This window comes from Sorangium sp. So ce448 (genome assembly GCF_051520915.1).
Classification (GTDB): Bacteria; Myxococcota_A; Polyangia; order Polyangiales; family Polyangiaceae; genus Sorangium; species Sorangium cellulosum_B.
On the sequence record NZ_CP150343.1, the window covers coordinates 5,380,421 to 5,495,763 of the forward strand.

General features: G+C 72.4%; 83 protein-coding genes, 3 tRNA genes and 1 pseudogene (2 of these 87 running past the window's edge). 43 read left to right on the forward strand and 44 right to left on the reverse strand.

The features are described 5' to 3' along the window. Nucleotides 1–246: the start of an STAS domain-containing protein gene (locus WMF45_RS20190; RefSeq protein WP_437718514.1), read on the reverse strand. The gene continues 798 nt to the left of window position 1, outside the view; only the first 246 of its 1,044 coding nucleotides appear in the window; the start codon lies at nt 244–246; its stop codon lies beyond the left edge, outside the window. After that, the gene (locus WMF45_RS20195; RefSeq protein ID WP_437718515.1) at nt 246–395 is read right to left on the reverse strand and encodes a hypothetical protein; all 150 of its coding nucleotides are present in this window, start codon (nt 393–395) and stop codon (nt 246–248) included. The genes WMF45_RS20190 and WMF45_RS20195 overlap by 1 nt, the downstream gene beginning before the upstream one ends. 144 nt (nt 396–539) lie before the next feature. Between WMF45_RS20195 and WMF45_RS20200 the strand changes: the two genes are divergently transcribed. Next, the gene (locus WMF45_RS20200; RefSeq protein WP_012236178.1) at nt 540–761 is read left to right on the forward strand and encodes a hypothetical protein; all 222 of its coding nucleotides are present in this window, start codon (nt 540–542) and stop codon (nt 759–761) included. Nucleotides 762–765: 4 nt separating this feature from the next. Here WMF45_RS20200 and WMF45_RS20205 read toward each other — a convergent pair whose 3' ends face one another. Both WMF45_RS20205 and WMF45_RS20210 read right to left on the reverse strand, forming a co-directional pair. Then, the gene (locus tag WMF45_RS20205; RefSeq protein WP_437718516.1) at nt 766–2,433 is read right to left on the reverse strand and encodes a hypothetical protein; all 1,668 of its coding nucleotides are present in this window, start codon (nt 2,431–2,433) and stop codon (nt 766–768) included. After that, nucleotides 2,430–3,569 carry a multiheme c-type cytochrome gene (locus WMF45_RS20210; RefSeq protein WP_437718517.1) on the reverse strand — a complete coding sequence of 380 codons (1,140 nt, stop codon included), beginning with the start codon at nt 3,567–3,569 and terminating at the stop codon, nt 2,430–2,432. Before WMF45_RS20210 ends, WMF45_RS20205 begins: the two co-directional genes overlap by 4 nt. A gap of 370 nt (nt 3,570–3,939) precedes the next feature. Between WMF45_RS20210 and WMF45_RS20215 the strand changes: the two genes are divergently transcribed. Continuing rightward, nucleotides 3,940–6,456 (forward strand): tetratricopeptide repeat protein, encoded by a 2,517-nt coding sequence (locus tag WMF45_RS20215; RefSeq protein ID WP_437718518.1) that lies wholly within the window; start codon nt 3,940–3,942, stop codon nt 6,454–6,456. A gap of 678 nt (nt 6,457–7,134) precedes the next feature. Further along, the gene (locus WMF45_RS20220; RefSeq protein ID WP_437718519.1) at nt 7,135–8,403 is read left to right on the forward strand and encodes a DNRLRE domain-containing protein; all 1,269 of its coding nucleotides are present in this window, start codon (nt 7,135–7,137) and stop codon (nt 8,401–8,403) included. Here WMF45_RS20220 and WMF45_RS20225 read toward each other — a convergent pair. The 7 genes and pseudogenes from WMF45_RS20225 to WMF45_RS20255 form a co-directional block, all read right to left on the reverse strand. Beyond that, entirely contained in the window at nt 8,388–9,479 is a 1,092-nt protein-coding gene (locus tag WMF45_RS20225) for an ABC transporter permease (protein ID WP_437718520.1), read from the reverse strand. The genes WMF45_RS20220 and WMF45_RS20225 overlap by 16 nt on opposite strands. 78 nt (nt 9,480–9,557) lie before the next feature. Further along, nucleotides 9,558–10,643, reverse strand: coding sequence for an ABC transporter permease (locus tag WMF45_RS20230; protein ID WP_437718521.1), 1,086 nt, complete (start codon nt 10,641–10,643; stop codon nt 9,558–9,560). Continuing rightward, nucleotides 10,640–11,593: an ATP-binding cassette domain-containing protein gene (locus tag WMF45_RS20235; protein ID WP_437719558.1), complete on the reverse strand. Its 954-nt coding sequence runs from the start codon at nt 11,591–11,593 to the stop codon at nt 10,640–10,642. The genes WMF45_RS20230 and WMF45_RS20235 overlap by 4 nt, the downstream gene beginning before the upstream one ends. A 174-nt stretch (nt 11,594–11,767) precedes the next feature. After that, nucleotides 11,768–12,244 (reverse strand): annotated as a pseudogene (locus WMF45_RS20240) (ATP-binding cassette domain-containing protein); the annotation flags it as partial. A gap of 83 nt (nt 12,245–12,327) precedes the next feature. Further along, entirely contained in the window at nt 12,328–13,614 is a 1,287-nt protein-coding gene (locus WMF45_RS20245) for a BMP family lipoprotein (RefSeq protein ID WP_437718522.1), read from the reverse strand. Nucleotides 13,615–13,702: 88 nt separating this feature from the next. Continuing rightward, complete coding sequence (locus WMF45_RS20250) at nt 13,703–14,911, reverse strand: vWA domain-containing protein (RefSeq protein WP_437718523.1); 1,209 nt, start codon at nt 14,909–14,911, stop codon at nt 13,703–13,705. Nucleotides 14,912–15,249: 338 nt separating this feature from the next. After that, entirely contained in the window at nt 15,250–16,839 is a 1,590-nt protein-coding gene (locus WMF45_RS20255; protein ID WP_437718524.1) for a metallophosphoesterase family protein, read from the reverse strand. A gap of 115 nt (nt 16,840–16,954) precedes the next feature. Here WMF45_RS20255 and WMF45_RS20260 point away from each other — a divergent pair, with 115 nt between their 5' ends. The 6 genes from WMF45_RS20260 (at nt 16,955) to WMF45_RS20285 (ending at nt 25,238) form a co-directional block, all read left to right on the forward strand. Continuing rightward, nucleotides 16,955–18,226, forward strand: coding sequence for an SUMF1/EgtB/PvdO family nonheme iron enzyme (locus WMF45_RS20260; RefSeq protein WP_437718525.1), 1,272 nt, complete (start codon nt 16,955–16,957; stop codon nt 18,224–18,226). A gap of 676 nt (nt 18,227–18,902) precedes the next feature. Beyond that, a complete protein-coding gene (locus WMF45_RS20265) occupies nt 18,903–19,745 on the forward strand; it encodes a hypothetical protein (protein ID WP_437718526.1) in 843 nt (280 codons plus the stop codon). Nucleotides 19,746–20,294: 549 nt separating this feature from the next. After that, a complete protein-coding gene (locus WMF45_RS20270) occupies nt 20,295–22,091 on the forward strand; it encodes a serine/threonine protein kinase (RefSeq protein ID WP_437718527.1) in 1,797 nt (598 codons plus the stop codon). A gap of 133 nt (nt 22,092–22,224) precedes the next feature. After that, a complete protein-coding gene (locus WMF45_RS20275; protein ID WP_437718528.1) occupies nt 22,225–22,572 on the forward strand; it encodes an OmpA family protein in 348 nt (115 codons plus the stop codon). 251 nt (nt 22,573–22,823) lie between these two features. Beyond that, the gene (locus tag WMF45_RS20280) at nt 22,824–24,326 is read left to right on the forward strand and encodes a hypothetical protein (RefSeq protein ID WP_437718529.1); all 1,503 of its coding nucleotides are present in this window, start codon (nt 22,824–22,826) and stop codon (nt 24,324–24,326) included. A 138-nt stretch (nt 24,327–24,464) separates the two neighbouring features. Then, on the forward strand, nt 24,465–25,238 hold the full coding sequence (locus WMF45_RS20285; protein WP_437718530.1) for a PP2C family protein-serine/threonine phosphatase: 774 nt from the start codon (nt 24,465–24,467) through the stop codon (nt 25,236–25,238). Between the two features lie 46 nt (nt 25,239–25,284). On the opposite strand, the gene WMF45_RS20290 is transcribed toward WMF45_RS20285, so the two are convergent. Both WMF45_RS20290 and WMF45_RS20295 read right to left on the reverse strand, forming a co-directional pair. After that, entirely contained in the window at nt 25,285–26,346 is a 1,062-nt protein-coding gene (locus tag WMF45_RS20290) for an imelysin family protein (RefSeq protein ID WP_437718531.1), read from the reverse strand. An 81-nt stretch (nt 26,347–26,427) separates the two neighbouring features. Then, the gene (locus tag WMF45_RS20295) at nt 26,428–27,660 is read right to left on the reverse strand and encodes a di-heme oxidoredictase family protein (protein ID WP_437718532.1); all 1,233 of its coding nucleotides are present in this window, start codon (nt 27,658–27,660) and stop codon (nt 26,428–26,430) included. Between the two features lie 181 nt (nt 27,661–27,841). Here WMF45_RS20295 and WMF45_RS20300 point away from each other — a divergent pair, with 181 nt between their 5' ends. Further along, the gene (locus WMF45_RS20300; RefSeq protein ID WP_437718533.1) at nt 27,842–28,630 is read left to right on the forward strand and encodes a hypothetical protein; all 789 of its coding nucleotides are present in this window, start codon (nt 27,842–27,844) and stop codon (nt 28,628–28,630) included. A gap of 36 nt (nt 28,631–28,666) precedes the next feature. Here the strand turns inward: WMF45_RS20300 and WMF45_RS20305 are convergent, their stop codons facing one another. Beyond that, on the reverse strand, nt 28,667–30,199 hold the full coding sequence (locus WMF45_RS20305; protein WP_437718534.1) for a PGRS family protein: 1,533 nt from the start codon (nt 30,197–30,199) through the stop codon (nt 28,667–28,669). 262 nt (nt 30,200–30,461) lie between these two features. Here WMF45_RS20305 and WMF45_RS20310 point away from each other — a divergent pair, with 262 nt between their 5' ends. Beyond that, nucleotides 30,462–30,947 (forward strand): hypothetical protein, encoded by a 486-nt coding sequence (locus WMF45_RS20310; RefSeq protein ID WP_437718535.1) that lies wholly within the window; start codon nt 30,462–30,464, stop codon nt 30,945–30,947. Between the two features lie 51 nt (nt 30,948–30,998). On the opposite strand, the gene WMF45_RS20315 is transcribed toward WMF45_RS20310, so the two are convergent. Further along, the gene (locus tag WMF45_RS20315) at nt 30,999–32,858 is read right to left on the reverse strand and encodes an acyl-CoA dehydrogenase (RefSeq protein WP_437718536.1); all 1,860 of its coding nucleotides are present in this window, start codon (nt 32,856–32,858) and stop codon (nt 30,999–31,001) included. A gap of 259 nt (nt 32,859–33,117) precedes the next feature. On the opposite strand from WMF45_RS20315, the gene greB reads away from it, so the two are divergent. After that, a complete protein-coding gene (gene greB / locus WMF45_RS20320) occupies nt 33,118–33,591 on the forward strand; it encodes a transcription elongation factor GreB (protein WP_437553877.1) in 474 nt (157 codons plus the stop codon). Nucleotides 33,592–33,635: 44 nt separating this feature from the next. Beyond that, nucleotides 33,636–34,031: a lactoylglutathione lyase gene (gloA, locus tag WMF45_RS20325; protein WP_437718537.1), complete on the forward strand. Its 396-nt coding sequence runs from the start codon at nt 33,636–33,638 to the stop codon at nt 34,029–34,031. 139 nt (nt 34,032–34,170) lie between these two features. Here the strand turns inward: gloA and WMF45_RS20330 are convergent, their stop codons facing one another. Continuing rightward, complete coding sequence (locus tag WMF45_RS20330) at nt 34,171–35,088, reverse strand: hypothetical protein (RefSeq protein ID WP_437718538.1); 918 nt, start codon at nt 35,086–35,088, stop codon at nt 34,171–34,173. Between the two features lie 170 nt (nt 35,089–35,258). Here WMF45_RS20330 and WMF45_RS20335 point away from each other — a divergent pair, with 170 nt between their 5' ends. After that, complete coding sequence (locus WMF45_RS20335; RefSeq protein ID WP_437718539.1) at nt 35,259–35,567, forward strand: YciI family protein; 309 nt, start codon at nt 35,259–35,261, stop codon at nt 35,565–35,567. A 47-nt stretch (nt 35,568–35,614) separates the two neighbouring features. On the opposite strand, the gene WMF45_RS20340 is transcribed toward WMF45_RS20335, so the two are convergent. Beyond that, nucleotides 35,615–38,143: a hypothetical protein gene (locus WMF45_RS20340; protein WP_437718540.1), complete on the reverse strand. Its 2,529-nt coding sequence runs from the start codon at nt 38,141–38,143 to the stop codon at nt 35,615–35,617. Nucleotides 38,144–38,606: 463 nt separating this feature from the next. Here WMF45_RS20340 and WMF45_RS20345 point away from each other — a divergent pair, with 463 nt between their 5' ends. Continuing rightward, nucleotides 38,607–39,215 (forward strand): TIGR02265 family protein, encoded by a 609-nt coding sequence (locus tag WMF45_RS20345; protein ID WP_437718541.1) that lies wholly within the window; start codon nt 38,607–38,609, stop codon nt 39,213–39,215. Nucleotides 39,216–39,222: 7 nt separating this feature from the next. On the opposite strand, the gene WMF45_RS20350 is transcribed toward WMF45_RS20345, so the two are convergent. Continuing rightward, nucleotides 39,223–40,521: a glycosyltransferase family 4 protein gene (locus WMF45_RS20350; RefSeq protein ID WP_437718542.1), complete on the reverse strand. Its 1,299-nt coding sequence runs from the start codon at nt 40,519–40,521 to the stop codon at nt 39,223–39,225. Nucleotides 40,522–40,847: 326 nt separating this feature from the next. On the opposite strand from WMF45_RS20350, the gene WMF45_RS20355 reads away from it, so the two are divergent. From WMF45_RS20355 to WMF45_RS20365, 3 genes are all read left to right on the forward strand, one after another. Next, on the forward strand, nt 40,848–42,299 hold the full coding sequence (locus WMF45_RS20355) for a hypothetical protein (protein ID WP_437718543.1): 1,452 nt from the start codon (nt 40,848–40,850) through the stop codon (nt 42,297–42,299). A 426-nt stretch (nt 42,300–42,725) separates the two neighbouring features. After that, a complete protein-coding gene (locus tag WMF45_RS20360) occupies nt 42,726–44,087 on the forward strand; it encodes a sugar transferase (protein WP_437718544.1) in 1,362 nt (453 codons plus the stop codon). A 117-nt stretch (nt 44,088–44,204) separates the two neighbouring features. Then, nucleotides 44,205–45,743 (forward strand): hypothetical protein, encoded by a 1,539-nt coding sequence (locus WMF45_RS20365; protein WP_437718545.1) that lies wholly within the window; start codon nt 44,205–44,207, stop codon nt 45,741–45,743. Between the two features lie 94 nt (nt 45,744–45,837). Here the strand turns inward: WMF45_RS20365 and WMF45_RS20370 are convergent. The 3 genes from WMF45_RS20370 to WMF45_RS20380 all read right to left on the reverse strand — a co-directional run bounded on the left by WMF45_RS20370 (nt 45,838) and on the right by WMF45_RS20380 (nt 46,275). Further along, nucleotides 45,838–45,914, reverse strand: a tRNA-Asp gene (locus WMF45_RS20370). Nucleotides 45,915–46,079: 165 nt separating this feature from the next. Then, nucleotides 46,080–46,156, reverse strand: a tRNA-Asp gene (locus tag WMF45_RS20375). Between the two features lie 47 nt (nt 46,157–46,203). Next, nucleotides 46,204–46,275 (reverse strand) — tRNA-Val (locus WMF45_RS20380). A gap of 380 nt (nt 46,276–46,655) precedes the next feature. Between WMF45_RS20380 and WMF45_RS20385 the strand changes: the two genes are divergently transcribed. From WMF45_RS20385 to WMF45_RS20395, 3 genes are all read left to right on the forward strand, one after another. Further along, complete coding sequence (locus WMF45_RS20385) at nt 46,656–47,639, forward strand: ATP-grasp domain-containing protein (RefSeq protein ID WP_437718546.1); 984 nt, start codon at nt 46,656–46,658, stop codon at nt 47,637–47,639. Beyond that, a complete protein-coding gene (locus WMF45_RS20390; protein WP_437718547.1) occupies nt 47,636–48,763 on the forward strand; it encodes a carboxylate-amine ligase in 1,128 nt (375 codons plus the stop codon). The genes WMF45_RS20385 and WMF45_RS20390 overlap by 4 nt, the downstream gene beginning before the upstream one ends. A 199-nt stretch (nt 48,764–48,962) precedes the next feature. Further along, nucleotides 48,963–49,766 (forward strand): hypothetical protein, encoded by an 804-nt coding sequence (locus tag WMF45_RS20395; RefSeq protein WP_437718548.1) that lies wholly within the window; start codon nt 48,963–48,965, stop codon nt 49,764–49,766. Between the two features lie 13 nt (nt 49,767–49,779). Here the strand turns inward: WMF45_RS20395 and WMF45_RS20400 are convergent, their stop codons facing one another. Beyond that, nucleotides 49,780–51,210, reverse strand: coding sequence for a serine/threonine protein kinase (locus WMF45_RS20400; protein ID WP_437718549.1), 1,431 nt, complete (start codon nt 51,208–51,210; stop codon nt 49,780–49,782). Between the two features lie 466 nt (nt 51,211–51,676). On the opposite strand from WMF45_RS20400, the gene WMF45_RS20405 reads away from it, so the two are divergent. Continuing rightward, the gene (locus tag WMF45_RS20405; protein WP_437718550.1) at nt 51,677–53,389 is read left to right on the forward strand and encodes a hypothetical protein; all 1,713 of its coding nucleotides are present in this window, start codon (nt 51,677–51,679) and stop codon (nt 53,387–53,389) included. Between the two features lie 72 nt (nt 53,390–53,461). After that, complete coding sequence (locus WMF45_RS20410) at nt 53,462–54,058, forward strand: GNAT family N-acetyltransferase (RefSeq protein ID WP_437718551.1); 597 nt, start codon at nt 53,462–53,464, stop codon at nt 54,056–54,058. 549 nt (nt 54,059–54,607) lie between these two features. Here the strand turns inward: WMF45_RS20410 and WMF45_RS20415 are convergent. The 6 genes from WMF45_RS20415 to WMF45_RS20440 form a co-directional block, all read right to left on the reverse strand. Further along, nucleotides 54,608–55,879, reverse strand: a complete 1,272-nt coding sequence (locus WMF45_RS20415; protein ID WP_437718552.1) for an outer membrane protein assembly factor BamB family protein — start codon at nt 55,877–55,879, stop codon at nt 54,608–54,610. Further along, nucleotides 55,866–57,167 carry a hypothetical protein gene (locus WMF45_RS20420; protein WP_437718553.1) on the reverse strand — a complete coding sequence of 434 codons (1,302 nt, stop codon included), beginning with the start codon at nt 57,165–57,167 and terminating at the stop codon, nt 55,866–55,868. The genes WMF45_RS20415 and WMF45_RS20420 overlap by 14 nt, the downstream gene beginning before the upstream one ends. A 31-nt stretch (nt 57,168–57,198) precedes the next feature. After that, nucleotides 57,199–60,711: a sulfatase-like hydrolase/transferase gene (locus WMF45_RS20425; RefSeq protein ID WP_437718554.1), complete on the reverse strand. Its 3,513-nt coding sequence runs from the start codon at nt 60,709–60,711 to the stop codon at nt 57,199–57,201. Continuing rightward, nucleotides 60,708–61,184 carry a transcription elongation factor GreA gene (greA, locus tag WMF45_RS20430; protein ID WP_437718555.1) on the reverse strand — a complete coding sequence of 159 codons (477 nt, stop codon included), beginning with the start codon at nt 61,182–61,184 and terminating at the stop codon, nt 60,708–60,710. The genes WMF45_RS20425 and greA overlap by 4 nt, the downstream gene beginning before the upstream one ends. Nucleotides 61,185–61,295: 111 nt before the next feature. Further along, the gene (locus WMF45_RS20435; protein WP_437718556.1) at nt 61,296–61,610 is read right to left on the reverse strand and encodes a hypothetical protein; all 315 of its coding nucleotides are present in this window, start codon (nt 61,608–61,610) and stop codon (nt 61,296–61,298) included. Further along, on the reverse strand, nt 61,607–62,464 hold the full coding sequence (locus tag WMF45_RS20440) for an outer membrane protein assembly factor BamD (protein WP_437718557.1): 858 nt from the start codon (nt 62,462–62,464) through the stop codon (nt 61,607–61,609). Before WMF45_RS20440 ends, WMF45_RS20435 begins: the two co-directional genes overlap by 4 nt. Nucleotides 62,465–62,583: 119 nt before the next feature. On the opposite strand from WMF45_RS20440, the gene WMF45_RS20445 reads away from it, so the two are divergent. Beyond that, a complete protein-coding gene (locus WMF45_RS20445; RefSeq protein WP_437718558.1) occupies nt 62,584–64,089 on the forward strand; it encodes a sigma-54-dependent transcriptional regulator in 1,506 nt (501 codons plus the stop codon). Nucleotides 64,090–64,109: 20 nt separating this feature from the next. Here WMF45_RS20445 and WMF45_RS20450 read toward each other — a convergent pair whose 3' ends face one another. Beyond that, nucleotides 64,110–65,651 carry an ATP-binding protein gene (locus tag WMF45_RS20450; protein WP_437718559.1) on the reverse strand — a complete coding sequence of 514 codons (1,542 nt, stop codon included), beginning with the start codon at nt 65,649–65,651 and terminating at the stop codon, nt 64,110–64,112. A 280-nt stretch (nt 65,652–65,931) separates the two neighbouring features. On the opposite strand from WMF45_RS20450, the gene WMF45_RS20455 reads away from it, so the two are divergent. The 5 genes from WMF45_RS20455 to WMF45_RS20475 all read left to right on the forward strand — a co-directional run bounded on the left by WMF45_RS20455 (nt 65,932) and on the right by WMF45_RS20475 (nt 75,489). After that, nucleotides 65,932–66,582 (forward strand): transaldolase family protein, encoded by a 651-nt coding sequence (locus WMF45_RS20455; protein ID WP_437718560.1) that lies wholly within the window; start codon nt 65,932–65,934, stop codon nt 66,580–66,582. A 6-nt stretch (nt 66,583–66,588) separates the two neighbouring features. Next, entirely contained in the window at nt 66,589–68,157 is a 1,569-nt protein-coding gene (locus WMF45_RS20460; protein ID WP_437718561.1) for a methyltransferase domain-containing protein, read from the forward strand. A 402-nt stretch (nt 68,158–68,559) separates the two neighbouring features. After that, complete coding sequence (locus tag WMF45_RS20465; protein ID WP_437718562.1) at nt 68,560–69,345, forward strand: hypothetical protein; 786 nt, start codon at nt 68,560–68,562, stop codon at nt 69,343–69,345. 105 nt (nt 69,346–69,450) lie between these two features. Continuing rightward, nucleotides 69,451–73,575 (forward strand): hypothetical protein, encoded by a 4,125-nt coding sequence (locus WMF45_RS20470; protein WP_437718563.1) that lies wholly within the window; start codon nt 69,451–69,453, stop codon nt 73,573–73,575. 240 nt (nt 73,576–73,815) lie between these two features. Next, nucleotides 73,816–75,489 (forward strand): hypothetical protein, encoded by a 1,674-nt coding sequence (locus WMF45_RS20475; protein WP_437718564.1) that lies wholly within the window; start codon nt 73,816–73,818, stop codon nt 75,487–75,489. Between the two features lie 29 nt (nt 75,490–75,518). Here the strand turns inward: WMF45_RS20475 and WMF45_RS20480 are convergent, their stop codons facing one another. The 3 genes from WMF45_RS20480 to WMF45_RS20490 all read right to left on the reverse strand — a co-directional run bounded on the left by WMF45_RS20480 (nt 75,519) and on the right by WMF45_RS20490 (nt 78,579). Continuing rightward, on the reverse strand, nt 75,519–75,755 hold the full coding sequence (locus WMF45_RS20480; protein WP_437718565.1) for a hypothetical protein: 237 nt from the start codon (nt 75,753–75,755) through the stop codon (nt 75,519–75,521). A gap of 53 nt (nt 75,756–75,808) precedes the next feature. Beyond that, nucleotides 75,809–77,077: a hypothetical protein gene (locus WMF45_RS20485; RefSeq protein WP_437718566.1), complete on the reverse strand. Its 1,269-nt coding sequence runs from the start codon at nt 77,075–77,077 to the stop codon at nt 75,809–75,811. Nucleotides 77,078–77,217: 140 nt separating this feature from the next. Then, entirely contained in the window at nt 77,218–78,579 is a 1,362-nt protein-coding gene (locus tag WMF45_RS20490; protein ID WP_437718567.1) for a hypothetical protein, read from the reverse strand. Between the two features lie 284 nt (nt 78,580–78,863). On the opposite strand from WMF45_RS20490, the gene WMF45_RS20495 reads away from it, so the two are divergent. Both WMF45_RS20495 and WMF45_RS20500 read left to right on the forward strand, forming a co-directional pair. After that, nucleotides 78,864–80,762 carry a L,D-transpeptidase gene (locus WMF45_RS20495; RefSeq protein ID WP_437718568.1) on the forward strand — a complete coding sequence of 633 codons (1,899 nt, stop codon included), beginning with the start codon at nt 78,864–78,866 and terminating at the stop codon, nt 80,760–80,762. Nucleotides 80,763–81,047: 285 nt separating this feature from the next. Next, nucleotides 81,048–82,073, forward strand: coding sequence for a tetratricopeptide repeat protein (locus WMF45_RS20500; protein ID WP_012236238.1), 1,026 nt, complete (start codon nt 81,048–81,050; stop codon nt 82,071–82,073). Nucleotides 82,074–82,130: 57 nt separating this feature from the next. Here the strand turns inward: WMF45_RS20500 and WMF45_RS20505 are convergent, their stop codons facing one another. The 8 genes from WMF45_RS20505 to WMF45_RS20540 all read right to left on the reverse strand — a co-directional run bounded on the left by WMF45_RS20505 (nt 82,131) and on the right by WMF45_RS20540 (nt 90,233). Beyond that, nucleotides 82,131–82,610: an ATP-binding protein gene (locus tag WMF45_RS20505; RefSeq protein WP_437300662.1), complete on the reverse strand. Its 480-nt coding sequence runs from the start codon at nt 82,608–82,610 to the stop codon at nt 82,131–82,133. Beyond that, nucleotides 82,607–83,191: a SpoIIE family protein phosphatase gene (locus tag WMF45_RS20510; RefSeq protein WP_437718569.1), complete on the reverse strand. Its 585-nt coding sequence runs from the start codon at nt 83,189–83,191 to the stop codon at nt 82,607–82,609. Before WMF45_RS20510 ends, WMF45_RS20505 begins: the two co-directional genes overlap by 4 nt. After that, entirely contained in the window at nt 83,188–83,973 is a 786-nt protein-coding gene (locus tag WMF45_RS20515) for an anti-sigma regulatory factor (protein ID WP_437718570.1), read from the reverse strand. Before WMF45_RS20515 ends, WMF45_RS20510 begins: the two co-directional genes overlap by 4 nt. Then, complete coding sequence (locus tag WMF45_RS20520) at nt 83,954–84,349, reverse strand: STAS domain-containing protein (RefSeq protein WP_436618553.1); 396 nt, start codon at nt 84,347–84,349, stop codon at nt 83,954–83,956. The genes WMF45_RS20515 and WMF45_RS20520 overlap by 20 nt, the downstream gene beginning before the upstream one ends. Nucleotides 84,350–84,372: 23 nt before the next feature. Next, nucleotides 84,373–85,722, reverse strand: a complete 1,350-nt coding sequence (locus WMF45_RS20525) for an STAS domain-containing protein (protein ID WP_437718571.1) — start codon at nt 85,720–85,722, stop codon at nt 84,373–84,375. A gap of 591 nt (nt 85,723–86,313) precedes the next feature. Beyond that, entirely contained in the window at nt 86,314–87,003 is a 690-nt protein-coding gene (locus tag WMF45_RS20530) for a tetratricopeptide repeat protein (RefSeq protein WP_012236244.1), read from the reverse strand. 224 nt (nt 87,004–87,227) lie between these two features. Next, nucleotides 87,228–89,654: a DEAD/DEAH box helicase gene (locus WMF45_RS20535; protein WP_437718572.1), complete on the reverse strand. Its 2,427-nt coding sequence runs from the start codon at nt 89,652–89,654 to the stop codon at nt 87,228–87,230. A 39-nt stretch (nt 89,655–89,693) separates the two neighbouring features. After that, the gene (locus tag WMF45_RS20540; protein WP_437718573.1) at nt 89,694–90,233 is read right to left on the reverse strand and encodes a hypothetical protein; all 540 of its coding nucleotides are present in this window, start codon (nt 90,231–90,233) and stop codon (nt 89,694–89,696) included. Between the two features lie 140 nt (nt 90,234–90,373). Between WMF45_RS20540 and WMF45_RS20545 the strand changes: the two genes are divergently transcribed. Continuing rightward, entirely contained in the window at nt 90,374–91,861 is a 1,488-nt protein-coding gene (locus tag WMF45_RS20545) for a hypothetical protein (protein ID WP_437718574.1), read from the forward strand. A gap of 53 nt (nt 91,862–91,914) precedes the next feature. Here WMF45_RS20545 and WMF45_RS20550 read toward each other — a convergent pair whose 3' ends face one another. Beyond that, nucleotides 91,915–92,961: a hypothetical protein gene (locus WMF45_RS20550; RefSeq protein ID WP_437718575.1), complete on the reverse strand. Its 1,047-nt coding sequence runs from the start codon at nt 92,959–92,961 to the stop codon at nt 91,915–91,917. Between the two features lie 163 nt (nt 92,962–93,124). Between WMF45_RS20550 and WMF45_RS20555 the strand changes: the two genes are divergently transcribed. From WMF45_RS20555 to WMF45_RS20565, 3 genes are all read left to right on the forward strand, one after another. Beyond that, entirely contained in the window at nt 93,125–94,630 is a 1,506-nt protein-coding gene (locus WMF45_RS20555; RefSeq protein ID WP_437718576.1) for a TolC family protein, read from the forward strand. An 88-nt stretch (nt 94,631–94,718) separates the two neighbouring features. Beyond that, entirely contained in the window at nt 94,719–96,308 is a 1,590-nt protein-coding gene (locus WMF45_RS20560) for a 3,4-dehydroadipyl-CoA semialdehyde dehydrogenase (RefSeq protein WP_437718577.1), read from the forward strand. 53 nt (nt 96,309–96,361) lie between these two features. Beyond that, nucleotides 96,362–97,927, forward strand: a complete 1,566-nt coding sequence (locus WMF45_RS20565; RefSeq protein ID WP_437718578.1) for a protein kinase domain-containing protein — start codon at nt 96,362–96,364, stop codon at nt 97,925–97,927. Nucleotides 97,928–97,938: 11 nt separating this feature from the next. Here the strand turns inward: WMF45_RS20565 and WMF45_RS20570 are convergent, their stop codons facing one another. Then, nucleotides 97,939–100,653: a dynamin family protein gene (locus WMF45_RS20570; RefSeq protein WP_437718579.1), complete on the reverse strand. Its 2,715-nt coding sequence runs from the start codon at nt 100,651–100,653 to the stop codon at nt 97,939–97,941. Between the two features lie 312 nt (nt 100,654–100,965). On the opposite strand from WMF45_RS20570, the gene WMF45_RS20575 reads away from it, so the two are divergent. The 4 genes from WMF45_RS20575 (at nt 100,966) to WMF45_RS20590 (ending at nt 108,174) form a co-directional block, all read left to right on the forward strand. After that, nucleotides 100,966–102,219: an AAA family ATPase gene (locus WMF45_RS20575; protein ID WP_437718580.1), complete on the forward strand. Its 1,254-nt coding sequence runs from the start codon at nt 100,966–100,968 to the stop codon at nt 102,217–102,219. Further along, nucleotides 102,216–102,809: a hypothetical protein gene (locus WMF45_RS20580; protein ID WP_437718581.1), complete on the forward strand. Its 594-nt coding sequence runs from the start codon at nt 102,216–102,218 to the stop codon at nt 102,807–102,809. Before WMF45_RS20575 ends, WMF45_RS20580 begins: the two co-directional genes overlap by 4 nt. Before the next feature lie 196 nt (nt 102,810–103,005). After that, nucleotides 103,006–103,419 carry a phosphorylase family protein gene (locus WMF45_RS20585; RefSeq protein WP_437718582.1) on the forward strand — a complete coding sequence of 138 codons (414 nt, stop codon included), beginning with the start codon at nt 103,006–103,008 and terminating at the stop codon, nt 103,417–103,419. A gap of 27 nt (nt 103,420–103,446) precedes the next feature. Then, nucleotides 103,447–108,174, forward strand: a complete 4,728-nt coding sequence (locus tag WMF45_RS20590; protein WP_437718583.1) for a pentapeptide repeat-containing protein — start codon at nt 103,447–103,449, stop codon at nt 108,172–108,174. Nucleotides 108,175–108,205: 31 nt separating this feature from the next. On the opposite strand, the gene WMF45_RS20595 is transcribed toward WMF45_RS20590, so the two are convergent. Beyond that, nucleotides 108,206–108,832: a recombinase family protein gene (locus WMF45_RS20595; protein WP_437718584.1), complete on the reverse strand. Its 627-nt coding sequence runs from the start codon at nt 108,830–108,832 to the stop codon at nt 108,206–108,208. A gap of 22 nt (nt 108,833–108,854) precedes the next feature. On the opposite strand from WMF45_RS20595, the gene WMF45_RS20600 reads away from it, so the two are divergent. The 4 genes from WMF45_RS20600 (at nt 108,855) to WMF45_RS20615 (ending at nt 114,360) form a co-directional block, all read left to right on the forward strand. Next, the gene (locus WMF45_RS20600; protein ID WP_437718585.1) at nt 108,855–109,073 is read left to right on the forward strand and encodes a hypothetical protein; all 219 of its coding nucleotides are present in this window, start codon (nt 108,855–108,857) and stop codon (nt 109,071–109,073) included. 11 nt (nt 109,074–109,084) lie between these two features. Then, nucleotides 109,085–109,879 (forward strand): helix-turn-helix domain-containing protein, encoded by a 795-nt coding sequence (locus WMF45_RS20605; protein WP_437718586.1) that lies wholly within the window; start codon nt 109,085–109,087, stop codon nt 109,877–109,879. 24 nt (nt 109,880–109,903) lie between these two features. Next, on the forward strand, nt 109,904–110,383 hold the full coding sequence (locus tag WMF45_RS20610) for a DoxX family protein (RefSeq protein WP_437718587.1): 480 nt from the start codon (nt 109,904–109,906) through the stop codon (nt 110,381–110,383). A 95-nt stretch (nt 110,384–110,478) separates the two neighbouring features. Further along, nucleotides 110,479–114,360, forward strand: a complete 3,882-nt coding sequence (locus tag WMF45_RS20615; protein ID WP_437718588.1) for a TIR domain-containing protein — start codon at nt 110,479–110,481, stop codon at nt 114,358–114,360. Nucleotides 114,361–114,466: 106 nt separating this feature from the next. Here WMF45_RS20615 and WMF45_RS20620 read toward each other — a convergent pair whose 3' ends face one another. Then, nucleotides 114,467–115,343, reverse strand: the end of a protein-coding gene (locus tag WMF45_RS20620) for a hypothetical protein (protein ID WP_437718589.1). Its footprint extends 878 nt past the window's final position; 877 of the gene's 1,755 nt are visible here — the last part of the coding sequence; its start codon lies off the right edge, out of view; it ends in the stop codon at nt 114,467–114,469.

Here is a 115,343-nt window from a genome sequence, read left to right on the forward strand (position 1 = left end):
CGCCCCGTACAGGAAGGTGCCGCGCTCGTACCTGGCCGCGATCCTGGCGCCGCCGCCGTCGTTGGCGAGCACGACGCAGAGCCGCTGGGACGGGACGATCCAGCGCGCGCTCGTGCAGACCTCTTCCCACAGCGACCGCAGGTCCGGCTGGTTGGCGAGCTTGAGGAGGATCTCGTTCAGGACGCCGAGGACGATCCATCCGCCGCCGCCGGCTTCGGGGGGCTGGCCAGGCTCTGGCGTCAGCATCAGCGATCGGCGTCGAGCGGGCGGCCCGCGGCGTAGGTCCGTGGTTCGATGGCGCGCGCGGAGGCCGCTGTCATGACGCTCTCCACGGCTCGCTCCCGCGCCGTCGTCGACGCGAGCGACGGGCTCGGGACCAGATCGAATCTCGGCACGGTGAACACTCCTCGCGCTCAGCGCGCAGCCGCATCCTACCGCGCAATCCGCCCGCGGTGGAGGGGCTCTCGCCCGAGGCGGCCTGCCGTGGGGCTGCCGCGCGGGGGAACGCGCTCGGCGCTCGTGCGTGCTACCGCTACGACATGAAGATCAAGGCACGCGACGGCAAGGTCTACGAGGTTGCCCCTGCTCCGCCCGGCGGGAGCCACGAGGTGCGGCTCGACGGCAAGGTGGTCGGCTCGTTCGTGCTCCTGCCGGATGAGACGCAGGTCACCGTGAAGAGCAAGCCCGCCACCGACGCGCTCCTCGTGGACATCGCCGATCGGTTCGTCGCCGAGGGCGGCGCGCCCATGGGGATCAGCTGAGCCGTCACGGCGCGCCCGCGAGCCTCACCTCACGGAGGACCTCTGCCGGGGTGAAGCAGGCGACCGCGGGCGACGCGCCCTTGACGCGCTCCCGCAGGCGCGCCGCGAGCGCCTCGGCGCGGGCCGCGTCCGGAGCGCTCGCGCCCAGCATGCGCTGGCCGCGATGGCTGTACTCGATGAAGCGGTATTTCGAGCCGTCGGCCCACCCCGAGAGCGCGTCGCGGGTCGCGGGATAGTCGTAGTCCGCCGGCGCTGACTTGCTCACGGCGAAGAGGATCACGAACGGCGACGCGCAGCTCGAGGAGAGCGCGGCCGGCGGCGCGCTCGCGGCCCCGGCGTCCTGCGCCCCGCCGTCCGGCGCCGCCGGGGCGCCCGCGTCGGGGCCTGCCGCGCCCGGCGCATCCGAGGGAAAGGAGAGCTTCCCCGGACGAGACGACAGGATCACGGAGCGCACGTTGGACGTCGATCCCGCGAGGTACACCACGTCCGCGCTCGCGGCGGCCATCCCGGTGGAGGAGAGCCCCTGGCCTTTGGGGAACGTCGCACGCGTATAGACCCCCTCCTTGTTCCGGCGGAACAGCTCCACCCCGTCGCCTTCACCGAGCAGGATCCAGAGCGAACCATCGGCGGCGAGCGAGGCGTCCGTGACCGGCTTGTTCGAGGGGAGCGAGAGCGGCACGGCGGTCGCGCCGGCCTCCGCCACGTCGAGGCGCGCGAGGGTGCTCGCCGCCTCGAAGCGCGCGATGACGTAGCGATCGCGCTCGGTGGCGAGCACCATGGCGTCGAGCAGCTTGCCGTCCCAGGCGGGCAGGGGGACGACCGTGGAATCGGCGCGACCGGGCGCCCAGCGCTCGACCGCGAGCCGGTCGCTCTGGTCGCAATCGCGGCCGACCACGAGCACCTCGCCGTCCGGCAGGGCCGCCATCGCCTCGGCCCGGACGCGGACGGGGCACTTCGCTCCCGCGGCCCGCCGCGGCAGATCTGCCCCGCCGGGCTGGGCGAGCGAGAACTGGTCGCCCGAGAGCACGAGCGTGCGGCCCTGCGTCCAGGCCGTGGCCGCGACGGGGAGCGCCGACTCGACGAACCGGTCGCCCTGCTTCCGGTAGAGAGGACTGGCGAAGCTGTTCAGGCGCGCCCCGTCCGAGAACAACCCGTTCACGCGGATCCACACGTCGGAGGGCCATCGGCCGACGATGGACACGATGTCGACGTCCGAGGCCATGAAAGGCAGCTCGGACGTGGAGGACCCGAGGCGCAAGCTATACGGCGGAATGCCGTCTTCCTCCGTCAGCTTGCCGTCCGCGAGCGCGTAGATCGAGGTGCCTTTGAACGTGACGAGCACGCGATCGCGCAGCGGGTGCAGATAGAACGGGCGGGGCACATCGGACGGCTGCTGGTTCCAGGGCACGATCTCGGCGACCTCTCGGACGTCCTCGGCGACGACGTGCAGCGCGACGGTGGCGCCGGCGATCTGCGCGGGCGGCGGCGCAGCGAGCGGGGCGGAGCCAGGCTCCGACGACGCCGGAGGGGATGCCGGCGCGGTCTGTACCGGGGGCGGCGCGGCCGTCGGCGCTGGCGGGGCTGGGTCGCGGCGCGCCTCGCTGTCGCCCCGCTTGCACGCCGCGAGGGCGAGCGGGAGGAGGAGGAGGACCGGCAGGGCGAGCATCTTCATGGGGTGTCCCTCGGCAAGCTACCTCGAACGAGCGAGACTTCGCTCTCGATGATCGCGTCTTCCTCGCGGCCGTCGCTCGCGTGCGCGACGCGCTGATAGACGACCTCGTACTGGATAGGGAGTTGCGCTGCCGCGGGGCCGAGCTCCAGCTCGACGACGACCGGCGCCCCGGCGAGCGCGGGTGCGCCGGGGCGCTCGTCGGACACCGTGGTGCGCGCGCGGGCGCCGAGCGGACCGGGCGTCTCTGCGAAGCGGCGCGCCAGGAAGCGGCGCGCCGAGGCGATGACGGCGTAGTCCTCCCCGAGGACCTCGGCGCGCACCTCCAGCCGCCGGAAGAGGTCGCCGGTCGGGAAGGCATGGCCCACGCGCGCTGTGCGGAGCGTGAGGCGCGCGGCGGTCGGCGAGGCGCGCTCGGCCTGCACGCGGAGCGCGCGCCGCGCGGCGTCGGGGTCGCGCGACGACGCGAACGCGTGAGAGCGGTGGGCCGAGAGCCCGTCTCCGGCGAGCGGCATATGGCAGCGCGCGCAGGGCACGTCGGCGTAGGCTGACGCGGCGTGTTCGGTCAGCGTGAGCTGCATGGGCTCCGGCGCGCGGCGGGCCGCGTGGTCTGGAAAGGCGAACTCGTGGCACCCTCCGCACGCGGCGGCCGACGCGAAGCGCGGATCGCGCAGCACCGGGTGGGGAACAGACGAGAAGGATGGGGAAGCCGGGGAGGGGGAGCCCTGGTCGCCGCTGGCCTGCGCGGGAGCGGCCAGCGGCGCGCCGTCCACCACGTGGCAGGTGACACACGCGACGCCGAGCTCGGCCCGCTCCGGCGGAGGTGGCCGCGAAGAGCGCGCCTCGGGTGCGTGGCAGCCGCGGCAGAACGGCAGCGGCTCCTTCGCGAGCGCCGCCTGGAAGGGCGCGTCGACGTAGGCGCGCTGGTGCTTCGATCCGCGCCACTCGCGCGCGATCTCCGCGTGGCACCGCTCGCAATCGCGGTTCACGGCCACGGAATCGAGGCTCCGGGGCGGCTCGGGTCCGGGCATGCGCGGCGCGGCGCCGCGGCTGCTCGTCGTGCTCGGCGCGAGCGTCAGGGCGGTGGCGAGGAGCAGCGCGGCGGGGAGCTTGGCCGGCGGGCGTGCCTCGTGACGCATCGACGACGACGTGTACTGCGGCCTCTTCGGCGCGGCGAGCGGAGTTGCTGCCCTGCAGCTGCCCGCTGACAGGCGACCGCCCATGGGAAGGGGAGCGGCGGGCATCGTGGGCTATCCAGCCCACCGTGACGTCGGTAAGCTCGGCGGAGCAGACTGCAGCCCTGGGCGCGCATGGCGAAGCCGGTTCGTCTCTTCATCTCGTCTGTCCCGGAAGACGCCGCGCTGCGTGCCGAGCTCATGGTCCACCTGAGGCCCATCGAGCGCAGCGGGTTGATCGTGGTCTGGCACGACGACCGCGTCGCCGCGGGGGGGAGAACCGGCGGCGGAGGCGCGCGCGCAGATCGAGGCGGCCGAGGTCGTGGTCCTGCTGGTGAGCCCCGCTTTCCTCGCCTCCGATCGTCATTTCGACGAGGAGGCGGCGCGCGCTCTCGCCCGGCGTGCCGCCGGCGAGGTGGTGGTCGTGCCCGTGCCGGTCCGAGCTTGCGACTGGGGTTGGACCGAGTTCGGCAAGCTCGCTCCGCTCCCCGAGGGCGGGCGGCCTGTCGAGGGATGGCAGGTTCGGGGCGAGGCCTGGACCGAGGTGGTGCGCGGCCTGCGCGCCGTGGTCGAGGGCGTGAGGAGCCGGCGGGCGGCTCCGGGAGGACGGAGCGCCTTGGCCGCGGGGCTGCCCCCGGCCGAGCTGTGCATCGGCCGAGGCCCGGTGGTGGACGCCATCGTCGCGGCACTGGTGCGCGAGCCGCCGGGACGCGTGCTGCTCCTCGGCGCGGCGGGCGTCGGCAAGAGCACGGTCAGCCTGGCGGTCCTGCACCGCCCGGAGGTCGTGGCCCGCTTCGAGGAGCGGCGATTCTTCGCGCGGCTCGACGCGTCGCCGGACGCCGAGTCTGCAGCCGTCGCGCTGGCCGGCGCGCTGCGCGTGACCTCCGGGCCGGATCGGTGGCAGCGGGCGCTGTCGGTCCTCGCGGCGGGCCCGGCCGTGCTCGTGCTGGACAACCTGGAGACGCCCTGGGATGGCGACGACCAGTCCGGGACCGAGGCGTTGCTCGCGGAGCTCGCGGCCGTGCCGGGCCTGTCGCTCGTGGCGTCGGTGCGCGGCGCCGGCCGGCCGGGGCGCGTGACCTGGAGCTCGCCCGTCGAGCTCCGGCCGCTGGGGCGTGCCGAGGCGGAGGCGGTGTTCTGCGCGATCGCGGGCGAGGAGCACCGGGGCAAGCCGGCGCTCTCGGCGCTCCTTCCCCTCATGGAGGGCATCCCGCTGGCGATCACGCTGCTCGCACAAGCGGCCCACGGCAACGATCTGGTCAACCTGAAGGACGAGTGGGAGGCGCGCCGGACGGCGGTGCTGGAGCGCGACGGTGGAGCCCGCGATCGACTCCGGAGCTGGAGGACCTCGCTCGAGCTGTCGCTCGGGTCGCCGCGAATGACGGCCGGCGCGCGGCGGCTGCTCTCGGTGCTGGCGGTGCTGCCGGACGGCATCGCGCAGCGGGATTTTGCTGTGCTCTTGCCGGGAACGGGGCCGGCGGCGGCGCGCGCGCTGGCGCAGGTAGGGTTGGCCTACTTCGAGGGCGGCCGGCTGAAGATGCTCTCGCCGGTGCGCGAGTACGTGGCGGCGGAGTGCCCGCCGGTCGTGGAGGACCTCGCGAGGGCGATGGAGCATTATCGGGAGCTCGCGTGCGCGCATGGACCGGTGCCGGGGCGACGCGGCGGCACGGAGGCGGCGGCGCGGCTCGCAGCGGAGGGCGCGAACCTGGACGCGGTGATCCGGCGCGGGCTCACGGAGGCTGACGCGGGTCGATGGATCGACGCGGCCGTGGCCTTGACCAACTTCGCGCGTTTCTCCGGGCATGCGGCGCCATTGCCCTTTGGTCGGGCGCTGGAGGTGGCGCAGCACGCCGGGGACAGGCGGCGAGAGGCGCTGTGCGCCCAGAGCCTTGGAGACATCGCGCTGCCGCGCTCGCGGCACGATGAGGCCGCAGCGCGCTATCAGGAAGCGCTGGCGCTGTACCGGCACGTGGGCGATGTGTTCGGCGAGGCGACCTGCATCCGGAGCCTTGGACACATCGCGCTGGAGCGCTCGCATCACGACGAGGCCACAGCCCGCTACCAGGAAGCGCTGGCGCTTTACTGGCACGTGGGCGATGTGCTCGGCGAGGTCAAGTGCATCCTGCGCCTGGGGCACATCGCGCTGGAGCGCTCGCATCACGACGAGGCCACAGCGCGCTACCGGGAAGCGCTGCCGCTCTACCGGCAGGTGGGGGATGTGCGCGGCGAGGCCAATTGCATCAAGAGCCTTGGAGACATTGCGCTGGAGCGTTCACAGCACGACGAGGCCACAGCGCGCTACCAGGAAGCGCTGCCGCTCTACCGGCAGGTAGCGTCGTTGCGCGGTGAGGCCGGCTGCATCAAGAGCCTTGGAGATATTGCGCTGGAGCGCTCGCATCACGATGAGGCCACAGCGCGCTACCAGGAAGCGCTGCCGCTCTACCGGCAGGTAGGGTCGCTGCGCGGCGAGGCCAATTGTATCAAGAGCCTTGGAGATATTGCGCTGGAGCGTTCACAGCACGACGAGGCGAGGACGCGCTATCAAGAAGCGCTACCGCTCTACCGGCAGGTGGGGGCTGTGCATGGCGAGGCCGACTGCATCGAGAGCCTCGGAGACATCGCCCAAGCCCACAGCGAGACCAGCGCTGCCCGCGCTCGCTACGAGGAGGCCCTGGCTCTCTACGAGCGCATCCCGGCGCCTTACGCCCTCGGCTGGACGCATCACCGCCTCGCCGTCCTCGCGCCCGACTCGGCAGCCCGGCGGCGGCACATCGAGGCCGCGTGCAGCGCATGGCGCAGCATCGATCGGGACGATCTGGTCGCCCAGCTGGACCAGGACTTCCCCTCCTGAGCGCTCGCGACACCGCACGGTCCAACCTCGGGCACACCAGCAGGTGAGCCGTCGCTTGCCGACCCTGGCAGCGCGCCGCGGCGCGGATGTTTGGCCCCGCCTGTCCCGTCCTGGCCAAATCGGGGCGAACGCCGATGCTGGCCCGATCGTAACGCTATATCCCAGCCGCCGGTTGCGCGCCAGCGTCCCGGCCGTACCCGCGCGCTCGCGGCTCGCGGCAGAGCGAGAGCGCCGTAAGAAATCGCCAATGCGGCAAGCCGCCTGAACGACCGCAACGTCCCATCGAAACCGGCACCGCCACGACCGGCGTCACCACGAATGCGGACGGCGATGGTGTCGAGGCGCTGCCCGGCCGCCCGCCCCCGCCGAGTTGACCGCCGGATGCGTGACCCGCGTCGCGTACCCCGCCGTTCACCCCACGGCGAGTATCCCGCTGTTCACGGCGAGTATCCCGCTGTTCACGGCGCCTCGTGTACCCCGCTGTTCACCCCACAGCGCGTATCCCGCCGTTCACCCCATGGCGAGTATCCCGCTGTTCACTGCGCGTCGTGTACCCCGCTGTTCACTGCGCCTCGCGGCGCCACGGCACCACGTGACAGGTGCACGCGCGCACACCAGCGAACCAAAAACCTCTCAGGGTTGTTGTATGTTGTCTAAACTAAGAATATAAGAAGAATCATGCGATACTTCCATACGAGCGCTGCTGGCGCTTGCCTCTCTCTTCTCGTGCTCGCAGGGATCCCCGGGACGGCGTTGGGGGCACCGACAGCGATCACGTTCACCATCAACCACGCCGATTGCAGCGCCGGCGCGTTCTCGCTGTACCTGAATGGGGTCCACCTCGACACGGTCGCGAGCACCAACGGCTGCGATTGCAATTCAGAGACGCTCCAGAGGACGTTCACCGAGCCCGACGTCCTCGCCCTCTACAATCCCGCGGCGTGCAATGATCTCCAGGTCGATGTCGTCGGCGGCGGGTCGATGGCCGTCGGCTTCGCCCGCGTGTACGTCGAGGCGACCGAAGGCGCCTCGCTCCTCTGCCTGTACGATGCGGTCTCCGGCCCCATCCCCTGCGCGGATCGCGACGTCTGCGACGGCTACGAGCTCGGGCTGTCGTCGCTCTCGAGCGACGACGGCGACGACATCGCGCCGGGCCTGGGCGCGGGCTGCGACAACTGCGCCAACCACGACAACCCGGACCAGGCCGACGCGGACGGAGACGGCATCGGCGACGCCTGCGATCCGTGTCCGCTCGGCGATAGCGACGGCGATACGTTCTGTGATGCGACCGACAACTGCGCGAGCGTCGCCAACTGGGACCAGACCGACAGCGACCTCGACGGGATCGGCGACGCCTGCGACAACTGCCCCGCCGCCGCGAATCCGGACCAGCTCGACAGCGATGCTGACGGCCTCGGGGACGCATGCAAAGACGTGTGCGTCACCCTGCAGCGAGGCGTCTTCGGCGCGGTCGAGGACGCCGATATCTGGGAAGCCTTCCCCCGCTACAGCGACGGCCACATCCCTTACAACTACTCGGGCGACTCCAACGGCGCGCGCAAGCAGGCGCTCTACCGGTTCGGGCTCGACGGCATCCCCGCCGGGGCCACCGTCACGTCGGCAGAGTTCGGCGTCGTCGCCTTCGGATCGGGCGACCAGACCGTCCGTGCTCACCGGATCACCGCACCGTGGCGCGAGGACACAGTGACCTGGCAGAGCTTCGCCGCGGGCTACGACAAGGCCACCGCGGCGGAGCTCACCTATGTCAGCCCCTATGCCATGAGCGCCGATCTGACCGGGCTCGTCCAGGCGTGGGTCGACGGCGCGACACCGAACTACGGCTTCCTCGTCGAGGAAGGGCCGAAGGGGCGCACGTCGTACCGATCGAGCGATCACCCCTACCAGAGCGACCGCCCCTGGCTCGAGGTCTGTTATCTCGCCCGCTGATCCATCCCGCGCGACCGCCCCTCCGCCCCATCCCCCACACCAAACGACCGCTCCTCGGCGCTCTGATCCACGCCGCGCGGCCGCTCCTCCGCCCCGCCGTCCGCCGGGTAGGGCTGCCCGAGCGCCGCGGGAGGCGTGGCGTCGAACGCGCGCAGGATCGGGCGGCGCGCGGCGCTCGGCAGCAGCGCGGAGGCGCGCTCCAGGAGCCCGCTCGAGGTGAGCCCGAGGACGGCGATCATCAGCACGAACGGCGCCACGCTGAAGACCTGCGTCGGCACCGATGGCAGAGCGCTCTGGCCGAGGCTCGCCGCCGACGAGAGCACGCCGAAGAGGTACGCGCCGAGCGCCGCCCGCACCGGGTGGAAGCCGCCGAAGATCACGATCGCCAGCGCGATCCAGCCGTAACCCGCCGTGTGGCGGTGGCTCCATCCCGCCTTGAAATCGAGCGAGTACGCCGCGCCGGCGATGCCCACGAGCGCCCCGCCGACGAGCGTCGCCGCGGTGCGCACGCCCGTCACATGCGCCCCGCGCGCGTGCGCCGCCGCCGGCTGCTCGCCCACCGCGCGGAGGAGGAGCCCCGCGCGCGTGCGATAAAGGAAGAGCCACGCGCAGGCGACGAGGACGTAGCTGCCATACACAAGGGGATCGCTCCGGAACAGCAGCGGCCCCACGAGCGGCACGTCCCGCAGCACCGGGATCGACGCCGCCGGCACCGTCGGCCCGGGGACGCGCACGTACGGGCCGCCGAGGACCGACGAGAGATCCGCGCAGAGCATCGCCAGGACGAAGCCGACCGCGATCTGGGAGCGGCCGAGGTAGATCCCGCCGATCGCCACGACGAGCGCGACGAGCGCCCCGGTCGCGGCCGCGGCGGCGAAGCCGGCGAGGACGCTCCCGGTCGACAGCGCGGCCGCGAAGCCGACCATCGCCGAGAGCATCATCGCGCCCTCGGCCGAGAGGTTGATGACCCCGGCCCGCTCGGTCAGCGTCTCGCCGACCGCGGCGTAGACGAGCGGCGTCGACGCCGCGAGCGCGGTCGCGAGCAGCGAGAGGAGCTCGGCGCCTCCGTCGCTCATGAGGGTTGCTCCTTCCATCCGAGGCGTCCTTCCATCAGGCCTGCCTCCATCGGCCTCGTCCTTTCGGGCCTCGTCCCATCACGCCACCTCCGGCCGGCCGCCGCCGCGCGCCGCCCGGGGGGAGAGGAGCGCGAACAGGACGAGCGCGCCCTGGAGCACGCCCGACAGCGAGGACTCCAGCCCGAGGGTCATGGGGAGCTCCAGGCTGCCCACGTTGAGCGCGCTGAAGAACAGGGCGATCGGCGCGACGAGCGCGGCGCGCCGCCCGGCGAGCATCACCACGAGCAGCGAGAGGAAGCCGAGGTTGCTCGAGATGCTCGGGATGAGCCGGTGGAACGTGCCGAGCACCTGCAGCGCGCCGGCGACGCCGGCGAGCGCGCCGGAGACCGCGAACGCGAGGAGCACCTGCCGCGCAGCGAGCACGCCGAGCACCTCCGCGGCCGGCGGGCTCAGCCCCACCGCCCGCAGCCGGAGCCCGAGGTGGGTCCGCCCGAGCACGACGGCGGTCCCGAGGAGCGAGAGGACCCCGAGCAGAAGCGCTGCGGGGCTGAGATCGGTGCCGCCCAGCGTGGAGAGCCAGAGCGCGCCGTCGAGCGGCTCGGTGCCGGCCATGGACGCGACGCCGGGGCGCTTCCACGGGCCGAAGACGAGGTACAGGACCAGCCCCTGGGCCACGAAGTTCATGCCGAGGCCCGCGAAGATCTCGCTCACCCGGACCCGCGTGTGCAGCGCGCCCGTGAGGGCGCCCCAGAGCACCCCGCCGATCGCGCCCGCGCCGACGCAGAGCGCGACAACGGCGCCCGCCGGGAGGTGCGGCCACAGGGCGCGCGCCGCGCCCGTGGCGCAGACGGCGCCCAGGACGAGCTGCCCCTCGACGCCGAGGTGGTACAGCCCGGCGCGAAACGTGAAAAGCAGGCCGCTCCCGCAGAGGAGCAGCGGCGCCAGCGTGACGAGCACCCGCGCGGCGCGATCCGTGGAGCCGAACGCGCCCTGCCACAGGCCCCCGGCCACCGCGGCCGGCGAGGCGCCGAGGAGCGCGCAGAGGCCCGCCACGAGCGCGAACGCCAGGGCGAGCGGCGCGAGACGAAGGAGGAGGGCTACGGCACCGCGGCGCGGCGCGCGGCGCGCGGCGGGCTCGGCCGGGGCGCTCGGTTCGGAGCTCATCGGTCGGACCCCGCGGGCGGCGGGGGCGCCGCAGGTGCACAAGGCGCCGAGGGCAGGGCGGCGCCGTCGAGCTCGCCGCCGATCATCCGCCCGAGCCGGTCCAGCGTGAGGTCGGCGACGCCGACGGGCGGCGAGACGCGCCCGCCGCTGAACACGAGGACGCGATCGCTGTAGCGCATCAGCTCGTCGAGGTCGGACGACGCGAACAGGAGCGCCGCGCCCGCACGGCACCGCGCGAGGAGCTGCTCCCAGACCCAGCGCGCCGACGCGATGTCGAGCCCCCGGGTCGGCTGCTCCAGGAGGAGCAGCGCGAGGCCCGCGGGGAGGAGCGCGAGCTGGGTGCGCTGCTGGTTGCCGCCGGAGAGCCGTTCGACGGGCGTGTCGGGCCGGCCCCGGATCCGGAGCGCCTCGATCGCCCGCTCGGCGGCGCGCCGGATCTCCCGCGGGCGCAGGAAGAGCCCGGGCCGCGGCGCGCGCAGCGCGACGTGCTCCTCGATGGAGAGGCCCGCGATGAGGCCCTCGCGACGGCGATCCGCGGGCAGGTAGCCCACGCCGGCGCGCAGGAAGGCCGGGTAGGGGCGGCCGGTCAGGTCGGCCCCGCCCACGACGACGCGTCCCCGCCGCGCCCGGAGCAGCCCCGCGCAGGCGCGCAGCAGGAGGCGCTGGCCGCTCCCCTCGAGGCCCGCGAGCCCGATCACCTCGCCGCGGCGGACGGCGAGGCGGGCGATGCGCACGTCGAGCCGGTGATCGCCGAACCCCACGCCCTCGAGGGCGAGCGCCGCGCCGCCATCCGGCCCCGCGCCGCCGCTCGGCTCGGGCGGGCGCTCCAGCGGCGCGAGCGGCGCGAGCGGCGCGAGCGCCGCGCCGCCGCCCTCCTCGGGGGACCGCTCCCGAGGCGCACGCGCCTCGCCGAACATCAGCGCGACGAGGCGATCGGCCCCGGCCGGCATCTCCGCCTCTCCCGCCACCTTGCCGTGACGCAGCACCGTCACGCGATCGCAGAGCGCCTCGACGTCCGACAGCTTGTGCGACACGAGGACGATCGCCTTGCCGTCCGCCTTGAGCCGCCGCAGCGCGGAGAACAGGGCCTCCTGCTGCGCCCCGGAGATCCCCGTCGTGGGCTCGTCCAGGAGCAGCGCGCGGACGCCCAGCGAGAGGAGCCGCAAGAGCTCGATCTGCTGGCGCTCCCCGAGGGTGAGCCGGGCGACGTGCTCGTCCGGGTCGACGGAGAAGCCGAAGCGCGCCGCGAGCGCGAGCAGCTCCTCGCGCGCCGCGCGCCGGGGGAGGAAGAGGCCCGCGGCGCGGCCAGGGAGCGCGAGCCACGAGCGCGCGCCGCCGCCTGCGCCGGCCGCGCGGGGCCGGGCGACCAGATAGCTCTCCAGGACGGTGAGCGGCGGGAAATCGAGCGGCTCCTGGTGGAGCACGCCGACGCCGGCGGCGAGCGCGTCCGCCGGGCTCGCGAGCGCCACCGGGCGGCCGTCGAAGAGCAATCGGCCCGCGTCCGGGCGGAGGAGCCCGCCCAGGATGCGGAGGAGCGTGCTCTTGCCGGCGCCGTTCTCGCCGAGCAGCCCGTGGACGGCGCCCGCCTGGATCGTCAGCGACACGCCGTCGTTGGCCTTGACCGGGCCGAACCGCTTCGCGACGCGCTCGATCTCGATCCGCATGGATCACCGCCCGGAGACGGCTACTTGCTCGGCCCGGTGATCCCCCGGACCAGCTGCGGCAGATACCAGATCTGCTGGGGCGTCGCGGCCTCGCCGTCCTTCAGGAACTCGGTGCCGTCCTGGAACTTGAGCGGCCCCTTGAAGAGGTCGAGCCCGTTGGCGAGCTCGATGACGAACGCGCCGAGCGGCGCCTGCGCCTCTCCCAGCGCGGCGCCGGGCCCGAAGCCGACGACCGACGACTCGCCGTTCAGGTCGCGGAAGTCCGGCCCTTGCCAGACGAACTCGCTCGCGTACTTGCCAGCGCGCGCCTTCTCGATCGCGTCGCGGTAGAGCGGCGCCCAGTTGTAGTACGCGACGCCGAGGCAGATCTCCGGCGCCAGGTCGCAGCCGGCCTTGTGGTCGTAATGGACGTACTTGACCTTCTTGCCCGCGCCGCTCGCCTTCTTGGCCTGCAGCGCGGCCTCGGGCGTGTCGAGCCCGGTCATCAGCACGTCGAAGCCGCCGCCGATGAAGTCGTCGGACACCTTGGTGGGGTCGAGGGTGACGCCCGGGATGTTGAACCAGAAGCCGATCCACGTGACCTTGAACGTGAGGTCCTCCGGCTTCTTCTTCTGGTACTTCTCCCAGCAGTACCGCGCGCCGAGGTACGCCGCGGTGACAAGCCGGCGGGTCTCGTCGTTCACGAGCGGGCCGACATATCCGATCTTGCCCGTCTCGGTGCCGAGCGCCGCGGCGCACCCGGCGACGTGCTGGGCCGTCTCGATACGCCCCATGAGGTTGCCCAGGTTGGGCTGGGGCTTGTGGTTCTTGCCCTCCTTCCAGGCGTAATCGCCGGAGACATGGATGACCGTGACCTCCGGGTGCTTGCGCGCTGTCTCGAGGGCGTCGTCCTTGTAATCGTCGGAGTTGTAAACGACGAACCGCGCGCCCCGGGAGATGAGATCGTCCGCGACCTGGGAACCTTTCACGTTCGGGCGGTCGGCCGGGTTCACCTTGTCGACATACTCGAAGCCGACGTCTGGCATCTTGGCGAGCACCGACCGGATGCCGTCGTGATGGGCCTGGTTCCACCCTTTGTCGTTGTAGGGGCCGACCAGCACCATGCCGACCTTGTATGCGGCGGCCGGCGCCGCGGGCGCAGCGCTCGCCGGCGCCGCGGCGCTGGGGCCGGCGGTCTTCTCCGACGGCGGGCTCGTGCTCGTCGATGAGCCCTGGCACGCGCCGGCCAGCAGCGACAGCGCGATGGTGAGGACGGCGGGCGAGCGGACAGCGAGGGACGCGGGCGACTTCGGCGAGCGAGGTGTCACCGAGGCATCGTGGGCGGGAATGTCGCAGGGTGTCAAGAACCGCCGAGACGGACGACGCCGAGCGCAGGTGCTGAGCGTCGTCCGCGTTTCACTGCGGTATCACGATCACGTCTTCGCAGGTGAAGTCGACCCCCAGGGCCGCTTCGGGGTCCGCCTGGATCGTGGCGCACGTGCTGTCGCAGAGCACGATCTGGGTCGGGTTCGCGGGGCTGTCGTAACGCCAGGCGTTCTCGCTCGCGCACTCCTGGTCGTAGGAGAGCGCCGTCGGGTTACCTCCGCCGCTCTGGTACGTCACGCGGACCCGCTGCGCGTCGAAGCTCCGCCCGTCGGGAGCGGGCGGTATCTCGACCGTGCACGCGACGGACGCGCCGCGGATCGCGTCGATCGCCGCCTTGAAGGCCGCCGAGGTCGCCCCGGGATTGCCCGTGTCGATCAGGTAGGCTTGCTCCGTCCCGCCCGCGTCGGCGATCTGGTGCAGGTTGTCGAGGTCGTGCGGCGCGCCCTCGATCGGCGGGTTGTCGACGCCGATGACGTACGTCGGGACGCCGTCCTCGAGCGCGCCGGCCGCGGCGTCCGACACGCCCTCGATCCTGTTGGCCTCCGCGCCGCATCCCGAAGGATAACCGTCCGTGACGAGGACGATGGCATACCTGCCGGGCGTGGCCTGCCGCTGTTCTTCGACGTACGAGATCGTCCCCTGCATGACGAACAGCGTCGGCGTGCCGCCGCGCCAGTCGGCGGTGGTGGCCGGGGTGACGTCGTCGATCGCCTCGGCGAAGAGCGGGGAGGGCAGCGGCGTCATCGGGACCTCCGGTGTCTCGTAGGTCGCGTCCGAGCACTTCTCGGCGCGGCTCGGAAAGAACCTGAGCGACGCGTTGATGCCATCGGACAGGGGATCACTGAAGAACTGCTTCGTCGCCGCGACGACGGGATCCCACTTGAGCTCCTTGTCGTACCAGGGCTCGTCGCCCATGCCCATGCTGCCGGACACGTCGAACGCGAAGGCGAGGTACACGGGCTGGAGGTCGGCGCTGGCCGACTGGGTGGCGCACGCCCCACCTTGGCCCGAGGAGCTGCCGTTGCTCGAGGAGCCGCCTTGCCCCGAGGAGCCGCTGGCGCCCGGACCGCCCGATCCGAAATCGCCGCTCGTGCTCTGGGAGCTCCCCTGGCCAGAGCCCCCGCTCCCCGGGCCGCCGCTCTGCGAGCTCCCGTCGCCGTCGCTGGCGCCATTGCCCCCACATCCAGCGCCGATCGCACCCACTGTCAGCAACACACTGGCCATCGTGGGCAATCTCATAAGTCGAACCCTCCATGAAGCGCGGCCCGGCGCGTGTCGCCGGCGCCAAAGCCGTCGATTCTGCGTGAGGCACCCGGAGCAGACACGGCCGTGAAGCTCGCTTTGGGTGCCCGTCATCCGGGGAGCATAGCTGACCAACGTGACAGCCGGACGACGCAGGGGCCAGAAATGATGCATTGCGGCCAGACGCAGCGACCCTGCATATCATGCAATGTAGATTTCTATCTCACCGCGGGCTCGGTTGTGTCCGGCGGCGCCGGCGCGACGGGCCCGGCATGCCGCCCTTCGCTTCGTCGGAGAATCGGCGCTGACCGTACTGAGCGGTCGTGTCGCTCACCTCACGACACGGCCGCCTCGGCTGCGGCCGGCGGCGCAGGCGCGGCGGAGCGCGCGGGGCGGAGCGGGTGCGTCTCGACGCGCCAGATACCGTCGTCCGTCAGGCGGATCGCCGCGAACCTGGCGACGCCGTCGAGGTGGCCGTCCGTCTCGTGGCCGAGCGTCGACGAGGGGTGCGCGTACACGCTGACGCGACCGCCGCTCTTCGAGCGGTAGTGGCCGAAGAACGCGAGGTGCTTGTGCCCGTGGAGCACGAGCGCGCTGTTCTTCTTCGGGTTCTTCTGCTGATACGCCGCGAGCATCTCGAGGAGGCGCGGGCCATCCATGGCGATCATGAACGTGTCGTTGAGCGAGATCGGCCCCGCGAGGCGCGCCACGTGGTGGTGGAGCAGCACGATGACCGGGCCGGACCCCCGCCGGAGCGCGCGGGCGAGGCGACGCAGCTGAGCGCCGCCGATCTGCCCGATCGCGTTCGACCCCACGAACCGCGACCGGTAACGGTTGGAGTTGAGGCCGAAGATCCGGATACCGCCCTCGAGATCGAGCCGCCTCGGATACAGGCCGGCGATCGCGCGCAGCCGCCGCCGCGCGCGCTTGCGGGCCGGGACGTGAAGGGGAGGCTGAAAGGGGCCGCGCTCCACGCGGGTGAGCACCTCGATGAAGCGCTGCTCGCGCTCCGCCCGCTTCGTGAGGTAAGGGTCGGGCGACGTACCGAGGTTGATGGCGACATCGTGGTTGCCGGGCACCATGAGCACCTGCGAGGAGGCCGGGATGCCGGAGAGCGCCGCCTCGAGCTCGCCCCACTGCGCCTCTTCCCCGAGATCGGTCATGTCGCCCGTCAGCGCGACGAGCGGCGGCTTCATGGCGGCGATCTCCGTCACGAGCCGCCGGAGGCGGCCTGTCAGCTCGACGGTGTCGGGGCGAGGGGCCCCTTCCGGCCACGCGGCGGAGCCCTCCTCGATCTCGTACGGCTCGCGGCCGCCCGCCGTGATGTGGAGATCGGAGATCTGGCAGAGGACGAGCCGCCCGCCGGGGATCGCGTCGCCAGGATCGGGGAAGAGCGTCGCCGCGCCGCCGTACCGCAGGATCACGCGGGTCGCCTCGCCCAGGGCGGACGCGAGCCAGGCATAGAGCGAGACCCCGAGCGCGAGCGCGGCGAGCGCCGTGCACACGGCCAGGACGAGCGCGGCCCCGCCGCCGAAGGAGAGCCTGCCGCCCGCGGGGAACCAGGATGTGAGGAAGGAGAGGAACGACCCGTCCAGCCACGACGAGAGCCAGGCGGGGACGCCGATCTCGAGGGCGTACACGGCGAGCCCGCCGGCGCCGCAGGCCGCGGCGAGGAGGACGAGCAGCAGGATCAGGCGATCGCGGACGACGTCGATGACGTCGACCACCTCGCCGATCCTCCCCCGGAACGACGAGCGGAAGTAGCGGCTCCCGTAGGAGATCTTCTTCCATGTCTCCGGCCGCCACACGCGGCCTTGGCTCGCAACGCTCGAGACGACGAGGACTGGAGCGATGACCAGCGCGAACAGGACGAGCACCGGCAGGAGCGCCAGGTAGAGGACTCGGAGGGCCGCCCTTCGCGCCATGCCTCATTTGACGTGGCCCGGGCAGGACCGTCAAGGAGCCGCTCGGGCCGCGAGCGCCCTGAAAGTTGCCGGAATCGATGGATGCTCGTAGCAGTAAGCGCGAGCTCGCGCGCTGATGTCCTGCACCGAGACGCCGATAGAGCCGGCCTGCGCCCTGCGATCACCCGCGTCGAGCGACCCGCCGCCGGCGCTCTCGACCGCCGCGCGCGCGGCGCCTGCGCGCCGTCGTGGCAGGGCGGCGGCCCTCGTCGCCGCGGGCGCTGCCGGCGCGGGGGCGGCCGTGTGGACAAGCGCGGCCGTGGCCGTGTGGACCGGGGCGCCCGCGACGGCGGCGCGCAGCGCGGCGCCGCTCGTGGCGAGCGCGCTGCCGGAGCGCGCGCCGACGGCGCCACCGGAGCGCGTGACGCTCACGACAGATGACGAAGACGCCGAGCCCGGCACGCTGGAAGAGCAGCGCATCCGGCTGTTCGCGCGGATGCGGCGCGAGCTCGCGCTCCCCGACGAGGCGATGCGGCAGGTCGAGGCGATCTTCGCGGCGTCGACGGTGCTCGGCCAGGGCAACCCCGCGCTGACGCGGCACCCGATGTCACGATCCGAGTGCCGTCGCATTCGCGCGCGCTCGGGCATCGAGCCGGCGCGCGAGCCGGCCTGCGGCGCGCCGGGCATGGTGCCGCTCTTCGATCCCACGCGCGGTCAGACCGCGGCGGACGCCCCCGCGTGCATCGATCAGCTCGAGTTCCCGAACGTGCCCTGCGAGTACCCCGTGGTGCACGTCCGGGCCCGCGAGGCGGCGCTCCTGTGCAGGGCGGTCGGGAAACGGATCTGCGACGCGCACGAGTGGGAGGGGGCGTGCGCCGGCGCCCTCCGCGATCCGGACGTCGAGTACGAGTGGGCGCGCCCCCGGAACGAGGCGAGCTGGCACCACAACCTCCTGCGCGAGAAGGTGTGGAGCTACGGCCCCGCGAAGAACCACGCGCTCTGCGGGACGGGGAGCTCCCGCACGCCGGGCTGTCCAGGCGGCGGGTGGGACCGCTGCGGCTCCAACACGTATCCGGCCGGCGCGTTCCCCGCGTGCCGGAGCAGCCTCGGCGTCTTCGATCTGCACGGCAACGTGGCCGAGCACATGAGCCTGCCCATCCTGCCCGAGGAGCTCGCGCGGCACGGCGATCGGGGCTTCACCGAGATGAAGGGCAGCTGGTTCGCGTTCTCGTCGATGGAGGTCCACGCCGACGACTGCCGCTTTCGCGCCCCCGACTGGCACGCGACGCGCCTCATGAGCAGGGCCAGCCACGCGAACTACCACCTTGGATTCCGCTGCTGCAAGGACATCACGCCGCCGGACGGCGCCGAGCGAGACGACGGCGTCGACCACCAGGGCGCCAGGTGAATCCATCCACACAGATTTGACCACATGAGCCCACGTGCGCGCATTGGGTGGTCCATGGGCGCAGGATCTCGCTGACGCGGCTCGTTTCGAGCGCCCGCCGCGAAGTTGCGGTGGCGGAGGCAGACGATTACGGCCCGAGGCGATCGATTCGTGTCGTGCCTCCGTTGGGGCACAAACGGCGCAGCCTGAGCACGTCAGGCGCAGAGGGTCCGACGTCGTGCGCGGGTTGCGGCCCGGTCAGACGAGCGGCGGGCAGGCGCCGCGCGCCGTCGCGAGCGGGCCTCGATCGGGGCTCGACGGCTCTCGTTCACGACGGCCGCGGTGCGGGCGGGAGCCCAGGTGCTCTGCTCGAAAGCCCGCGAGAGAGCCGCTCGCGACGGCGCGCGGCGCCTGCCCGCGAGGCGTTGAGTTCGCCATCTCCAGCATGGGGCGCGCGGCCATCGCGAGAAACGCGCTCTGATCGGGGGCCGTCCCGCCGGTCTCCGCGTTGAGAACCCGGAAAACCAAGGCCGGCGTCGATCCAGAGAATGCCTTTTTGCGGACGCGTCAAGGCTGGTGACACGAGCTCGCAGCGGCAGTGTCTGCACACGAGGGCTGAGGCACACAGCCTGCTCTTCGATGAGCCCAGGGTGGCTCGGACCTTCCGGCCATCACGGGATATTGAGGAGGACAACACATGCTCTCGATTCATGGCAAGGTGCTGGGGCTCGCGGTGGTGATGGCGGCGCTGGGCGCGGGGTGCGCCGTTGACGCGGTGAACGATCCGGATCTCGACGAGGCCAGCATCGACGAGGTCGAGCAGGTCGATTCGACCACCGAGGCGCTCGAGGCCGGCGCGTCGGCGAGGGGTGGGTATCAGGGGCCGTACGGTGGCAAGGGCGGGCCGATCGGCGCGCAGGGCCCCATGGACCTCGGCCAGGGGCCGGTCGGCGTGCAGGGACCGGAGAGCCCCGGCCTGCAGGCGCCCATCGGCCAGATGGGGCAGGGGCCTGTCGGCCAGGGGCCTGTTGGCCAGGGACCGGTCGGGCAGGGGCCGGTCGGGCAGGGGCCGGTGGGCGTGCCGGGTGGCGTGCCGGGCGTGGGCGGCGTGCCGTTCGGCGGGATGCCGTTCGGTGGCTTCGGTGGATTCGGCGGATTCGGCGTGCCTGCCGCGCTCATCTCGACTTGCACCACCTTCAACACCGTCTTCGCGCCCGACTGCTTCCCGTGCAGCCCGTGCAACAACTTCGGCCCCCCCTGCTGCAACCGGCCCCACAACCCCTGCAATCCGGCGGGCATCGGCGGCCCGCTCAACGGCGGGTTCTCGGCTGGCCCCTGCGGTGGCGGGTTCCAGGGCCCCTGCAATGGCGGTTTCACAGGGGGCTCCTGCGGTGCCGGGTTCGGCGGGGGCTGCGGCGGCAACGCCGGGTTCGTGGGCCCCTGCGGCGGCAACGCCGGGTTTGCGGGCAGCCCCTGCGGCGGCAACGCCGGGTTTGCGGGCAGCCCCTGCGGCGGCAACGGCAACGGGTTCGGCTGGTAACTGCGGGGCCTCGGGCCTCGGCTGCTAGCGCCGGCCGCGGAGACGGCGCGGGGCTCGTAGGAAACAAGCCCGGCGCCGCGCGCAGCCCGCCACGGGAGGGCGTGAGTCCCTGGCGCTCGATGGCCGATCTCGGGTCGGCCCCTCGTCGGCGCTCTCCCCCGCGAGCTCCGCCAGCGCCGCCTCGGGCTCACCACCTCGGCGGCAAGCGGACGGCGGGGACGTGACGGCAGCGCTCGAGCGGCTGCAACGGCAGAGGCAAGGGCCCGCGCCGGCGGGGGCGACCCATGTGAGGTGAGGTCGTCGCCGCCAGCGCGGGTCGCGGACGCAGGGGGGGACCGCGCCACGCGGCCGTGCCCCCGCGGCTCGCGCGGGATGGCGGGATGGCCGGCGACGATGGTGATGGGAGACGCGCGGCGCCGCCGGAGCGCGGCGCGGCCCGCCCAATTGCGTGAAATTGCGGCTGAGTCCAGCGAGTCCGCGCCGGCGGCATGTGCCGCCTTCACGGGCGTTGCTACGCCGCGAGCGATCCCTTAGAGTGGCTCTAACGCTGTGATCGGCACGATCATCGACGGCAAATATCAGATTCGCAAGCTCCTCGGCGAGGGCGCCATGGGCTCGGTCTACGAGGCCGAGCACACCGGGACCGGCCGGCGCTGCGCCGTGAAGGTGATCAGCTCGGCGGATCTCACCCGCGACCCGAAGGTCGTGAGCCGCTTCCAGCGCGAGGCGCGCGCGGCGGGCGCGATCGACACACAGCACATCACGCAGGTGCTCGACGCCGGCGTCGATCGCGGTTCGAACCTGCCGTTCCTCGCGATGGAGTTCCTCGCGGGCGAGGACGTCCACGAGCTCATCAAGCGCGTCGGCCCGCTCGCGCCCGACCTCGCGCTGCGCATCGTCGCGCAGTCGTGCATCGGGCTCCAGAAGGCGCACGAGGCGAGCGTCGTCCACCGCGACATCAAGCCGCACAACCTGTTCCTCGCGCGCCGCGACGCCGGCGAGATCCTCGTCAAGCTGCTCGATTTCGGGATCGCCAAGGTGAAGATGGACCGGGCGAACGAGACCGAGAGCGCCGATCTGACGCGCACCGGGAACCTGATCGGCTCGCCGCTCTACATGTCGCCCGAGCAGGCGCGCGGCCAGAAGGAGATCGACCACCGCACCGACATCTGGTCGCTCGGCGCCGTGCTCTACCAGCTGCTGACCGGGCGGACGCCGTACCATCACATCACCGCGCTCGGTGAGCTGATCATCGCGATCTGCTCGGATCCTCCGCCGCAGGTGCAGGATTTCGCCCCGTGGGTGGCGCCCGAGATCGCGGCGATCGTGCACCGATGCCTCCTGCAGGCCCCCGGGCAGCGCTACCAGAGCGCGCAGGAGATGTTCGGCGCCATCCGGCCGCTCCTTCCGTACGGCTGGGGCATCCACGAGAGCATGCTCGTGCCGCTGCCGGAGGCCGTGCACCGGCAGTCCGCGCCGCGGCTCGCGATGAACGCGCCGCCCGCGAACCAGGGCAGCGCGTACGCAGCGGCCTCGCCGGCGAACCAGAGCGGCGGCTACCCCGCGATCTCGCCGGCGAACCAGGGCGGCGTGTACGCCGCGACCGCGCCGGCGAACCAGAGCGGTGGGTATCCCGCGGTCCCGCAGGAGCACCGCGGAGGCTACTCGTCGTTCGCGCCTCCCCCGCTCCAGAGCGGGCCGCCGGCGGCGATCCTTCCGGCCGCCAACCACGCTGGCGCTGCGACGACGGGGGCGCTCACCCAGTCGCACCGCGGCACGCAGCCCGGCGTGCCGCGGGTGCCGGTGGTGGCCGGCGCCGCGCTCGCCGCCGCGGTCATCTCGGCCGGCGTGTACTTCATCAGCCGGCCGTCGCCGGAGCCGGTCGCGCAGCCGGAGGTGAAGGCGACCGTCGAGACGCTCCCTCCTGCGGCGGCCACGCCGCCGCCGACCGCGCCGACGCCGCCGCCGGCCGCGACGCCGACGACGCCGGAGGTGGTCGCGGCGGTCGAGCCGCAGCCGAAGCGCGTTCAGGTCGTCATCCTGCCCGCCGACGCCTCGGTCGAGGTCGAGGGCAAGCGCGTGACGACGCGCAACGGGATCCTCGATATCACCGGGCCGCCCGGGAGCGTGCACAGGGTGCGCGTCTTCAAGAAGGGGGGCGGCGAGGCGATGGCCGACGTCGTGGTGACCGATACCGGCGCGTTGCCGCCGAAGGTCGAGCTCACGCCGACGTCGGGGAAGGGCGCGACGTCGGCGAAGAGCGCGTCGGCCGCGCCGCCGGCGCCTCCGGCCGCGCCCACGACCCCGAAGGGGATCATCGACAACACCGACGAGTTCGGAAAGTAGCAGCGGAACGACAGGCTGAGTACGGTGCTCGATCGAATGGATCTGCGTACGCGGCGCGGTCCCCGATCCACGACAGAACGGCTGCCCCAGGTTCGTTCGCGTCAACGCCGACGAGATCAAGACGTCCAGGCCGGTGCAGTTCGTCATCTACGGCAAGTCGCGCGCCGAGACGGTCGATCCCATCTCCGACGAGATCCCGTACGAGGTGCGCGACGCCATCCAGCAGAACCCGGACATCGAGCTCGTCGAGGTGCAAGGCCACACCGACGACAACGGGAGCGAGGAGTACAACCTCCGCCTGTCGCAGCAGCGCGCGGACGCGGTCCTCTCGTGGCTCGTGGCCGCCGGGGTTCCGAGGGAGAAGCTCGTCGCCAAGGGCTACGGCTTCGAGCAGCCGGTCGGGGACAACCGCGTCAAGACAGGGCGCCAGAAGAACCGCCGCGTGCAGTTCGTGATCGTCAAGCGCAAGGGAAAGCCCTAGCGAGCAAGCGCCGGCGTCGCGGCGCAACACGCTCGACCACGAGCGACACAACGCCCAAGACACCACAAATCCCGACAGACGCGCAGACGCGCAGACGCTGACACCTCGCAGTCCAGGGCGATCGCAGCGCCGCGGCACGTCATGCTGCGCCGCGCCCGCATGCGCCTCCGCCGCCGCCCGACCCCTGGCCGTGACCGTTCCCTGACGGCCGTGGACAGGCGAGTGTGTCACCTTATCGAATGCTCCATACGGTGGCGATCTCAGATATCCATCTTTGCGAGCTCGAGCCGGGTGACGGCCTGTGGATGCGCTACCGTCAGGCTCCTTACTCCCCCGACAGCGAGGTCGCGGCGATGCTGGACGCGCTCCGGGACGAGATGAGGCAGGGCACGGCGCGCGGCGCGCGGCGCGATGAGCTCACGCTCGTGCTCAACGGCGATGTGTTCGACTTCGATGCCCCGCGCGTCATCGACCAGCAGAGCGTCTTTCACGATCTCCCCCGCAGCGCCGAGCACGCGGTCCCGGCGATGGCGGCGATCCTCGCGGACCACCCGGTGTTCATCGAGGCGCTCGGTCGCGTCGTCGCGGACGGGCACACCGTCGTGTTCATCTCCGGCAACCACGACGTCCAGCTCACGTTGCCCGAGGTGCGCGACCTGGTCCGGGCCCGCGTCGTCGATGCGGCGCTCGCCGCGCTGGGCGACGCGCCGCTCTCCGGCGCCCCGCACGCGCGCGCGGCGCTCGGCGCGCGCGTCGTGTTTCGCGCGTGGTTCCACAAGACGCCCGACGGCATCATCGTGGAGCACGGCAACCAGTACGATGCGTATTGCAGCTACCGCTACCCGATGGTCCCGTTCGGGCGTAAACCGGGCGAGATCCAGCCCACCATGGGCTCGCTCGTGTGCCGGCTCCTCGTGTCGCGGATGGGCTACTTCAACCCGCACGTGGACGCCTCGTTCATGCTGTCCGCGTTCGGGTACCTCGCGCACTGGGCGCGTTACTACATGTTCTCGAGCCGCTCGCTCGCGGGGGCGTGGGCGCTCGGCGCGCTCCGCACGCTCGTCGAGCTCGTGCGTCGGCGCGAGCCGGAGCGGCGCGCTCGCCTGCGCGAGTGCCTCGGCGCCGCGGCGCAGGAGACGGGCGCCCCGCTCCGCGCCGTGGCCCGTCATGCCCGCCTGTTCGCTCCTCCGGCCGAGGATCGGCTGGGGCTCGTCGCGCGCGAGCTGTGGCTCGACCGGGCCGCGCTGGCGCTGCTCGCGGTCGCGGTGGCGCTCGTGTGGCTGCTGCTCGCTCCGCTCTGGCTCGCGCCGGGGGCGCTCGTCGCGCCGGCGGCGCTCATCGTCTACGAGCGCCTGGTGCCGAAGCTCCCGCTCGACGCGACGTGGCAGCGCGTCAGTCGCGCCGCGCGCCACGTCGCCCGCGCCCATCGCGCCAGAGCGGTCGTCTTCGGCCACACGCACACGCCCGAGGGCACCTGGGAGGGCGGGCTGTTCTTCGGCAACACCGGCTCGTGGTCCGCGGCCTTCGAGGACGTGGCCTGCACCAAGCCGGTCTTCGCCGCGCGCCCCCTGGTGTGGCTGAGGTCCGAGCCGGGGGCGGGGAGCGCGCGCCTCTCGGGAGGCCTCGTGACCTGGAAGAACGGCCGCTTCGAGGCCCTCACGGCCAGCGTCCCGCCCCCTGCCGGGCAGCGCAGCGAGCTGCACGGCGCCCATCCGTCTCTCCAGTCGCCGGCGACCGCCGCGCTGCGCACGTGACGCGCGTCACGCGCGTCACGTCCGTGCCCGAGCAGGCCGGCGCTCTTCACTCGAATTGAGCTCCTTCCTGACTTGCGCGAGGCGTCCCGCCGCTGGATGCTCCCGGCACGACACGCGTCCCGCTGACGAGGAAGCTCTGTGAACCCCCCGCTCCACATCGAAGCCGCCGGTGAAAGCCACGTCGGCCACCAGCGCGAGCACAACGAGGACAGCTTCGCGGTCGATCTGGATCTCGGCCTCTTCGTCGTCGCGGACGGCATCGGCGGCGCCGCCGGCGGGGAGGTCGCGTCACGGATGGCGGTCGACATCGTGCGCTCGTTCTGCAAGGACGGCGAGGGCGAGATCACCCAGCCGACGGGGTACGACGAGGAGGTGACGCCCCTCGAGCTGCGCCTTGTCTCGTCCATCTGGCGCGCCAACGAGCGCATCTTCGAGGTCGGGCAGCGCGACCCGCTCTGCTACGGCATGGGGACGACGTTCGCGGGCGTCTACGTCGACGGGAGCTCGGCGTGCATCGCGCACGTCGGCGACAGCCGGGTCTACCGCTACCGAAAGCGCCGGCTCGAGCGGCTCACCGAGGATCACTCGCTCTGGAACGAGCACCTGAACACCGGCGAGCAGCTGCCTGACGATGTGGATCCGCTGCTCGCCCGCAACGTCGTGACGCGCGCGCTCGGGATGGGGAAGACGGTCGACGTGGCCACGCGGGTCGAGCGGCCCGAGGCCGGAGATCTGCTGCTGATCTGCTCGGACGGGCTCTCGGGCCCGGTCCCCGAGCTGGAGATCGCCGAGCTGCTCGCGCAGGAGAGCGACCTCGCCGCGACGGCGCGGTCCCTCATCGACCGCGCCAACCAGCATGGCGGCCCCGACAACGTCACGTGCGTGCTCGTGCGGTGGAACGCCGGCGACTGACGCGGCCGAGCGCGCCGCGCCTTGGCGCACGAAGACCCGCCCCGCTCTACGGGAGCGTCTTGATCCGGAGCAGATCGGCGGACCTCGTCATGTCGCTGGCGAGCGTGCCCGGGGTCGCGTCGTCGCTCTCGTGCTCCACGAGCGAGAACAGCTTCCCGAACGGCGTCGCGAGCTGCTCGTCGGTCGGCTCCGCCTCGCTCCACCCCTCCGGAAGCGGCGGCAGCGCGTCGCCTTCGATCGCGTCGTACGCGCTCGACAGCCGCTCGAAGCCCTCGAGCACCGCCTCGTCGACCTCCGCGCCTTCGGCGCCCTTGGTCAGGATCCACGGCTGGAAGGCCTCGTAGGTCGCCACGCCGGCCGCGACGTTCGCGCGCATGTCGGCGAGCGTGTACTGGGCGTAGCGCGACTCCTCCTCTCCGGTCGCCGCCTTGCCGGTCTTCTCCACCTGCTCGGCGATGGAGGCGATGACCCCGCGGTAGGCAGACGGCGCGTCGAGCGCGAGCGAGCCGAAATCCGATTGCATCTTCGCCGCGTCGGCCGCGAGGCGCGCGCAGAGCTCGTCCTTGAACGACGCGGCCTCGGCCTCGGTCGCAGGGAAGGCCGCCTCGCTGTAGTTATCGAGCTCGGACTCGAAGGCGAGGACGGGCTCCGGGATCGCGTCGGCCCAGAGGATGCGCTCGATGGCGTGCACGCCGGTCACGCCCTCTCCATCAAAGAGGTTGTCGTCGGCCTGCTCCTCGATGAACGCGTCGTAGCGGGCGTCCGTCGAGTAGTCGAGATCCGGAAAGACGACCGCGATGGCTCCTTCGACGCTCTCGTAGGCTTGGCGTGCCTTCTTCCACTCGGCCTTCATGGCATCGACGGCCTCCTTGTCGCTCGTCGCGCTCCACCCGTCGGCGTCCGGCGCGGGCGCAGCCGCCTGGAGCGCGGCCGTGGCGGCGGCGAACTTGTCGATGTTGTCCTGGATGAAGGCCTTCACGTCGAGCACTGCCTGCTGCTCGTACTCCGCGTCGGTGAGCAGCGTCTCGTTGTCGCTTCCGCACGCAGGAAGCGAGAGGGCGGCGGCGGCGATGGCCAGACCGGACCGCAGGCGGGCGGGGATGTGCATGATGTTCGAGCTCCTTGTCACCGCTCGCGTGGGGCGAGCGCGCGATGTGGACTGGTGCGTGTGCGCCTCGGCGGACGTCGATCAGAGCGAGCGCACGAAGTCGATGAGCGCCCCGCGATCCTCGTACGAGAGCGCGCGGAACGCGGCGACCGAAGCGGCGGCCTCCGAGCCGGGGCCGTCGTGAAGCAAGATGGCCTGCTCGACCGTCCTGGCGCGGCCGTCGTGGAGGTACGAGGTGCTGTGGCGCACGCCGATGAGCGGCGCCGTCCGCCAGGCGACGGAGCTGGCCGACTCGTCGGCCAGCCCGTCGGCGAGATCAGGGCCGAGGTCGTGCAGGAGGAAATCCGTGTAGACGGGAGCGTCGATGTCCGCGAGCTGCGCGATCGGGTAGTCGGCGCGCGTCCTCAGCGAGGGGACATGGCAGGCGGCGCAGTCGGCCTCGGCGAAGAGCTCCTGGCCGCGCGCGTCGGCGGGCGCGCGCCTCGGGATCTCGAGCAAGCGCATGTAGTCGGCGACGGCGTTCACCGTGTCGAGGACCACGTCCTCGCCCGGCTTGGCGTCGTCCGTGAGCCCGTCGGGGTTCGGCAGCTCGTCCGGCCGGAGCGGCGAGGTGATGCCCATGTCGCCCTGGTAGGCGTCGGCCGTGAAGTCGTCGAGCGTGGCGACCCGCGCCTTGAACCCGAAGCGGCCGATGAGGTTCTCGTCGCCCTCGACGAAGGCGCTGAACGACTCGTCCCCGCTCTTCTTCGAGTGGAACACCACGCGGTTGATGCGCCCGCGGATGGCGTCGCCGCGCGCGGCCTGCTCGGCCGCGACCCGCTCGATCTCGGCGCCGTCGACCGCCTCCATGTAGCCGCGCCCGAATACCGGCGGGCCGAGGCGCTTCGAGACCTTGATCGTCGCCTCGGTCTCGGGCTGCGAGAGCGTCGTCGCCCCCGCGACGGCGTAGGGCCGCAACGTGTGTCCGTAGGGGAGGCCCCCCTGATCCGCCGCCGGCGTCACGCCGTCGTCCTCGACGAGCGCCATCTTCTGGACCGCGCCCGGGCCGCGCGCGGCGCCGTCGTGACAGCCGGCGCACGCCGCGCGAATGTAGAGCGGCCCGAGGCCGTCGCGCTCGCGAAAGACGAAATCGAAGAGCGCGTCGCCGTCCTTGAACCGAGCTACCTGCTCCGCAGAAGCGCCGTGCAGCGGGATGTCGGTGAGGTCATCGCCGATCAGCGTGATGCCAGCCAGAGGATCGTCGGGAGCGGACTCCGAGCCGCACCCCACATTGAAGACCAGCGGGAGCGCAAGAAACAGGACAAATCGTGACATGTCGTCGACCGGGATCGTAGCCGTAAATGAAAGTCAGTGTCAATAACCCACGGCGGCGCGCTCGCCGGGCTGGTGTGCGGGATCGCGCACGGGCGGATCCTACCTCCTGCGAAGCGTGGCGGAGGCTCGGGCGTTACACTGCCCGAGCCGGCGCGGACGGGCTCACGCTGGAGGACAGCGGATGAAGCAGCGAGATGACGAGCGGCGCGCGGCCTCGAAGGCCCTCCGGGACGGACTGCGGGAGATCGAGCGGAACGAGGAGCGCCGCGCGGCTCACGAGGAGCTCAGCGCCGGCTGGCTCCGGTACATGGGCCCCGGCTACGGCAACGACATCTGCTCGATGTGCGGCGTGCTCCTCGACAGGGGAACGGCCTACATGCACTGCGCGCCCTGCCTGGCGACCCGCGGGATCGACGAGCAGGCGCTGCGCGGCGTGTGCGCGCAGGCGATGGCGGAGGACTGGCCGTTCCAGGATCGCCGGCTCGACGGCGGGCGCTGGGCGCGCGCGCTGATCGCGTTCTGGCGGAATCACGTCGATCCGATCGAGTCGAAGGCGATCCCGTACCGGAACAACACGCTCGAGTCTTCCTTCTACTACATGAAGCGACACCTCACCGAGGCGGGGGTCGCGGACATCTGGACGGTGCCTGACGAGAGCCAGCGTGGGCTCGATCCTGCGATGGTCGTGCGGGCCCGGGGCGGCGCGCTGGCGATCGGCGTCACCACCCAGCGGCGCATCGCGACGGCGGACGAGGGCGCGCGCGGCGCGCACATCGCGCTGTTCGACGAGTTCCTCCACCTCGCGGGCGCGCGGGAGGGCTTCCTGGTGGTCGAGAAGCTGAGTCGACGCGCGCGGCGCGACACGCCCGTTCGGGAGATCGTGGTGACCACCGCCGAGGGACGGCGCGTGACGCAGCTCCGCTGCATGCAGGAGGATCGGAGTTGGCCCGCGCCCGCGGCGCCGGCGTAGAGCCCGGCGCTGTCGCGGCGCGGACCTCACGCCGCGCTACTGCCGGAACCGCTGCTCGATATCGTAGATCTCTGCTGCCACGCCGTCGGCTCCGTCATGGGTCCGGCTGGCCCCGCGCCCTCCGATCCCGGCCTCACCCAGCTCGATGGTCGTGTTCGTGAGCGAAGGCTTGATGCCCGCGTAGGCGATGGCGATCGCGTGGCCGCCGAGCCCGCCGCCGCCCGGGCCGCCCTGACCGCCCCGGCCACCGCGACCGCCAGGGCAGGCGGCGTTCAGCCCCGTGGCCTCGCCTCGGGTCCCGGCTGCCCCGTGGTCGCCGCCCTCGCCGCCCGGCTGGCCCTCGCCCCCAGCGCCGCCATTGCCGCCGCGGCCGGTCTTCAGGACCACGTCGTTCAAGTCGATGGACGCGCTCCCCACGAAGAGGGCGATGCTCACCCCGCCGGCGCCTCCGCCGCGGCCGCCGAGCCCCCCGCACCCGCCCGCGCCCCCGGCGCCTCCGCCGGCGCCGGCCGCAGAGGCCTCGAAAGGACACATCTGCGCGCCGGCGCCGCCCTTCGCGCCGCCGCCTCCTCCGCCGCCCTGGCCCCGCGTGCCCGGCGTCCCGTCGCCAGCGAGCGGGCCGGTATACCCATTCAGGAACAGATCGCCGAAGCCCGTCGCACCGGCGCCCGGACTCCCGTCCACCCCGTCCGCGCCCTCCCGTCCCGCGGTGCAGCGCTGGGTGCTTGTCTCGCCCTTGCCACCGTTCGTCACATCGCCCGGAACCCCGCTGCTTCCATCCCCCCCGGACTCCAGGCCACCCGTCCCTCCCGTGCCGCCGCGCGAGTCGTCCGACCGATCGTCGGGCGTACCGCAGGTGTTGTTCACGGGGAGCCCGCCGGTGACCGTCGTGGCCGAGCACGCGGCGTTGCCGAAGTTGCCAATCATCCCTTTCTCGGCAGCGCCGTCCACGAACGCCCCGCCGCTCGCCCCCGGCGCCCCGTCGCCCGCCTCGAGGATGCACCGCGTGAAATGGACAGGGACCCCGGAGCTGTTCGCGGCGATCGCCGATCGGCCTGCCAGCTCGGTGTGGGTCACCGGGATCGAGCGCGCGATCACGTGGAGATCCTCGATCACCGCCGCGCCTTCACCGTTGTCGAACGAGAGCGGCGTCTCGCCTTCGGGAGCGGTGAGCGTCGTCTTCTTCTTGTCGCCTATCCAGCGCCAGCGGTCGTCGCAGTCGAGCCCGCCGAAGAGCTTGTGTCCCCCGGGCACGATCACCGCTTCATCGAACGTCTGGGCGCAGAGATAGATGCGCCTTCCCTTCTCCGGGGAGAGCTCGAGCGCCTCCGAGATCGTCCTCACGGGCGCCCTCTGGATCCCCGCGTTGCTGTCGTTCCCAAGGGTGCTCGAGACCCACACCCCGCACGTCGGGGGGATCGGATCGTGCTTGCTCGGAGTGCAGTCCTCGTCGGACAGCTCGTCTCCGATGATCCCGACGACGTTTGACTCGTGAAAGCAGCCGCTCAACGCCATCGCGACCGGAATGAACCCCAGTACCCGTGCATCAACCTTGAATCGAATCCTCATACTATTCCTATTCCGGTCAGCCCTGCGCGTTTTCCAAGCAAACCGACCTGCGCATGCCGCCCGGCGCGATCGCCACGCCTGCCCCGTCACGCGCGCGCTCGTTGGCGAGCGCGGGCGCGGGCGTCGCCCGGGTGGGGGAGGGGTCATCCGGGTGAGGAGGAGACGAGGGCCACGGCGCGCGCGAGCGCGCGGCCGCCCCGCGGCTGCGCGGGCGTGCCGGCCCAGTTGCCCATCGCCCGGTATTCCGTGCGAACATCGGCGCATGAGCGCGAACCTGAGCGACGTCGTGCGCGAGCTGATCGAGGCCGGCGGCGGCGAGCCGATCGAAGGCGGTCGCTTCCTGCCGCTCGTCACGCTGGAGTCCGGCGCCCGGGTGGGGCTGGACGGCTCGGGCGCCTGGGTCTTCGCGCCCGAAGGCGGCGGGGCGCCTCAGGCCATCGCGTCGGAGCGCGGGCGGGCCTTCTTCGAGGTGCTGGAAACGAAGCGGGACGACTTCGACGCGGGCATCGAGGCGGCGGCGAAGGCCGCGGGCCTGCCCCCCGAGGAGGTGGCCTTCTCGTTCCCCGCGGCCGACGTCGTCCGGGCGGTGCTCGCGAGAGGCCTGCCGAGCATGACGAGGCTCGCGCTCTCGTGGCTCCGGTTGACGGAGGTCCGCGCGCTCCGCGCCGAGATCATGGCCGTCTCGCGCGACCCGACGATGCCCGTGCCCGTCCGGGACCTGGCGGAGCGGCTCACGGTCCCCGCGTGAGCCCGCGCCGCGCCCCCGCCCGGAGGCGGGGGGCCGGCGCGAGGGGGTAGCTCAGACGGTCGCGAACGCGTCGGCCGGGATGTCGAGCGCGGACGAGTCCTCGCGCCCGAGGATCTCGGCGGAGAACTTCGCGTGCGGCAGCACGTTGGCCGCGAAGTAGAGGGCAGCGTGCTTCTTGCCCTCGTAGAAGGCGCGGTCCTTCGCGCCGGCGTCGCCGGCCGGGAGGCCCTCCATCGCCTTGAGCGCGATGACCGCGCCGTCGAGCAGGAGCCAGCCGATCGCGAGCTCGCTCATCATCTCGAGGAAGCGGTTCGCCGCGAGCGGCACCATCGGCATCTTGCCCAGCTGGAACCACGAGAGCAGCCGCATCGCGGTGCCGGCGACGGCCTCGTGCGCCTCGCGGAGCTCCTTGATGCTCGCGGCGAGGACGGGGTGCTTCTCGTTGGCCTTCACGAACTCGGCCACGTCGTTCAGGAAGGCCTGCAGGTTGACCCCGCCGCCCTGGCCGAGCTTGCGCCCGACGAGGTCCATCGCCTGGATGTGGTTCGTGCCCTCGTAGATCGAGAAGACCTTCGCGTCGCGGCAGTACTGCTCGACCGGGTAATCCTTCGTGTACCCGGCGCCGCCGAAGGTCTGGATCGCCGTCTCGCAGACGCGGAACGCCTGGTCGGACGAGTAGGCCTTCACGAGCGGCACGAGCAGGTCGACCTGGCCCTGGTTGTAGGCGGCCGCGCGGTCGTCCTTGCCCTGGTAGACGGCGACCGCGTCCTGGTGGCGCGCGAGCTTGATGATGAGCGCGCGGATGCCCTCCACGCGGCTCTTCATGTCGAGCAGCATCCGCCGCACGTCCGGGTGATCGATGACCGGCACGCGCGGCGCGGTCGCGTCCTTCCACTGGAGGATCGACGAGCCCTGCTTGCGATCCTTCGCGTACTCGAGCGCGTTCAGGTACGCCGAGGACGCGACCGACACGCCCTGCAGGCCGACGGAGATGCGCGCGCCGTTCATCATCCGGAACATCTGCGGCATGCCCTGGTGCTCGACGGTGCCGACGAGCTCCCCGAGGCAGGCGTCGCTCTCGCCGAAGTTGAGCACGCACGTCGACGACCCGTTGATGCCCATCTTGTGCTCGATGTTGCCGACGACGACGTCGTTCGGCCCGCCGAGCGAGCCGTCGTCGTTCACCCGGAACTTGGGCACGACGAAGAGGCTGAGCCCCTTCGTGCCGGGGGGCGCGCCCTCGACGCGGGCGAGCACGAGGTGCACCACGTTCTCGGTGAGGTCCTGATCGCCGCCGGAGATGAAGATCTTCGTGCCGCGGATGAGGTACTTGCCGTCCTTCTGCTTCACCGCGCTCGTCCGCGACGAGCCGACGTCCGACCCGGCCTGGGGCTCGGTCAGGCACATCGTCCCGCTCCACTGCCCGCCGTACATCCGCTTCAAGAAGAGGTCGCGCTGCCTCGGCGTCCCGAAGTGCTCGATCACCTCGGCCGCGCCGTACGTCAGCCCGGGGTACATGTTGAGCGCCGCGTTCGAGCCGCAGAGGAACTCCTCCACCACCGTGTAGAGCGTGAAGGGACCGCCCTGGCCGTCGTAGGTGGGCGAGACCGAGACCGACTTCCACCCGGCCTCATACAGCTTGTCCCACGCGTCCTTGAACCCCGGCGGGGTCTTGACCTGCCCCCCCTCGATGCGACAGCCGACCCGATCGCCGACCGCGTTGAGCGGGCCGAAGACATCGCACGCGAACTTGTACGCCTCGTCGACGACCATCCCGACCTCGTCGCGCCCCCACGCGTCGTAGGGCGCGCTGCCGAGCAGCTCGTCCAGTCGGAATTGCTCGAAGAGGAGGAAGCGGATCTCGCGGAGGTCGGCCTTGTAACGGTTCTGGTGGGTTTGAGCGTTCGACATGGGAGACCTCCTCGTTGCCGCGGCGGGGAGGCGCTGGCAGCCGGTTCCCTTCCCGGTCTTCCGCGCAGCTGCGGCACAGTTCTGCATTCGCCTAGCATGTCGCCGCGGCGCGTCAACAACCGTCCGCAACATGCGAAGAATCTCGTGGAGATCCGTGAAGATCGGAGCATCCGAGGCGGGTCCTCGGCGGGGCTCCCGCGCAGGGATCCACGGCGTTGAACTGGCGAGCGGCGCGGCGTAGGCTCGCTCGCGATCGACCATGTCCGACCCGGCTTACATCACGCCCAGCGGCGCCAGGCGGCTGTCCGAAGAGCTCGGGCGGCTCCGCTCCGTGGAGCGGCCCCGCATCGTCCAGGAGGTCGCCGACGCGGCGGCGCAGGGCGACCGCTCCGAGAACGCCGAGTACATCTACGGCAAGAAGAAGCTGCGCGAGATCGACCGGCGGATGCACTACCTGACGAAGCGGCTGGAGAAGGCCGTCGTGGTCGATCCGGCCGAGCAGCGCGGCGACAAGGTCTTCTTCGGCGCGACGGTCGAGATCGAGGACGAGGACGGCGCGCGCCGCACGTACCAGATCGTGGGCGAGGACGAGATCGACAGCGCCGCAGGGCGCATCAGCTGGCGCTCGCCGGTCGGCCGGTCGCTCCTCGGCAAGCGGGCGGGGGACGTGATCACGGTCCGCCGCCCGGCGGGCGAGGCGGAGATGGAGCTCATCTCGGTGCGTTACGGCTGAGCGCCGCGCGGGCGCCAGGGCCGGAGAAGGAGACGGGAATCAGCATGAGGATCTTGCACACGATGCTTCGGGTCGGCGATCTCGAGCGCTCGATCGGCTTCTACAGGGACGTGCTCGGGATGCAGCTCCTGTCGCGGCAGGACTACCCCGAGGGCAAGTTCACGCTCTGCTTCCTCGGCTACGGGAAGAACCCCGAGCACGCCGAGCTCGAGCTCACGCACAACTGGGGCGTGGACAAATACGAGCTCGGCACGGCGTACGGGCACATCGCGCTCGGGGTCGACGACATCCGCGGGGCCTGCGACCGCATCCGGGCGGCGGGCGGGAAGATCACGCGCGAGCCGGGCCCGATGAAGCACGGCAAGACCGTGATCGCGTTCGTCGAGGATCCGGACGGCTACAAGGTCGAGCTCATCGAGGAGTCGAGCCGGAGCCGGTAGCCGGCGCCGGGACTCGAGGTCGGCGAGGCGCGTCGAGGCAGGGGAGGTCGCGGAGCAGCCGGAGGCCCAGAGGAGCCTCCGCGCTGCCCGCGCCCTGTTCTTCCTGTGCGCTTGCTTCAAGCCCGCGAGGCGCGGGTGATCAGGCGCCCGCGACCGGCGCGGCGTCGTTCGCCGGCTCGGGGGACGAGAGCTCGCCGCCTTCTGCCGCGGACGCCTCCTCGTCGGGCGCCTTGGCCGGCGCGTCGGACGAGGCGCTGCTCGCGGCCGCCGCGGCCTTCTCGGCGTTCGGGCGCCGGCCGCGCGGCTTCTGCAGAAGCGAAGGGGCGAGGTCGCCGTCGCCGCCCTCGTGCCAGCGCAGGTACGCGACGGCGCGGCGGCACTCCTCGTACGCCTTCGCGACCAGCGAGATCGCGCGGGCGCGGCGATCGGCGGCGTCGGTGATCTTCGGCGCCGCGGACGAGCCCTTGCCGGGCTTCGCGGCGAGCGCGGCGAGGAGGCGCACGCCGATATCCGCGGCGCGCTCGAGCTCCTCGTCCTCGACGGCCGTCTTGGCGCGGACCTTGTCCCAGGAGCCGCGGAAGAGCTCGGCCAGGGCGATGAGATCGCTCGCGAGATCCGCGTGCCCCTTGCCCTTGCGGATGTCGGCGACGCGCTGCTTGTCGAGCAGGTTCCTGTGACCGAGCGCCTCGGCGGCGACGAGGAGCGCCTCGCGCAGCGTGCCGGCCTCTTCGGTGAGCTTCTTCGCGTCGAGCTCGCTCGCGGGCGTGCTGTAGAGAAGATCGGCGTACCAGGCCGCGAGGGCGAAGTCCTCGAGCTCGTCCAGCATCGCGATCGGATGGTTCGGGAGATCCCGGACGATCTCGTCGCGGAGCTCCCGCAGGTGGGGCAGGGCAGAGAGCACGGAGCTCACGGCCCTGGGGACCTCGACGTAGACGGTCACGAGATCGTCGGGGCCGAGCTCGAGGAGCTTCGGCTCAACGCGGCCGTACGCAGCGAGCGCGGCGGCCGGCGAGGACGGGAGAACGGGAGCAGGTGCTGCTTTCGGGGGTCTCGCCATACAGGTGTCTCCAGCGGAGGGCGCGCACACTGCCAGACAGAAGCGCGAAGGGAAAGGGGGACCGCGCGATTGCCGCCGGTGGCTCGGCCGGAGGGCGCCCTGGCGCGAACAGACTCTCCGGCCGGGCGCGCTGTGCTCTGGTAGATTGCGGCGCGAGGACTCACGACATCATGTACGCGATTGCGATCATTCGTTACAGGCGACCGCTCGACGAGGTGCTCCCGGCCGTCGACGCCCACCGCGCCTATCTGAAGGGGCTCATCGAGCAGGGACTCGTGCTCGTGTCAGGGCCGCTCGATCCCCGCTTCGGCGGCGCGCTCCTGCTCCGGGTGCCCGACGAGGCGGCCGCGGCGACGCTGGATCGGATCCGGGACGGCGATCCCTTCACGGCGAAGGGGCTGGCGCAGTACGAGCTCCTGCCCTGGGCGCCGGTGTTCGGGAAGGAGGAGCTCGACAGGGTGTTCGCCCCGAAGCCCTGACGGGAGCGCCGCGCCGTTCATCGCACCGGCGCCAGCCGCGCTGCGCGCTACGGCGTGTCGAACGAGAGCACGCCCGAGTCGTCCGTCGTGGTGCGCCCGCCCGGCCTGATGCGCATCGCGAGCTCCGGCTCCCGGGAGACGACGGCCACGTCGTAGCCGGCCTTCGGCAGGAGACCGGTGATCACGTGCCTGCGCGTCGCGGGAGGCACCTGATAGGACAGCGGCCCCGATCTCGGTTGCGGGCCCGAGCGCAGCTCCGTGCGGAAGAGGACGACCGTGCCTGCCACGAGCGCGCCGTCGAAGCCGGAGCCCTGCGCGCTGTCGATCCGCGTCGCCGTATCCATCGCCGCGCCCGCGTCCGCGCCTTGCAGCACGTGCAGGAAGCGGACGTCCGTCGGAGCGCTCTGATCCTCCACGACGAGGCGGTGGGTCGTCGGCTCCATCGCCGCCGGCTTGTCGACGTTCTCGATCGGCACGGCCGTCATGCGGGCGCTCCGCGGCAAGAGGCTCTGGATGAACAGCGTCTGTCCCCGCGGGGTCACGGCGCTGGCCGTCCGGCCGGCGATCCGCGGCGCCGACGTGGTCATCAGGTTGAACCGCTTGAAGCGGCCAGCGGTGCGCGACGTCGCGCGGTCGTAGACGACCACGTGATCCGGCTGCAGCCAGACGACCGACCGGCTCGCGTGGACCATGTCGCGGGCGGCGTCCGTGGGCGTCCAGACGTCCTCGCGGGTGTTGTACAGATCCGTCGCTATCCCCTCGGCGAACACGTAGCCGGCGCCCCGGCTCATGCGCGTCTTCGGATCGCCGGCGGCGCGCCCCTCGCGCCACTGGCCGCCTCGCGCGACGATCTCCTTCTCGAACCAGCGTATATTCGACGGCTTGTCGTTCTGCAGGGAGAGGGTGTTGTGGTAGTCGGTCGTGGCCCCGATCAGGTTGCTCGAGTAACTCGTGTGCTCCTTCGTCAGCCACTCTCCCTTCCGGTAGAGCTCGATCTGATTGCAATCGCCGATCTGGTGGTTGATGGTGACCCAGCCGCACCGCCAGGTGAACCACGTCGCATCCGCCGTCCAGTCCGAGCGCGCGCGGAGCGAGCCGCGTCCCTGCGCCCGCTCGAAGAAGGCGGTGGGCATCGCCGGGCGAGGATCCGCCGGGAGCGGCGCGGCCGGGTCGAAGAGCATGAAGCTCAGGATCGCCCGGCTCGGGGCGGGTGAGCCCCAGATCTTGGACGTGCGCGCGTAGAGCTCGGGCGCGCCGCCCGCGATCGTGTTGGCCACGATCCAGCGCGACCTCTGCAAGCGCGCGGTGTTGCCCGTGAGCTGGTCGTAGACGCCCAGCGATCCGAACAGCTCCGCGAAGCGCGGCTCGACCCAGATCTGCAGCGTGTCGCCGTAGTTCGCCATCTCGTAGACCGGCCCGAGGTCGCGCCTCGACGGGTACGTGACCGGGCCCGGCGCGATCGAGTGCAGGAACCCGTCGGTGAAGCGGTCCCAGTACCCGCTGCGCAGCAGCCCGATCTGAGGCCCTGACTGGGCCTGGGTGCCGTAGCCGGCCGTATAGAGCCCGAGCAGCGCGTGGTGGAGGGTCGCGACGCCGCCGCCGTAGAGAAAGCCCTCCACGGGCAGGCCGCCGCTGGCCACGCCGAGCCCGTCGGACGGGACCCCGAGCTGCTTGGCCGCGGTCTCGGAGGCCTCGAAGACGGCAAAGGCCTGGTAGAGCCACGCGCCCGTCGCGTCCGCGCGATAGCTGCGCAGCGTGTTGCCGAGCGTCTCCGCCGGCGCGCTCGGATCGAGCGGAGGGTCATCCGCGTCGTCCATCGAGAGCGACATCAGCGTGACCTGGCGCAGATGGCCGAGATAGTAGTTGTTCGCAGCCCACCTGAGCTGGAGCGGATCGCGGAGCAGCGCCGGATCGTTCATGACGCCGACGGGGTGGGGGTGCTCGTTACCCGCCGTCGAGGCGTGGAGGTTGTCGTCAATCCACCGGAGAAAGACCTGCCGTATCTTGGCCTTGTCGCCGGCGGAGAGCACCGGACGGCCGCCGCTGTCGGTCGCGTCATAGATCCAATCGACCGTCAGCGGGAACCCTTCACCCCACCAGCGCGAGCGATCGCCGGTCGCGAACCCCGGGCGGCGGAAGGGCTGGCCGTCGGCTCTCCCCTTGCTCGCCTCCTCGATGGCATGCATCAAGAGGTTGCGCGCCCTGACGGCGTGGGTGGGGCGGGCCGCGACGTCGGCATCGATGAGCGACATGAACGCGAAGAACTCGGCATACGCCTCGGTCGGATACTGCTCGTAGGCGTTGGTGCCGCCGTCCGGCCACGTCGGGTTCGGCCAGCCATTCGGGTAGAACCGGCCTTCGTAAGCCGCGATCGCACCCTGGAGCGCGGGCAACATGGCTTCCCTGTACATGCGGTTTCGGCTGTCCGCGGCCCACCCGCGCAGCCTCGGGAGGTGTTCGTTCGTGAGCCAGAGTCGCGGGTGACCGGTGACAGGCTGCGCGGCGGCGCGCCCCGGCGCCCCGACAAGGCCCAGAGAGAGCACCGCGGCGGTGAGGATGTGGTGAATCGGTCGCATGCTGGTTCTCGGTATCGCTGGGCGCGAACAGCCGCGCCGGCCAGCGTTGACCCACGCTGAACAGCACGCCTCGTGCCGAGTATTTGCGTGCGCGCCGCGCGCCGCGCGCCGCGCGTCACGAGGAATGAGCCGTGTTCGTCCGTGCCACATGGCCAGCATCGACGGCGCCGCCGAGCGGCTCGCGCGCGGCGACCACGCATCAACCCTCGGGCCGAGACGCGCGCTTCCTCCCTGTGCTCGACCGGCCGAGGACGGCGCCATGCACGTCGCCTCGGTGGTAATGCTGCATACCATTCACCTGGTAAGGCGACGCCATCGCGGCCGCGGCCCCGGAAGACTCGGAACCTCGGCGGACACGCGCATGGCGGCATGGCGGATCGAGGCGAGGGCACATGACGCGAATCCGCCACACCTCCGCGCGGATCTGTCGCTATACTGGGCGAAGATAGGAGCGCTCTGCAGCATGCCGACGCCAGACTCCTCCCAGTTCCTTGGCGATCCTCGGGTCCTGCGCGAGGGGAATCTCGTGAAGGGCACCCTGATCGGCTCCCGCGCCGAGGCCCTGCGGCAGAGCTATGGCGAGCGGGCCGTGACGGATCTGAGCCGTCGGCTCTCGCCGCAAGCGGCCCGCTACCTCGACGATCCGCCGATGCCTCTGGCCTGGCACGACATGGCGCCGCTCCTCGAGATCGACTGCGCGCTCCTGCACGGGCTCTTCGGCGGCAGGATGGAGAAGATGCGCCTCCTCGGCGCGGAGATCGCCCGGAAGGACCTGACGACGACCTACAAGACGATGGCGGTGGTGGGCTCGCCGTCCGTGCTCTTCAAGCGCTTCGGCCTGATGTACAAGACCTACTTCAAGTACGGCGACTTCAGCGTGACGGCCACCGGCGACGCAGCGGGGAGGGCCACGCTCTCGGGCGGCGGCCTGCCGCACTACATGTGCGCCCATGGCATCTCGGGCTGGGTCGAGGCGGGACTCGCGCTCCTCGGCAGCCGGCGCAGCGCGGTCGAGCACACGGCCTGCAGGCACCGCGGGGCGCCGCGGTGCACCTGGTCGATCTCGTGGTGATCCCCCCTTAGGCGGCGGCCCGCCCGTCGTCCCCGAACGCCGCCCGCGCGAGCAGCCGCCGCAGCGCCTCGGCGCTCTCGTCCCACGACGGCGGCGCCGCCGCGACGAACGCGTCCTCGTCCCAGGTTCGCGCGAGCGCCTCGCGGAGCGCCCGGCCGAGCGCCCCGGCGTCGCGCGACGGGACGAGGAGGCCGGTGCGCCCCGGCGTCACCACATCCGGGATGCCCCCGACGCGCGTGGCCACCACAGGACGCGCAGCCGCGAGCGCCTCGAGCACCACGTTCGGCGTTCCTTCCGCCCAGCTCGGAAGCGCCAGGAGATCCGTCGCGGCGAGGTGGCGGGCGACCGCGGAGAGCGGCCTCGCCCCGACCGCGATGATCCGGCCGCGCCCCTCGCTCGGATCGGCGGGCGCGCGCTCGCGATCGCGCCGCGCGGCGGCCTGCTCGACCGCAGCCCGCTCCGGACCGTCACCGACGATCACGAGATGAACAGGCTCGCTTCCGTCGCGGCCGTCGCCTCCGAGCGCCTCGAACGCGCGCAGCAGCTCGTGGATCCCTTTCTCCCGGCTGACGTGCCCGACGAAGGTGACGATGCGCCCGCGCGCCGGGAGCCCGAGCTCGCGCCGGGCAGCGCGCCGGTCGGCAGGGCGGAAGAGCGCGCGGTCGACCCCGTTGCGGACGAGGACCGCGCGCTCCTTCGGCGCGCCGAGCGCCACGAGCGCCTCGACCATCGGCCGGCTCACGCCGATGGCGCATGCGGCGGACCGGAGCGCGCTGCCGACGAGCGGCCGCACCGAGCGCCAGCGCGCCACGACGTTCACGTCCGTGCCGTGGGCCTTCACCGCATACGGGAGGCCGAGCATCCGGGCGAGCAGCGCCGCGGCGCAGGCGTCGGGGTAGAGCCACGCCCCCAGCACGACGTCAAACCGCCCCCGCAGCCGCGGGACGTACGGCAGGAGCCCCGCCAGGTAGAGCGGCGCATTCACGGGCGCCAGCACCCGGCCCGCCCCGGGGAGGTACGGCGCGCGCGCGTGGACCACCGGAACGCCGTCGATCTCGTCGCGCGCGGGCACCGCCACCAGCCGGCCCGGGCGTGTGCGATCGCCCAGGAGCGATACGCCCGGGTGGTACGGGATCGCCGCGAGCACCTCCACGGCGCACCGGCGCGACAGCGCCGCGAGTTGCTGCCGCTGGAACGCGCACGCCAGCGGCTCAACCCGGTTCGGAAAGATGCGCGTCACCCAGAGGACGCGCAGCGGCCTCGTCCAGCCCGCCTCCTTCATGCCCACGTTCACACCAGACTTCATGGTGTAATATTTGTTACATTCGATGGGTCCGCCCTCAGCGGGGCCGCCATGGACTCCGGGGTACGTCCTGCCCTGTCGACGCACGTCCACACCGCGAGCGCGCGCATTGCACGGCCTGGCCCGGTCTCAGGAGCGTCCCTGGCGGCGCTGCGCAGCCTCTCGCGCTGCACGCGGTGGTACACGCACGCCGAGGCCAGATTTGTAATGTTGCAAACATCATCGAACGTGGGACGCTCCGGGCGCCGGGCGTGCTGCCGGGGAGGGGAGGGCGGCCGATTCGGGTCGCTCCGTGCCGCGGGGCTTGCCGCTCGACAGCGAGGGGGCGCGTGTTCTCGTTCGTCTTGCCGATGTGGGAGTCCGACGTGACGGCGCGGGCGGCGCTGGAGCAGAGCGTGGCGTCGAACGTCGGGGACGTGGGCTCGGGAGCGCTGATGGCTGGCGTCGTGGGCTCGCTCGAGGGCTCTCTCCGGGGCGAGGTGTCTCGTTATGGACTGAGCGTCGATGGAAGCTACGAGCGGGTATTTCAGGTCTCGCTCGACCCGGCTCGACTCACGCCCTCCGACAGCGCCTCGGCGCGGCTCGGCGGGGGAGCGGGCTGGGCGCTCTCGCCGCTCGCGGATCTCTCCATGGCCGCGGCCGGCTACCTCGCGACGCGCCTCGGCGTGCGCGCCGACGACGCGCTCGCCGCGCGCGATCCCTTCCTGTCCGGCGATCGCCTGCAATACACGCTCTCCGCCGCGCCGGCCCTCTCCATCACGGCGTCGCGGCGCTCCTCGGTGCGCGTCGGCGTCGGCTACGAGCAGGCGGGCGCGCTCTCGGCCGACGACCCTGCCGCGGTCGGGATCGACGCGCACACGGGGCGCGCCGAGGTGAGCACCTCGTTCGACCTCGGCGCGCTGGACACGCTGACACCCGAGCTCCGGTACGAGGTCACCCAGTACCATCACGCGTTGCTCGACACCGATCTCACGCGCGGCGCGGCCCGCGTCCACGCCGGCGCCGCGCTCCTCTCCGAGTCGCACGAGCTCACGCGGAACGTCTCGACGCGCGTCGCCGGCGGCGTGACCGTCGCGAGCCCGCCTCCGGTGCTGTCGTCGCGCGACGCGGTGATCTCGCCGGCGGCGCGGCTCGGGCTCACCTACGTGGAGGAGCGCTATCGGCTGACAGCGGGTTATGCCTATGCCTACACGTCGCTCGGGCCGAGGATCGGATTCGGACACGAGCACGAGGCGTCCCTCGAAGCGAGCTTTCGGCCCGCCCGGGGCGGCGCGACCCGCGACCTCATCGTGACCGGGGTCGCCCGCTTCTCGACCGGCAGCGCCCCCGTCGCCGCCAATCCGCCGCTCCACCTCACCCCCGGCGCGGCGGCGCCCTCCAGGGAAGGGTCGCTGTCCACGACCACCGCGCTCGCGGGCGCGGAGATCTCCTATCCCCTCTGGCGCGGGCTCGCGCTGAGCGGCGGCGTCGATCTGGAGTACATGCGCGCCGCGCTCGATCCAGCGCCGAGCGCGGGCGAGGCCGGCGGCTCGCTGAGGAGCATCGTCAGCGCCGGGATCTCGGGGACGCTATCGACGGATCGACACCGGACGCTCCGCCGCGATCCCGACGGCGCATGGGACGACGAGCGCCGCGGCGCGATGATCCAGGGGATGCCCTCCGGCCGCTGGCAGGCGCCCGAGCCAGGCCGCGAGCCCGACGACGGCGGCGACACCTCCGGCGAGGCCCCACCCGCGCGCGCCGCGCAAGCCGGCCCGCGCGCGACGCGCGACACGCGATAAGCCCCCTCGACACGCCAATCGCTCCCCCGCAGGGAGCGGCGCGCCCACCCGCGCGACGGCTCAGCCGCTGGAGCGCCGGCGAGACGACCGTGCACCGCGCGGCGCACCCCCGGCGCCGCGGCTCAGCCTCGGTCCACGTGACGCTAAGGACTCGACGTAGGCAATCCGTCGACGGCGTTCTCGCGCTGCGACTCCCCACGACAGCCCGCACGTCATCGGCGCAACGCGGCCGCGAAAGCGCCCAATTCGCCGCGCCTGACCTTGCGCGCGCCGGTTCAGTCCGCCGTCATGACATGAGATTCGTTGGACGCATCTGGCGATCTGCCCCGGTCTGCTCTAGTGTGGGTTCAACTACAACCGTATGTGCCCCGTCAGTGGCGACGCGCCGTGACGTGCGACCGCCCGGGGCCGACGAGTGGAGGGACGATGCTGGAGCTGTTCCGGTCGCCGCGCCGGGCGATGGTGTGGTTTGTCGAGGCCAGCCTGCTCTCGCTCCTGGTGTGCTGCGCGCCGGGCGTGCTCGTGGGCTGGGAGCACATGCTCGATGGGGAGCGCTTCGGACGGACAGCGAGCATCTCGTTGGTGGCGCTGGCGTCGCTCTACTATCACGGCCTCTACGGGCCCGAGCCTCCCAGGGCACGGGCGCTGGTCCTGACGACGTTCCGGGCGCTCGGCCTGGCGGCGGCTGTGCTGTGGCTCGCCTTCTGGCTCGTGCCGGACGCGGAGATCAGCGACCGGGTGATCCTGACGTCGCTCGGGGCGGCGGCGCTCGTGCTCCCCGCGTGGCGCGCGGCGTGTGATCGGGTGATGAGGAGCGAGAGCTTCTCCAAGCGCGCGGTCGTGCTGGGCTCAGGCGAGCTCGCCCGCTCGTGCGCGGCGCTCATCCGGAAGGATGGCCAGGTCCTCGGGCTGCGCCTCGCCGGCCGGCTCGTCCGAGACGAGGAGCCGATCGACGAGCCCGAGATCGCGGGGAGGTACCGTGATCTCCGCCGCCTCGTCGAGCAGCGCGGCGTCGCGGCGGTGATCGTGGCGACGTCCGATCGCCGCGCCGCCTTCCCGCTGGAAGAGTTGCTCGATCTGAAGCTCCGCGGCGTCGAGATCGAGGAGGGCATGGATTTCTACGAGCGGGTGACCGGCAAGATCTGCGTGCGCGAGCTGAAGCCGAGCCAGATCATCTTCTCTCACGGGTTCAGCGTGCGGCGGCGGACGCGGATCGCGAAGCGGATCTTCGACGTCGCGTGCGCGACCGCCGGGCTCGTCCTCGCGCTTCCGCTGATGGCGCTCACGGCCGCCCTCGTGAAGCTCGACTCCAGGGGGCCGGCGCTCTATTCGCAGATCCGGACAGGCGCTCTCGGGAAGCCGTTCAGGATCCACAAGTTCCGCTCGATGAGGACCGACGCCGAGAAGGACGGGGCGGCGTGGGCGACGGAGAACGATCCGCGCGTGACCCGCGTGGGGCGGTTCATCCGGAAGACGCGGCTCGACGAGCTGCCGCAGCTCTGGAATGTGCTCGTCGGCGAGATGAGCATGGTGGGGCCGCGGCCCGAGCGCCCCGAGTTCATCGACGCTCTGGAGAAGCAGATCCCCTTCTTCCGGCAGCGGCTCTTCGTGAAGCCGGGAGTGACGGGGCACGCACAGGTGCGCTGCCGTTACGGCGCGTCCGCCGAGGACGCGCTGGAGAAGCTCCAGTATGATCTCTATTATATGAAGAGCTTCTCGCTCTGGTTCGATATCTCCATCCTCATCGACACCGTGAAGGTCGTGCTCTGGCGCATCGGCGCACGGTGAATCGTCCGGCGGCCGCGCCGTGCAATGGCTGCGCTCTTTAACGCCGGGCTCGGTGGCGCGCCCTCTGCAGAGCACGCGCGAGAGATCGGCGGGCGTCGGTCTCCGGGGGGATCGGCGATGAAGACGTGGATGAGGGCGAGCGTCGTGAGCTCGGTGCTTCTGGTCCAGGGCTGCGCGGAGCTCGACCCGGCGCCGGGAGAGAGCGTCGCCGTCGCGGCGAGCAGCCTGAACGTCTCGACCTTCCGCTTCATGGAAGGCGGAGAGCTGCCGTATGTGCTCGGCTTCTCGCCAGAGACCGGCCAGATCCTCGGCGGCGCGCACCAGCTCCTCATCCCTCGAACCGGCGGCCGCGAGGCGCTCGACGGCGCCAACCTGCCCTCGCACCTGCACCCCGAGCTCCGGGGCTCCCTGCTCCAGCTCAACTCGACGCTCCGGGAAGGCGAGGCGCAGTCGACCGCGTTCGCCTCGAACTGGTGGCCCCAGCGGCAGAACGGCATCGCCGATCGCTGGAACTCGGCCAACAAGAACTACTCCGACCGGATCTCCGACCCGGACAACATCTCTCCCGTCGAGAAATACGATGTCCTGTTCCACTCGGGGCAGATGGAGACGCTCGGTGCCATCGCCTCCTGGAGCATGGATGACCTCAGGAGGCCTCCCTACCTGCGCAATCCTCCGTATATCCAGCCGACGGTGGTCGTGGCCGGCCCGGCCACGCGCTGGGAGCTACAGCATCACGGGCTCTACCAGGGTGTCTACCCGGAGTACTGGTGGGGGCACTGCAACGGGTGGTCGGCCTACGTCGCCGCCGAGGGGGCCGCGCCGCGCCGCGATGTCCGGGTGAAGCTCTCCGGCGCGACGGTGACCGAGTGCGCCGCGGCGGAGACCGGCTGCGTCCTGTTCCGCATGGCGGACATCGAGGCGCTCATGAGCGAGCTCTACTTCAGCGACTCGGTGACCTTCTCGGGGCGCCGCTGCGAGACGCGGGCGGATCGGACGATGCGCGACGTCTACGGCAGGCCCGTCGACCCCGCCTGCCGCGACCTGAACCCGGCCACGATGCACGTGGCCATGACCGGGCTGCTCGGGGTCGGCGCAAAGCCGCTCCACGGCGACTCGACCCAGCGCCAGAAGCTCATGTTCATCGTCGACCACACGTGGGACGTCGAGGTGTGGAGCTTCCCCGTGAAGCAGTTCTCGATCGATGTCATCGAGGAGGTGGACGTCCGGCAGGCCGCGCGGCTCCTGTGCGGCGGCGCGTATGCGGGGGCCGACTGCTACAACTACAGGTTCAACCCGAGCGCGACGCGCTTCGTCCGTGTCGCCGCGCGCTTCTGGATGATCTCCGATTCGGTCACCGGCGAGACGCTGCTCACGCCGCCCGAGCAGCGCACCGTGCCGCTCTCCGTGTCGGAGCTGCACTACGTGCTCGAGCTCGACGAGAACCTGACCATCCTGGGCGGCGAGTGGATCAAGAACCCCTCGATCGTGAACGGGGTCAACGGCAAGGAGCTCCACCCGGATTATCTCTGGATCCCGGTCCGAGCCCAGGGCACGGGCGAGGACGCCGACGATCTCGGGGGCGCCGAGGACAACCCCTACATCTCGTACGCGAAGGTCAAGGCGCTGCTCACGCTCTCGCAGCGCGACGACTGAGGCGCAACGCCGCGCGCCGCACCCGGAGCGCTCGATCTGTCAGGCGAGCGGTGCACGACGGCAGACGGCAGCGCGTCGGAGATTCAAGAAGTGTTGGCGGGGTGGACGGGACTCGAACCCGCGGCCTCCGGCGTGACAGGCCGGCGTTATAACCAACTTAACTACCACCCCAGATGTCAGGGATACGATCGCTCAGCGAGCGCTGAGCCGGCTCGGCTTTGCTTCCCATGAGCAAGCTCGCCATGAGCCAACCTCCTCGCCTGGCATGCACCGAGCGATGCAAGCCAACCGAGGGAGGCTCAGGCGAGCATCGACTCTGATGACAGGGAAGAAAGCTGGCGGGGTGGACGGGACTCGAACCCGCGGCCTCCGGCGTGACAGGCCGGCGTTATAACCAACTTAACTACCACCCCAGACTGTGACGTCGCTACAGATGACCCAGGCCCCTGGACCCAGGAAGTGGGCGGGACAGGGGTCGAACCTGCGACCATCGGCTTGTAAGGCCGACGCTCTGCCGCTGAGCTACCCGCCCCGTCGGAGAGGTGCGCGACTGTACTCGCCGAACGGAGTCCGTCAAGATTTATTTCTCGCGGCCTCCGTCCCTGGCTGATCGAGCCCGTGTCTGCCGTGGGATCTTCGCTGCGTTCGCCACGCGCCGCGCGCCGTCACGCAGGCCTGCCCCCGGCCCGGCCTCCGCCCTCGCGCTCCGCGTCCGCGTCTCGCCTCGCTCGTTTGCTGCGATGGCAAGCGCTGTCACGAATGCGCCAGGCGGACGTGCGAACAGAGCTGTTGAACCGTGTGACAACCTGACTCAGCGACACACTTCCAGCATAAAATTCCCATGTGTCCGCGCTACGCTGTGCGTCAGCGGCGCCAGTCGCGTGGTCGCGTAGTGGGAGGAGCAAGCAACGTATGGCGGAGAAGATCGGCATCCTCGTCGGCTGGGAACAGTCGTTCCCTCAGGCCTTCCTCGAGAGGTGCAACAAGATTCCGGGCGTCCGGGCGGAGATCGCGAAGTTCGGCGGGACGCCCGAGCGGTTCGAGAGCCCGTACCGGGTGCTCATCGACCGGATCAGCCAGGAGGTGAAGCACTACCGCTTCTACCTGAAGGCCGCCGCGCTCGGCGGCGCGTTCGTGATCAACGACCCGTTCTGGTGGAGCGCCGACGACAAGTTCTTCGGCTACTCGCTGGCGTCGCAGATCGGCATCGCGACGCCGCGCACCGTCATGCTGCCCCAGCGCGACTACATCCCGGCGATCGTCAAGGAGCGCAGCCTCCGCAACCTCGAGTATCCGCTCAACTGGGAGGCGATCATCGACTACGTGCGCTTCCCGGCCATCCTCAAGCCCGCGGACGGCGGGGGGTGGAAGGACGTGTCGGTGGTGCGGAGCCATGAGGAGCTGCTCGCCGCCTACAACGCCTCGGGGCAGAACGTCATGACCCTGCAGGAGTTCATCGACTTCGACGACTACGTCCGCTGCATCTGCGTCGGGAAGGATCGCGTCCTCCCGATCCAGTACGACCCCAGGGCGATCGGCCCCACGGGGCTCCGCGGCTGCTACGTGCAGCACGATAACGAGCGGTGGCTCCCGAAGGCGCTGCACGACCGCGTCATCGAGGACGCGATCAAGATCAACAAGGCGCTCGGATACGACATGAACTCGATCGAGTTCGCGATCCGCGATGGCGTCCCGTACGCGATCGATTTCACGAACCCGGCGCCGGACATGCACATCGAGCACCTGCGGGAGCGGTACTTCAACATCGCCGTCGACTGGATGGTCTCGTTCGCCGTGGAGTGCTCGAGAGGCGACCGGCGGACGAGGGACGGCTACGCGTGGTCGAGGCTCGTCCGGCCCTCCGTGGGCAAGGTCCGGCTCGGGGCCTCGTCATGACCGACGTCGAGGGGCTCCTCGACGGCCAGTTCACGCTGGGCATCGAGGAGGAGTTCCAGATCGTCGACGCGGAGACGCGCGAGCTGCGGTCGTACGTGAGCCAGCTGCTCGAGGGGGGGCAGGGCCACGAGCTCTTGCGCGGCCGGGCCCGCCCCGAGATGCACCAGTCGGTCGTGGAGACGGGCACCGGGGTCTGCCGGGACATCCGGCAGGCGAGGGGAGAGCTCGTCGAGCTGCGCGGCAGCCTGAACGCGCTCGCGCGGCGAGGGGGGATGCGGATCGTCGCGGCCGGGACGCACCCGTTCAGCGACTGGAAGAAGCAGGACATCACCGACGGCGAGCGCTACCGGTGCATCGTGGAGGACCTGCAGGACGTCGCCCGCGCCAACCTGATCTTCGGGCTGCACGTCCACGTCGGCGTCAAGGACCGCGAGGTGGCGATGGCCCTCGCGAACCAGGTCCGCTACTTCCTGCCGCACATCCTCGCGCTCTCCACGAGCTCGCCGTTCTGGCTCGGCCGCCCCTCGGGGCTGAAGAGCACGCGCAGCGAGATCTTCAAGCGCTTCCCGCGCACCGGGATCCCGGGGCTCTTCGAGTCGTACGGCCACTTCCAGCGCTTCGTCGATCTGCTCGTGAAGACGGGCTGCATCGACAACGCGAAGAAGATCTGGTGGGACGTCCGCCCGCACCCGTTCTTCGACACGGTCGAGGTGAGGATCTGCGACATGACAACGCGCCTCGACGACACCGTGGCGCTGGCCGCGCTCGTCCAGGCCGTCATGGGCAAGCTCTACCTCCTCTACCGGCGCAACCTCGGGTTCCGCGAGTACCGGCAGGAGCTCATCGAGGAGAACAAGTGGCGCGCCGTGCGCTACGGCCTCGACGGGCAGCTCATCGACTTCGGGAAGCAGGAGCAGGTCCCCGTCCGCCACCTCGTCGGCGAGCTCCTCGAGTTCGTGCAGGAGTCGGCGGAGATCTTCGGATCGCAGGGCGAGCTCGAGCGGATCCGGAGGATCCTCCACGACGGGACGAGCGCGGATCGCCAGCTCGCGGTCTACGCCCGGACGAAGAGCTTCCACGCCGTGGTCGACGACCTGATCGAGCAGTCGAGCCTCGGCCTGTAGCGCCCCGAGCTGCCCGGCGGCGGAGGCCGCCGTGGGGAGGCCGCGCGCCGGGAGGAGCCCTCCTCCCGGCCGCGGGCGGCTCCGGCGGAGGCGCTCGGCGGGGCAGGGACGGCGGGAGGCACCGAGAGGCGGCCGCCGGCCGAGGCGCGCCTCCGTGCGAGAATTTCTGCTCGCGCTCCGGCTCTGCTACCGTGCGGCCGTGGGAAACGCTCCGCATCGCTGCGTCGCAGCTCTCTCGGTGGGCTGGCTGCTCGCGCTGTCCGTCACCGCGGGCGCCGCGGGTTGCGCGTCGACCGAGTACGTCAACGAAGGTCCTGGGCAGCCGACGCCGCGGGCCTCCGGCTCGCTGCCTCCCGGATCGGTGGGCGTCTGCAAGCAGCCGCTCACCAAGCGGCCGCCCATCGTGAGCGAGGAGCTCTGGGCGCACGCGAAGCCGTGCACGTCGCGCACGCCGCCCTCCACCATCCGGCTCGGCTACGCGAAGGACGGCTCCGCGGGCGCCGATCCGGAGACGGAGCAGCTGGTCGAGAAGGTGCTGGCGGCGCTCGCCGAAGGGACGAAGCCCGACGGCGGGAACAACCAGGTCACCGGCGCGATCCGCGCGGTCCGATCCTATGCGGCGAGGAAGGACGAGCTGCGCGCCCGGATCGCGCGGGACTCGGCCTCGGATCAGGCGTGCGACGTGACCTACCTGCTCAACACGATGTCCGCCGCGCGGAGCAAGCTGTCCGGAGGCGACGCCTGCACCGCGGAGGTGTTCGACCCGGAGACGCGCGCCGACGCGTGCCTCTTCGACACGAAGCGGCCCGAGGGGCTCTGGCTGTCGAGCGGCTGGTCTTGCATGACGTTCACCGGGGCGCTCGGGAACGAGGCGTCCTGCCATCAGCTCTGCGGTTATGACGACTACTGCGCGCGGCAGGTGTACTGCGCCGCAGGCGACGTCAACCTGCTGCTCTGCGCGCTCGGCGTCTGCCTGCCGGAGCCGTCCGCCGGCATCAAGTGACGGCCGCGCGGAGCTAGTCCGCGAGGAGCGCGCTCAGCCGCTCGAGGACGCCGCGGAGCAGCTCGCGTGCGCCGCGAAGGAGCGCGCGCACGTCGCGAAGGGCGTCGTGGACCTCGCCGGGCACGGGCAGGAGGCCCGCGCGGGCGGCGAGCGCCGCCCCCGAGACGAGCAGCAGGACCACGACCAGGGCCAGGAAGATGCGGCGGGGCCACCGCCGCCGTCGGCGGGGCGCCGGCGTCATCAGGGCCGGAGGCGCGGACTTGACCGGCAGCTTGCGGCTGGAGGGCGGCGGCGGGAAGGAGGACTTGGGCGGCGGCTCGTCGAGAGAGACGGGGAGGATGCCGGCGAACGTGGCCGGCAGCGGCGTGTTCCCGGCGGGCGGCCGCTTGCTGCTGCGCGGCTCGCCTCGCCGGCCGGACGTGGCGCGGAGCTCCCCCCGCGCCGACAAGCGGCTGTCCGCGAGCTGGATCGCCGTCGCGAGCTTCTTCCGGCGCTCGGCGACGGCGTCCCCGAGCGTCTCGCGGACGAAGCGGCCGACGTCGCCCTCCGTGACCGGGGTGCCGAGAGACATCGCGATCTGGTCGAGCGTTCGCTGGAACGACGCGCAGTCGCTCCAGCGGTCCGCCGGATCCTTGGCCAGCGCGCGCTCGATCGCCAGCGCGAGATCGAAGGGGATGTCCGGCACGAGCTCGCGGATGGGGACGGGGGCGAAGCGAATGATGTTCTCCATCGTCTTCGCGTCCGTCTTGCCGCGGAACGGGTGGTAGCCGCTGAGGGTCGTGTAGAGGAGGACCCCGAGCGAGAAGATGTCGGCGCGCCGATCGACCTTGCCCGACGTGAGCTGCTCCGGCGAGAGGTACGGGATCTTGCCCTTGAGCTGGCCGGCGACGTTCGTCTCGTGCAGGCGGCCCGTCGCCTTGGCGACGCCGAAGTCGACGATCTTCACGATGCCGTCGAACGACACCATCACGTTCTGCGGAGAGATGTCGCGGTGCACGAGGTCGACGAGCCTGCCCTCGTCGTCGCGCAGCTCGTGCGCGGCGTGCAGGCCGGCGCAGATGCTCGAGGCGATGCGCAGGAGGATCGGCAGGGGGACGCCGCCGGTCGATCTCACCTGCTTGTTCAGCGAGGCGATCGTGTCGCCGTCGACCCACTCCATCACGATGTAGAGCACGCCGTTCTCGTCGCCGAGCTCGACGATCTCGACCGCGTGGGGGTGCCGGATGCGGGACGCGAGCCGCGCCTCGTCGAGGAACATCGCCTCGAAGGCCGGGTCGTCGCCGAACTCCGGCAGCATCGTCTTGATGGCGACGATCTTCTGGAAGCCGCGGGATCCCACGAGGCGCGCCGCCCAGACGGCCGCCATCCCTCCACGGGCGACCGGCATGAGGAGCTCGTAGCGGCCCAGCGTGTCTCCAGGCTTGAGGTCCGACAGGATCTGCACGCGGTGGTCCTACTAGATGGGGAGGCGGAGTTTGGAGGGGTAGGGCTCGAGTGCCACCGTTACGTTCGTGGAGGCCCGTAGCCTCGACGTCTGCCGGAGCGACGCAGCGCCATCGCGCCTGCACGTCACGAAGGAGGTCCCGCAAAGCCAGGGTGCCACGAAGCGTATACCGACCTCAAGCTCGGGGGCGAAGGCGCCTCGGAGGGACGCATCGCAGCGGAGGGTAGGCGAGCGCGGCCCGAAGAGAGGACGCGGCGAGCGCGGCCGGTGCGTTCGATGGGGCGCGCGAGGAGATCGGAACGGATGGGAACCGATGGGAGCCGAGTGCGGCGAATGGGAATGATTCGTTGCGTGTAAAGACGCGTGTAAAAGTGCGCGTAAAGGTGCGAAAAGTGCGCCAGCTCGCGTTGAAGACGCGGGCGCTGGAGTCGTGATACACGGTGAGCGACCTGCTCGACGAGGCCTCATGGAAGCCAATTTGCGCCCGATCCCGCCGCCTCACGACGAAGACAACGAAGACGTGCACTGGGCGCTGTCGACCGCGACCGCGCTGTGGGGGCGCGGGGAGCGCGATGAGGCCCTGAAATGGCTGCGCCGCGCCGCGGAGCAGGCCTCGGATGCCAACGCCGACCTGCGCGCCCTCGAGCTCTTCAAGGCCGCCGCGGAGGTGGCGCAGAAGATCGCGACGCTCGAGGCGGACACGGCCACGGCCTCGCAGCCCACGACCGCGAGCGCGCCGCCGAATGCGGCCGCGAGCGCGCCTCCCCAGGCGTCCGGCGCGCCTCCCGCGACGGCGAGCGCGGCGCCGCCCAGGCCGAGCGCGCCGGGGGCATTGGCGCGACCGTCGCATCCGCCGGGCGTGGAGGCAGGACGAGCCGAGCGCGGCGGCGCGGGCACGAGCGCGCCGCCCGCCGCGATGCGAGCACCTTCGGTCCGCGCGCCTGCCGGCGATGCGCCGACAGCGCCGAGCCCGATCACGTCCGCGGCGGCGATGTTCCGCGACGGCGCCGTGCCCAGGCCCGCGGCGGGGCCGGGCCGGCCGGCGTCGGTGGTGCCGGGGCGTGCCGCTGCGCCGGTGAGCGCAGCGGCCCTGCGCGAGGTGACCCCGACCCAGCTGTCACCCGCGGCGCGCACGCCAAGCCACGCGCCGGGGCTCCCGGCGCGCCCTGCCGCGGCGACGAAGACCGGCGCCCCGCCGGGTGCGGCCGCCTCGACGGCCGGATCGCCTGGCCGCGCCGCCCCGGCGAACGCGCGTGCGATCACCGGCTTCGCGGCGTCGCCCCACGGGAGGGTGTCGTCGACCACCGCGGTGACCGAGGAGGTCCCGGCGGTCAAGCTCCCGGCCGCGGGGGCGCTCGCTGGCGAGGAGCCGGGGCAGGGCGCGTCGGACGCCGCGCGCGAGAGTGCCAGCGGGGAGCAGCTGCCGGCCGACGCGGATCCTCCGGCCGATCAGCGCGCGACGGTGCCGACGCCGACGGCCATGGCCGCGGCGTTGGCGCGGCGGCCGGCGGTCCCGCTCGGCGCGGGCTCATCGCAGGAGGCGACCGAGCGGCGCCCGGGGCTCTGGCCGAGCTCGGACGACGAGGGCACCGCGCGCCGCCCCCTGACCCCGCAGGAGCAGCGGGTGCTGATGGAGCTCCGGATCGAGGATCTGGACGAGGAGACGCCGATGCTCGCCCTGGAGCAGCTGGCGGGCGACGGCAAGCCGCCCGCGGCCGCACCGGAGACGGGCCCGGCGTCCGACGACCGCGCCGACTGGACCGAGGCCGAGCCGGATGAAGCCGACGCCGACATCGCCTCTGCGGATCATCAGGGCGACCCGACCTTGGCGGGGGAGCCCTCGGACGCGGTGCAGGGGCAGGGCGCGGAGGAGGCGGCGTCCTGGTCGCAGGGAGCCCTCGCGGACGATCGTGGGGGCTCGTCGGAGGACTCGTCGTGGAGCGATCCGCCGTACGAAGGGGAATGGCAGGCGCCGCCGCCGCGGCTGCCCGCGTCGCAGATCGAGCCGCTGCCGGCGCTGCGGATCGCGGTGATCGGCATCTCGAGCGCCGGGGAGCTCCGGCTCGTCCCGATGGACGGCAGGAACGCTCCGCCCCGGGGCGCAGCCCTCGGGATCCTCGTCCCGCTGAGCCCCGGGGACGGCGAGACGATCGCGCGGCTGCTCCAGCTGCGCAGCTGAGCTGCCGCGGCGCCGCGGGGACACGTTCGGCAAGAAGTGGGGCATCCCGCGCGTCGGCGGTAGCCTCGGGGGATGGATGACGAACAGACAGCCCCGAAGCGGATCCGCGTGACAGGGCTGCAAGAGGCCCAGCTGCCGGCGCTCGCAGCGCTGGAGCAGGCCTGTGCGGCGATGCACCGCGAGGCTGGCCCTGGGGGGGCGGAGATCGAGGCGCGGACGCTCGCCGATCTCGCCGCGCTGACGCGGCGGCACGACGTGCGCGTGGCGGAGGCGGACGACGAGGTAGCCGGCTACCTGGCGTGGCGCGACGAGGCGCCTGGGGTCGCAGTCCTGGAGGAGCTCTCGGTGCACCCGGACCACCAGCGAGGCGGCATCGGGACGCGGCTGCTCGCGGACCTCCAGGATCGAGCGCGCGAGCTCGGCATGGATCAGGTCGTGGTGCGCTCCACGGAGAAGGCGAGCGGGGCCCGGGCCTTCTACGAGAAGAAGGGCTTCGAGCCGCTCGGCGAGGGCGCGCCGGCGAAGGTCCGCGCGTGGTGGAGCGAGCAGGAGGCCTCCGGGAGCCCGCCGGCCCGAGCCGGCGAGATCGTCCTGTGGGCGGCCATCCCGCCGCAACGCCCTGAAGCGCTGGACGAGGGCGACGGGGACGACGAGCGCAGCGAGAGCTGAGCTCGGCCGGGCGGATCGCTCGATCGGGGCCGTCGTGAGCCGGCGGGGCGCCCGGTCGAAGGGGGCGCGGTTGCAGAAGCGTGCGACGGCTCGGCCAGGGTTCGCCTGGCTGCGCTCACGCCAGCCGTGGGGTCCGGAAACCGGCCCGGTGGCGTGAGTTGACATAATGTTTCTTATGCGATCCAAGGCCGGTGCGGCGGGCAGGGGAGCTCGGCTCGATTTCACGAGCAAATCCATGCACCTGAGGGCCGATCGGGCCGCATCCCGCGGCGGTCGCCGCCGACACCGCAACCTGGGTCGGTCGGCCTCGCCCGCGGCAACCTGGGTCGGCCGCACCGCAACCTGGGTCGGTCGGCCTCGCCCGCGGCAACCTGGGTCGGTCGGCCTCCGCCTTGCCCACGGACAGCCCCTGGCTCTGGCCCGCCACGAGACCTGGGCGGAGGCACCACGCCGGAGCCCTGCAACGCGCCTCAAGGCGTCGTCCGCAACGCCCCGCGTGCCCTTCGGCCCGCCAGCATCAAGCCGGCGCGCCTCAGCCTGTGCGTGTGTTCAGCCCTTCGGAACCGGGGGCGTTTCGACGTCGAGGCTCAGCAGCGAGCCTCCGTTCGTCAGCACGAACGCACGCCGGCCGTACGCCGCCGGCGTCATCGCGATGCCGCCGCCGGTCTCGATGCCGTCGATCACGGCCCCGTCCAGCGGAGAGAACAGGAAGATCCCGTAGCGCGTGGTCGTCACCAGCAGCGCGCCCGAGAACGGCACGGGGGCCGAGATGCCGCCGTCAGGCAGGTCCCGGCGCCAGATCGTGCGGCCATCCTCCGGATCGAGCGCCCACAGGCCGGTCATGCCGGAGGACGCAAGCAGCACCTTCCGCGCGGGCACGATCGGACCGCCTCCGCTCCGAGGCTGGTGCGCAGGCTGCTCCCACAGGAGAAGCTCGGTCACGCCGACCGCCGCCTCGTTCATCCAGGCCCGGGTCCCGTTCTCTGCGTCGAGCGCGAAGACCCCGCCCGCATACCCCGCCACGAAGACCACATCGCCCGAGGCGATCTTCCCGAGGACCGGCGTGGTGTCCGTGTCGAGGTACTTCGGCGTCTGGCCGCCCGCGCTCTGCTCGGCCTCGGCAGCCAGGTCGACGAGCGCCCACTGCTCGGACCCGTCCTTGAGGTCGTAGGCCATCACGACCCCGTCCGAGAACGCGGTGTAGACCTTGTCCCGGCCGAGCGCCGGCCCCGCGTGCCCGGAGATCTCCATCCCGCCCGCCGGCGTCCTGTGCTGGTGCCAGCGCATCGCCCCCGTCGCCGCGTCGAGCGCGATCAGCGTGTCGTTCGAGTTCGTCATGTAGAGCACGCCGTCGCGCAACACCGGCCGCCGCGCGACCCTCGCGTTGGTCATGAAGCGGTAGAGCAGCGCGCCGTCGGACGCGCGCACCTTGTACAGCGCGCCATCGTCCGAGCCGAAAAAGACCGTGTCCGACGCGGCGTCGTAGAGCGGCTCGCACTGCACCGGGCCGAGCGTCTCGAAGCGCCAGAGGACGTCGCTCGTGTCCGCGCGCAGCGCGTACAGCCCGTGATCGCTCGATCCGACGAAGACGCGCCGGTGCGCCACGTCGATCTCGGGGCGGCCGCGCTCGTAGGCCTCGCCGACCTTGCGCGTCTCGGCGGTGAGCTCGCGGCGCATGGTGATGCCGAGCGCGCCGCCCGGGTGGTGCAGCCAGAGCGGCGCGTCGGGCGCCGCAGCGACGCCCAGGTTGCCGCAGCCGCTCAGCGGCGCGAGCCCCAGCCAGACGAGCGCGACGCCCGCTGCGCGGCTAGTGCGGCGCATCGCCCGCCTTCTTCTCCGCGTTCTCACGCGCCCGGCGGAGCAGCTGCTCGATCTCCTCCGGCGTCATCGACTGGCCCTTCGGACCGCCGAACGCGGCGCGGGGCGGCACGGCGGCCGGATCGATCTTGCGCAGCATCTCCTCGACGACCGCCTCGAGGAACTGGAACGGGCGGCCCTCCGTCGACGGCGCCTGGAGCTTCTCGTGCGCGCTCTTCAGCAGCTCCTTCGCCTTGTCGGTGTCGCCCTTGGCCAGGTGGAGCCGCGCCTGGTGGTACAGCGCGAGCTCCTTGTAGCCCTTCATGTCGATCGCCTCGAGCTCCTTGAACGACGCGAGCGCGCCGTCGAGATCACCCTTGCCCTCGCGGGCGAAGGCGATGCCCTCGATGGCGCGCCCCTTCACGTCGGGATCGGCCCCGGCCAGCGGCGACGAGACCACGACGCTGTACGCGTCCAGCGCGTGCGCGTAGTCCTTCTTGTCGAGCAGCACCCCGGCCTGCCCGAGCTTCGCCAGCGTCGCCGCCCCGGTGCCGGCGTGCTCGTCGATGACCTTGTTGTACTCGGCGAGCGCGGTGGCCGACCGCTCGTCCGCGGTCTTGAAGGTCCTCGTGACGTCGAACTCCTTCTCCTCCTCGGTGCGCGTGTCCTCGGCGAGCACCCTGCCCCGGTCCGCGGCGACGGCCGAGACGAGCGCCGACGAAGAGACGGCGTCCTTCTTCTCGGCCCGCGACAGGTAGAACAGCACGCCGCCGGTCGCGACGATCGCCGCCAGCGCGCCCCACTGGAGGATGTGGAAGTTCGCCTTGATCCACCGGCCGGCGCCGCTGCTCATCCGGCTGAGCGCGTCCTCGACCATCTCGCCCGGCAGCAGCTGGACCGGGCGGCGCCCCTCGGCCTGCTCCCTGCGGCGAGCGAGCAGCTCCTTCGCGCGGGCGTTCTTGTCCTTGGGCAGCTCCTCGCCGGTCGCCTTCTTCTTGCGACGGCGCGCCGTGGCCTCGTCGCGGCGGCGGGCCGCGCGGTTCGGCACCGCCTCGGCCGCCTCTTCGCCCGCCGCCTCCGGCGCGGGAGCCTCGTCCGCGTCGCCGACGCCGAGCGCATCGGCCACGCGCTGCGCGGCCTCGCCGTCGCCGTCGCCGTCGTCGCCGCCGGCGTCCTTCACCGGAGCGCCGCGCGGCGGCCTCGCCGGGGCCGCCTCCGCGGCCCCGTCCTCGTCGCCATCGCTCCGCGTGGCGACATCGCCGTCGCTCCGCGCGGATTTCTCTTCGGCCTGCTCTCGGTCCTTGTCCGACACGCGGCGGACTCTAGTCTCGCGGCCTGCGGCGTCAATCTGGCCGGTGAGCGGCGGGCGCTTCGTCGTCCGAGCGCGGCGGCGCCCCGGCCTCCCCGGGCGACCAGGGCACAGGCGGCGGGGGCGGGATCTCGTCGCTGAGCGGGACGACCGCGCACGCGGACACCTCGACGTTCTGGGTCGCGTACACCACGAAATCGCCGTAATTGCCGGCCTGCGCGCCCGCCGCAGGCGGCAGCGTCGCGAACGCCTCGGTCGGCTCGCTCCCCGGCGGGATCGCGAGCGTGACCGCGCGCTCCGGATCGAGCTCCGGCGCGCTGGCCGGGACGAGCGACGCGCCGTCCCGCTTCGGCGGGCGCCAGCCACGCGTGGGCCTGCCGAACCGCACCTCGCCGGGGCGGCCGTCGTCGGTCCGCGCGCGGCAGAGGACGCGCACGCCCTTGCCGTTGCCGGCCTTCGGGATCACGACGCCGAGGCCCACCCCGCTCTTCGCGAAGCGGCGCAGACGGCCGAGATCACGCTCGCGCGGCCCGCCGAGCAGGTCGAGGATGTCGGCCCGGAGCGCGAACCCGAGCCCCCCCGGCAGCGGATCGGGCGTGCCGAGCATGCGCAGGAGCGGCGCCCGGAGCTCGGGGCCGGCGCCGAGCTTCACGAGGGCCTCCGCGATCGCGACCCGCGCGGTCTGGTACGGCTCCTGGCTCAGCCGCTCCGCGAGCGCCGGCCGCGCGGCGTCCTCGCCGATCGCCGCGAGCGCGGCCGCGGCGTACGGGCGGAGCCGCACGTCGCCGAGCGCCGCGATGAGCGGCGGCAGCGCCGCCTTCACCCGGATCTTGGCGAGCGCGTCCACGATCTCGCGCGCCCGCTCGAACGAGGTCACCTCGCCCGCGCCGGCGCCGCCGTCCTGCTCGGGGCCGCGGACCACCTGCCGCAGCCACGCCACGAGCACGTCGTCGCCGCGGCGATCGCCCGACTCCGCCAGCGCGAGCGCCGCGAGGCGCCGCCACTTGCGATCGGGATCGACGACGAGATCGCGGGTGAGCGGCGCGCCCTCGCCGAGGCGCGTGAGCGAGAGCGCCGCCCAGCGCCGCACCTCGTCGTCCTCGTCGCGCACCAGCGCGAGGCGCAGCGAGGGCGCCGCCTCGGAGCGGCGCAGATCGAACAGCACCTCGCCCGCCTTGCGCCGGATGGCCACGTCCGCGTCGTCGAGCAGCGCCGCGACCTCGACGACCGCGTCGGCGTCGCCCGCGATGCCGCGGCGGAGCGCGTCGGGCCAGCCCTTGCCCTCCTGCCGGAGGCCGCGGACCTCGTAACGCCCGTGCGACGCCTCGATCGCGCGCAGCTCCGACCGCATCGCGCCGAGCTCCGCCGGGCGCAGCGCGGAGATGTCTTCCTGCTGGCGCGGATCGGTCGCCACGTCGTAGAGCGCGCACGCGCCGATCTTGCGCGCGCAGACGAGCCGCAGCGTGCCCTTGGCGAGCAGCGTCTGCGTGTCCGTCTCGGCGAACGCGAAGCCCGGGAGCGAGGGCGGCCCGCCCGGCGGGGCCGCCTTGCGCTGCTCCGCCGCCTCGTCGCCGGAGGCGAGCAGCGGCCCGAGATCGGCGCCGCGCACGCGCGCGGGCCTCGGGATGCCGAGCCCCGCGAGCACCGTCGGCAGGAGATCGACGAGCTGCACCGGCGCCCGGACCACGCGCGGCGAGAGCAGGCCGGGCGCGCTCACGACGAGCGGCACGCGCGCCTGCTCCTCGTACACGGTCGTGCCGTGGTAGCGACCGCCGTGCTCGCCGAACTCCTCGCCGTGATCGGCCGTGACGATCACGACGGCGTCCGGGCGCCCCTTGCGGACCTCGTCCACGATCGCGCCCACCCCCGCGTCCGCCACGGCGATCTCCGCGTCGTAGCGGTCGATGTCGCGGTCGCCGAGCGGGTGCTCCGGGTGCGCCTCGTACGGTTCGTGCGGCTCGAAGAGGTGCACCCACATGAACGCGCGCTGCTCCGGCCCGAGCCCGGCGAGGTAGCTCCGCACCTGCTCCAGCCGGAGCTGGGCGCTCGCGAACTCGACCTTCCGGTACTCGAAGTCGAGCGCCCGGTCGCGCAGCGCGCCGAAGCGCTCGCCGTCGATGAAGAACACCGCCGGCGGATAGAAGCCCGCCGTCTTGTAGCCGTAGCGGCGGAGGTGCTGCGCGAAGGTCTCGGAGTCGTCCCCGAGCCCTTGCAGCACGAGCGGGCGGATGTACTTGCCCGTCATGAGCGATGACACCGCGTACGACGTGTGCGGCGTCGGCGTGTACGCCGCGTCGAAGCGCACGCCCTCGGTCGCGAGGCGATCGAGGTTCGGGGTGATCTTCCTGTCGTAGCCGTACGCCCCCACGTGGTCGGCGCGCAGGGCGTCGACGCTGATCAGCACGACGTCGCGCCCCCGCAGATCGATGGCGTGCCCGCTCGCGCGCTCGTCGAGCGGCGCGGCGTCGAGCGGCTCGGGCGGCGACAGCACGGCGGCGAGCTCGACCACGTGGCCGAGCAGCGGGCTGTGCGTCGCGTAGATCAGCCGGATGTTGTCCGCCAGCGCGAGCCTCTCCGCGGCGCCGGGCGCGAGCGCCGCGCCGAACGCGAAGAGGACGAGCGCGAGCGCCGCGCGCACCAGCCTGGGCGAGCGCCGCGCGTGCAGGTCCTCGAGGCGCGCCGCGCGCGCAGGCAGCGCCGGCGTCGCGAAGGTCGCCGCCGCGAGGGTGAGCGCCGCGAGCCCCAGGTGGAAGGCGGCGTAGAGGCGCGGCAAGACGCGCACGTTCGCGACCTCGAGCAGGACGATCGCGCAGATCGCCGCGAGGAGGAGCCACCTGCCGGGGGCCGCGGCGCGCGCTCGCTTCAAGGCGCGCGCGGCGCGCGGCGCCGCGGCGAACGTCGCCGCGGCGGCGACGAGCGCGAGCGCCGCGATGAAGGGCGCGCGCCGGCCGCCCTCGAGCATGCGCCCCGTGGAGACCCCGAAGGCCACCGCGCCGCCGAACGCGCCCGCGATCAGCGCGGCCGCGGCGCGGAACGCCTTGCGCTCGGCGCGCATGACGATCTCGAGCACCGCGCCGAGGACGACGGCGCACGGCGCCGCGGCCGAGAGCGCGAGCGGCAGGAGGTCGCGCAGGGCGCGGCCGAGCTCGTAGGGCCCGAGGAGCTCTCGCCACCGCCACACGCCGACGACCAGGAGCTCGGCGAGCGCGAGCGCAGCGATCGCGAGGTAGGCGTCCGCCATGCGCCACCCGATCTCCGTCTCCAGCTTCCTCGGAGGCGCGTCGGAGTTCCCGCTCGGGAAGGTGGCGCGGCTCGGCGCGGGCGCCGGCGTGGACGGGCGCGCCGGCCCGGCCTGCGGGCGCGGCGCGGCCGGGGCCCGGTGGCCGGCCGGCCCCGGCGCGACGCCGGCGATCCCCTCCCCGGCGGCCGTCGTGTCAGGCCGGCTCCCCAGGAGGGGCCGCCCGGAGGGCGCGGGCCCCCCAGGAGGCCGGCTGGCGCCCCCATGGCCCCGCGGGCGCATCGGAGCGGCCCCGTTGCGCTCGGTCATGCGTAGGAGACTTCGAGGATCTCGTACGTGCGCGGCCCGGCGGGCATGTTCACGCGGACCTCCTCGCCGACCTCATGGCCGAGCAGCGCGCGCGCGAGCGGCGAGGCGATGGAGATGCGCCCGACCTTGAGATCGGCCTCCTCGGGGCCGACGATCTGGAAGCTCTGCTCCTCGTCCGTGTCCACGTTCGCGAGCTTGACCTTGGCGCCGAACTGGACCTTGCTGCCGCTCAGCTTCGACGGGTCGATCACCTCGGCGCGCGAGAGCGTCTGCTCGAGGTAGCTGATGCGGGCGACGATCATGCCCTGCCGCTCCTTGGCGGCGTGGTACTCGGCGTTCTCGGAGAGATCGCCGTGCTCCCGGGCCGTCCCGATGTCCTTGACGACCTGCGGCAGGTCGATCTCTTTCAGCCGTCGCATCTCTTCGCGGAGCCGCACTTGCCCCTCGGGCGTCATCGGTACTTTCTCGGACATGGTGGGACGCTTTTAGCATGGCTCCCGGCCGGGAGACGACGGCCCTGGGCGCGCCGATCGCCCTGGGCGCCAGGCGCCCGGACCGCAGCGCGTGCCCCCCGCCGCCTTCGCCTAGCCGCGCCAGCGAACGATCTTCCGCGGCGGCCGCCGCGCATGGGCGTCCGCTGACTTGGTCGCGCTCCGGACGAGGGCCGCCGCCGTCCTGGAGATCTCCTCGGGGTGCGGTCCGCCGTGCGGGACGGCCGCGGCGTCCACCGTCGCCGTGGCCGCGCCGGTCGCCTCGGCGACCCGCACCTCGACCGGGACGTCCGCGTCCGGGAGCCGCACGAGGCCCCGGTACACGAACTCCCCTGGCGCATCTCCGGCGTCGGCCTGCTCCAGCACGTAGCGAGCGCCGGAGGACGGCCGTCCGACGGCCTGCGTCACAGCTGCGGCCCCGCGGGGGCGCGGCGCGACGCCGCCTTCTTCGCAGGCGTGGCGCGCGGCCCGCCCATCTCGTCGAGGAACCGGCGCGCGGTCACGGCGAACGGGCCGCCCCAGTCCCGGATGACCGACTCGAACACGGCGCGCGCCTCGTCGGGCTTCTTCATCTTGAGGAGCGTCTCGCCCTTGAGGACGAGCGCCTCCGGGTCGAGCCCGGAGCCAGGGAAGGTCCGCAGCGCGTAGTCGATCCGCGCGAGGGCCGCGTCGAACGCGTCTTCCTTGAGGTAGTAGCGCGCGACGTAGAGCTCGTGGCGCACGAGCCGCCCCGTCACGACCTCGAGCATGTAGGCCGCGTCCTCGCGGTACCGGCTGCGCGGGTACTGCCGGAGGAACGTCCGGATCTCCTTGTAGGCCTCGAGCGTTGTCGCCTGATCACGCTCCTCGGCCGGCGGCAGGAACACCGTGTCGTCGATGTCCAGGTAAAGCGCCTTCGCCATCCGGTACTTCGCGTACTCGACATTCCGGTCCGTCCGGTGCTCCTGGATGAACGCGCGGTACTCCGAGATCGCCTCCGGGTACTTCCCCTGCTCGAAATCGAGGTCCGCGATCCTGAGATCGGCGAGCCGGGCGTAGCGGCTGTAAGGGAAGAGCCGCTTCACCTCGCCGAAGAGGGCGCGAGCGTCCTCCCAGTCCTTGGCCTGGAAGGAGGCCATCGCCTCGTTGTACGCGGCGCGCGCGTCCTCGGTGTACGTGAGGGTCGCGGTGCGGCCGTCGTTGAGCTCAAAATCGCAGCCCACGAGCCCGCCGAGGGCAGCGAGGCACCCGGCGAGGGCGAGGACAGCGGCGGAGGGTCTCATCGAGCAGGCCTCGTACCCAATCCGGCGCCGGCGCGCCAGGGCTTCCGCCGCGGAGCCGGGCCTGTGCTCCTTCGCTCCCCGCATCGTGGCGCACGGCTGAGCTGGGGTATGGTCGACCCATGCCCGCTTCCTCTCCGCCGCCCGCCCCAGCGGCCACCGCCCCGCCCGGAGGCGCCGCCGCGCCCACCGTGCTCGTGGTGGACGACGAGCGCAACATCCGCCGCACCCTCGCGCTGGTGCTGCAGGGCGAGGGCTACCAGGTCGCGGAGGCCCCGAGCGCCGAGGCGGCGCTGGAGCTGCTCGCGCACGGCGACAGCCCCGTCGACCTCGCCCTCGTCGACCTGCTCCTGCCCGGCATGAACGGCCTCGACCTCCTCCAGCGCGTGCGCCAGGACGACGCCACCCGCGAGCTCCCGGTGATCGTGATCAGCGGCCACGCGACCGTCAACGACGCGGTGAAGGCGATCAAGCTCGGCGCCAGCGACTTCTTCGAGAAGCCGCTGAACCGCGAGCGCGTGCTCGTGGGCGTGAAGAACGCGCTGCAGAACTCACGGCTCGCTCGAGAGGTCGAGGATCTCAAGGCGCAGGTGCAGGCGCGCTACGAGATGATCGGCCAGAGCGCGGCGATGCAGCGGCTGTTCAAGGAGATCGACCGCGTCGCGCCCACGAAGGCGAGCGTGCTCATCACGGGAGAGAGCGGCACGGGCAAGGAGCTCGTCAGCCGCGCCATCCACCGGCTGTCGCCGCGGGCGCGGGGCCCCTTCGTCCGGGTCAACTGCGCCGCCATCCCGCGCGAGCTCATCGAGAGCGAGCTCTTCGGCCACGAGCGCGGCGCGTTCACCGGGGCGAGCGGACCGAAGCGGGGCTTCTTCGAGCAGGCCCACGGCGGCACGCTGTTCCTCGACGAGATCGGCGACATGGACCTCACCGCCCAGGCCAAGGTGCTGCGCGCGCTGCAGTCGGGCGAGATCTGCCGCGTCGGCAGCGAGCACAGCCGGCACGTCGACGTCCGCGTGCTCGCCGCGACGAACAAGGACCTCTCTCGCGAGGTCGCCGCGCTGCGCTTCCGCGAGGACCTCTTCTTCCGCCTCGCCGTGTTCCCCATCAAGAGCCCGGCGCTGCGCGACCGCATGGAGGACCTGCGCGCGCTCGCCGACGCGTTCATGGCGGCGTTCTGCAACGAGAACGGCCTCAAGCAGAAGGCCATCGATCCGGTGGTCTACGCCGCGCTCGAGCGCCGGAGCTGGCCGGGCAATGTCCGCGAGCTCAAGAACGTGATCGAGCGCGCCGCGATCCTCTCGGGCGATGTCGTCACGATCGCCGATCTCCCGGAGGATCCGCACGAGAACCCGTTCGAGGACGACGCGCAGGGGGGCGACGGCGCGCCGGCGCCCCCCGCCCACGGCGCGGCCGAGCCGCCCGCGGGCGCGGCCCGCCACGAGCCGGAGCGCCCTCGCCTCACGCTCCGCGAGTTCCGCGATCGGGCCGAGCGCCGCTACATCGTCGAGGTGCTGGCCAGCCTCGACTGGAACATCTCGCGCGCGGCCGTCCTGCTCGGCGTCGAGCGCACGAACCTCCACAAGAAGATCCGCGCGTACGGCATCAAGCGAGGTGAGGCGCCGTAGCCAAGACCTGCGCGTCCCGCCTACGCGGCCCCCTCGAGCGCCCTGCGGACGGCGCGGAGCAGCGACTCGGCCGTGAAGGGCTTCCCCAGCACCGCGGCGCCGGGACGGACGGCGAACGGGCCGTCGAGGGCGTCGCCTGTGTAGCCGGACATGAAGAGCACCTTCATGTCCGGCCTGAGCGTCACGAGGCGCGCGGCGAGCTCGCCGCCGGACATCTCGGGCATCAGGACGTCGGTGAGCAGGAGGTCGACGCGCCCGCGCTGCGCCTCGCAGACGCGCAACGCCTCGAGCGGCCCGCGCGCCGTCAGCGTCGTGTAGCCGTTCTGCCCCAGGATCCGGCTCGCGAGCGTGACCACCGCGTCCTCGTCGTCGGTGACGAGCACCGTCCCGCCCTCGCCCGGGCGCGGCCCGGCGCGGCGCGGATGTCCCGCGCGCGCTCGCCGCGAGGACGCCGCGCGCGCGGAGAGCGGCAGGTAGATCTCGACGCGCGTGCCCTGCCCGGGCCGGGAGGCGAGCTCGATGTGGCCGTGCCACTGCTTGACGATCCCGTACACGGTGGCGAGCCCGAGGCCGGTCCCCTTCCCCCTCGGCTTCGTCGTGAAGAACGGCTCGAAGGCGCGCGTCCGCACGTCGTCGCACATCCCGCTGCCGGTGTCGCTCACGACGAGGCGCGCGTACCGGCCGGGCGGGACCGCCGGGTGCGCGTCGCGCAGGCTCCCCGCAGCGCCGACGCGGACCGCGCGCGTCTCGATCGACAGCCGGCCGCCGCCTTGCATCGCGTCGCGCGCGTTCAGCGCGAGGTTCATCACCACCTGCTCGAGCTGCCCCGCGTCCGCCAGCACCCGGCAGGCCGACGGACCGAGCGCGATCGCGAGATCGATGCTGCCGCCGACGGCGGCCCGGAGCGCGCCGTCCATGCCGCGCACGACGTCCCGCAGATCCAGCACGACCGGCTGCGCGAGCCCCCGCCGGCTCACCGTGAGCAGCTGCCGCGTCAGCGACGCGGCGCGCTGCGCGGCGCGCTTGATCTCGGCGAGATCCTTCTGCACCGGGCTCTGCTCGTCGAGCTCCTCGATCACCAGGCTCGTGTAGTTCAGGATGATCGCGAGCAGGTTGTTGTAGTCGTGGGCGATGCCGCCCGCGAGCCGCCCCACCGCTTCCATCTTCTGCGCCTGGCCGAGCCCTTCCGAGAGCTCGCGCCGGCGATCGTCGGTGCAGCGGGCGGAGGAGAGATCGACGATCGCCCCGACCACGAGCCGCTCGCCGCGCGCTTCCGCGATGGTCTCGGTCCTCATCACCCGGACCGCCGATCCATCGCGGCGGGTGAGGAAGCCCTCGACCGCGCCGGCCGGCGGCGTCGCGCCCGCTGCGCCCCCGCCGAGGTGGAGATCGCCCGCCGCGAGCGCCTCCTCCCGCGAGCCATAGCCCATCAGCCGGGCGAGCCCCTCGTTGCAGTCGACGAGGTGGCCGTCGGGCGCGGCGACGTAGAGCCCCGCCGGCGAGCAAGCCGCGAGCAGCGGGCTGTGCGCCACCGGATCCCTCGACGATCGTCCGCTGCTCATCGACGCATGGCCGTGGAGAAACGTTCCGCCGGAGCGACATCTCCGACAACCAGAACTGAAGCGCGGACTCTCCGTCTTTGCAACGTCGTTCACACCGGCCGCACCGCGAACGTCACTGCAGGGCGGCGCGGCGAGCCGCGCAGCGTGGACGGTGTCTCGTTCTCCCCTTCTCTCTTCTCCCCTTCTCCCCTTCGCTATCCCCCTTCTCTATCCCCCTTCTCTATTGCATCGAACTGGCCTAGACCGCGCCGGGGCTCGAGCGAGCCCGCTGGAGCGCTCCATGTTCTTCCTCGACAGCTCGAACCCGGCCGAGATCAAGGAGCTCTTCTCCTGGGGCGTGCTCGCCGGCGTGACCACGAATCCGCTCATCCTCGCGCGCGACGCGGGTTGCGTCGATCTCGAGCGGCGCATCCGCGAGGTGCTCGCGGCGTCGGCGGGGCCCGTGTCGGTCGAGCTGACGAGCGAGGACGAGGCGGCGATGCTCGACGAGGCCCGCGACTATCACGCGTGGGCGCCCGAGCGGATCTGCATCAAGGTGCCGTTCAGCGACGTCGGCCTCAAGGTGACGCACGCCCTCGCGAAGCGCGGCGTGCGCACCAACGTCACGTGCGTGATGAGCTTCAACCAGGCGTACCTCGCGGCGCTCGCCGGCGGCGCGTACGTCTCGATCTTCAGCGGGCGCATCCGCGACATGGGCTACGCCGCGACCCCGGTCATCGAGCGCACGCGCGCGAGGCTCGAGCGCGAGCGGCTGGGCGCCGAGATCATCGTCGGCTCGATCCGCCACCTCATGGACGTGAACGAGGCGCTCGACGCCGGCGCGCACATCGTGACCGTGCCTCCCGCGATCTTGCGGAAGATGCTCCACAACCCGAAGACCGAGGAGACGATCCGCGAATTCAACGCCGCCTGGGAGAAGCGTGCTAAGTAGCCGCGCGTGAACGCCGAACCCGGCCACGCGCGAGGAGACGGGGAAGACGGGGGAGGCCGCGAAGACCGCGGGCCGCGCCCTCTCGGTAACGGGGACACCCCGGGTCGGCGCTCGCCGCCCCGCGCCGCGCCGGAGGCCTTCGCCGGGCGCAAGTACGCGGTCGAAGAGGTGAACCGGGCCCTCGTCTCCGTCGCCGGCCGGCCGCGGACGGTGCTCGACGTCGGCTGCGGGATCGGGCTCAACGGCGCCGCCGTCAAGCGCACGGGCGCGCGCGTGACCGGGATCGACATCGCGCCCGGCTCGCTCGCGCGCGCCGGCGCGACGCTCGACGAGGTCCTCGCCGCCGACATCACGAGCGACGCCGCCGTGCGCGAGGCGCTCGGCGACCGGCGCTTCGACCTGCTCCTGTTCGCCGACGTCCTCGAGCACACCGCCGACCCGCTCGCCGTGCTCTGCCGCTTCCTGCCCCACCTCGAGGAGGACGGCCACGTCATCGTCTCGCTCCCCAACGTCGCGGCCTGGCCGGTGCGCCTCGGCCTGCTCGCCGGCCGGTTCGACTACGAGCCGAGCGGCATCCTGGACGACACGCACCTCCGCTTCTTCACCCGCGCGTCGGCGGTCCAGCTCATCGAGCGCGCCGGCCTCGAGGTGCTCCGCGTCGAGCAGAACCCGATGCTCGTCCGGGCCGCCAAGGGGCTCATCCTCCGCGGCCTCGGCGCAGGAGACGACCCCGGCGATCTCGCCAGCTCGCTCCCCTACAAGGCGTATCACGCGCTCGTCCGCCCGCTGGAGGACGTGGTCGCCGACCGCGCGCCCGGCCTCCTCGCGTTCCAGCACGTGATCGTCGCCAGGAAGCCGCCGCGCCCGCGCCGGATGCGGCTCACCGTCGGCATGCTGACCATGGATGAAGAGGAGAGCGTCGGCGCCATGATCAGCGAGATCAGGAAGGCGGCGCCCGACGCGGAGATCCTCTGCGTCGACAGCTCCACGCGGGACAGGACCGCCGAGATCGCGGCCGGCCTCGGGGCGCGCGTGCTCCGGCAGGTGCCGCCCCGCGGCCACGGGCCGGCCATGGAGCTCCTCATGTACAGCGCCGCCGCCCGGAGCGATCTGCTCATCTACCTCGATTGTGACTTCACCTATCCGGCCGAGAACATCCCCGTGCTCAGGCGCCTCATCGAGGAGGAGGGCGCCGACGTGGTGAACTGCGCGCGCACCCGCACGAGGCCGGCGGCCATGCCGGTCCCGAACTACATGGCCAACCGCGCCTTTGCCGCCATGACACACGCGATGCATGGCATCCCGACAACCGACGTCCACAGCGGAATGCGCGCCTACCGCTGCTCGGTGATTCGCGCGTTCGATTTCGACGGTGAGGGTGACGCGTTGCCCATCGATACGCTGCTCTTCCCTGCGAAGTGCGGCTATCGCGTGGTGGAGATGCCCATCGAGTACAACGAGCGCGTCGGCACCTCGAAGCTGCGCAAGCTGGCTGGCACGGTGTGGACCATGATTCGCCTGCTGCGCGCGCTCCCCGTCGGCGCCCGGCTCGGCGACCGCTACGAGCGCCGCTAGGCGTCACGCCGCGCGGCGACGCGGACGAAGCGCGCCGGGCTCATCGGCGTGTGACGTGAATGTGGCTGTAGCGACGCGGCGCGGCGTCACCTCGGCCGCGTGGTCATCGCATTTCCGCCGCCTATACTCCGCACCTTGCAACACCAGAGGAGGCAAGAGATGCGGATTTTGAAGTGTTTTTGCGTACTAGGTGTGTCCGCGCTGATGGGCTCGGCGGCGGGAGCGGGGTGCGGGGGCGACGACGCCGGCGAGACGAGCTCGAGTTCGAGCTCGAGCTCAGCGGGAGGGACCGGCGGCGGGGCTCCAGGCGACTGTTCGCCGACGAACCCGGTCTGCACGGCTGTCGCTTCCGAGTGCATTGCCGTCCACGACAATCAGGGCGCGACGAAGTTCGGTCTGCGGATGGCGCAGCTGACGATCACGAAGCCCGACGTGCTCGCGGTCGGCTATATCGCCCGCCTCGTCGCCGAGGGCCTGACGATGAACCTGCCCGTGTGCAATTTGAATGGCACCGGGACCTTTTCCTGGTTGCTCGAGTTCGACACGGCGACCGGCAAGCTGCGCACCGGCGGCGCGATGCCCACGAGCGACCCGCTCGCGGGCTACTGCTTCGCCAACATGTCTGCAGGCGAGTTCGAGATCGCGCCGAAGGAGCTCGACGCCCCCCTGACCGACGGCGCGTGGAGCGGCGCGTCCGACATCCTGAACGTCCCGATCTTCCTGGACACGGGCGCGGGAGACGCGGCCGCCGAGCCGATCGTCCTGCCCATGCACCAGGTGCAGCTCACCGACGCGAAGGTGTCGGCGGACAGCAACTGCATCGGACGGTACAACCGCGCGGGGCTCAACCCGACGGAGGCCTGCCTCCCCGGCCCGGACGGCGATCCCGCTGCGTTCATCAACGGCGGCAAGCTCACCGCGTTCATCACGCTGGAGGAGGTCGATCGGGTGATCATCCCCGGGATCGAGCAGAGCCTCTGTGTCGTGCTCTCGGGCGATATCGGAGAGTACGGCACCGGTGAGACGCCCAATACGTGCAAGCGCGACGAGAGCGGCGAGATCGTGCTGAAGGGCGACTGGTGCAGCGCGACGAACTCGGCCGCGACGGACGAGTGCGCCGATGCCTATGCGCTCGGCGGCGAGTATTCCGCGAGCGCCGTCAAGATTACCGGTCTCTGTCCCCAGTAGCGCTTGCGGGCGGCTCTCCGGGGAGCGTACGATCTGTCGTGGCGTCCTGAAGCCCGCGCCCAGCGGGCGCGGCGCTGCGGGTCGTGCTCCCTCGGAGGGTTCCTTATGCCCCGCGTCATCAAGCATTTCTCCGCCATCCTTGTTCTCCTCGTCATCGCCGGATGTGCCGCTTCGGGAGGCGGGTGCGCCGGCTGTGGAATGACCCCCCTCCCCGCCGGCTTCAAGCCCGCGGACCGCATCGAGAACGCCGGCGCGGCGCGGCTCACGCAGTCGGGCGTCGAGTTCCTCGAGCAGAACCTGGGTGTCCTGGGGCGCGCGCTCCTCGGGGGTGGGGAGGGCGGAATCATCACCTTCCCGATCCCCCGGTCGTCCGGGTCCGCGCTGGTCGACTACACGGTCTGTCCTGGTGGAGCCGACCCGAACGCGAGCCCGCCGAGGTGCGCAGCGGAGATCGACGTGGGGAGCGCGGCGCTTCATCTCGAGCCGCGGACCCCGCACAACCTGCGAATCCGGGGGTCTCTGCCGGTGCGCCTGCAGAACCTCCCGATCCTGATCGACTTCCTCGTCACGGACAGCACGGTCATCGCCACCCTCAACGGCAACGACGCGTGCCCGCCCGACGACCAGACCTTCACGAACATCAACCTCGACGTCGAGCTCTCGGTCGAGATCGACGTGAATCCGCAGCACTCGCGGCAGGGCTACTCCCGCGTCAAGATCGTCCGGCTCGGCATCGACGAGGATCAGCTCGAGTCGGGGCTGCAGCTCGACTGCGGCGACTCCGTCGCCGGCGACATCCTCGATTTCTTGAGCCCAATCGTCCTCCCCCTCCTGACCGGCTCGCTCGCTGACACGCTGAAGGCCCAGCTCGACCAGCAGCTCTGTCTGAAGGCGGAGCCGACGCAGGACCCGGCCTGCCCCGACGGCACGAACGACATCGGCGGCGTCTGCCGCTACGGCACGCACGCGAACGACGAGTGCGCCTCGATCCTGCTCGGCGTCGAGGGCCACATCGATCTCGGCCGGCTGCTCGCAAGCGTCTCCCCGGGCACGCAGGGCGGGTTCGACCTCCTGCTCGCCGGCGGCGGCACGAGCGAGCGGGACGACGGCTCCGATCTCGCGTGGGGCGACCTCAACCCGGTCGGCAACGGGCTCACCCTTGGCCTCTACGGCGGCGCCGAGCCGGTGCCGACATCGAAATGTGTGCCGCTGTCGAACATGGCGCTCCCGGTGGGCATCCCGATTCCCGATGAGCTCGTCGCCAACACCGTCTCCGACTGGCCAGCCGACCTTCCCGGCCCCCACGTCGGTCTCGCGATCTCCGAGCGCTTCGCGAATTATGCCATGAACGGTCTCTACAACAGCGGCCTGCTCTGTCTCGGGATCTCCACGGAGACTGTGCCTCTCCTCAACTCTGGCACGCTGGGGCTGCTGGCCCCCTCCGCAAAGGATCTCGCGCTGCAGCGCGAGTCGCAGCAGGTCGCGGTCGTCATCCGTCCGCAGACGCCCCCTCGGCTCACCTTTGGCAATGGCACGAACGGAAGCGACGACCCGCTGATCCGCATCCAGCTGGACCGGGCGAGCTTCGATTTCTACGTCTGGTCGCTCGACAGGTTCATCCGGTTCATGACGGCGACGTTCGACGTGGATGTGCCCATGAACCTCTCGGTCACGCCCGAGGGGCTCACGCCGGTGATCGAGGCGCTCAGGGTCGAGAACGGCGAGGTGACGAACAACGGACTGCTCCGGGAGAACCCCAAGTCCATCGCGAACGCGCTGGGCGGCCTCCTCGGCGGCCAGCTCGGGCAGCTGATCGGCGGCGGCATCCCGGCGATCGATCTCGACGGGCCGCTCTCCGCGCTCGGGCTCTCGCTGGTGATCCCGGAGTCGGCCGAGGGCGCGGGCTCCCCCGGCCTGCGGAAGCTCACGAAGGGGCAGGACAGCTACCTCGGCATCTTCGCGGCCTTCGGAACGACGGCGCAGCAGCGCTCGGCGACGAGCGACACGCAGGCCGAGCTGAGCCGCAAGGAGGTGCGCGCCGAGGGGCTCCGCCTGCCCACGATGACCCGCGACAACGGCCCGACAGCGCGGCTCGTCATGAGCTCGCCGCTCGACGACGGCACGCGGGCCGTCGAGTACTCGTACCGCATCGACAGCGGCGTGTGGCGCCCGTTCACGCGCGAGCGCATCGTCGAGCTGCGCGACGACTGGCTGCGGCTCCCGGGGCGTCACGTGATCTCGGTGCGATCGCGGATCGCGGGCGCTCCCCTGTCGCTCGATCCCACGCCGGCGACCGTCGAGATGGTGGTCGACGTCGATCCGCCGGTCATCTCCGTCGGCGCCGCGGTGGACGGCCGGGCGCCGCTCGAGGTGCGCGATCGGGTCTCGGACGCCGCACGCGCGAAGGTGCGCGTGCGGCTCGACGACGGCGCGTGGTCCCCGTGGTCGACGGCGGCGGAGATGACGTCGGTGGACGTCGGTGACGCCGTCGACATCGAGGTCGAGGCCGTGGACGAGGAGGGGAACCTCGGCACGGCGCGGCAGGCGATCCTCCGTGGCCGGGTCCCCGTCGACCCGTCGGCGGGCTGCAGCTGCGTCGTGGCTGGCGGCGCCGGCGAGACGCCGTCGGGCGTCCGCTGGCTCGGCCTCGCCGTCGCGGCGGCGGCCTTGCGGCTTGCGCGGCGCGGCGACCGGGGCTCGTCGCCTCGGCGCCCCGCGCGGCGCGGCGCGCGGGGCGTGAGGGGCGCGCTGGCCGGGGTCGCCGTCATGGCGCTCCTCGGCTCGCACGCCGGATGCTCGTGCAGCGAAGAGCCGGAGCAGGTGGAGCCGGGGTGCGTCGCGCCCGACTGCATGACGCTGGAGCACGGGCTCATCGGCGCGTACACCTCGGTCGCGGTCGCCGCCGACAAGCGCACGGTCTGGGTCGCCGGCTACGCGGAGGCCGACTGGCGCAACGCGTTCGCGTGGGGTGACCTCGTGGTCGGCACATGGGACGGCGAGGCGGTCGCGTGGGAGGCGGTCGACGGGGTGCCCGCGGAGCCCCCGGTCGACCCGGCCCGGTTCGACGTGAGCGGGTTCCGCGGGGGCCAGACCGAGCCCGGCGACGACGTCGGCCTCTGGACGTCGATCGCGGTGGGGCCGGACGGCGAGCCGGCGGTGGCCTACTACGACCGCACGAACCGCGCGCTCAAGTTCGCGCAGCGACAGGGCGACACGTGGGCGGTGAGCTTCGTGCAGCAGGCGCCGAGCAGCGACATCGGCCGTTACGCGAAGCTGCTCTTCGTGAAGGGGTCGCCGGTCATCGCTTACCTCGCGATGGAGCCGGGCGAGGGCGGCGCGGTCACGTCGAGCGTCCGGATCGCGACCGGCGAGAGCGCCACGCCCGGGGAGGGCGCGTGGCGGTTCGAGGACGCGGCGAAGGACGAGGCGACGCCGTGCCGCGCGTTCCTCTGCGGCGCCGGGGCGAAGTGCCTCCGGAGCACGGGGCGCTGCGCGACGCCGCTCGCGGCCGGCGACTGCGAGCCGGGGTGCGCCTCCGGGCAGGCGTGCATCGACGACGGCGGCTCGCCGGCGTGCGCCGCGACCTCCGAAGGCAACCGGCTCGAGACGTACCCCGAGGCGATCGGCGACTACATCGCGATGGCGCCCGACAATGCGGGCGGGTTCGGGCTGGCGTTCTACGATCGCATCCACGGCGACGTGGTGATCGCGTCGAGGTCGATGGGCGCGTGGGAGACCCGCATCGTGGACGGCGCGGCGCCGGACGGGACGGACACGGGCGACGTGGGCATGGGGACGTCGCTGTTCATCGATCGCGCCGGCGACTGGCACCTCGCCTACGCGGACGGCCGCTCGGAGGGGCTGCGGTACGCGCGGGTGAAGGGGGGCACGGAGGTCGAGCCCTCCGAGGTGGCGGACGACGGGCTCGGGATCGAGGGCGTCCCCTTCCAGGACGGGCAGCACCTCATCGGCGACGACGCGAACGTGTTCGTGACGGCGGCCGGGGAGGTGCGCATCAGCTACCAGGACGCGACGAGCGGGACCCTGCGGCTCGCGATCGGGACGAAGAGCGGCGACGGCCACAGCTGGCTCATCCAGGAGATCGCGCAGGAGGGGTTCGCGGGCGCCTTCTCGCGCATCGTGGAGGTGGACGGGCGGCTGCTCATCGCGAACTGGTGGCGCGTCGGCGGACAGACCACGAAGGGAGACGTGGCGCTCGTCACCCCCTGAAGCGCGCGCCGGAGCGCGAGCGCCTGGGCCGTGGGACGACGGGATCACCGCGTGTGGCGTCCCCCTGGAGCACTCGGCCGACGGATCGCCGTCGAGCAGGCGATCCGCCGACTGGGTATGCTCCTGGGTCGGCGCGGCCAGGGCGCGGGTGCGTCTTCTGCGAGGATCCGCAGGCAGAGCGAAGCGTCACAGGAAAGGCTTGGGACGATGAGAGCGACGGAACGAACGAGCAGCAACGCGGTGAGCAACGCATCCCCTGCGCCGTCCGGTGGAGCGCAGGACCAGGCTGGCACGCCCGTGCGGCGGCGGCGGATCGGCATCCCGTTCTCGCTGTGGCTGTTCCCCGCCGCGTCGGCCGTCGTGGGGCTGCACCTCGCCGGGTGCTGGCCGCTGTCCTACGCCGAGGATTGCAAGGAAGACTCGAGGTACTGCCCCCCCGAAACGACGGGCGGCGGCGAAGGCCCTGGCCCCACGTGCGAGCCGGACCCGACCCAGGATGCGAGCACGGTGGTGGACCGGTGCGCGGTGTTCGCGAGCGCGGGCGCGGCGTCCGGAGGAGATGGGACGAAGGCCAGCCCGTACGCGTCGCTCTCGGAGGCGCTCGCGAACGCGAACGGCAAGCGGGTGCTGGCGTGCTCGAGCGGAGTATTCGAGGAGAGCGTCACGGTCAGGGCGGCCGTCGAGGTGATCGGCGGCTTCGACTGCGGCGCGGGCTGGACGTGGAGCCCGGCGGCGCGGAGCGCCATCAACGGGCCCGCGAACAAGGTGGCGCTCACGCTGACGGAGGACGCTGGCGGGACACGGGTGCGGAGCTTCACGATCAGCGCGGCCAGCGCGACGGCTCCGGGCGGGTCGTCGATCGGCGTGGCGGTCGCGGACATCGACGCGCAGCTCGAGCAGGTCGACGTGATCGCAGGGAACGGGGTGAACGGCGCGAGCGGCGAGACGCCGGGGATCGTGCAGGATGGCGCGGACGCGCTGGAGGACGTCTCGAGCGCGTGCCTCGTGGCGGTCTACAGCGGCCAGCCCGGCGTGACGACATGCGCGGATGGCGAGACGAGCGGCGGCGCCGGCGGCCTGGGTGGACAGCCCGCTGTGGATGAAGGGCGCGGGCAGACCGGCAGCGACGGCACGCCTGGTGCGGCCTCCCCGCCCGCATCCGGCACCGGCGGCATCGGACACGGGCAGGCCGTCGAGACCGGAGAGACGGTGGAGTGCAGGGACGGCGCGAGCGGCGCGAGGGGCGCCTCTGGCGGCGCCGGCACAGCGGGCAACGGCACCACGCTGACGCTGGCCAGCATCACCGGAGGGGACGGCGGCACAGGCGTCGGCGGGACGCGCGGTCAAGGCGGAGGTGGAGGAGGCGGCGCGAAAGCAGGACGATTCTGCATGTCTGGCGGGGGTAGCTACATCGACGGCGCGGGCGCCAGCGGCGGCGGCGGCGGGGCCGGCGGCTGCGGTGGAACGGGAGGCGGCGGTGGCAAGGCCGGCGGGTCGAGCATCGGGATCCTCAGCCTGGGGACCAAGCTGGCGCTGGCCGATGTGACCATCACCGTCGGCAAGGCGGGCCATGGAGGTGAGGGCGGAGGTGGAAGCCCCGGCGGCGAGGGCGGCATGGGGGGCAAGGGGGGGAGTCGCGTCTCCGGCGCCGGCTCGCTCGCGGGTTGCATGGGTGGCAAGGGCGGCGCGGGCGGCGATGGCGGCCCTGGCGGCGGCGGCCGAGGCGGCCACGCGGTGGGCATCGCCTACCAGGTCACGCCGAGCCCCGCGGCCACCGAGGTGCCGTTCATGGGGGGCACGGCTGGGAACGGCGGTTCCGCAGGTCTCGGTGGCTCCCCCGGAAGCGACGGCGCGGCCGGGGTGAGCGGCGCCTGCTGGGATTTCGCGACGAACCAGGGCTGCCCGCAGCCGTGATCGGCGCCGCTGCGCCGTCAGGCGCTCAGCTACACCGCGCGGATCTCCGCCGTCGCCGGGCCGCTCACGCGCGCGCGCTCCGCGGCCACGAGATCGAGGAGCTCTTGGCGGGTCGCCTGCCCGCTGTCGAGCAGCGCGCGCATCGCGCCGTCGACGCAGCCCTTCACCCGCGCCAGGCGGGGAGCGCTCTCCCCGCCCTCCCGCGCGGTCAGCATGTCGTGCAGCATCCGCCTGAGCCCCGCCATCGCTTCGGTCTTCGAGCGCATCGCCATCACCTCGCCCGATCGGCCTAGCGGAGGCGGCGCGATCCGGCCAAGTTTCAGGCGCGCGGCAGCTTGCCCAGCGCGAGGTCCGCAGCGTCGCGCTCGATCCCCCCGAGCGCGACCCCCGGGCCCTTCCGTGGGACGAGCACCACGCGGCAGCGGCCGCGCGTCGCCGTCTCCAGGTGCGACAGCCCGAAGTCGAGCGCCGCGCCGAAGGCGAAGACGAGCGCGCCCATGCCAAGCAGCTCCGGGGAGCCCGCGCGCGCGCCGTCGACGAGCAGCGACACGCCCAGGTACGTCCCCAGCCCCAGCGCGACGAGCCCCGCGTAGAGGGCGAGCCGCGGGTAGCGCACCTCGCGCGTCGCCCGGAGGAGCGCCTCGACCGGGATGTACGTCTCCCGCTCCTTCAGCGTCCGGCCGAACAGCTCGGTCCGGCTCCGGACGGTCACGCCCTTCGGGCCGACCTCCAGCGCGGCGGGTCGGCGGTACCGCAGAAGGAACCGCCCGGCGAGCCGGAGGACGTGCATCACGAGCAGGATCCCCGTCGCCGCCAGCAGCACGAGCGCCACCGGCCCGCGCGGCGGCGGAGACAGCTCGCCCGAGAGCCGCGCCGTCGCCCCGCCGTCGCGCTCCGGCGCCCACCCGTCTCCGGTCGCCCCGGCGCCCTCCTGCGCGGCCCCGCTGGCGCTCGGCGCGCGGCTCGGCCGCCTCCCGGGCGAGAGCGCGTCGCGCAGCAGCGAGCGCACGATCGGATCGCGCACGTCGTCCACAAGCGCCGCGGCCTCGGCGCGCGCGTCGGGCGAGGCGCTCCCCCGCAGCGCCGCCGCGGCGATGATCGCGCCCGCCCGGCCGAGCTGCGGCAGCGCGCCCTGGTCAGCGCGCCGGACCAGCGCGGCGATCGACCGCCAGAGGCCCGCGGCCCGCTCGCCCAGCGCGGCGTCCAGCGCGGTCAGCGCGTCGACGGAGGTGTACGTCGCCAGCCAGACGAGCGCCTCGGCCACGCGGGCCTCCGCCTCCGGCCCGTCGGGCGGCGAGAGCGCGACCCCGCGCGCGAGCAGCGTGGCCAGGAGCACACGGGTCGCGCTCCCCGCGCCCTCGCTCGTACCGCGCTCGAGCGCCCGGACCACGTTGCCGAACCGGGTCTCGGCGTCGGCGACCGACAGGCCCGCCCGGTCGACGAGCTCCGCGAGGCCGCCCTCCAGGGTCGTCCGCCGCTCGTCCGCGGCGGCAAAGGCCGCGGTGTGGACGACCCGCGCGAGGTCGTCGCCGCGGGGGTGTCCGGCAAGCTCATCGAGCACGGCGTACGGAGAGTGTTCGGGCGTCATCGGCGCGGGCTGGTCGGATTAACTGAACGCCGCCGCTTTGGCTAGTGTTCCGAGCGGCCCGGGCCGCGCTCCGCCCCGGCGCGGCCCCCTTGGCCCCGGCGCGGCCGCCTTCGCCCCGGCGCAGCCGTTCTCGCCGCGCGCTACGGCTTCCGCGCGCCGCCCTGCTCCAGGAGCGCCTTCTCCACGAAGCCCATGATCAGCTTGAGCTGCCGGTTCGTGACGTGGAGCTTCGACCAGATGACCTTCCCGTCGGTGTTGAAGGCGATCTCATCCACCACATCGATCCTCGTGATCCCCAGGTCGATCGTCCGGATCGCATTCAAGGTCTTCGTGAGCTCCTGCGCGTGAACCAGCGCATCTTCCGCAGATTCATCGCCCGCCGTGAGGGCGAGGTCCGCGCCCCCGTCCTTGGTCGGCGTGACGGTGAGGCGCATCCAGGCGAGGCTGCGCGGGACCGCCTGGACCCCGCGGAACGCGTTCGCGGGCGTGAGCATCGAGATGACGATGCCCGCCGCCGAAGATTTGTTGAATCCTTTCATGGACTTCAACTTGGACAGCTGATCTTCTTCAGCAGCGGGAAGGACCACGAGCAGCCGCCGGTCCGGGACCATCGCGAAGATGCGCTTGCTGCGGTCGGCGGTGGCCCGGGCGGCGGGGACGGGGGCGTCTTCGATCCACGCGCCGTTCGACCGCTGCACGATGACGTCGACGGCCGCGCGCATGGTCTCCTCGGGCGCCCTGTAGTCCATGACGGCGACGACCTTGCTGGAGTCGCGGAGCTGCGGGCCGGCGATGAGGAGGTGGTCGATGTCCCGGATCGGGTCGACGGCGGTGTCGCTGAAGAAGGACTGCCACTGGGGGATGGTCGTCAGGATCCGGCCGAACCACGCGCCGAGCTCGTGGTTGCGGAGCCGGTCGCCGGCGATGAGCACCTGGACGTTCGGGTCCTTCGACGCGAGCTTGCCCGGCGCGCCCGCGGCGCTCAGCGGGGTTCGCAGGTTCGGGTGGTCACCGTCGTTCTCCGTGCCCCCATCGCCAGACGCGTCCGGTCCTGCGTCGCCCGGCGGCTTCCGGCGCGGCCGCTCGGGCGCGCCCGCGTCCGGCGCCTCCGGCGAGGCGCTCGCCGACGCGGCGGGCGGCGTCGCGGGCGACGGCGTCGCCGGCGCCGCGGCGCCCGCCCCGGAAGGCGCCCCCTCGCCGCTCGCGGACGGCGCCGCCGCGACGGCGCTGGGGTCGTCCGCGAGGAGATCGAGATCGATCGGCACGATCGTGTCGCCGGCGTCGTAGTCGGCCAGCTCGCCCCGGAGCGCGAGCATCGCGTCGAGCCACGCGAACAGCGGGGTCGGGAGCAGGGGCAGGTGCAGGAGCGCCGCGACGACGGCCGCGGTGACGAGCGCCCGCCTGGATGCGGCGCGAACGAGCGGAACGACCGCGGTGCCACGGCCCACGCGCCGGGCCTCCGTCGTGTTGTTCAAGCCACGCCCCGGGGTCCGTTCCGCCACGGCGGTACCCTAGCAGCAGCCGTCCGAACGGCATCCATGCGCCGGAGCGCGCCCGCGCCGCGCGTCACGGCTTCGTGGCACGTCGTTCGCTCAAGCGAGGGTCATGCGATGCCGCCTGCCCCGGCGTCCGCCGTCGTCAGCTCGAGGGGCGCGCGCTCCGCAGAGAAGTGGATCGACACGTGAGTGACCAGGTACTAAGACCGCCGAGCCGACCCGACCCTACGGGTCGATCATCAGACCGCGAGGATCGGGAAGGCCGGTCCTCGCCCAACGCTGTGGATGCGATGAACCGCTCTCAGGCGCCCGGCCCCCGCGGGCAGAAGGACCCCGCACGATCGCACGGCAGCGGCAATGTCCGCACCGACGACCTGCGGAACCCGCAACCGGCGCCGGGCGCCGGACGCGGCGGCGCGCGCACCTCGCTCGTGTCCAGCGTGCTCGGGTTCGTCGCCGCGGCGGCCTTCGCCGGCACCGCGGCGTGGGCGAGCGGCTGCCAGGGCGAGGCCCCTCCCGGCCCCTCCACCGAAGGCGACTCGCCGCCCGAGCGGACGTCGCCCCTCCCCCGCCCCGCGCCCGCGTCGTCGGCGCGCGCCGCCGCGTCCGCCGAGGCGCCCAAGGAGGCCCCGACCGCCGCGCCCTCCGAGGCCCCGGAGCCGCCCGCGCCCGACAAGCCGTACACGGGGCCGCTGCTCGGCTCGATCGTGCCGCAGGCGGCGGTCTATCCGACGATGGAGTTCTCCAAGCAGCGGCTCGGCTACATCCGGCTCGGCGGCAAGGTGCCGGTCGATCCGAAGCCGATCAAGGGCGGGAGCTGCGCCAAGGGCTGGTACCGCCTCCTCGACGGCGGCTACGTCTGCGGGAGGTCGGCCACGACGGACCTGTCGAACCCGCAGGTCCGCCTCGGCATCACGCCGCCGAACCTCGACGAGGTCCTCCCGTACAAGTACGCCTTCAACACGACGCACGGCACGCCGCTCTACCGCTCCGTCCCCTCGAAGGACGAGATGATGCGCTACGAGCCCTACCTCGATTCCGCGAAGCGCAAGCGGAAGGAAGAGGAGAAGCAGCGCGCCGAGGCGCTCTACGAGGAGACCGAGAAGGAGGTCGCCGCGGCGGCCGCCGCTCGCGCCGAGGCCGCCGCGAACCCCGCGTCGGTGGCCGCGGTCGCCGCGGATCCGGCCGCAGTCGAGGACAAGGCGGCGGCCGTCGCCGAGGCCGCGTCGCTCGGCATCGCGCCGGCGCCCGTCGAGGAGGAGCCCGAGAAGCCCTGGTGGGAGAACGTCGACGAGAAGGGCAGGCCGCGCAGCGTCACGCTCGCCGATCTCGACAAGGACGCCGACTCGACGGTCGCGAAGCGGATGGTCAAGGGCTTCTTCGTCGCGGTCGACAAGACCTTCGGCTGGAACGGCCGCAGCTGGTACAAGACGACAGCGGGCCTCGTCGCGCCGAGCGACCGCATGTACATCATCAAGCCGCCGGCCTCGCAGGGCATCGACTTCCCCGAGGGCGCGAAGTCGGTCGGCTTCATCCTCGCGAAGTCGGCGAGCAAGTACCAGTTCGACGCCGAGAAGAAGTCCGTCTCCGTGGCCGGCTCGCTCGAGCGCTTCGCGGCGTTCGGCCTCACGGGCGAGAGCCACACCCACAAGTCGACCGTGTACCGGAAGACGACCGAGGGCTGGTGGATGAAGGGCGCCGACGGGACGTACACCGATCTCGGCGCCCCGCCGCCTGATCTCGCGCCGGGCGAGAAGTGGATCGACGTCAACCTGTCGCGCAAGACGCTTGTCGCGATCGAGGGCGACAAGCCCGTCTTCGCGGCGCTCATCTCGCCGGGGAGGCGCTCGAAGGACAAGAAGAAGGACCACCCCACGCACACGGGGGTGTTCCGCATCCGCGAGAAGCACATCGCGACGACGATGGACGGCGACGGCACGGTCGCGGGTGATCTGCCGTACAGCATCGAGGACGTGCCGTTCGTCGCGTATTACGACGGCTCGTACGCCCTCCATGGCGCCTTCTGGCACGGAAACTTCGGCAGGGAGATGAGCCACGGCTGCGTGAACCTCTCGCCGCTCGACGCGAAGAAGGTCTTCTTCTGGAGTGAGCCCAGGCTCCCGCGCGGCTGGCACGGGGTCTGGGCCACGCCGGAGAACCGCGGCACGCTCGTGTCCATCCACGAGTGAGCGGGCCGCGCGGCCGCGCGGCCGAGGACGCAGCAACACCGTGCGCTCCCCATCGAGCGAGCCGCGCGGGAGCGGCCGGACCAGGCTCGCCGCGGCGCGTGGTACGAGCGCGCGGAGCCGCGCCTCGCCTCGCCTGGACCCACCGAGCGGGCCTGCCCGCCTGCCACCCTGCGTCCGCCGGTTGCTGGAAATCCGGGCGGGCCGTGCTCGGAACAGCTTGAACGGTCGCTTTGACAGGGCTCCCTCTTGACTCGGGGCTCCCCTTCGCACACTTGTGGAGCCGCCATGGACCAGTTCTCGGCGCACCTCGACCGCGGGTGGGATCTCGTCCAGCGCGGGGACACGCGCGGAGCAGAGGCGTCGGCCCGGCGGGCGCTCGAGCTAGATCCGAACTCGCCGGAGGCTCACAACCTGCTCGGCTTCGTCGCGGCCCTCGAGGGCGAGGGCGAGGAGGCCATCGAGGCGTACCGCCAGGCGATCGCCCTCGATGACACCTACCTGGAGGCGATGCTCAACGCCGCCGAGGTCTACATCCACCCGCTCGGCGATTTCGACCAGGCGATCGAGATGTGCGACCAGGCGCTGGATCTGGCCGAGGTCGACGAGGAGATCATCGACGCGCTCCTCCTGAAGTTCGACGCGCTCCTCGGCAAGGGCGATCTCGACGAGGCGGCGCAGGTCGCGGCGAGGATCCCCGAGGGCCCCTACGACAACCCGAACCACACCTTCCTCGTGGGCCGCGCGTTCTACGAGATCGGCCAGGCCGACAAGGCTGCCGCCCTCATCGAGGAGGCGGCGCTCAAGGACCCGAGGCACGCCGAGGCCCACTACTACCTCGGCCTCATCCGCGACGAGCGGGGCGATGTCCGCGGCGCGACGCAGGCCTTCCTGCGCTCCCGCGAGCTCGACGTCGAGCTCGGCATGCCCCCCTGGGCGCCGAGCCGCGAGGGCTTCGTGACGCTGGCCCAGAAGACGGTCGCCGCGCTCAACCCCGTGCTCCGGCGCTACGTCGAGGGCGCGGAGCTCTACATCTCCGACGTGCCCGGGATGGAGCTCGTGGCCGAGGGCGTCGATCCCCGCGCGCTGGTCCTGCTGGACGGCCTCAACGCCGACGAGCGCGAGCGGGGCCTCCGCGGCAGCGCCGAGGTCCACCCGTGCGCGCGGGTCTTCGTCTACGCCCTCAACGTCGCCCGCCTCGCGGGCAGCATCGAGGCGCTGGAGCGCGAGATCAACCTGGCGCTCGAGCGCGAGATCACCGCGACGTTCCTCGAAGCCGAGCAGAACGAGCGGACCGAGAAAGAGCTCAACTGATCGAGCGGGGCGCTCCTCGCCACGATCGCCGCGCCGCGTGGGCGCGCGGGGCGCCGCTCACTTCCACTTGACGGCGATGATCTCGGTGCTGATGCCGGGTGACGAACGGATGATGACGGAGCTCATCAGCCGATGCACGGCGCCGAGCCCGACGCCGAGCCCCTGACCGGGCATCCTCGGCGTCAGGCGCGCAGAGCTCGACGAGGACGGGCCGCGATCGCTCTTCGGCCCGACGTCCTCGAGCAGCGCCAGCTTCGGGTCCAGGCCTGGGCCGGAGTCGCGCACGATCACCTCGACGCCCCACCGACCGCCGCCCGTCTGCGTGTCATCGCGGATCGCCCGGATGCTGATGCTCCCGCCGCCGCCGTGGCGCACCGCGTTCGACACGAGCTCGGCGATCGCGATCGCGAGCTCGTGCTGGGCGCGCTCCGAGAGCCCCGCCCAGCGCGCGATGTGCGCGCCCTCGGCCGCGCAGGCGAAGCGATCCTCCTCGCGCGTGACGGGGATGCTGAACGCGGGCGGGGACCGCTGCGTCACGCCGCGCCCCTGTCGCGGACCACGGCGACGACGCACGTGGCGTCGTCGAACGACTTCTTGTGGGCGTCGACGATCCGGCGCGCCATCTCCTCGGGATCGAAGTCGCGGAACGCGCTGAGATCGAAGCCGCTGGAGATCCCGTCGGAGTGGAGCAGGACGACATCGCCAGGCGATATGGGGAAGCGAAAGCTGCGGAGCCGCCGCACGCGCCGCCCGAGGATCCCCGCCGAGCAGAAGCTCGGCATGGCCGTGCGCGTGATCGCCTTCATCGCGATGTTGCCGACGCCCGAGAACTCGAGCTCGCCCACGCTCTCGTCGATGCGCAGGAGCGCAGCCGCGGCCCCGCGCGTCGACGCGATGTGCTCCCCTGCCCCGGTCAAGAGATCCTCGAGCGGCATCGACGCGTGGTCCTCCACGTAGCGGCAGAACGCGGAAGCCGCTTGCGCGGCGTGGGGACCATGACCGAGCCCGTCGGCGAGGCCGATCAGCACCCACGGGGAATGTCGGACCACCACCACCTCGTCGCCGGCGATCTCCTCGCCGGCGGCGACGCAGCACGCGGTCCCGATGGCGACCGTCATCCGAGGTACTTCCTGACCGTCACGGTCGTCCCCGCGCCCGGCGCCGTCTTGACGTCGAACGCATCCATGAGCGCCTTCGTGCCGCGGAGGCCCGCGCCCATACCGTGACGCGAGCGGTACTTGCCGCTCAGGATCTCCGGCAGGTTCGTGATCCCAGGCCCGTTGTCCTGCGCGACGATCTCGATCGCGCGCATCGGCGAGGTGAGCGAGCGGACGACGACCTGCCCGCTGCCCGCGTACCTGACGATGTTGCGCCCGAGCTCGGAGATCGCCGTGACGATCTTCGTCTGCAGGACGTCGCTGACGAGGTGCTCGATGCAGAGCTCGCGGCCGGCTGACCGCGCGCGCAGCACGTCCTCCTCGTTGCGCACATCGATGGTGATCTCGCGCGGCGCGGGGGCAGCGTGGTCGAGCTCACCGAGCTCGGAGATGCACCGATCGAGCTGCACCTGGTCGCGGACGAACAGCTTCACCCCGCGCTTGACCTCGACGAGGAGGCGCCGGAGATCACCCTCGCGCGCGACCATCGGATCGACCTTCGCCTGCCGGATCCCGCAGTCGATGACGCTCTTCCTCACCGCAGGCGAGAGGAACTGCGCCAGCACCGTCTCGATCTGATCGGTGATCGAGCGGCCGACGATCTGCGGAGACGACGGCACGGGGCCGCGCGCCGACTGCGGCGTACCCGGCAAGCGCGTCGACACCGGTCCGCTGGACCGGCTCGACGGCGGCCCCGTGGCGCCGCCGCTGGAGGGCGGTCCGTCACGAGGAGGGATCTTCATGCGACACCTCGTTCGTGAGCTCCGGCGGCATCATGTCGTCGTCCGCGGACGGCGCGAGCATCTCGACGGCGCGCTCCAGGTTGAGCGCCGTCACCACGCCAGGGATCTCGAGATCCATCTCCACGAGCGCGATCGCGACCGCAGGGCGCAAGCCGCACACCGCCGTCCGGACGCCCATCAGCCGGGCCGTGAGCGCGATGTCACGGATGGCGCGGGTGAGATAGCTATCGAGAATCTCGACACCGGAGAGGTCGACGATGAGGCCGCGGGGCGATCGCGCTTCGATCGACCCGGTCACGTCGTCGCGCAGCTGCTCCACCTGGCCGTCGGTGAGCCCGCCCTGCACCGAGACGATTAAGTTCCCGAAGAGGCCCACGATGGGGACCCTACCCGCTTGCATCAAGTGGACGTCTCCTTCCTCGCGCTGAGCTGCAGCTGTGTCGTGGTCATTGCACCGCTGCCCGACGGATCGAAGGCGGCCCGAGGGCCGCCAGGTGTGAACGGCTGTCCTGTCTGCTTCTCGTTGTCTTTGGCCGCGCCGCGGCGGGTCCCCATGAGGGACGCGGGCGTCGGCTTCTGGCCGGCGAGCGCCATGCTCTCGCGCAGCGCATGCTTGAGGTTGCGCGCGGCGCGCACGGTGCCGAGGTTGATGCCGAGCTCCACCATCGTCTGCGCGACGGCGGGCCTGACCCCGGTGATCCGACACCGCGCGCCGAGCAGCTCGACCGCCTTCATCAGCTTCATGAAATGGTCGGCCGTCCGCGTGTCGATCACCTCGACGCCCGTCACATCGATGATGACGTAGCGCGACTGGCGGCGGACGATCTCGTCGAGCAGCCGCTCCATGATCTGGGCGCTCCTGCGCGAGTCGACGACGCCGATGATCGGCAGCGCGAGGACGTCGTCCCACAGCTCGAGGATGGGCGTCGAGATCTCGTCGATCGCGTAACGGAGCCGCTCGACGAGCTCGCTCTTGGCGCTCTCGCTCTCCACGAGGTCGCGGTTCTTCGCCTCGAGATCCTCGATGAGGCGCTTCTTCTCGGTCGCGTCGCGGAACACGGCGACGGCGCCGGAGATCGCCCCGTCCTTGCCCCGCATCGGGCTGGCGCTGACCGTCAGGAACAGGCCGGACACCGGGCCGGTCTCGATGCGCGGCTCGGAGAACACTGGCGGCACGCGGACCGACCGCGGCTCGACATCGTCCCCCTGCGGCCCCGCGGTGGGCGCGAGCGTCGGCATCGCGCCGCCCGCCATGCCGTTGGACCGGCGGGCGACCCGCCCATCCTGGTCGGCGGACTTCCTCGCGAAGAGCTCGACCTGATCGACCGTCTCGCCGCGCAGCGCGCGCGACAGCGGGTGCTCGGACATCGGCCAGGGGGTCGCGCGATCGGGGAAGAACAGCGTGGCGTCGCCGGGCCCCACGTCGTCCCCCGAGGCGAGGTCGAGCGGCGCGCGGCCGAGCATGTGCTCCGCGGCCGGGTTGCGCATCAGGAGCTCGCCCCTGTCGTCAACGACGGCGACGCCGTCCGCCATGCTGTCGAGCACGAGCTTGAAGATGCCAGCCTGTCGCCGCAGCTCCTCGTCCGCTCGGGCCAGCTGCTCGCCGCGATCGCGCGCGTCGCGCGTCGCCCGGTCGAGCTGCGCGGCCTGCTCCTTCGCCGCGCGCTCGTGCCCCTCGATCTGCTGCTCGAGCGTCGCGACGCGCTCCGTGAGCCTCGCAATCTCTTGCCGCAGAGCTTCTTCGCTCATCGCGAACTCCCCGTCGTAAGCCCGCGCGCGCCGTGCGTGGCGCCAGGCAGCGCGTCCCTCCGGTGCGCGGCGCGGCGAATCCCCTTGCAGGATCGCTCCAGATGCGCGCGCCGGGAGGATGAGCCGCGCGGGCGAAACGAGACGGCCGCGGAGAGCGCGTGGCTCTTCGCCGTCCTGTCCGTCCTTTGCACGCTCGTGACGCTCATTTCTTCTCCTCGCAGGCTGCCCTGTCCCAAGCGGGGACCGTGTCCAGCACCAGTCGAGAAACACAGCTTATCGCCAACCGGGCAACCCACCGTCAAGCTTCGCGTCAGCCATGCGTGTCGCTTGTGGCGACGGCATCCACCGTCGCCCAGCCGAGGTAGCCCGTGCCCGCACAACCGCGCCCGTGCCCCGCGTCACGATCGAACACGCCAGCAGCAGCTTATGCCGCGCCGCAGCGCAGCCGAGCTCGGTCGGCGCGCACCTCCTGCCTCCGCTCCTCGGATGTGCGGATGGAGAGGGTCCAAGCTCACGTGAGGTTCCCCCCATGCGACGCGCGCCGGTCACCAGCGCGGATTGCGTGAACACCGCCGCGCGGGTCGCTCAGCCTCAATCGCCGAGGCTCTGACGCTCGCGAGCGCGCCGTCGCTTGGCCTTGCGCTTCGAGTCGGCCGGGCGCTGAGGGTCTGGGCCGCTCTCGCCCGTGGTCGGGGCGCCCGCGTCGAGCCAGCGCCACAGCGCCATCTGGTCCGCGGTCGCCCCGTGACGGATGGCGCGCTTCAAGATCTTCTTGGCGAGCACCAGCTTGCCGCATCGGGCGAGCGCGTGCGCGTAGCTCGCGGCGATGTCGGCCTCGCCTGTCTGCGCCTCGGTGGCCTGCGCCAGGAGCGGCAAGGCGTCGTGCGGGCGGTTCAGCGCGACGTCGTAGAGGTGCCCCAGGTTGTGCGCGTACCAGGGGTTCTCGGGCGCGATGGCCAGCGCGCGCTCATAGGCGCGCGCGGCGTAGCGGTAGTTGCCGAGCAGCGACTGCGCCAGGCCCAGCACCGCCCAGGCGCCGTCGTCCTCCTCGTGGAACTGCAGCACGCGGCGCGCAAAGAGCGCGGCGCGCCACGGATCGTGCTCCACGCCCATCTCCGCGAGGTGGCGGTGCGCGTAGAGCCACGGCTCGCTCCCGGGCGCCGTCGCGCGGGCCAGGCGCGCGAGCAGCGGGAGCACCCTGTCCGCATCGAGCTTGTCAGCAAGCGCTCGATCGATATCCCGTCGAAGCCGGTCGATGTCCTCCGCTCCACTGCGCCCCATCCCTTCCGTGATACGACCAGTGGGCGGGCTTGGCTAGCGCGTTGCGCGCCGAGCGGCGACGCCTGGACGACGTCGCACGCAAGCCCCCACCGACGTACCATCGACCTGCGCCGCCGGGCGGTGTCTTGCGCCGCGCGGAACCGCTTGAAACGCCCGCGTGGAGCCCGCTCCGCCGCCATGTGGCAGCGGACAGGCGCTCTTGCGTCGAGCCGCGCGACCCGCGCTCAGGCGTCCTCCGCCACCTCTTCGGCGCTTGACGTGCGCTCCCGAGCCTGCTCCGCGCGCGCCTCCTTGCCCGCGATCATCGCGCCGTTCAGCGTCGCCACGACCCGCGTGAGCTCGGCCTTCGGGACGCTGACGAACGCGTTGCGCTCGCGCACCCGGATGCGCCGGATGTCTCCCTTGGCCATCCCGCCCCGCTCGATGAGCGCGCGCTGGAAATCCGCCGCGCGCGCGCCGTCGCGGCGCCCGAGGTTGATGAAGACCTCGACGAACTCTCCTTCCGCCTCGTCGCGAGAGGGCTCGGCGCGCGGCGCTTCGCCGGCCTCGCCGCTCTCGATCTCGGCCGCGGCCTCGCCGGTGGCCAACGGCAGGGCGCCGCTCGCACGCTCGCGCTCGCCGCCGCGCGACACAGGCGTGCCGGGCGCCGGAGACGGAGGCTCGCCGAGGATCGGCTCGTCGTCGCCCTCCTCCTCGGGCGGCTGCCACATGGTGAAGTCGGCGTGGCGCGAGAACGGCTGTCCCGACGCGCCGCCCTGAGGCCTGCCCGGCGCGGCGCCGGGGGCGCCAGCGCCGCGGCGCGCCGACAGCAGCGTCGCGGCGGGCCGATCGCGCAGGCGCTCCGCCGGGCCGCGGCCCGACCCGCCCTCGCCTCGCGGCGGCTCGATCCGCATCAGCGGCTCCGGCCGCGTGAGCGGCTCCACCGAGACGGGGCCGTCGTCGCGCGCCCGCGCCCCCTCGGGCCGGCGCGGCTCTTCCCCCCCGGGCGCGTCCGCGCCGCGAGGGCCTCGCCGCCCCTCGTCCCGGCGGAGGCGCAGCGATCGCCGATCGCGCTCCCGTCCGCGGTCCCGATCGCCCTCGCGCGCCAGCTCGCGTTCGCGCTCGCGCTCGCTGCGCTCCGTCTCGGGCGATCGCGGCTCGGCCGAGTCGGCCGCGCGGGGGCTCGCGTCCCGCGCCGCCCGTCCGCGCGCCGCGGGTTCGGGCTTCGTCGACGGATCCGTGCCGCGCCCCTCGCTCTCGCGCGCCGCCGCGCGCTGCGGCTGCTGGGCGCGCCGCGCGGCGCTCGCCTCCTCCTGCGCCGTCGGCCGCGCGCCGAGGTGATCGCGCAGGAGGCCCGCCACGATCGCCTCGGCCTGGTCGTGCGTGAGCAGCCGGCGCGCGAGCGAGAGATCGTCGCGGTGCGTGCCCTTCGACAGGAACGCCTCGGCGAGCATCGCGACGAGATCGGCCTCGGCGCGCGTCTTGAGCTCCCCCTCCGTGGGGAGCTGCTTCTCGAGCGGGCGGATCTTGTACGTCAGCCGGAGGATGTAGAGCGGCCCGACGTCCTGCGGCGTGATCAGCGCGATCGCCGTGCCGGTGCGGCCCGCGCGGCCGGTGCGGCCGGTGCGGTGCACGTACGCCTCGGCGTCCTGCGGGAAATCGTAGTTGATGACGTGCGTGAGGTGCGAGATGTCGATGCCGCGCGCGGCCACGTCGGTGGCGACGAGGAAGCGCAGGCGCCCCTCGCGCGTCGCGCTCATCACCTTCTCGCGATCGGACTGCGGCAGATCGCCGTTCAGCCAGTCGGCGTCGTAGCCCTGGCGCTTCAGCGCCCCGGCGACCGCCTCGGTCTCGTCCTTCGTGTTGCAGAAGACGACCGCGTTCTCGGGGTTCTCCACCTCGATGATGCGGATGAGGGAGGTCAGCTTGTCACCCGTGATCAGGTAGACGTAGTGCTGGATCTGGAGCGCGCCGACGGCGTCGCCCGAGAGGGTGATGAACTCGGGCGAGCGCAGCTTGCTGCGCGCGATGCGCTCGATGTCGGGCGGGAGCGTCGCCGAGAACAGCAGCGTCTGCCGCTCCGGCGGCAGCTCGGCGAGGATCGCGGTGAGCTCGCGCTCGAAGCCCATCGAGAGCATCTCGTCGCACTCGTCGAGCACGAGCAGCCGGATGTGCTTGGCGACGATGGTCCCGCGGCGCAGGTGGTCGAGCACGCGGCCCGGCGTGCCGACGATGACCTGCGCGCCCGCGGCGAGCGCGTCGATCTGCCGCTGCATCGGCGCGCCGCCGTAGACGGCGACCACCTTGATGCCCTTGCGCTTGCCGAGGCGCTCGACCTCGGCCGAGACCTGGAGCGCGAGCTCCCGCGTCGGGCACAGCGCGAGCACCTGCGCCTGCGCGAGCGAGCGCTTCACGGCATGATCGACGATCGGGAGCCCGAAGGCCGCCGTCTTGCCGGTGCCGGTACGCGCCTGCACGACCGCGTCGCGGCCGCGCGTCACCGGCTCCCATACGGCGAGCTGCACCGGCGTCGGGTGGACGTAGCCAATCTCCGCGAGGGTCTCGCGCAGCTCGGACGACAGGGGGAGCACATCGAAGGTAGGCGGCGGCTGGGGCTTGTCGCCGGTCTGCGCTTCACCCGCCACTGCGGCAGGGGGAGAAGGAACGGTCATGTCGGTCATATCGTCCTGCGTGATCGCCGCGTCGGGGTATTATCTCGGGGACGCGGGCCCAAGCTGGCCATCGACGATCGCCCGGACCCGCCGCCGCAGCGGAGCCAGATCGCCTGCCTCGCGCCGCGCTGCGTGCTCCTCCGCATAGCGGAGCCGCTCGATGGCGTCGAGAGCGCGCTCGTTGTCCTCCGAGCCCCGGCACGAGGCGGCCACTCCGTCCCGGTAGGTCCACGCCGGAGCGAGCGTGCTCCTGAACCGGGCGAGGGCGGCGTCCTCCCCGTCGGTCCCGGGGGCGGCCTCCCTGGCGCGCTCGACGGCCCGGACGAGCGCCAGGAGGCCCTCCTCGCAGCTCGCGTAGGGCGACGGCGCGGCCGGCAGAAAGAAGACCTGCCGGATCAGCTGGAGGGTGCACGAGGCGATGATGAGCGCGGCGAAGCTGTAGTACGCGACCAGGGCGATGCGCCGGCCACGGGCGCGAGGCCCACCAGGGCGGCGCCTCGCTCCAGGAGGGCGCGCTCCCGCCCCGGTCCCCGGCACGGTCGGGGCGGGAGCGATGGGCGCGGGAGCTTGAGCGGGCATGGGAGCTGCGATTCCTAGGGCGGGCAGGGGTGCGCGGCCGCCGACGGTCGGGCTCCGCTTCCACGGTCCCTTCCGTGCGGGCCAGTGCTATCACCTCGCGGCGGGCGCGACGAGATGCTGTTGGACGGGAGCAGCGCGAGGTGACCGACAGGACCGCGGCGCTCCGCATCATCGCCCGCCGATCCGCTGCGGCGCTCTCCGCGCTGGCCCTCGTCCTTGGCCCGCCCGGGGCCGCGCTGGCTCAGCCGCTCCAGGACAACGCCTACACCATCGACCTCTTCCAGGGGCCCATCCTGGCGCCGCTGCGCGTGACCGGGATCGCCGGCGCCTACGCCGGCTACGCCGAGGGGATCGCCGGCATGGTCGCCAACGCCGCGGCGCCCGCGCTCCGCGAGCCGTTCAGCATGCGCTGGTTCGAGTGGGACGTGGCCGCGTCGATCTCGCTGCCCATCGAGCTCTTCGAGAACAACGATTTCGACAACAGCGGCGACATCGATCTCGATTACTCGAATTTCGTGTACCTGACCCTCGGCGGCCAGCTCCAGGCGGGCGACTTCGGCGCCGGGGTCAACGCCGAGCTGCAACGGTACTCCCTGACGGACGAGGCCGGCGCCGAGACCACGGTCGTGATCGGCAAGTACCATTTCCTCGGCGGGGTGCGCCTGCTCGGCGACTCGCTCGTGCTGGGCGCCGGCGCGCGCGCAGTGACGCTCAACCTCCAGGCCGAGCAGACCGACCTGACCATGGCGGGCGTCTCCCCGGAGCTCGGGGTGCTCGTGCGCCCCGACTGGGCGTCCTACCGGCTCGGCGCCACGTTCCGATTCCCGGTGAACGGCGGCCGCTTGCTCGGCGAGGGCGTGGAGATGGACGGGCAGGTCCGCCGCGCCGGCGGGCTGATCCTGCCAAACGAGGTCGTCCTCCCCTGGGAGCTCGAGGTCGGCCTCGCCGTGCAGGTCGGACCGCGCCCGCTCAACCCGGCGTGGATCGACCCGCACGTCCAGGAGCGGGAGCTCCGGGAGGCGGTCGCCCGCAGGCAGGCAGCGCGGGAAGAGCGGAGGGAGCGCGAGCTCGGCGCCATCGACGACCCGGAGGAGCGCGCGCGGCGCGAGCGCGTCTTCGCGACGGAGAGGGCGCGCGAGCGCGCGGCCGACGAGCGCGAGCTCGCCGCTGGGCCCGCCATCCTCGAGGCGGAGCGGCGCGCGCGCTACTGGAACTGGCCGCGCGAGCACCTGCTCATCACGGCGGAGCTCCTCGTCACGGGCCCGGTGTCGAACGGGGTGAGCCTGGAGCGCTTCCTGGCGCAAAAGCAGCCCGGGAGCGAGCACGGACCGTCGGCGGTGGGCACGTCGGGCGCGCACGTGAGCTTCTCGCCGCGGTTCGGGATCGAGACGGAGCCGATCCCGGGCCGCGTGCACACGCGGTTCGGCAGCTACTACGAGCCGAACCGCTTCGGCCGCCTGGGGAGCGGGCGTGTCGGCCGGCAGCACTTCACGTTCGGCGCGGACGTCCGCGTGCTCTCGACGACCTTCTGGGGCCTGATCCCAGACACCGCCTTGACGCTGCAGGCGTCGATGGATTTCGCGCCTCGCTACGACAGCGTGAGCGCCGGCATCGGCGTCTGGCACTGAGCGCCGCGGCGCCGCTCACACCGACGACGCGCGGCCGAGCGCCGCGCGGCCGCTCACGCCGACAGCGTGCGGCGGTGTTGCTCTGCGAGCAGCACGCGGAGGTGGCTCATCCGGGCGGGGTCGCGCTTGCCGAACTCGTCGAGCGCCGCGGCGACCGCGACCGGAGCGCCGCCGCGGGGCTCCTTCCGGAGCGCCCTCGCCGCCAGCGCGAGCGCGCGGGGGCACAGCACCTCCTCGATGCAGAGCCGCGCGGGCGGCGGCCGCCACGCGGCGTCGCGGTAGCCCCCCGGCGGCGAGGGCTCCGCGAGGAGCGCGAGGCCCTCCGCCTTGGCCTGCAGCGCCGAGAGGATCTCGCGCTCGATCGCGCTGCCCTCCTCGCGATCGCCGGAGCGCTCGATCGTGAAGATCGGCTTCGGCGCGCCGCGCCTCGCGGCGCCGAGCCAGCCCTTCCGCCAGCGCACCGCCGTGGCCCTGCTGATGGTCGCCTCGCCGCGCGCGACGAGGCCCGTGAAGGCGCTGAGCATCAGCACCTCGAACGGCGAGAACGCGTCGCCGCCCTTCGCCCCCGCGATGCGCGAGAGGTTCGCGGCGACGACGGGGAGCCCCGCCTCGATCGCGTCCGAGGAGCAGAAGAGCGTCGAGCCCGCGCTCGTCGGGTGGAACCCCGTCAGGCTCACGCCCTCGCCGGCGCCGTACCACCCGAGGAGCGTGCGCACGGTCCCCCTGCGGGCGCCGTCGGCCGAGCAGTACGCCCACGTCGTGCCCCAGAGATCGAACAGCGACCGCACGATCCACCGCGCGAGCCGCGCGCCGAGCAGGACGCTCGCCGCGAACAGCGCGGCAGCCGCGAGGGAGTCGTCCGCGGCTGCGGCCAGGCCCGAGAGGAGCAGCCCGTAGAGCGCCGTGTACGCGAGCAGCAGCCCGCTCGTGATCGCGCTCAGGAACAGCTCGATCTTCGGCGACGCGCCGCGCGGCTCGGACCGCCGCCACACGGCGCGGTGAGGCGGCTCGCCGCAGCGAGCGCAAAGATCCGCGGGGCCGCATCGCCGCCGCGTCCCGCAGCCGAGGCAGATGTCGATCGGGGGCAACCGGCTTGGCATCGGTGGTCCAGAATAGTGGCGTATCCTCGGTTCGTCGCCACGACCGTGACCCCCGGCGCGGGCTCGCCGCGCGCACGGTTTCGCACACGCGCACAGGGCGGGAGCGCGCCCCTGACCGCTTCGGGGCTTGTCGTCGCGCCCTGTCCGGCGCATCGAGTCGCGCATGCCCCATCGCCGGCTCCGCATGGTCGCTGTCAGCCACCTCGCCGTCCTCGCCCTGTGCCAAGGCGTCGCCCTCGCGCAGCCGGCGCCTCCCCAGGGTCGACCGGGCCAGCAGGCTCAGCAGAGGCCGGGCCAGCAGGCGCCCGCGGCGGCCCCGGCGACGGCGGCCGCCGCGCCCCCGGCGATGCCGCAGCGCATCGAGGTGAACGACCCGGCGCTCGCGCCGGTCCCCCCGCCGGCGCGCACGCTGGCGAGCTGGAACGACGCGCGTGGGATGATCGAGCAGCGCTCGGTCGACTTCGCCATCGCCGTGCAGGAGGTCGCCCGCGCCGAGGGGGTCGCGCGGCGGGCGCTCGCCGCGGCGCTCCCGAGCCTCGACGCGCGCGGCGACGTGACGCACGAGCTGGCGGGCGGCGGCGCCGTGAGGCTCCCGCCGGGCATCGCTCCCGCCCCTGGGGAGCCGACGGGAGCGTTCCAGGGTGTCGAGGACGCGCCGACGACCGCGTCGGCGTCGCTCACGCTCCGCCAGCCCATCCTCGCCCCGCGCGCCTGGTACGGCATCGGCACCGCCAGGCGCTCGGTGGACATCGCCAGGCTGAGCCTGGAGGATCGCCGCCGCGTCACCGTCGGCGCGGTGGCGGACGCGGTCGTCTCGATCGTCACGGCCGAGCGGGTCAGCGAGATCAACCGGGTCGGGCTGCGGAGCGCGCTCGAGCGGCTCGAGCTGACCCGGCGGCGCGAGCGCCTCGGCACCGGCACGAAGCTCGATGTCGTCCGCGCGGAGCAGGACGTCGCCCTCGCCCGCGCGACGCTCGTGTCGGGCGACGAGGCGCTGCGCAAGGCGCGGGAGACGCTCGGGGCCGTGCTGGGCGAGCGCGGCGAGGTCGGCGTCCCGCAGGGCTTCTCGCTGAACGCGATCGCGGCGGAGGTGCAGTCGGAGTGCGCCGAGGCGCGCTCGGATCAGCGCGCGGACGTCCGAGCCGCCCGGGCCGAGCTCGAGATCGCGGAGCGCAACCTCACCGACGCGAAGCTCGCGTTCGCCCCGTACGTCGATCTGTCGAGCACGCTGAGCGCCCGCACCTCGATCGGGGACGAGTCCACCCGGAGGGCGCGGTCCTGGGGGTGGTCCATCAGCGCCGTGCTCACCGTCCCCCTCTGGGACGGCGGGGCGCGCTACGGCGATCTCCAGATCAGCAGGGCCGCGGTCGAGCAGCAGCGGGTGCGCCTCGGGGCGGTGGAGCGCACCGCGGGGCTCGAGACGACGCAGGCGGTCCGGGGCGTCGCCGTCGCCGAGCAGGCGCGCGCGGTCGCCGAGCAGTCGCGCGACCTCGCGCGCGAGACCGCGCGCCTCACGCAGGTCGCGTTCGAGGCCGGCACCGCGACGAGCTTCGATCTCGTCGAGTCCGGCCGCAGGCAGCGCGAGGCCGAGCTCGATCTCGCGGTGCGCGAGTTCGAGGTGGTGAAGGCGAAGATCACCGCGCTGCTCGCGTCCGCCTCGTGCAGATGAGGTGCGCGCAGGGCGTGCGCCCGCCGAGCGCGGCCGCGACCTCGCGCGGGGGTTGTGCCGAGCGACCGCGCGAGTAGGCTACGCGCCGATGGAGCGGCTCGAGAGCTACGTCGAAGGGCAGTGGCGCGCCGGCCAGGGCGCGCCGCACGTGCTCGTCAACCCCGCGACCGAGGAGCCGCTCGCCGAGACGAGCACGGACGGCCTCGACCTCGCGGCCGCGGTGGCGTTCGCGCGCGCCGAGGGCGGGCCCGCGCTGCGCGCGCTCACGTTCGCGGAGCGCGGCGAGCTGCTGCGCGCCATGTCGCGCGCCGCGCACGCCGAGCGCGACGCGCTCATCGACGTCGCCATCCGGAACGGCGGCAACACCCGCGGCGACGCCAAGTTCGACATCGACGGCGCGATCGGCACGCTCGCCTACTACGCCGACCTCGGCGCCCAGCTCGGCGACGCGCGGCTGCTCACGGACGGCGACGGCGTGCAGCTCGGGCGCTCGCCGCGCTTCTTCGGCCAGCACATCCTCGTCCCGCGCCCCGGCGTCGCGGTGCACATCAACGCCTTCAACTTCCCCGCGTGGGGGCTCGCGGAGAAGGCCGCCTGCGCGCTCCTCGCGGGCATGCCCGTCATCACGAAGCCCGCGACCAGCACCGCGCTCGTCGCGCTCCGGCTGATGAAGATCTTCACCGAGCGCGCCCCGCTGCCGCGCGGCGCGCTCTCCTTCGTCGCCGGCCCGCCGGGCGATCTCCTCGCGCACCTCGGCGGCGAGGACGTCCTCGCCTTCACCGGCTCGAGCGCGACCGGCGCCGCGCTCCGGCTCTCGCCCGGCCTCGTGCGCGACGGCGTCCGCGTGAACGTCGAGGCCGACAGCCTGAACGGCGCCGTCCTCGGCCCCGACGCCGCCCCCGGCTCCGAGACGTACGCGATGTTCCTGCGCGACGTCGTGCGCGACATCACCCAGAAGGCCGGCCAGAAGTGCACGGCGATCCGCCGCATCTTCGCGCCCGCGGCCGTCGTCGACGCCGTGCGCGACGACCTCGTCGACCGCCTCCGCGACGCGCGCGTCGGCGATCCCTCGCAGGAGGGCGTCACGGTGGGTCCGCTGACCACGTCCGATCAGCTCCGCGGCGTGCGCGCGGGCATCGAGCGCCTCGCGGCGGGCGCCGCGGTGGCGCTCGGCGGCGCCGCGCCCTTCGAGGCGATCGGGGTGCCCCCGGGCAAGGGGTACTTCGTGCCGCCGACGCTGCTCGTCGCGAGCGGCCCCGACTGCGCGCCCGCCGCGCACGAGCACGAGGTCTTCGGCCCCGTCGCCACGCTCTTCCCGTACGACGGCGGCGCGGCGCACGCCGTGGCGCTCCTGCGCCGGGGCCGCGGGAGCCTGGTTTGCTCGGTCTACAGCGACGACCGCGCCTTCGCGGCGGAGGTGCTGCTCGGCGTCGCGCCGTACCACGGCCGCGTCCTCCTCGGCAGCGAGAAGATCGCCGATCAGGCGCCCGGCCCGGGCACCGTCCTCCCTCAGACGATCCACGGCGGCCCGGGCCGCGCCGGCGGCGGCGAGGAGCTCGGCGGCCTGCGCGGGCTCCATTTCTACTCGCAGCGCACCGCCGTGCAGGGGTCGCGGCCGATCCTGGAGGCGATCCTCGGGGCGAAGGGCGAGCCCCGCCCCGCGCCGGCGAAGCCGTAGATCGCGAAGGCCGGGGTAGCTCTTTCCGTGGACTTTATGGTGAAGTCTCGCTCATGAGCGCGGGCCCGCAACTCATCGGCAAGACGATCGCAGGGCGCTTCCGCGTCACCGGGTTCATCGGCGAGGGCGCGATGGCGGCGGTCTACCGGGGCGAGCAGGACGCGGAGCCGCGCGACGTCGCCATCAAGATCATGCACCCGCAGCTGCTCGGCGACGAGACGTTCGTCACCCGCTTCTACCGGGAGGCGAAGGCGGCGTCGCGCCTCCACCACCCGAACACGGTGCAGATCCTCGACTCCGGCGTGGAAGGGCACCTGCCGTACATCGTGATGGAGCTCGTCGCCGGGCAGGACCTGTTCGAGGTCCTGCTCGCCGAGCGCCGCTTCTCCGAGGCCCGCGCCGCGCGGTTCCTGATCGGCATCACCGACGCCCTCGCCGCCGCCCACGCGCGGGGCATCGTGCACCGCGATCTCAAGCCCGAGAACGTGATGGTCATGCGGGATCCGGCGGATCCGTCGGTCGAGCGCGTGAAGGTGCTCGACTTCGGGATCGCGAAGATGGTCGAGAGGAACACCCGCGGCGGCGGCGACGACGGGCCGAACAGCGCGCCCATCAGCGTCTGGGGCTCGGTCACCACGGTCGGCGTGGTCGTCGGCACGCCCGCGTACATGTCCCCGGAGCAGTGCCGCGGCGACGTCATCGACGGGCGCAGCGACGTGTACGCGTGCGGGGTGCTCCTGTTCCTGCTCGTCACGGGCCGGCTCCCCTTCCCGCCCACGCCCGTCGCGTGGGAGGTGGCGATGGATCACCTCCGGAAGCCGCCGCCCGCGCCGAGCCAGTTCCTGCCGCAGATCCACCCTGCCCTCGAGGCGATCATCCTCACCGCGCTCGCGAAATGGCCGAACCAGCGCCAGCAGAGCGCGGCCGAGCTGCGCGACGAGCTCGAGCGGCTCCTCCCCCACCTGGCGGACGCGCTGCTCCCTGCCGCCCGGGCGAGCGCGCCCGAGGACGCGCCGACCCTCGAAGTGGCGATGCCGCCGTCGCTCCGGAGCACCATGACGGCCGCGCCGCCGCTGCGCGAGGGCGATCTGCCGCCGCCGGCGCAGCGGGGCGAGGCGCTGGCGAAGTCCGTGTTCCGCGAGGCGTCGCTGACGGACGGGCCGCCGTCGAGCGCGATCCTGTCGCTCGCCGCGACGCTCCCCGGCATCGCCCTCCCGCGCGAGGCGCCGGCCGGACCGACGTCGGACGACTTCTCGCGCACGCTCCCGGCGGTGCGGCGTCTCGTCGCGCCGACGAGCGATCCGCCGGCGAGCGACGTGGTGATCCACGATCGCAAGGACTTCGGGCCGCTCCTCCCCGCCGCAGGCGCCCGCGCGCCGTCCCCGAGGCCGGAGGCGCCGCGCGGCGCCGGCGCGCCCGCCGCGGCCGCGCCGCCGCGGCCGCGGCCGCCCTCGCGGTCCTCGGCCGAGAACGTCATCGAGATCGCGCCGGCGCCGATCCGGCGCGACCGCCGCCCGCCCGCGCGCCCGACGGACCTGTGGATGGTCAAGCTCGTGGTGCCGCTGGCGCTGGTGATCGGGCTGGCGCTCGGGGTGCTCGCCTTCTTCCTGAGCCGCTGACGCCTCGCGCCTCAGGCGCTGGCCGGCGTGACGGGCGCCTCGAAGGCGGCCCGGAGCGCCTGCGCGCGCAGCTCGATCGCCGCCGACGCGGGCGGCGGGACCGGCGCCTCCGCCTCGGCCGACAGCGCCATCGCGAACGCGTCGATCGCGGCCTCGACGACGCCCTCGATCGGGCGCGCCGCGAGCTCGTCGGGGGCGTCGTGGACCGCCACCATGCCCATCAGGACGGCGCGCACGTGGGCCGCCGCCCGCGGCGACGGCGCGGCGCCCCCTTCTTCGGCGCCGCTCGCGGCGCGCGCGCCGCGCGCCGCCGGCTCCGCGCCGGCCCGCGCCGCCCTCGCGATCTCGGCGGAGAGCGGCCAGCTCAGCCGCGCCACGAGCCGCTCCTGCACGTAGGCGCGGACGCTCGCGTCGGTGCGCTTGCGCTCCTCGGGCAGCGCCGCGATCGGGCGCAGGTCGGACGCGAGCTCCCGGCGCGCCGGCTCGAGCGCCTTGTCGATCGCCGCGGCGAGCGCGCGCCGCTCGCGGCGCAGGTACGCCGCGCTCGCGCGGAGCCGGTCGGCCTCGGCGCGCGCCCTCCGCCCGGCCTCGCGGTCCTCGGCCGCGCGCGCCGACGCCGCCTGGGCGAGCTCGGCCGCGATGCGGCCCGCCTTGCGGCGGAGCGCGCGCTCGCGGAGCGCGTCGCTCGCGTCGACGATCTGCTCGGCGAAGAGCGCCTCGACCTCGGCCCACCCCGACGCCGCGAGCGCCGCCTCGTCGCCGAGGCGCCCCTTCAGCGAGAGCCGCGCCGAGAACGCGATCGGCGGCGTGAGCGAGGCGATGGAGCTCGCCGCGAGGCTGTCGCGCACGTGCGCGAGCACCGTCTCCAGGGCGTCGGGCTTGAGCCGGTCGGCCTTGTTCGCGAGGATCTGCACGGGCACGCCGAGCGCGCTGAGCTCGGAGAGCACCCGCCGCTCCGACTCCTTCATCGCCTGGGGCGCGTCGAGCAGCCAGATGGCGACGTGGGCCTCGTCGAACGCCCGCCGCGCCTCGGCGATGTGATCGGGGTCGGGCGCGTTGAAGCCGGGCGTGTCGAGGATCTCGACGCGCTTGAGCCGCTCGATGGGCGCGTAGATGAACACCCGCGCGACCTTGTCCCCGGCGGCCGCGAGCGCGCGCAGCGTGTCCTTCAGCCCCGCGTGCGGCACGACGCGGTCCTGGCCGCCGCGCACGACGATGCGCGCGAACGGATCGGGCGCCCAGGCGACCCAGTGGAGCGTGGCGGTCGTCGGCAGGACGCCGGTCGGCGCCACGTCCTCGCCGAGCAGGGCGTTCAGGAACGTGCTCTTGCCCGCGTTGAACTCGCCCACCACGGCCGCGCGGAGCGGCCGCTCCCGCTCCACCGCGAGGGCCTCGATCGCCGCGAGCAGGTCGAGCCGGTCGAGGAGCTTGGCCGTGCGCGCGAGCTCGCGCAGCACGTCGCCCCACGCGGCGGCGGCGCGGGCCCCGGCGGGGCCGCCCGCGGGGGGCACCCACGCCTGCGCGATCGCGCGGCGCATGTCGTCGGCCCACGCCGCGCCCTCGCCGGTCACCGCGTCGAGCGCGTCGAGCGCGCCGCTCCCCTGCCCCGCGGACGCCATCGCCGCGGCGTCGCGCAGCCGGACGAGGTCGGGCGGCAGCGGGGGCGCGGCCGCGCGGCGCGGCTCCTTGTCGTCGCCGTGCTCGTCGTCGTCCTTGCCGCGGGCGACGAGCGCGTCGAGCGCGCCGAGGTCGCGGGTCTCGACGGCCATGCGGAGCAGCGCCGCGGCGGCCGCGCGGTCGCCCGCGGAGAGCCCGCGCGCGAGCGCCTGCCGCGCGTCGTCGCGCCGCCCCTCGGCGAAGGCGAACGCGGCGGCCCAGGTCGGCTCGTCGAGCGCGCCCGCGGCGCGGACGACGCGGCGCACGCGGTCGACGACGAGCACGTCGCGGGAGGCGGCGACCAGGGCGGCGCAGAGCTCCGCCGCGCCGGGGACGTCGAGCACGAGCGCCCGCAGCCCGAGGTCGAGCGCCCGCCCCACCACGGCGGGCGGCAGGGCCGCCGCGGAGGAGCCCGCCGCGGGGAACCCCGCCGCGGCGCTCGCCTCGGCCAGCGAGAGCCGGGCGAGCACGAGGGCGGCGCGCCCCTCGATCGCGGTGGGCTCGCCGAGGATCTCCGCGGCGGCGCGCGCTCCGTCGAGATCGCCGTACGCGAGCGCGCACTCGGCGCGGCGGAGGGCCACGTCGCGGTCGGGCACGGTCGTGAGCGGCGCCGGGATACGGTCGAGCCAGCGCTGCGCGCGGGCCGGGTCGCCCGCGGCGAGGTCGAGGTCCGAGAGATCGAGCAGCGCGAGGCGCGCCGCGTCGCGCTCCTCCGGCGCCGACGTGGCCCGCTCGAGCGCGTCGCGCGCGCCGTCCCAGCCGATGCGCTGCCCCGCGCGGCCGAGGCGGAGCCACACGTCGGCGCGCCACGGGACGCGCTTCGCGAGATCCGTGAGCGAGGCGACGACCTCCTGGTCGAGCCACGCGTCCTCCGCGGCGTCGGCCCAGAGCGCGAGCCCGACGGCCGAGTCGGGCAGCACGGAGAGGATGGTGCGGGCGTGCTCGCGGGCCTCGAGGGGCATGCCCTTCGCGAGCGCGGCCTCGGCGGCGCTGCGCTCGTTCTCGAGGCCGAGGGCGAGGATCTCGACCCGCCCGAAGAACCGGTTCAGCGCCTCGACGAGCCTCGCCATGGGCCGGATGAAAGCCTCCCCGGAGGGCGGTCGTCCAGGAAGAAGCGAAGGCTGGAGCGGCGGGCGGCGCGCGGCGGGGGATCAGGCCGGGGGCCAGCCAGGAGCTCGCCGGAAGGGCTACGGGGCGCGCGCCATCGGGCAGCGGAGCCGGCCGGGTGACCGCAAGCGGCGCGCTGGCCTTCGCTGATGCTCCGCATGCGCCACCGACGGACGGACCGGCAAGGACAAAAGGTACGCCGCGTCCATACGCTTGGGGTACTTACGAGGGCGCCGCGGACCGCACCGCGGGGGTCGGTAACGATAACGATCGTCATGCCAGGCAACCGCATCACGGAAATTCTCGCGAAGGGGCTGCGCTCGCTCGCCGATGTGCGGCTTCAGCTCGACGGTCTCACCATCCTCATCGGAGACAACGGCAGCGGCAAGAGCAGCCTGATCGAGGTGTGCGAGCTGCTACAGCGCGCGGCCGGCGGGAGCTTCCTCGAGGATCTGCACAAGATCCACGGCGGTCTCGGGGGCCTGCTCCGCGTCGGCGCCGAGCACATGGAGCTCGGCCTGGTCTTTGCGCCCGACGGTGACTCCTACACTAGATACGAGTACTCCTTCGCGCTCGACAGGAGCGGAGTCATCCTGCGCGAGAGCCTTGATTGGGTCCGCGGTGAGGTCGATGACAGCGACGCTGTCGTGGAACAACGTATCTGTATCATCTCGCGCGAGGCGGGGCTCTCCAGGAGTAACTCGTTCAGGTTTCTGATCGATGAGAAAGGAGCTGCACCCGTCGAAACCGCCATCGATCCCAGGCGGCTGGCGCTCTCTTCCTTCGGCGAGTTCCCACCGCATTGGCTCGTGGGTGAAGCGCTGGCCGTGCTCCGCGCGATCGACGTCCACGTTCCCTTCGACACCACGGCGCGCTGGGTGCAGCGCTCGCGCGGTCAGCATTCGCCCTTGCGCAGCGCTGCGACCATCGAGCCAACGGAAGCGCTGTCGCGCTTCGGAGCCAACCTCTCGAACGCATGGAGCGCGCTCAAGAACGATTTCTCCGAGGCGCACTGGCGCGAGACGATGGACTACGTCCGTCTGGGCCTCGGTCCCGACGTCGAGTCCGTCAACGTGCGCGCCGATCCAGGCGGCGGCGCTATCGCCCTGCGGCTCAAGTACGCCGGCCTCGACGAGCAGATCCCCTCGTTCGCGGTCTCCGACGGCACGCTCACCTACCTCGCGTTTGTGGCTCTCTTCCGGCTGAACACGAAGAAGAGCCTCATCGCCTTCGACGAGCCCGAGACCCACCTGCACCCCGAGCTGCTCCAGCGCGTGCTCGGGTTCTTCGAGGCCATGGCGAAGGAGCGCCCGGTGCTGCTCGCGACGCACTCCGACCGGCTGCTCGACGGCCTCTCCGACCCGGCCCGTTCGGTTGTCCTCTGCGAGCTTGATGAGCACCGCGCCACGAGGCTCGTGCGGCCCGACCCGGAGGCGCTGCGAGACTGGCTCACGGACTACCGCGGGCTCGGTGACGTGCGTGGAGCCGGCCACGCGGCCTCGATCCTGACGCGGCGGGAGGGGGCGTGACCCCGCTCGCGGTGATCCTGTACGAAGATCAGCGAGGCCCGGAGAAGGAGTTCGGCCTTCACAACCTCGTCGTCGCGTGCGTGACCGACGACGCCGGGGAAGACCGCTTCGCGCTCCGGAGGAAGCTCGACGGCCGGCCGATGAAGGGCGTGCAGAACCTGCTGCGGAGTTGCCGGAAGGACATCCGCCGCTTGAGCGCGAAGGGCCAGCAGATCTTTGTGCTCGTGGACGACGACGCCATACGCCACCAGCTCAAGCATGAGGGCATCACGGAGAGCGCCGAGGACGCGGCGGTGGTGCGTGCGATCAAGGACAGGTGCGACGCTCCGGAGCGGCTCCACGTGTTCCTGCTGAAGGAGAACACGGAGACGGTCATCAAGGCGGCCGAGCAATGCGACAAGGACCTCGCGCGATCGCTCGTAGCGCAGGCGCTCCAGAAGGACGTCAACGCCCGCGACGCGATCTTCAACAGGATCTCGTGGCAACCGGATCGCGCCGTGCGCGATTGCATCCGACAGCGCGTGGAGGCGATCCTGGAGATCGTGAAGGCGCTCACCGCGCTCGTGCGCCGAGGCGACGTCAGCGCCTGAACGGGGGCGGGCGAAGCCGGCCGGGTCTCGACCTGGACCACGCCCGAAAACGAGGCGGCCGACAGGCGCGGGCCCAGCTCAGCGCCTGGCGACGAGCGTTCGACCTGGTCCCGACCTGGACCTGGTGACGAGCGTTTGGCCAGGTCTCGACCTGGACCGAGCCCGGAACGTGAGCGCTTGTTGTTAGAGTGAACCTGTGCCGGCAGACATCGTTACAGGGCGCGTCGACGCGCTGATCGTCACCGCGCTGCAGGACGAGCTCGAGGCAGTCCTCGCGCTCGGCGATGGCGGTCGAGACGGCTGGCGAGAGGCGCGGGATCCAGGCGGGTTCCCGTACTTCGTCCGCGACCTCTCGAACGACCGTGGCGAGCCGCTCCGCGTCGCCGCGGCGTGGTCAGGGCGGATGGGCGAGAGCGCTGCGGCGGCGAGGGCGCAGGGGCTCATCGAGGAGCTCGATCCAGGGTGCCTCGCGATGTGCGGCATCTGCGCCGGCAAGCGCGGCGAGGTGTCGCTCGGCGACGTCATCGTCGCCGACCGGGTCTACAGCTACGACGAGGGCAAGCGCGTCGCTCACCACGGCGGTGAGGGCGCGTTCTTCCACGACATCTAGACGTACAACCTCGAGCGCACGTGGAACATGGATGCCGCGCTCTTCGCGCGCGAGTTCGAGCGGCAGACGGCGTTCACGGCCGAGCGCCCGCCGTCGAAGCCGTCGCAGGCGTGGTGGCTCCGGCATGCGCTCTACGAGAGCCAGGTGGAGGGGGGACCGCCGCCCGTGTCGCGGCCGGAGCGCGCGGCGCGGTGCCCGGGCTGGACCGAGCGCATCGGCGAGCTGGAGGCGGCGGGCGCGCTCCGCATCGGCGACGGCGGCCTCGAGCTCACGGCGGCGGGCGTGGCGCAGGTCCGCCGGGATCGCCTGCTCCACCCGGACGGCCCGCCGCTGGCCCGGCCGTTCCGCGTGCACATCGGCCCGATCGCCACGGGCAAGGCGGTGCAGGAGGACGCGGGGCTGTTCGAGCGGCTGAAGCCGATCGGGCGGAAGGTGCTCGGCGTCGAGATGGAGGCCGCGGCGATCGGCTACGTCGCGGAGCGCCTCGGGCGGCGGTCGATCATCGCGAAGGCCGTCTCGGATCACGCCGATCACGACAAGGACGACAGCTTCCGTGCGTTCGCATGCCGCGCCTCGGCGGAGTTCCTCGTCGCGTTTTTGAGGCGCTTCCTTGCGCCTGCGCGCGCCCAGCACACCGGGCGAGTCCCCATGCTGCGCCGCCTCCCGGCGCGCGCGCGCGCCGGCCACGCCGGTCCGCACGGCGACGACATCCTCCTGCCCGGGGAAGGGCGCAGCGACGACTTCCTCTCGCGGGTCGAGCGCGTGTGCAAGCTGCGCGAGCCCGAGGGCGTGAAGATCGAGTGGTTCGACGCGCCCCTCCCCTTCGGCGTCTACCTCCGCGTCTCGGTCAACGAGGGCGGCATCGTCCGGATCGCGCCGCTCGCGGCGCTCGAGAGCGGCATCTCGACCGAGGCGGTCTCCGCGTTCATCGAGAGCATCGACGCGTCGTACCGGCGCGAGGATCCGGGCCTCGTGTCCACGCTGGTCTACGGCGGCGAGCCCGCGGCGGAGGAGCTCGTGCGTTACGCGAGCGCGCGGCGCGTGCGCCTCGTGCGGTTCCTCGAGTACCAGGGGCTCATCGACTTCCGCGGCTACCTGGCGTGGCAGAACGCGAGCCTCGAGCGGGACCTCACGTATCCGCCGGATCTCTACGTCGACCAGCGCGTCGCGCTCACGACGGGCCAGGAGGAGGTGGTGCGCGAGCGCGCGCTCGACGCGATCGCGGAGCTGCTCGACTCGGAGCACAGCCGGTTCGTGCTGGTGCTCGGGGACTTCGGCACGGGCAAGACGTTCCTCCTTCACGAGCTCGCGCGGCGGATGGGCAAGGCGGGCGGCCCGCTGACGCCGGTGCTCATCGAGATGCGCGCGCTGGAGAAGGCGCGCGACCTGAACGCGCTCATCGCGCAGCACCTGGCGCTCGCGGGGCTCGGCAAGATCGATCTGCCCGCGTTCCGGCACATGCTGGCCGAGGGGCGGATCGCGCTCCTGTTCGACGGCTTCGACGAGCTCGCCTTCCGCGTGACGTACGACCGCGCGGTCGAGCACTTCGACACGCTGATCCAGGCGGCGCAGGGCAAGGCGGCGAAGGTGGTGGTGACGAGCCGGAGCCAGCACTTCATCTCGGAGCAGCAGGTGAGGTCCGCGCTCGCGGAGAAGGCCGCCTTGCTGCCCGGTTATCGGCTCGTGCGGCTGCAGCCGTTCACCGGGGCGCAGATCCGCAGGTTCCTGGTGAACCGACTCGACAGCGAGGAGGCGGCAGACGAGCGCATTCAATTGCTCGCAGAGGTGAAGGACCTGCTCGGCCTGTCGGCGAACCCGCGGATGCTGGGGTTCATCGCCGAGATCGAGGCGGCGCAGCTACGGCAAGCGAAGGCGGGAGACGGCGAGATCACCTCGGCGGGGCTCTACAAGCTGCTCCTGGATCGGTGGCTCGTCTGGGAGTACGAGCGCGCGCACCCGAAGGGCGCGCAGCCTGGGCTGTCGGTGGCGCAGCGGTGGCGTGCGGTGACGGAGCTCGCGACGCGGCTGTGGCAGCGGACGGAGCAGAGCGTGAACATCCGCGAGCTGCCGGCGGAGCTCATCGCGGCGCTGCAGGCGCTCGGGCGGCACGAGCTCGATCTCGGGGTAACCGTGCACCAGATCGGGTCGGGGACGCTGCTCGTGTGGGACGACCAGGAGAACTTCCGGTTCATCCATCAGTCGGTGCTCGAGTGGCTGGTGGCGCGGGAGGCGGCCGAAGAGGTGCAGCGCTCCGGGGAGTCGGCGGCGCTCGCGCAGCGGGACGTGAGCGACCTGATGGCCGACTTCTTCGGGGCGCTCGCGGGACGGGAGGCGACGGAGACGTGGGTACGGCAGGCGCTCGGCGGGGCGTGGGGGACGGTGGCGACGGCGAACGCGCTTCGGATCGACGGGCGGACGGCGCTTGGGGTGTGCGAGCAGATGAACCTCGCGGGGGCGGATCTGCGGGGGCAGGATCTGTCGGGGAAGAACTTCTGCGGGTGCGATCTGCGGGGGGCGGACCTGAGAGAGGCGAAACTCGTGGGGGCCAACCTGAGCGGGGCGCAGATGGGGGGAGCGCTGCTCGAGGGGGCGGACCTCTCCGGGGCGGCGCTCTGCGGGGCGGACCTGACCGGGGCGACGGCGGTTCGAGCGCGGATCGTGGGCGCGGATCTGACCGGAGCGAAGCTCGCCTCGACCAGGCTGCGCGGGGCGAAGCTCGTGGGGGCACGGGGGGCGAAGCTCGACGGGTGCGACACGTTCGGCGCGGCGATGCCGGATGCGGCGAGGTTCGAGCCGACGTGGGTGCAAGGCAGCCGGTGCAACGCTGTAGCGATCAGCCCCGATGGGACCTTGCTCGCATCGGGTCATTCCCACGGGATCGTGCTGTGGGACATGGCGACCGGGGGCGCGCTGCGCAGGCTGGACGGCCACTCCGACTGGGTCACGAGCATCGCTTTCAGCCCTGACGGGGATACGCTCGCGTCCGGCTCGGACGATTGCACCGTCCGGCTCTGGGACGTATCGACTGGCAACGTGCTCTGCGTGCTCAAGGGGCACTCTCGTCATGTGAACAGCGTTACGTTCAGCCCTGACGGCGAGACGCTGGCCTCCGGATCTTCTGACGGTACCGTCCGGCTCTGGCAGGTGGCCACCTTCCAACAAGCCGCCGTGCTCCACGGCCATCGAGATGGAGTGATGGCCGTCAAGTTCAGCCCCGACGGCGCGACGCTCGCCTCCGGGGCTCATGACACCATCATCCGGCTCTGGAAGGTCGCGACAGGCGACGTGCTTCGCGTGTTGAGCGGCCACCGGGCTGGCGTGCTCAGCATCGCATTCAGCCCCGACGGCGCGACGCTCGCCTCCGGCTCCGCGGACTACGACATTGGCCTCTGGGACGTCACGACGGGCGAGCAGCGGAACACGCTGAAGGGCCACTTGCGAAGCGTGAGGAGCGTCGCGTTCAGCCCCGACGGCGCGACGCTCGCCTCCAGCGCGGGAGACGGAGCCGTGCAGCTGTGGAATCGATCAGGCGTCGCGTCGCACGCGCTCCAGGGCCACTCCGCCGCCGTGACGAGCGTCGCGTTCAGCCCCGACGGCGCGACGCTCGCCTCTGGTTCGAAGGACAGCACGGTGCGCCTGTGGCACGTGTCGACGGGCGGCGCCGTGCGCGTGCTGGAAGGACAGCCGAGCGTGTCCATGGCCATGGCGTTGAGCACCGATGGCGGGACGCTCGCGCTCGCCTCCGAAGACGTTGGCATTCAACTCTGGCGGATGTCGGCATGGACCGCGGCGCCGCCGCTCGTGGATCGCGGCATCTCCTCCGCGAAGCTGGTCTTCAGCCCTGACGGCACAACGCTGGCGTTCGCGCAGCGCGACCACACGGTCCGGCTCAGGAGGCTCGGCGCAGACCGCACGGCGCGCGTGTTGAGGGGGCATTATCATCGCATCATGGATATCGCCTTCCGCCATGACGGGGGCATGCTCGCGTCAGGCTCGCTCGACGGGACAGTGCGACTCTGGCACACCGAGGCAGCGGAGCCGCTTCGCGTGATGGAAGATCACGAAGATGGAATCAGCAGCGTGGCGTTCAGCCCTGATGGCAGGACGCTCGCCTCAGGATCGTTCGATCGAACCATCCGGCTCTGGAAGGTGGACGGCGAAGGAGCACCGCGCGTGCTGGAAGGCCATGGTCGGGTCGTGAGGAGCGTGGCGTTCAGCCCTGATGGTGCGACGCTCGCCTCGGGCTCCGACGACACGACCGTCCGCCTCTGGCCTCTCGTCGAGGGCGGCGAGCAGCGCGCGCTGGGCGGCCATGCCGGCCAGGTGAAGTGCCTGGCCTTCAGCCCCGACGGTGCATGGCTCGCATCAGGGGCCGACGACGGCAGCGTTCTCCTCTGGCGTGTGTCCGCCGATTACATGGCGCGCGTCCTCCAGGGGCACGCCGGCGAGGTCGTGAGCGTGGCCTTCATGCCGGATGGAGAGATGCTGCTCTCCAGCTCCACCGACGGTACCATCCGCTTCTGGGACGTGCGGACTGGCGCCTGTCTCGCCGTGCTCCTCAAGCTCCCCGAGGGCTGGGTCGCCTTCCGGCCCGACGGCCGCTACAAGCTCGGCGGCGACATCGCGGGCGGCTTCTGGCACGCCGCCAGCCTCTGCCGCTTCGAGCCGGGCGAGCTCGATTCGCTGCTCCCTGGCCTGCGCATGCCCGACGACGAGCCGGTGCTCCCCTTGCGGCCTGCGCCCGGCCGGGGCTGAGCGCGGGCTGTCGAGTTGCCAGCCCGAACCATCACGGCTTCTCGTGGATCGCCTCGATCACGATCCCGCCGAATCGGCCCTCGTCGGCGCGGCACCTCACGCCCCGGATGGCGCATGCGTGGCTGTCCCGCGGCTCGCCGGTATCGGCATAACGCGCCCCGAAGCCGCCTTCGAACGACGTGTTGAAGAACTCGAGAGGCCGCCCGGCCTCGTCCGTGGCCTCATGCTTGCAAAGCCCGCACACCGCGCGCGGGTGGCGTGGCCACAGCTCCAAGGGATCACCGCAGATCGGGCAGCGGTGCGTCCCGTCCGGCATCCCGCTTCCGTCGGCGGTCACGAGGCGCGCGCCGCGCTCGCCCGCGGCGGACCTGTACGGGCCGCTGAGCCCCGCGATGCTTGCGCGGTCCTCGCTCGCGGCCGCGAGCAGGCCGGCGCCGGCGAGGGTGAGCGCTTCGAGCGCCGCCGCGAAGCCGGGCCGGTCGCCGATGTCCTCTCCGCGATCCTCGTGCCAGGCCGCGATCTCGGCGCCTTCCCGGCTGGCCCAGGCCTGGATCGCCTGGCGCTGCTCTGGAACCGAGGCGCACGCGGCGTCCGTGGAGACGCGGACGTAGGCCACGGCGCGCACCGGACTGCCGCGCTTGAACCGGTGAGCTGTCATCCGGATGAGAGAATCCGAGACGATGCCGGTTGTCCAGCGGGCCGTGGTCGCGGAGGGCTCGTCATCCGATCGGCGTGGTTCGCGAGGCTACTGCCAGTCCAGGAGCGGGGAGTGCGCGTTGCTCGTCGTCGAGATCGACGCTGCCGCAGAGGCGGAGGACGACGACCTGCTGCGCTTGTTCGGGCACGGCGAGGCCCGGACCGTCGAGGCGCGAAGGTGGCTCTCGCAGCAGTCCGGGTAGACTCCGGACCGATGCTCCTCCCGCCGAGAACGACAGGCCTCGCCGCGCCCGCGGGCACCCTGCGCCCGTGGCCCTCCGTGCTGGCGACGTGGGGCCCTGGAGAGCGGAGCACACTGCACGCCCACCATTGCTGGCACCTCGTGCTGGCGCTCGACGGGGAGCTGCAGGTCGGGACGGCCGACAGAGGCCCGTTCCAGTCAGGAGGCGCCGTCCTCACGGCCCCGGACACCGCGCACGCGATCGACGCGTCGGGCGTCCGTGTGCTCATCGTGTTCATCGAGCCGGAGAGCGACGTCGGAGATGGGCTCACCCAGGCGCTCGGGGCGTCGACGATCGAGGTCATGGGCAGCGAGAGGGCGGATCGGCTGCGGTCGCGCGTCGCCGAGCGTGGAGAGGCCGGGCTCTCGGCGGCGCTGCCCGGCGTGTTCGAGGCGCTGGGGATCGCGGTCCCGCCCTCCTCGCCGAGGCCGAGGCACCCGGGGGTCCGGCGGGTGCTGCGCCATCTGCGGGAAGGCGCCGGAGACGCGGACACGTCGCTCGAGGCCCTGGCCCGCATCGCGCGGCTCTCGCCGGGGCGGTTCATGCACGCCTTCACGGAGAGCGTCGGCGTGCCGCTGCGGCCGTACCTCCTGTGGCTCAAGCTGGAGCGCGCCGGGGCGGCGATCGCCGGCGGCGCGGCGCTCTCGGAGGCCGCCAGCGCGGCCGGCTTCGCGGACGCGGCGCACATGACCCGGACCTTCCGCCGGATGTTCGGGGTGAGCCCCTCCGATCTGAGACGCCGTAGCCAGCTCGTTCAAGACGGGTGAGGAGCGGGTCGCCACCTTGAGGGCATGGCACCTCTCCTCGTCCTCTCGATCTCGTTCGCGCTGTTCTTTGTCCTCGGGCGCCTCGGCATCAGGCACCTCGGGAGCTGGGTGACGTGCTTGCGGTACGCCCTCGCGGCGATGTTCCTGCTCACCGGATCGGCCCACTTCGGGAGCCGGCGCGCAGAGCTCGTGGCGATGGTGCCGCCGGCGCTGCCCTACCCCGAGCTCCTCGTGGCCGCGACGGGGGTCCTGGAGATCGCAGGTGCGGCGGCGCTCCTGGTTCCACGGCTCGCGCCGTGGGCGGCCGCGGGGCTGACGGTGCTGCTCGTGGCGATGTTCCCTGCGAACGTCCATGCGGCGCGCGCGGGGCTCAGCCTGGGCGGCAGCCCGGTGACGCCGCTCGCGCCACGAACGCTGATGCAGATCGTGTTCGTCGCCGCGACGGTCGCCGTGGTGATCGGCGCTCGTGGCGGGGAGCGGATGAGCCGGAATCGGACGAACTAGCGTCCAGTCCGGCGCTTGGCTCCACGTCCCTGCTCCCTCGTCGGCCTGCGGCGACCATGCGGCGGCACGAGGAGGTCGTCTGTTAGACTTCCGCGGTGGCGAGAGACCTCATCGACTTCGGCATCGAGCGCAGCCGCCATGAGCACTTCTTCGGTCGAGAGGACGTGCTCGCCGCCATCGATCGCCACCTCGATGGCGCGGGCGCGTCGGGCCGCTGGGTGCTCGTCACGGGCGGGCCCGGCATGGGCAAGAGCGCGATCCTCTCGCGATGGCTCGACGTGCAGGAGCAGCGCGGCCACGGGGCGCCGCACCACTTCCTCCGGCGCGACGTCATGGACTGGGATCGCCCCGAGGCGGTCACGCGCTCCCTCTCGGCGCAGATCGAGGCGCTCTACCCGGCGCAGAAGGACCCCGACGCGCGGCCGGAGAACCGGCTGATCGAGCTCCTGGCGAAGATCTCCAAGCACGAGCTCGTCCCCCGAGGTGAGCGCCTGGTGCTCGTCGTCGACGGCCTCGACGAGGCGCGGAGCGACGGTGCCGGGAAGAACCCGCTGCCGAGCTTTCTGCCGTACGCGCTGCCACCGCGCGTGCACGCGCTCTGCGCCTCGCGCCCACAGTACCCGCACCTCGGGTGGCTGGAGAGCCGCGGCAACGTACGACGCCTCGATCTCGACACGCCCGAGTGGGCGGGCTCGAACGAGCGGGCCTGTCGCGCGTTCTGGAGGGATCAGGCGCCGCGGTTCACGCCGCGGCTCGACCCGAGGGTCGTCGAGGAGGCGGTCGCACGGGCGGAGGGGAACCTGCTCTATGCGGTGAAGCTCAGGGAGTGGCTCGAGGAGCAGCCGGTCGAGCAGCGGCGCGTGGAGCGCCTGCCGCGCGGGCTGAGCGGTTTTCTGGAGCAGATCTGGCAGCAGCTACGGAGCTTACCGCGCGAGCAGTTCGGGCTGGTCGCGAGCGGGCTCGGGCTGGTCTGCGCTGCGCGCGAGGCGCTACCGCTCGAGGAGGTCGAGACGGCGGGGGGGTGGCGCGACGGGGAGGCCGGCGAAGACTTCCTTCGCGCCGCGCGGGCGCTGCTCCTGGAGGAGCCGGAGGCATGGCGCGGGGCCCGGGCGTACCGGCCGTACCACGAGGCGTTTCGCGCGTTCGTCGCGGAGAAACTCGGGCCGAAGCGCATGGCCGAGCTGCACCGGCAGCTGCTGGACGCGACGGCGCGGTGGCCGGTAGCCGAGGGGGAGAGCGAATTCCGTAGGCGCTATGCTGCACGCCACGCGATCGCACATGCTCTCAAGGCGGGCGAGCGGGAGAAGGTGCGGGGGCTGTGCCGGGATCTCGGGCTCTTGGAGGCGCTCTGCGGCGAGGATGGGCCCGCGGCGCTCGAGGACGCGCTGCGCATGGGTGCGAAGGAGCTCGGGGACGGCGAGCTCGACCTGCTCTACCGGGCGGTGCGGGCCGAGTCGCACTGGCTTCGCGAGGCGCCGGAGGCATCGCCGGAGCTGATCTACAACCGTCTGCGCTCGGCCGGATGGGAGGCGGAGCGAATCGCGCGGACGCTGCGGTTCCCGGGCGGCTTACCGAGGATCCGGCTGCGGCATCCGGTACGGATGTGGACTGGAGAGGAGCGCACGCTGCACGGCCACTCCGCTTCGGTCAATGCCTGCGCGCTCAGCCCCGACGGCCAGCGCATCGTCTCCGCCTCCGCCGACAGCACGCTCAAGGTCTGGGACCTGGCGACCGGAAAGCTCCTCTCCACCATCGAAGGTCACTCCGGTGGGGTCAATGCCTGCGCGGTCAGCCCCGACGGCCTGCGCATCGTCTCCGCCTCCGCCGACAGCACGCTCAAGGTCTGGAACCTCGCGACCGGCAAGCTCCTCTCCACACTCGAAGGTCACTCCGGTTGGGTCAATGACTGCGCGCTCAGCCCCGATGGCCTGCGCATCATCTCCGCCTCCTCCGACAGGACGCTCAAGGTCTGGGACCTCACGACCGGCAAGCTCCTCTCCACACTCGAAGGTCACTCCGGTTGGGTCGATGCCTGCGCGGTCAGCCCCGATGGCCTGCGCATCGTCTCCGCCTCCTACGACAGGACGCTCAAGGTCTGGGACCTCGCGACTGGCAAGCTCCTCTCCGCACTCGAAGGTCACTCCGATGGGGTCAGTGCCTGCGCGTTCAGCCCCGATGGCCTGCGCATCGTCTCCGCCTCCTCGGACAGGACGCTCAAGGTCTGGGACCTCGCTACCGGCAAGCTCCTCTCCACCCTCGAAGGTCACTCCTTTGCGGTCAAGGCCTGCGCGGTCAGTCCCGATGGCCTGCGCATCGTCTCCGCCTCCTCGGACAGGACGCTCAAGGTCTGGGACCTCGCTACCGGCAAGCTCCTCTCCACCCTCGAAGGTCACTCCGGTGGGGTCAATGCCTGCGCGTTCAGCCCCGATGGCCTGCGCATCGTCTCCGCCTCCTACGACAGCACGCTCAAGGTCTGGGACCTCGCGACCGGCAAGCTCCCCTCCACCCTCGAAGGTCACTCCGTTGGAGTCAATGTCTGCGCGCTCAGTCCCGACGGCCTGCGCATCGTCTCCGCCTCCGACGACCACACGCTCAAGGTCTGGGACCTCGCGACCGGCAAGCTCCTCTCCACACTCGAAGGTCACTCCGGTGGGGTCAATGTTTGCGCGCTCAGCCCCGATAGCCTGCGCATCATCTCCGCTTCCTATGACAGGACGCTCAAGGTCTGGGACCTCGCGACCGGCAAGCTCCTCTCCACACTCAAAGGTCACTCCGGTGCGGTCAAGGCCTGCGCGCTCAGCCCCGATGGCCTGCGCATCGTCTCCGCCTCCGACGACAGCACGCTCAAGGTCTGGGACCTCGCGACCGGCAAGCTCCTCTCCACCCTCGAAGGTCACTCCGGTGCGGTCAAGGCCTGCGCGGTCAGCCCCGATGGCCTGCGCATCATCTCCGCCTCCTACGACAGCACGCTCAAGCTCTGGGATCTCGCGACCGGCAAGCTCCTCTCCACCCTCGAAGGTCACTCCGGTTGGGTCAATGCCTGCGCGGTCAGCCCCGATGGCCTGCGCATCGTCTCCGCCTCGTCCGACAGCACGCTCAATGTCTGGGACCTCGCGACCGGCAAGCTCCTCTCCACCCTCGAAGGTCACTCCGGTTGGGTCAATGGCTGCACGCTCAGCCTCGATGGGCTGCGCATCGTCTCCGCCTCGTCCGACAGCACGCTCAAGGTCTGGGATCTCGCGACCGGCAAGCTCCTCTCCACCCTCGAAGGTCACTCCGGTTGGGTCAATGGCTGCACGCTCAGCCCCGATGGCCTGCGCATCGTCTCCGCCTCCTACGACAGAACGCTGAAGGTCTGGGATGCTGCGACAGGGGAATGCCTCGGGACCGTGCGCGGAGTCGGCTCATTCTCATGTCTGGCTGTATCGCAACAGCATCTCTACGCAGGCGACGCAACCGGCAATCTCTGGCATCTCTCTTTCACGGTCTTGGCACCTCAAGAGAAAGGCTTCCGGCTAAAGAAGCCCGTCCGCCTCTTCTTCAGCTACTCGCACAAGGACGAGGCTCTTCGCGACGAGCTGGAGACCCACCTCGCCCTTCTCAAGCGCGAGGGGATCCTCCAGAGCTGGCATGACCGCCGCATCGCCGCCGGCGACGGGTGGGCTGGCCAGATCGACAAGAACCTCAACGAGGCCGACGTGATCCTCCTCCTCGTGAGCGCCGACTTCATGGCCTCGGATTACTGCTTCGATCACGAGATGGGGCGCGCCCTGGAGCGCCACGGGGCCGGCGAGGCATGCGTCATCCCGGTCCTCCTCCGAAAGACCGACTGGCACAGCGCGCCGTTCGCCAAGCTCCAGGCGCTCCCGAAGGATGCCAGGCCGGTCACCCTCTGGCAGGACCGCGACGAAGCGTGGCACGACGTGGCCCTGGGCATCCGGCGCGCGATCGAGGCGCTCCGAGGGAAATCCGGGTAGCTCCCAGGGCCAGGTCCCCGGGGGTGCAACCCTGGCCTTGTCGCGACATTCGCGTGCCCCGCCGCCCAGCCCCCGGCCATGTCTCGCCCCCGCCCTCGCTCCCCCGTCACCGGTACGGCCCGCCCCGCCCCTCCCCCCGCATCTGCCGCGCGAGCGCCAGCATGGGCCGCAGCACCTCCCGCGCCGCCGCCGGATCCGCGAGGGGCGCCCCGATCACCACCGCGATCGCGCCCGGCGCCACCGCGACCCCCTCCTCCGCGTCCGCACCCGCCCCGAGGCGCGCCGCCTGCTCCAGGATCGCCGCTGCGATCCCCTGCTCCGCCGCGTTCCTCGACCGGGCCGCGCCCTCGATCGGCGGATCCAGCCGCAACGAGACCCGCGTCCTCGCCGGAACGGCCCCCTTGAACAGCGTCTCCAGCTCGAACCGCGCCCCCTCGAGCGTCCCCGAGAGCCGCATCGAACCGGCCCGTAGCGCCCCGTCGCTCTCCTCCGCGAAGCGGCGCCACGCGGGCAGCCACGCCGCCATCGCCGCCGGCGGCGGCAGCGCCGCGCCGGCCTCCGCGAGCGCCTGAGCGAGCGCGTTGACCTGCGCCAGGAACGCGCCGAGGGCCTGCTCGTCCGACGCCTCCGCGGCGCTCCACACCCACGCCTCCCTGTCGTCCACGTCGGCCCGATCGAATGCACGCAGCGCGCGCCGGAGCGCAGGCCCGAGCACGGCCAGCACCTGCGCCTCCTCCCGTCCCACCGCCCGGAAGCGCCGATCGGATCCCTCGTCCCCCGTCTCCAGCCCATCGAGCTCCAGCACGCGCCGCCACTGGACGTCGAGGCGCAACCCCCAGGGCTCCGCGAACCGCACCGTCGCGCCCAGGCCGGCCTTCAACCCCTTCACGGCAGAGGCCACCTCCACGGTGCACCCCGCGCGCACGCCGCGGAGCCGCAGCCCCCGTTCCAGCGAGAGCCCCACCCGCCGCCCCGCGCGCGCC

What these genes read in the sequence shown, in the direction of transcription:
- WMF45_RS20575 (WP_437718580.1), top strand. Translation starts at nt 100,966, where the DNA reads ATGCCAGGCAACCGCATCACGGAAATTCTCGCGAAGGGGCTGCGCTCG.
- WMF45_RS20560 (WP_437718577.1), top strand. Translation starts at nt 94,719, where the DNA reads ATGGAGCGGCTCGAGAGCTACGTCGAAGGGCAGTGGCGCGCCGGCCAG.
- WMF45_RS20250 (WP_437718523.1), bottom strand. Translation starts at nt 14,911, where the DNA reads ATGAGATTGCCCACGATGGCCAGTGTGTTGCTGACAGTGGGTGCGATC.
- WMF45_RS20220 (WP_437718519.1), top strand. Translation starts at nt 7,135, where the DNA reads ATGCGATACTTCCATACGAGCGCTGCTGGCGCTTGCCTCTCTCTTCTC.
- WMF45_RS20205 (WP_437718516.1), bottom strand. Translation starts at nt 2,433, where the DNA reads ATGAAGATGCTCGCCCTGCCGGTCCTCCTCCTCCTCCCGCTCGCCCTC.
- WMF45_RS20265 (WP_437718526.1), top strand. Translation starts at nt 18,903, where the DNA reads ATGCTCTCGATTCATGGCAAGGTGCTGGGGCTCGCGGTGGTGATGGCG.
- WMF45_RS20345 (WP_437718541.1), top strand. Translation starts at nt 38,607, where the DNA reads ATGCCGACGCCAGACTCCTCCCAGTTCCTTGGCGATCCTCGGGTCCTG.
- WMF45_RS20390 (WP_437718547.1), top strand. Translation starts at nt 47,636, where the DNA reads ATGACCGACGTCGAGGGGCTCCTCGACGGCCAGTTCACGCTGGGCATC.
- WMF45_RS20555 (WP_437718576.1), top strand. Translation starts at nt 93,125, where the DNA reads ATGCCCCATCGCCGGCTCCGCATGGTCGCTGTCAGCCACCTCGCCGTC.
- WMF45_RS20415 (WP_437718552.1), bottom strand. Translation starts at nt 55,879, where the DNA reads ATGCGCCGCACTAGCCGCGCAGCGGGCGTCGCGCTCGTCTGGCTGGGG.
- WMF45_RS20295 (WP_437718532.1), bottom strand. Translation starts at nt 27,660, where the DNA reads ATGTCACGATTTGTCCTGTTTCTTGCGCTCCCGCTGGTCTTCAATGTG.
- WMF45_RS20470 (WP_437718563.1), top strand. Translation starts at nt 69,451, where the DNA reads ATGCCCCGCGTCATCAAGCATTTCTCCGCCATCCTTGTTCTCCTCGTC.
- WMF45_RS20260 (WP_437718525.1), top strand. Translation starts at nt 16,955, where the DNA reads ATGTCCTGCACCGAGACGCCGATAGAGCCGGCCTGCGCCCTGCGATCA.
- WMF45_RS20310 (WP_437718535.1), top strand. Translation starts at nt 30,462, where the DNA reads ATGAGCGCGAACCTGAGCGACGTCGTGCGCGAGCTGATCGAGGCCGGC.
- WMF45_RS20510 (WP_437718569.1), bottom strand. Translation starts at nt 83,191, where the DNA reads ATGACGGTCGCCATCGGGACCGCGTGCTGCGTCGCCGCCGGCGAGGAG.
- WMF45_RS20440 (WP_437718557.1), bottom strand. Translation starts at nt 62,464, where the DNA reads ATGAGACCCTCCGCCGCTGTCCTCGCCCTCGCCGGGTGCCTCGCTGCC.
- WMF45_RS20210 (WP_437718517.1), bottom strand. Translation starts at nt 3,569, where the DNA reads ATGCGTCACGAGGCACGCCCGCCGGCCAAGCTCCCCGCCGCGCTGCTC.
- WMF45_RS20405 (WP_437718550.1), top strand. Translation starts at nt 51,677, where the DNA reads ATGGAAGCCAATTTGCGCCCGATCCCGCCGCCTCACGACGAAGACAAC.
- WMF45_RS20445 (WP_437718558.1), top strand. Translation starts at nt 62,584, where the DNA reads ATGCCCGCTTCCTCTCCGCCGCCCGCCCCAGCGGCCACCGCCCCGCCC.
- WMF45_RS20330 (WP_437718538.1), bottom strand. Translation starts at nt 35,088, where the DNA reads ATGGCGAGACCCCCGAAAGCAGCACCTGCTCCCGTTCTCCCGTCCTCG.
- WMF45_RS20610 (WP_437718587.1), top strand. Translation starts at nt 109,904, where the DNA reads ATGGCACCTCTCCTCGTCCTCTCGATCTCGTTCGCGCTGTTCTTTGTC.
- WMF45_RS20455 (WP_437718560.1), top strand. Translation starts at nt 65,932, where the DNA reads ATGTTCTTCCTCGACAGCTCGAACCCGGCCGAGATCAAGGAGCTCTTC.
- WMF45_RS20335 (WP_437718539.1), top strand. Translation starts at nt 35,259, where the DNA reads ATGTACGCGATTGCGATCATTCGTTACAGGCGACCGCTCGACGAGGTG.
- WMF45_RS20290 (WP_437718531.1), bottom strand. Translation starts at nt 26,346, where the DNA reads ATGCACATCCCCGCCCGCCTGCGGTCCGGTCTGGCCATCGCCGCCGCC.
- WMF45_RS20570 (WP_437718579.1), bottom strand. Translation starts at nt 100,653, where the DNA reads ATGGCGAGGCTCGTCGAGGCGCTGAACCGGTTCTTCGGGCGGGTCGAG.
- WMF45_RS20495 (WP_437718568.1), top strand. Translation starts at nt 78,864, where the DNA reads ATGAACCGCTCTCAGGCGCCCGGCCCCCGCGGGCAGAAGGACCCCGCA.
- WMF45_RS20590 (WP_437718583.1), top strand. Translation starts at nt 103,447, where the DNA reads ATGGATGCCGCGCTCTTCGCGCGCGAGTTCGAGCGGCAGACGGCGTTC.
- WMF45_RS20360 (WP_437718544.1), top strand. Translation starts at nt 42,726, where the DNA reads ATGCTGGAGCTGTTCCGGTCGCCGCGCCGGGCGATGGTGTGGTTTGTC.
- WMF45_RS20410 (WP_437718551.1), top strand. Translation starts at nt 53,462, where the DNA reads ATGGATGACGAACAGACAGCCCCGAAGCGGATCCGCGTGACAGGGCTG.
- WMF45_RS20465 (WP_437718562.1), top strand. Translation starts at nt 68,560, where the DNA reads ATGGCGCAGCTGACGATCACGAAGCCCGACGTGCTCGCGGTCGGCTAT.
- WMF45_RS20515 (WP_437718570.1), bottom strand. Translation starts at nt 83,973, where the DNA reads ATGAAGATCCCTCCTCGTGACGGACCGCCCTCCAGCGGCGGCGCCACG.
- WMF45_RS20200 (WP_012236178.1), top strand. Translation starts at nt 540, where the DNA reads ATGAAGATCAAGGCACGCGACGGCAAGGTCTACGAGGTTGCCCCTGCT.
- WMF45_RS20550 (WP_437718575.1), bottom strand. Translation starts at nt 92,961, where the DNA reads ATGCCAAGCCGGTTGCCCCCGATCGACATCTGCCTCGGCTGCGGGACG.
- WMF45_RS20595 (WP_437718584.1), bottom strand. Translation starts at nt 108,832, where the DNA reads ATGACAGCTCACCGGTTCAAGCGCGGCAGTCCGGTGCGCGCCGTGGCC.
- greA (WP_437718555.1), bottom strand. Translation starts at nt 61,184, where the DNA reads ATGTCCGAGAAAGTACCGATGACGCCCGAGGGGCAAGTGCGGCTCCGC.
- WMF45_RS20605 (WP_437718586.1), top strand. Translation starts at nt 109,085, where the DNA reads ATGCTCCTCCCGCCGAGAACGACAGGCCTCGCCGCGCCCGCGGGCACC.
- greB (WP_437553877.1), top strand. Translation starts at nt 33,118, where the DNA reads ATGTCCGACCCGGCTTACATCACGCCCAGCGGCGCCAGGCGGCTGTCC.
- WMF45_RS20540 (WP_437718573.1), bottom strand. Translation starts at nt 90,233, where the DNA reads ATGCCCGCTCAAGCTCCCGCGCCCATCGCTCCCGCCCCGACCGTGCCG.
- WMF45_RS20305 (WP_437718534.1), bottom strand. Translation starts at nt 30,199, where the DNA reads ATGAGGATTCGATTCAAGGTTGATGCACGGGTACTGGGGTTCATTCCG.
- WMF45_RS20340 (WP_437718540.1), bottom strand. Translation starts at nt 38,143, where the DNA reads ATGCGACCGATTCACCACATCCTCACCGCCGCGGTGCTCTCTCTGGGC.
- WMF45_RS20365 (WP_437718545.1), top strand. Translation starts at nt 44,205, where the DNA reads ATGAAGACGTGGATGAGGGCGAGCGTCGTGAGCTCGGTGCTTCTGGTC.
- WMF45_RS20480 (WP_437718565.1), bottom strand. Translation starts at nt 75,755, where the DNA reads ATGCGCTCGAAGACCGAAGCGATGGCGGGGCTCAGGCGGATGCTGCAC.
- WMF45_RS20225 (WP_437718520.1), bottom strand. Translation starts at nt 9,479, where the DNA reads ATGAGCGACGGAGGCGCCGAGCTCCTCTCGCTGCTCGCGACCGCGCTC.
- WMF45_RS20530 (WP_012236244.1), bottom strand. Translation starts at nt 87,003, where the DNA reads ATGGGGCGCAGTGGAGCGGAGGACATCGACCGGCTTCGACGGGATATC.
- WMF45_RS20315 (WP_437718536.1), bottom strand. Translation starts at nt 32,858, where the DNA reads ATGTCGAACGCTCAAACCCACCAGAACCGTTACAAGGCCGACCTCCGC.
- WMF45_RS20255 (WP_437718524.1), bottom strand. Translation starts at nt 16,839, where the DNA reads ATGGCGCGAAGGGCGGCCCTCCGAGTCCTCTACCTGGCGCTCCTGCCG.
- WMF45_RS20425 (WP_437718554.1), bottom strand. Translation starts at nt 60,711, where the DNA reads ATGACCGAGCGCAACGGGGCCGCTCCGATGCGCCCGCGGGGCCATGGG.
- WMF45_RS20565 (WP_437718578.1), top strand. Translation starts at nt 96,362, where the DNA reads ATGAGCGCGGGCCCGCAACTCATCGGCAAGACGATCGCAGGGCGCTTC.
- WMF45_RS20300 (WP_437718533.1), top strand. Translation starts at nt 27,842, where the DNA reads ATGAAGCAGCGAGATGACGAGCGGCGCGCGGCCTCGAAGGCCCTCCGG.
- WMF45_RS20600 (WP_437718585.1), top strand. Translation starts at nt 108,855, where the DNA reads ATGCCGGTTGTCCAGCGGGCCGTGGTCGCGGAGGGCTCGTCATCCGAT.
- gloA (WP_437718537.1), top strand. Translation starts at nt 33,636, where the DNA reads ATGAGGATCTTGCACACGATGCTTCGGGTCGGCGATCTCGAGCGCTCG.
- WMF45_RS20500 (WP_012236238.1), top strand. Translation starts at nt 81,048, where the DNA reads ATGGACCAGTTCTCGGCGCACCTCGACCGCGGGTGGGATCTCGTCCAG.
- WMF45_RS20485 (WP_437718566.1), bottom strand. Translation starts at nt 77,077, where the DNA reads ATGACGCCCGAACACTCTCCGTACGCCGTGCTCGATGAGCTTGCCGGA.
- WMF45_RS20450 (WP_437718559.1), bottom strand. Translation starts at nt 65,651, where the DNA reads ATGAGCAGCGGACGATCGTCGAGGGATCCGGTGGCGCACAGCCCGCTG.
- WMF45_RS20535 (WP_437718572.1), bottom strand. Translation starts at nt 89,654, where the DNA reads ATGACCGTTCCTTCTCCCCCTGCCGCAGTGGCGGGTGAAGCGCAGACC.
- WMF45_RS20385 (WP_437718546.1), top strand. Translation starts at nt 46,656, where the DNA reads ATGGCGGAGAAGATCGGCATCCTCGTCGGCTGGGAACAGTCGTTCCCT.
- WMF45_RS20350 (WP_437718542.1), bottom strand. Translation starts at nt 40,521, where the DNA reads ATGAAGTCTGGTGTGAACGTGGGCATGAAGGAGGCGGGCTGGACGAGG.
- WMF45_RS20230 (WP_437718521.1), bottom strand. Translation starts at nt 10,643, where the DNA reads ATGAGCTCCGAACCGAGCGCCCCGGCCGAGCCCGCCGCGCGCCGCGCG.
- WMF45_RS20525 (WP_437718571.1), bottom strand. Translation starts at nt 85,722, where the DNA reads ATGAGCGAAGAAGCTCTGCGGCAAGAGATTGCGAGGCTCACGGAGCGC.
- WMF45_RS20235 (WP_437719558.1), bottom strand. Translation starts at nt 11,593, where the DNA reads ATGCCGGCCGGGGCCGATCGCCTCGTCGCGCTGATGTTCGGCGAGGCG.